Source organism: Nonomuraea sp. NPDC051941, assembly GCF_044593615.1.
Genome location: NZ_JBIUCF010000039.1, coordinates 1 through 115,343 on the forward strand (window position 1 = coordinate 1; position 115,343 = coordinate 115,343).

The following is a 115,343-nucleotide window of genomic DNA, read 5'->3' on the forward strand; positions in this document are numbered from 1 at the left end:
CCGCGTCCTCGCCCGTCATCACGAGGTGGGAAAGACTGCTAAACGCGCGGCATCACTCACCGAGCACCGCGAGCAGGCAGGTTAAACGACAAGCTAAGAGCTTCATCTTATTGCTCCTTTCTATATTGCAATTTGCACTATAGCAGAGAGCCGTAGAGGGTTTCGGCGGTGCCGAAGCCGCAGCGCCGGGCGATGGCCTCGACGGGGTCGTCGCGTTCGACGAGCGCCCGCTGTGCGGCCTCGACGCGGACACGTTCGACTAGGCAGCGGGAGGGATGCCCAGTTCGCTGGTGAAGCGTCGTTGCAGGTGGCGTCGGCTGATCTTCGCGCGTGCGGCGAGGTCCGAGATGCCGTGCCGGGCGCCGGGTAGGCATGGCGATGACCGTGGAGCGCCTGGCGGAGTTCGGCGCGGCGTGGCGGGACAAGGACCTCGACCGGCTCATGGAGTTCATGACCGACGACTGCGTCTTCCGGGCCTCCGTCGGGCCCGAGCCCGGCATGACCTGCCGGGGACGCGCCGAGGTGCGTCGAGGCTTCGAGTTGATGCTCGCCTACGACGCGGGCTTCGAATTCCACGACGGCATCGCGTTCGTCGCGGGCGATCGCGGGGCCGGGCAGTGTTCTACACGCGTACGGTCCACGGCGACATCGGCCAGGCGTGGTGATGGGGTACCACAAGAACCAGTACACCACCCGGCAGCTGCGCGAGCACGGTGTCGAGGTGATCGAGCTCGAGGGGTTCGAGCGCCGATTGGCGGGCGGGGTTGGATGGGGGAGAATTGAGGTCGTTCACTGATCGGGAAGAGCCCTCGGGTGCGTCATGAGCCTGGATCCGACCCGCGCGTCCGCCGGAGCCCCGCTGCGTGCCGCGATCGGGGCCGCGCGGTGGATCAGGACGGCGGCCGCGGGTGACGCGCGGGCGCGGCACTGGGTGGGCAACCCCGACCCGCGGGGCCGCTCCGCGCTGACGCCTGAGCCCGCCTCCCTGTACGGCGGCGCGGCCGGCATCGTGCTGTTCTTCCTGGAGCTGGCCGCCGCGACCGGGCGGGAGGAGTACCTGGAGGACGCCCGGTCGGGCGTGCGCTACCTGGTCGAAGCCGGGCCCGGCGTCGGAGACGTGACGTTCCACCACGGGCTGGGCGGGATCGCGGTCGCCCTGTGCGAGGCCGGGTGGGTGCTGGGCGACGGTGTGGCCGAGGAGGCGGCCGTGGCTGCGCTGGACCGGGTGGCGCGGGCGGCGCGGCCGATGGACGGCGGTCCCGGCTGGTCGGGGGATCCGGCGCAGCGGGGCGACGGCGGTGTCGTGCTGGCGCTGCTGCACGGCGCCTCGATGCTGGGGGTGCCGTCGTACGCGGAGCTCGCGGCAGAGGCGGGGCTGCGGGCGGCGCGGCTGGCGGTGCCGGGGCACCGCTTCGGCGACTGCGAGGGCCTGCCGGCGGACGCGGTCACGCCGGGCTTCCTGGCCGGTACGGCGGGGACGGCGTTCCTGCTGGCCCGCCTGTACGGGGTGAGCGGGGATGCCCGGTTCCTGGAGGCGGCGCGCAGGGGCGCGGATTTCGTGCGCTCGGTCAGCGTGCTGAGCGGCCGGCGAGCGCTGGTGCCGCACCATCTGCCGCAGGGGCGAGGGCTGCACTACCTGGGGTTCTGCTCGGGCTCCGCCGGAGTGGCGCGGACGTTCGTGGAGCTGTACCGGGCCGGGGGTGACCCGGCCGACCTGGAGTGGGCCGAGCGGCTGGCCACGGGGATCGTGACGAGCGGCGTGCCGGGACGGCGGGTGCCCGGGCTGTGGGACACGGCCTGCCAGTGCTGCGGGCTGGCGGGGCTGGTGGAGCTGTTCGTCGGATTGTGGGCGGTGACGGGGCGGGAGGCGTACCTGGGCTTCGCCCGGACGCTGGGCGAGCACCTGGCGGGCAGGGCGAGCGGCGACGGCGGGGGCCTGCGGTGGTACCAGGCCTTCGAGCGGGTACGTCCCGGCGTGGTGAGCGCGGACACCGGGTACATGGCGGGCGCGGCGGGCATCGGCACGGCGCTACTGCACCTGGAGGCGGTGGGGCGGGGGCGGCGGGTGATCCTGCTGCCGGACAACCCGTTCCCGGCGATCCAGGCACCTTCCGGAATGCTGCCCGAATAACGCCCCGAATGACACAACGAGGAGATTGCGCGCAAGCGCGCGCGGCGTTAAGCTCGATTGCCCAATTTAGGCAAAGGCTTCACAATCCTCCGGTTAGGAGTATACCAGCGAATGGCTAATCGTCAAGATGGTCTTGCGGAAGCCCTTGACAGCGAACAGCGTACTGTGTCGTGGCTGTACGGCCGGCTCGACGTCGCCAGAGGGCGGGCGCAGGCGGCGCTGCGAGACGTGTACGCCAGGGCCGGCGGCACCCGCCAGGCGATGGTCGAACGCGAGGCGATGGCCTCGGAGCAGGCCAGGAGGCTGGCCCAGCTGAACGCGGTCGAGCGGGGCCTGTGCTTCGGCCGCATCGACGACGGCACGGGGCAGAGCACGTACGTCGGCAGGATCGGGCTGCGCGACGAGGAGCACGAGTCGGTCCTCATCGACTGGCGGGCGCCGGCCGCGCGGCCGTTCTATGTGGCCACGGCCACCGACCCGGGCGGGCTGGTGCGCCGCAGGCACCTGCACCTCAAGGACCGCACGGTGGTCGGCATCGACGACGAGGTGTTCGACCTGGAGGGAATGAGCGACGGCGACCGGCGCGCGCTCGTCGGCGAGGCGGCGCTGCTGGCGGCGCTGCGCCGGGGCAGGACGGGCCGGATGGGCGACGTGGTGGCCACCATCCAGACCGAGCAGGACCGGGTGATCCGCGCCTCGCTCCAGGGAGCGCTGGTGGTGCAGGGCGGCCCGGGCACCGGCAAGACCGTGGCGGCACTGCACCGGGCGGCGTACCTGCTCTACACCCACCGCGACACCCTTGAGCGGCGCGGCGTGCTGGTGGTGGGCCCCAACTCGATGTTCCTGCGCTACATCAGCCAGGTGCTGCCGGCGCTGGGGGAGACGCAGGTGGTGATGACCACGGTCGGGGAGATGTTCCCGGGGGTGCGGGCGAGCGCGGCCGACGGGCCGGCGACGGCGGTGGTCAAGGGCGACGCGCGGATGGCCGACGTGGTCGCCCGCGCACTGGAGCTGCGCCAGCGCGCGCCCGAGGGCGATCTGGTGGTCGAGCTGGACGGGCTCAACCTGCGGGTGCCGCACGCGACGTGCGTGCGGCTGCGCGACCGGGCGCGGGCGGTGCGGCTGCCGCACAACATGGCGCGCAAGCTGTACGTCACCGAGCTGCTCAAGGAGCTGGCCAAGGCCGAGGCGCGGGCGCTGGAGGAGTCGCTGCACATCGAGGAACTGGTCATCGAGGACGAACCGGAGCTCGCGCAGCCGCTCGACCTGGAAGGCGACCTGGACGAGCTGGATCTGGAGCTGGCCTCGCGGCGGCTGTGGGGCGAGCCGGAGATCCGGCGGGCAGTGGACGACCTGTGGCCGGAGCTGACGCCTCAGCGGCTGATCTCGGAGGTGCTGGCCTCGCCGGAGACGCTGTGGTCCGTGGCGCCGTCGGGGCTGGATTGGCAGGAGCTGGTCCGCCCGGTGGACGCGCCGTGGACGGCCGGGGACGTGCCGCTGCTGGACGAGGCGGCCGAGCTGCTGGGCGAGGACGACTCGGAGCGCCGGGTGGCGACCAGGCGGGCGTCCGAGGAGCAGGCGTCGGAGGAGCTGTACGCGCTGGAGGTGCTGCAGAGCACGGGGGTGCTGGAGGAGGGCATCTTCGACCGGGCCGACGTACTGGCCGAGCGGCACGCGGACGACGGGCTCGGGCTGACGACGGCCGACCGGGCGGCGGCCGACCGGACGTGGGCGTACGGCCACGTGATCGTGGACGAGGCGCAGGAGCTGTCGGCGATGGCCTGGCGGATGATCATGCGGCGGGTGCCGGCGAAGTCGCTGACCGTCGTCGGCGACCTGGCCCAGACGGGGTCGGCGGCCGGGGCGCGGTCGTGGGGGGAGGTGCTGGACCCGTACCTCGAGGGGCGCTGGCGCGAGGAGCGGCTGCTGGTCAACTACCGCACGCCGGTGGAGATCATGACGGTGGCGGCGGACGTGTTGCGGGCCTTCGCGCCCGAGCAGGAGCCGCCCGAGTCGGTGCGCGAGGGCGGCTCACGGCCGCTCGCGGTGCGCCTGCCGGTGGCCGGGCTGCCGGGGCTGGTGGACGGGGAGCTGGCCTCGATCGGCGAGGGCCGGGTGGGCGTGGTGACCTCGGACGCGCGGCACGCGGAGGTGGCCGGCCTGTTCCCGGAGGGTGACCTGGACGCGCCGGTGGTGGTGCTGACGGTGGGGCAGGCCAAGGGGCTGGAGTTCGACGCGGTCGTGGTGGTGGACCCGGCGGGGATCATGGGGCAGTCGCCGATGGGAGGTCAGGACCTGTACGTGGCGGTGACGCGGGCCACCCGGCGGCTGACCGTCGTGTACGAGGGGGAGCTGCCGGAGGTCCTGTCCGGGCTGGCTTCCGAATCTACAACGTAAAGGCGGCGGCCTGAAGTACGGGTCATTCGTTGTAGAGCTTGTCGGCCACCGCGCGGATGGTGCGCGTGATGTGGTCGAGTGAGCGCAGGGTCTCGGTGTCGAGGTGGTCCAGGATGCGGCGATAGTGTTCGAACCCGGAGTCCTGGATCTCCTCGATCAGGGCGGTGCCGGCGGGGGAGAGCTCGGCGCGGCGGACGCGGCGGTCGTGGGGGTCCTCGTGACGGGTGACGAGGCCGTGGGCGACGAGCCGGTCGACGAGGCCGGTGACGGTGCCGAGACTGACGCCGAGGTGGTGCGCGAGCTCCTGGCCGGAGGCGGAGCCGTTGAAGGCCAGGAGCATGATGACGTGGAGTTGTCGCATGGTCAGGTTGGAGGTGAACAGCGGGGACTGATGCTGGGCGAACAGCCGCCCCATGCCACGCTGTGTTTCGCTGATTCGACGGATCAGGTCTTCGCGTTCGTCGCTCACACTCACCTCTCGCTTCCTGAGAAGGTTATCAGGAAAGCTCGATCTGTCTAAATATTCGTTCGAGGCGAAGTGTTAGTCTGGGGCGAACTCTTGGAGGGGACGCCTATGACCGCATTCGCCCGTTTGAGCCTGGTCAATCGCAGCCTTGTGATATTGCTCGCGCTCGTGCTCAGCGCGTTCGGCGCGTTCACGATTCCGCAGTTGAAGCAGCAGTTGCTGCCGTCTTTGAGCTTCCCTGGCGCGTTCGTGGTCGCGGCGTATCCGGGTGCCTCGCCCGAGATCGTCGAGGACCAGGTGACGAAGCCGATCGAGGACTCGTTCCAGGGCCTGGACGGCATGGAGAAGATGACCTCGACGTCGAAGGAGGGCCTGGCGCAGATCCAGGTGGCCTTCGAGTACGGCACGGACGTCGAGTCCTCGCTGAACAAGATGCAGCAGGCCATCACCCGGGTCTCCCTCCCGGACGGGGTGGATCCGCAGGTGGTGGCGGGCAACACCGACGACATCCCGGTGGTGGTGCTCGCGGTGGGCGACGGCGGCGACGAGCGGGCGATGGCCGACAAGCTGCGCCGGATCATGGTGCCGGAGCTGCAGAGCGTGGAGGGCGTACGGGAGGCGTCGGTCACGGGCACCCGTGACGAGGTCGTCACGATCGAGCCGGACACCAAGAAGATGGCGAAGGCCGGCGTGTCGGCCTCGCAGATCCCCGATGTGCTGAAGGCGAACGGCACGCCGATCCCGGCGGGCACCCTGACCGCTGACGGCAAGTCGCTCACGGTGCAGGTGGGTGCGCGGGTCGACTCGGTGGCCAAGCTGAAGGACCTGTACCTGACCCCGGCACAGCCGGCGGCCACCCAGCAGCAGCCGAGCCAGGCCCAGGCCCAGGCCCAGGCCCGCCCGCAGACCGGGCAGCCCGGCCGGCCGGGCCAGTCCCCGGCGGCCCTCGCGCAGCAGCAGGCGCCCAAGCCCAAGCCGCTCAAGCCGGTCAAGCTGGGCGACGTCGCCGAGATCAAGCAGGGGCTGGCGGACGCGACGACGATCACCCGTACGGACGGCAAGACGAGCCTGGGCGTGTCGGTGACCATGGTGCCCGACGGCAACGCGGTGTCGATCTCGCACGACATCCGGGAGAAGCTGCCCGAGCTGACCAGGTCGCTGGGCGACAGCTCGGACACTGCGGTGTCGGTGGTGTTCGACCAGGCGCCGTACGTGGAGGAGTCGATCCGGAGCCTGACCACCGAGGGCCTGCTGGGCCTGGCGTTCGCGGTGCTGGTCATCCTGGTGTTCCTGCTGTCGGTGCGTTCGACGCTGGTGACGGCGGTGTCGATCCCGCTGTCGGTGGTGATCGCGCTGATCGTGTTGTGGGCGGGCGACTATTCGCTGAACATGCTGACCCTGGGCGCGCTGACGATCGCGGTGGGCCGGGTGGTCGACGACTCGATCGTGGTGCTGGAGAACATCAAGCGACATCTCGCGTACGGCGAGGCCAAGCTGCAGGCGATCCTGACGGCGGTGCGCGAGGTGTCGGGCGCGGTGACGGCCTCGACGCTGACGACGGTGGCGGTGTTCGCGCCGATCGCGATCGTGGGCGGCATGGTGGGCGAGCTGTTCAGCCCGTTCGCGATCACGGTGGCGGTGGCGCTGCTGGCCTCGCTGGTCGTGTCCCTGACGGTGGTGCCGGTGCTGGCGTACTGGTTCCTGAAGGCGCCGGACCTGACGCCGGAGCAGGCGCGCAAGCAGCGCGAGGAGGCCGAGGCCAAGGAGCTGCGCTCGCCGCTGCAGCGGGCCTACCTGCCGGTGCTGCGGTTCGCGACCCGGTTCAAGCTGGTGACGATCCTCATCGGCGTGGCGGTGTTCATCGGCACGATGGGCCTGGCCGGCGGGCTGCAGACGAACTTCCTGGACTCCTCGGGCCAGAACACGATCTCCCTGTCGCAGAAGATGCCGGTCGGCACTGACCTGGCGACCACGGACAAGGCCGCCCAGCAGGTCGAGGGCGTGCTGAAGGACCTGGACGGCGTGGAGACGTACCAGGTGAACGTGGGTGGCGGCAACGCCATGCAGGGCGGCGCGGTCGGCGGCGGCGCGGACCGGGCGTCGTACTCGGTGACGGTCAAGGAGGGCGCCGACCCCGACAAGGTGCAGCAGGCGCTGCGCGAGCGGATCGACGGCCTGTCGGGCGTCGGCGAGGTCACGGTGGGCGGCGCCGGCGGGGGCGGGTTCTCCTCCGACACGATCGACGTGATCGTGCAGGCACCCGACGCCGAGACGCTGCGCACGGCGACCGACACGGTCAAGACCGCGATGGGCGAGGTGTCGGGGCTCACCGAGGTGTCCTCCAACATGGAGACCAGCGCGCCGCGGGTCGAGGTCGCGGTGGACCGGCAGGAGGCCGCGGAGCGGGGCCTGTCGGAGGCACAGGTGGGGCAGGCGGTGGCGCAGGCCTTCCGCGGCGCGCCGCTGGGCCAGATCACCCTGGACGGCCGCTCCAGCGACCTGGTGCTGCGCGGCGCGGACGCGCCGGACGACATCAAGGCGATCAAGGACCTGAAGCTGCCGACGGCGGCGGGCATGATCAAGCTGTCGACGGTCGCGGACGTCAAGGAGGTGGCCGGGCCGACGCAGGTGACGCGGATCGACGGCGAGCGTTCGGCCACGGTGTCGGCCAAGGCGGCCGACTCCGGCAACCTCGGCGCCGTGACGCAGACGCTGACGACCAAGCTGAACGGCCTGTCGCTGTCCGCGGGCGCCACCTATGAGATCGGCGGCGCGTCGGCCCAGCAGTCGGACGCGTTCTCCGACCTGGGGCTGGCGATGCTGGCGGCGATCGCGATCGTCTTCCTGATCATGGTGGCGACGTTCCGCAGCTTCGTCCAGCCGCTGATCCTGCTGGTGTCGATCCCGTTCGCGGCCACGGGCGCGATCGGGCTGCTGGTCGCCACTGACACCGCCCTGGGCGTGCCGGCGCTGATCGGCATGCTGATGCTGATCGGCATCGTGGTGACCAACGCCATCGTGCTCATCGACCTGATCAACCAGTATCGCGAGCAGGGCATGGGCGTGGTGGAAGCGGTCATCGAGGGCGGGCGGCGCAGGCTGCGGCCGATCCTGATGACGGCGGTGGCCACGATCTGCGCGCTGACGCCGATGGCGCTGGGGGTGACCGGCTCCGGCGGGTTCATCTCGCAGCCGCTGGCGATCGTGGTGATCGGTGGTCTGATCAGCTCGACGCTGCTGACCCTGGTGCTGGTCCCGACGCTGTACACGATGGTGGAGCGGGCGAAGGAGCGGATGCGGCGCAAGCCGGCCGAGCCCAAGCACGAGGCGAAGGTCCTCACCCCGACCTCCTGACAGAGGCGGCGCTCTTTGCCCGGTGGGGTCACCGCACCCCGCCGGGCAAACGGCTTTCCCGACTCAAGGGTGCGGGCGGTGGCCGGGCCTGCCGTTACGGGCATCTTCAGTCTGAATGCACTGCCGCGGACTGCTCGCGGAATTGGCGCGGCGGGAGGCCATAGGCGTGGCGGAAGGCCTGGCTGAAATGCGCGGCGTTGGTGAATCCCCATCGGGCTGCGATCGCGTTGATCGGGCGGGTGGCCAGCTGGGGGTCGGCGAGATCGCGCCGGCATTGTTCCAGGCGGCGTTGACGGATCCAGCCGGCGACGGTGTGTCCCTCCTGCTGGAACAGTTTGTGCAGGTAGCGCAGGGAGATGTGGTGGGCGGCGGCGATCGCGTCCGGGTTCAGGTGGGGATCGCCCAGATGGTCCCGGATGAAGGCGTGGATCTGGGCCATCATCGCGCGCCGCCGGTTGTGGGGTGGCACCCCGTTCTCGGCGTCGAGCACGTTCGCCAGCACCAGGGTCAGCACATCGAGGGTGAGGGTGGACAGCCGGGAGGTCTCCGCCGGACTGAGGTCGGGCATGTGCCGGGCGAGTTGCAGCAGGAACTGTGACGACAGCGCACCGATGGCCTGGGTGCCGGGGATGCGCATGGCACTGAGGCCCCGCAGGTCCCGGGAGGGCAACGGCAGCAGCGAGCGGTGGAAGTGCAGGATCATCACCCGGCTCACCGGAATATGCGCCGCATGCTCGACCTGGTAGGGACGCGAGGTGTCGACCAGGACCAGATCCCCCGAGCCGAGATCCGTGCGGCGGCCGTTCTGCGTCACCGTGCTGCCGCCGCTGACGGTGCAGGCCAGCTCGAACAATTCAGGGTCGGCCCGCCGGATGAGCCTGGGTGTGCGGTGGGCCGAATGCGGCACTATGGTCGCCAGCGTCGCCTGCACCGGGCCGAACTCGCTGAATCCGACGTGCGCCCGGAATCCGCTCTCCATCCGCGGGTCGCAGCGTAAGTCGTAGGGCACGTGGAGCTTCGAGTTCATCTCCCGCCAGTAGGCGAACCGCTCTTCCGCCGGGACCTCGGCGGTGCTGATCACGTCCATATTCCCCACCACAGGATCGGGGGCACGGGCCGGATCAGCATTGCTCGGGCAAGGTTGCCGACGCAACTGTTATTGCCGCCGTACTTGTCGTAGCCCGTCACCGCCTCGGTTGTGCGGATGGGCACGGCCGTCGTGGTCGCCGCCGCCCGCGGTGTCGTCTCGCCGGGGACGGTGCTCGCTCCCACTGGCTGTCAATGGTCCTGTACGGGGTGCAGGCCGCTCCCTGGGAGGCTCGAGAACGCGATCAAGGAGCTGTCGCCGGCCGCTCGGGCCGCAGCTACTCCGAGGCCGCTGCGTAGGCGATGAGCGTGATCTTCGCGTCGCTGTGGTCGGCTGTCGACATTCTGGCGGTTACGTCGATCCCCGCCAGGTGGCGAATGCGGGGGAGGGGAGGGCGGATATGGGGGTGCCGACCGGATCATGACCGGAGCTCTACCGCTGAGCTTGCACGCCAAAAGGCGCGCAGCGGGGACTTGAACCCCGCGACCGCCGGTGCCGGAGATAACCGAACGACTTCGACCCGCCCTCCCCTGGTCGTCAGCTTTGCCGGAGGCACGGATATGGGACTCCGGCCGGGTGCCCAACCGATCTGGGCGCCGGCCGCACGAGAGAGCGGCCGGAAGGAGTCGAACCTCAGGTAACCGACCAGATTCGACCCGTGCCACCGGCAAAGCTGACGAGGGGACCGGTGAGGTCCGGAGAAGGCGCGGATATGAGATGTTCACCGGTATTAGGTGCTCTGCCAACTGAGCTACCGGAGCGTTGCCCCGGGCAGGACTCGAACCTGCGACCGCCCCATTATGAGTGGTAACCGACGAACTTCGACCCGTGCCCTCACCGAACCACACCGGTGGCCGCCGAGCTGAGAACGAGTACGGATATGAGAAGCGGCACCGGATGTGATCTTTTTTGCAGAAAGAGATAACCGATGCAGTTCGACCCGTACTCGCACCAGGCCCAACGGATGTGAGGGACCAGCGAGGTAAGACGCTAGCGCACTCGTCGGCGGGTCTCGATCGATTTTCGTGCGATCGTGATCACCCGTCGGAGAGCGTGCTGGTCGGCTCGTCAAGCCGGGCCAGGACGTGTGGATCTCGTCCCGGCGACTGGGTGAATCCGGCCTGGCGGAGCCGTAGGTGCTGTTGGGGTTGGCGTAACGGCGGCCGGGTGGCGGTGCAACGGGGCCGCGACCGTGAATGATGATCGCTAAGGTTGGTCGTCATGGCGCTGCTGTCTCACCTCGACCGTTTCAACAAGCGGCATCCGTGGAGCCACAACGACCACTACGGCGGCTGGGTCGTCGGCCAGGTGGCCGCGTCCGGGGCCGGCCACGTCCTTGACGTCGGGTGCGGCACGGGCAACCTCGTCGCCTTGCTCCGCCGCCGCGCCGCCACCGTCACCGGGCTCGAACCCGACCCCGCGACTGCCGGGGCCGCGGCGGAGCGCTTCGCGGACGACCCCGCGGTCACCATCGTCCAGAGCGACTTCGCCAGGCGTGACCCGCAGCGGCGCTGGGACGCCGTCACCCTCGTCGCCGTCCTGCACCATCTCCCGCTGGTGCCCACGCTGCGGGAACTGCGCGGCTGTCTCGCCCCGGGCGGGCGTCTCGTGGTCGTCGGCTGCTACCGCGAGGCGGGGCCCGCCGATCTGCTCGCGGCCCTGCCTGCCATGGTCGCCAACCCGATCATGGGGCTGGTCAAGCATCCTGCCCGCGCCGACGCGCCGCCCCCGCACATGACGGCGCCCACCGCCGAGGCGCAGGAGACCCTGGCCGACATCAGGGCCGCGGCCGCGCAGGAGGTGCCCGGCGCCCGGGTCCGGCGTCGCCTGTTCTGGCGGTACACCCTGGTCTACGACGCTCCCGCCGAGGCCTGAGGGCTTGGGGAGCACTCAGCGAAGGAGATCGAGGTGGTGGGAGACCGGGCCCAGCGTGAGGAGGCCGCTGCCCGCTCCGGCCAGCTCCGCCGCCGCGGGTGCGAGTGCGGTGCGGGCGCGCGCCATGGTCTCCCTGTCGCCGACGGCCGCGGCGGCCCGCGCGACCAGGCACCACATGGCCTCCAAGAGCAGGTCGCGCGGTGGGTCGGGTACGTCACGCAGCTTCGCCGCAGCCTCGTGGCGGTGTCCGAGCCTGAGGAGGACCAGCGGGCGCGTCCACGGCTCGTAGGGGCCGAAGTCGGCGTCGTCGGCCGAGGTGGGTGAGGTGTGGCGCAGGCGCAGGCTCAGAAGGGCGAGCGGCAGGAGACCGTGTTCCAGGCCGGGCATGCCGGCGCCGTCCAGGCGGGCGGCGGCGGATCGGTAGGCCGCCTCGACCTCCTGCGGCGGGGCCTGGCCGGTCGCGTCGAGGCGCAGCGCTCGATACCACTGGGTGAACACGCCCACCAGCGGCAGCTCGTGCCGCGCGGCCAGGTGATCGGCGGCGGTCGCGTGGGTGTCGGCTCCGGGGAAGTCCGCGAGCGCGCTGCGGGCTTGGAGGCGGATGAGGTGGCCGAGGACCTCGTAGGTGACCAGGCCGTGCCGGGCCGACAGCGCGATCAGCTCGGCGCCGATGGCATCCCGGTCGGGCGCCAGGCCCGCACGGTGGAACGTCTGCATGAAGACGCCGTTGAGCGCGAACGCCAGCAGGCCCGGGTCGTCCAGGCGGCGGGCGAGCACCTCCGCCTCCCGGGCGGCGATGGGGCCTCGTGCCGCGTTCGTGCCGCGGGACTCCAGGGCGATGGTGGCCAGCAGTCGGGCTCGCACCGCATCACGGGCCCCCAGCGGGGAACGCGCCCCGTCAGCGGGAGTGGCAGTGCCGGGGACGGCGGTGGCGGCATCCGGTGGGAGGGTGGTGGCCGGGCTCGAGGTGCTCGGTGGGAGGGTGGCGAGGGTGCGTTCGGCGGCTGCGATCACGTGGCTTGCCTGGTCGGGGTCGTCGAGGCGGGTCCAGATCGCGGGTACGTCGTAGGCGCCGATGACGCGGGCCGTCAGCTCCACGTCCCCCAGTTCCTCGGCCGCCGCGATGGCCGCCACCCGGTGTTCGCGGGCCGCTCGCAGGCCGCCGCCACCTGTCACCGCGAGGTCGCGCATCAGCCCCACCGTCGACTCCAGCCGGGCGCGCGCACCCGATGGCACGCTGCGGTCGTAGGCGGCGGCAGCCCGCGCCCACACCGTGTCCGCCGGGCCCTGACGGCCGGGGGCGAGGTGAGGGGCGTGGTGGAGGATGTCCGCCTCCAGGCGGGTCAACCCGGGACCGGGGTCCACGCCCAGGTGCTCGACCAGCAGCTCCCGCGCCCGGCGCAGCACCGCGAGCGAGTCGCCCTGGCGGCCGGTACGGTACAGCGCCAGAGCCAGCAGCCGCCAGCCCTCCTCCCGCCAGGGATGTTCGGCGACGTGGGCGTCCAGGTCGGGGACCGCCTCCCCGGCCAGTCCCAGGTCCAGGCGGGCCTCGGCCTGGCGTTCGACGGCGTGCAGTTGCAGCTCCGTCAGGCGGGAGCGTTCGGCACGGGCCCAGGGCTCGTCGGAGAAGTCGGCGTAGGCGGGCCCGCGCCACCATCCCAGCGCCTCCTCGACGCGGGGGAGCACGTCAGCCGGCGACCCCGAGGGGGTCACCGCCCGTTCGAAGCGCCAGGCGTCCACCGCGTCCGGTTCCGCGCGCAACGCGTACCCCGGCCCTTCGGTGACCAGCAGCCGGGCCGGGGACCTGGGCGGGCGCTGTGGCTCCAGCGCCCGGCGCAGCGCCGCCACGAACGTGCGCAGCGCGCCGACCGCGTCCGGCGGCGGGTCCTCCCACAGGTCCGTCACCAGGTGGGCGACCGGTACGACGCGCCGCCGGGCGACGATGAGCCGGGCCAGCACCGCGCGATGGCGCGGCCCCTTCAAGGCGATCGGGTCCCCTGCGCCGTCCCAGGCGGCCACCGGCCCCAGCACGCCGAACGTCACCTGCACTGCTCCCGTCACCCCCGTCTACCGGTCATGCCGACCGACCGGTCCGTCGGCCGCTACCAGCGTCCCCGCTGGTGGCGGGCGTCCTTTTGCGCCTCGGTGCCGAGCGGGCAGGCAGGCGCCTGAGCGGGGCCCGGCCGTGCCTGCCACTGGCCGTGTCCGCCGCCGGTCTCGGGTGCCGCCGGTCTCAGACGCCGCAGCCCGATGCCCGAACGGCCGCTCCCGGTTGCGGACCGCCCCTCGGTACGGGCCCGGTCATGGCTCACTCCCGAGTACGGCAGCGCCGCACCAGGTAGGCGGACCTCGCACACCGGCAGTGCCGTGCCAGATGGCAAGCCTCGCACACCGGTAGCCCCACTCCACGCAGGGTCAGCCAGCCTCAGGTCACGGTAGCGCGCTGATCGGATGCTCATTCACGCCCGGCACGCTGGATCCCTCCCCCACCGGAACAAACCGACCGAAAGAGAGGGCCATCGTGGTCATCGAAGGCTTCACCTATCACCGCGTCCCCGTCGCAGACGGCGTGTCGCTCAGCGCGGCCGTCGCGGGGGAGGGCAGCCCGATCGTGCTGCTGCACGGCTTCCCGCAGACGCACCTCATGTGGCGGCACGTCGCCGCCGACCTGGCCACCGACCACACGGTCATCTGCCCCGACCTGCGTGGTTACGGCGCCAGCGACAAACCCGCCGAGACCGGACCCGGCGCCTACGCCAAGCGGACCATGGCCGCCGACGTCGTGGCGCTGGCCCGCGCGTTCGGGCACGAGCGGTTCGCCCTGGCCGGGCACGACCGCGGCGCCCTGGTGGCCTTCCGCGCCGGGCTCGACCACCCGGCGGCGATCACCCACCTGGCCTGCCTGGACGTGCTGCCGACCGTGGACATGTGGGACGTGATGCGCGGGGCGTCGGCGGCGGTCGGCTTCCACCTCTACCTGATGGCCCAGCCGCCCGGGCTGCCGGAGGCGATGATCGCGGCCTGCCCGGACGTGTTCTTCGGCCACTTCCTCGACGCCTGGACGGGAGACGCGCAGGCGATCCCCGCCGAGGTACGTGCCGCGTACCTGGAGGCCTGCCGCGAGGCGATCCCCTCGATCGTCGCCGACTACCGCGCCTCGGCCGGCATCGACGCCGAGCACGACCGGGCCGACCGGGAGGCGGGCAGGCGCCTGCAGATGCCGGTGACGGTGCTGCAGCAGGACTGGGGCGCCGCCCTCGGCTACGACGCGGCGGCGCTGTGGCGGGCGTGGGCGTCGCGGCTGCGGCACGACACCGTCGGCCACGGCCACTTCATGGCCGAGGAGGCGCCGGCCGAGATCGCCAAGGCCCTGCGGGAGCTGCTCACCCGCTGATACGAGGCCCTGGGTGAGCTGGACGCGACCACAACACCCGGACCGGCTCGACCCGCTGACCGGCTCCGCTCGCTCCGGGCCCGAAAGCAATAGACTTCTATCGTTTTCAGGCCACGGTCGATCCCCCGAGGAGCTGGCATGAGCGAGCCTGTAACCCTGCCCCTGTACATGCGCCGGAACGCGTTCGACCCGGATCCCGAGGTCGCGGTGGCGCGCGACAAGGACGGCGTCCGGCGGGAGAAGTCCCCGTTCGGCCTCGACGTCTGGATGGTCAGCCGCTTCGCCGACGTCAGGGAGGTGCTCGGGGACTCCGGGCGCTTCAGCAACGCCCAGCGCAACGTCTTCAGGGCCCCCGGCATGCCGAAGGTGAGCCCCGAGGAGATCGAGCGGTTCCGGGCGGGCAACCTGCTCGCCTTCGACCCTCCCGAGCACACCCGGCTGCGCCGGATGCTGACGCCCGAGTTCACCATGCGCAGGATGCGCCGCCTGGAGCCGCGCATCCGGGACATCGTCACCGAGCACCTGGACGCCATGGAGGCCGCCGGGCCGCCCGCCGACCTGGTCTCGGCCTTCGCCCTGCCGGTCCCGTCCCTGGTGATCTGCGAGCTGCTCGGCGTCCCATACGCCGACAGGGGCGACTTCCAGCAACGTACGGGGAAGATGCTCGACGTCTCGCTGCCCATCCAGGAGCGGGGCGCCGCCCAGCTCGAGTCGCGCGCCTACATGGCCGAGCTGGTCGCCCGCACCCGGGCCGAGCCGGGCGAGGACCTGCTCGGCATGCTCGTCCGCGAGCACGGCGACGACCTGAGCACCGACGAGCTGGCCGGCATCGCCTCGCTGCTCCTGCTGGCCGGCCACGAGACCACCTCCAACATGCTCGGCATCGGCACCCTGGCCCTGCTGCGCCACCCCGGACAGCTGGAGCTCCTCAGACGGGAGCCCGAGCGGATCAACGCCGCCGTGGAGGAGCTGCTGCGCTGGCTCAGCATCGTTCACACGGGCACGTTCAAGGTCGCCACCACCGACACCGAGCTGGCCGGGCAGCCGATCGCGGCGGGTGACCTGGTGGTGTGCGCCCTGCCCGCGGCCAACCGCGACCCGGCCTACATCGCCGACCCCGACCGGCTCGACATCGGCCGCGGCGACATGGGGCACGTGGCCTTCGGCCACGGCGTGCACCACTGCCTGGGCGCGCCGCTGGCCAGGATGGAGATGCAGATCGCCTTCCCCGCCCTCTTCGAGCGCTTCCCCGGCCTGCGCGAGGCCGGGGAGCCGGCCGAGTTCCGCGCCTTCAACGTGGTGTACGGGCTGCGTTCGTTCCCGGTGGCCTGGTGACCGGCTGCTAACGTGACGGATCGTGCACGAGCAGGGACAGCGAGCCGACGCGCTGCGTAACTCGGACAAGATCGTCCGGGCCGCGATCGCGAGTCTGCGTGAGAGCGGCCCGGCGCTGTCCCTCGACGAGATCGCCCGGCGCGCCGGGATCGGGATCGCGACCGTCTACCGGAGGTTCGGCGACCGGGACGGGGTGATCAGGGCCGCGTTCCAGACGTACTTCGCCGAGGAGATCGAACCGCTCGCCCTGGCCGCGCGCGACGCCGACGACGCCGGGAGCGCGCTGACCGAGGCGCTGGCGGCCACCGTGGACACCCTGGCCGCCCACCACGGGCTGCTGCGGGCGGCCCGGGAGTCGGGCGCGTTCACGGTCGACATCGCCGAGCGGTTCATGGGGCCGCTGGGCGCCGTGCTGGCCAGGGCGCAGCGGGAGGGGCAGGTGCGGGCGGACCTGATGGTGCGCGACCTGGCGGCGATGGTCGTGATGGCCCTGGCGACCGTGCATCCAAGCGACCCCGAGCACGCCGATCCGCGCCGCTACCTGGCCCTGCTGCTGTCCGGCGTGCGGCCCTCGCCCGACGAGCTGCCCGTCCCCGTCTGCCCGTCCGCACGCCTCCGAAAGCCTCGCTGAGGGGGCCACGCGGAGTTCCGGCGCCGGTTCGCCGCCGAGGTCGAGGCCGCCCGCCGGGTCGGTGGCTTCTACACCGCCGAGGTGGTCGACGCCGACGCCGATGCCGACCCGCCCTGGCTGGATGACGTCCTCGACAGGCTGGAAGGGCCCGACGCCGTCACCCGCTGGCTCCCACCGGACGTCACCGCCATGATCACCGAACGGCGCACGGCGATCCGCACCCCGACCCCGCCCGGCGACCCTGAACCGCCGAAGCCCCCTGCGCGGGGCGCCGGCGAGGCGGAACGCCCGGCGGCGGCGACCGGTGGCGCGGTGGCTCTGCACGGCATGAGCGCCAGCGCGCAATACCTGCTGACAGGTGGGCGGCTGACGCTGGAGACACCTGTCTCCGTGCTCATCTTCGTCATCGCCCCGCTGACCGCCTTGGTGGCGGCCGGCGCCATGCTCATGGCCCTGCTCCCGTCCACCGGCCGCTGGTGCCTGAGCCCAAGCCGGGCGGGAGGGTCCGGTGCGTCAGGCGTTGGGGCAGCGGGGCGGGGCCGTGCCGTAGGCGTACTGGAGGAAGTCGGTCAGCATGGCGGGCCAGGAGTTCCAGTCGTGGCCGCCCGTGCCGTAGCAGTAGCGGTGGCCGACGCCCAGGCCGGTCAGGGTCTGGTCGAAGACGCTCGCGTACGAGCCGAGGATGGCCTCGTTCACCGCGAGGGCGTCGGTGTTCGCCGGGGACGTGGTGCTGTAGGCGCACTCCGCGGGCGCGGGGCCGCTGCCGTCGCCGAGGATGTACTGGCCCGACGGGTCGCGCGGCAGCGACTGGCAGCCGCCCGCGTACAGGCCGAGCCTGCCGCTGAAGGGCGCGTACCTGCCCTCCGTCACGAGCACCGCCGGGTTGGCGGCGGGCCAGTCGAGGTCTCCGGAGGCGCTGGTGGTGTGCGGCCCGAACAGGGTGTCCAGCCGGTAGACGAGCTGTTGCTGCTGGTCGAGCACGGGCAGCCAGCCGTCGTACTTGTTGACCCGGTACGGCCCCGGGTCCAGCACGGTGATCGCGGCCCCGGACTGCCACATCGAGTCGGAGACCGTCCGCTGGGCGGGCTTGCCGCGCAGGTCGATGCCCGGCGAGAAGGCGCCGATGACGGAGAACACGTCGGGGTGCGCGGCGGCGTACTTCAGCGTGCCGAACCCGCCCATCGACAGCCCCGCCAGGCCCCGCCCCGACCGGCTGGCGACCGTGTTGAAGTTGGCGTCGATCCATGGGATGAGCTGCGAGATGTGGTACGTCTCCCACTTCGGCGCGAAATATCCGTCCGTACGCCCGGCCCAGTCGCTGTACCAGCCGGTCATGCCCCCGGTCGGCATCACCACGATCCCGTCGTACGGGTGGCCGGGCGTGGTGCGGATCAGGGACACGAGGTCGGTCTTGGTCGTCCACTCGTCGTAGTCGTCGCCGCCGCCGTTGATGAGGTAGAGGGAGCGGTAGCGGGTGCTCCTGGCGGGGTCGTACCCCGGGGGCAGGTAGACGCGCACGCTGATCTCGTGGGCGAGCGGGTCGATCGCGGGGGTGCCGCCGGCCGCCTGGAAGATCGCCGTCGAGGTCATGACGACGTCGCGCAGCTCGGAGCCGTCGTTCTGGAGATGTCGCTCGACCCGCACGCAGGTGATGCCGTGGCCGTCCGGCTGGGGGAGCGTGGTCGAGCACGTCTCGGCGTACGCCGTCGTCGCGGGCGCCACGAGCGCTGCGGCGAACAGGAGCACGACGGCCAATCGTCGCATCGCATCTCCTCTACGGACCGTCCCGATCATGGCACCAGGCTTCGGCGGCGGCGTCAACACCCGGCCGCATTGACAGTGAAAACAACCAAGCGCATGCTTGCCGTCATGGTCGAATCCAGCCTCACCCCCCAGGGCCAGAGCCGGCGAGCCCTGTTACGCGGGGCCGCCGTGGCGGGCGGCGCAATGGTCGCGGGCGCCGCGCTCGGCAGCGCGCCGGCCCGTGCCGAGGTCGAGTACGACGTCGTGGTGGTCGGCGCCGGAGCCGCCGGGATGACCGCGGCGCTGACGGCGGCCAAACGCGGGCTGCGTACCGTCGTGGTGGAGAAGGCCCCGACGTTCGGCGGCTCGGCCGCCCGATCGGGCGCGGGCATCTGGATCCCGTGCAACGAGGTCATCCTCGCCGCCGGAGTCCAGGACACCCCCGCCAAGGCCGCCGCCTACCTGGCCCGCGTCGTCGGCGACACCGTGCCGATCGAGCGGCAGCGGGCCTTCCTGTCGGCCGGGCCGGCGATGATCTCGTTCGTGATGCGCAACAGCCCGCTGCGCTTCCGGTTCATGGAGGGCTACTCCGACTACTATCCGGAGTTCACCGGCGGCATGCCGAACGGGCGCTCCATCGAGCCGGCCCAGCTCGACGGCAACATCCTCGGCGCCGAGCTGGCCCACCTGAACGGCCCGTACATCCAGACCCCCGCGGGCCTGGTGGTCTACAGCGCCGACTACAAGTGGCTGACGCTCGCCGCCGTCAACGCCAAGGGCCTCGAGGTGAGCGCCGCGTGCCTGCTGCGCGGCACCGAGGCCGCGCTGCGCGGCGAGAAGCCGCTGACCATGGGCCAGTCCCTGGCCGCCGGCCTGCGCGCGGGGCTGCTCTCGGCCGGCGTGCCGGTGCTGCTGAACACCCCGCTGCTCGACCTCAAGGTCGAGTCCGGCCGCGTCACCGGCGTCGTCACGCCCGGCGGCCTGGTCAAGGCCAAGCGCGGCGTGATCGTCGGCTCGGGCGGGTTCGAGCACAGCGCGGCCATGCGCACGGAGTTCCAGCGCCAGCCCATCGGCACGAGCTGGACCGTCGGCGCCAAGGAGAACACCGGCGACGGCATCGAGGCCGGCGAACGGGTCGGCGCCGCGCTGGACCTGATGGACGACGCCTGGTGGGGCCCGGCCATCCCGTTGCCCGGCCAGCCGTACTTCTGCCTGGCCGAACGCACCCTGCCGGGCTGCCTGCTGGTCAACGGCAACGGCGTGCGCTTCGTCAACGAGGGCGCCCCCTACAGCGACGTCGTCCACGTCATGTACGACCGCAACAGCGCGTCCGCGCCGCACATCCCCGCCTGGCTCATCGTCGACCAGAACTACCGCAACAAGTACCTGTTCCGGGACGTCGCGCCGCTGCTGCCGCTGCCCGACGAATGGTTCGCCGGCGGCGCCGCGTTCAAGGCGTGGACGATCGAGCAGCTGGCCCAGAAGATCGGCGTCCCGCAGGCGGCGCTGCGCGGCACCATCGACCGCTTCAACGGGTTCGCCGCGACCGGCAAGGACCTCGACTTCCACCGCGGCGACAGCGCCTACGACCGCTACTACGCCGACCCGCTGGTCAAGCCGAACCCGTGCCTCGCGCCGCTGTGGCTGCCGCCCTTCTACGCGTTCAAGATCGTCCCGGGGGACCTCGGCACCAAGGGCGGGATGCGCACCGACGCCCGGTCGCGCGTGCTGCGGGCCGACGGGTCGGTCATCCCGGGCCTGTACGCCGCCGGCAACGCCAGCGGAGCCGTCATGGGCCACAGCTACGCCGGCTCCGGCTCGACCATCGGCCCCGCCATGACCTTCGGGTACGTGGCCGCCAACGACATCGCCGACACGCCTTAAAACGATTGCCGTCCCCCGCCGCGGGCCAGCAGCATGGCGGGATGCACTTCTCGATCAACATTCCGAACTTCGGCGACTTCGCCGACCCCAGGACCGTCGCCTCGGTGGCCGTCGCCGCGGAACAGGCTGGCTGGGACGCGCTGTTCGTCTGGGATCACGTCGTCCACGTCAAGAGCAGGCGGCGGGCGTTCGGCGACCCCTGGATGCTGCTGACGGCGGCGGCGCTGGCGACCACCCGGATCAGGCTCGGCACGCTGGTCACCCCGGTCGCCCGGCGCCGGCCGCAGCAGCTGGCCCGCCAGGTCGCCACGCTCGACGCGCTCAGCGGCGGCCGGGTGATCTTCGGCGCGGGCCTGGGCGGGCCGATCGAGGACGAGTACGGCAGCTTCGGCGAGCCCACCGACCCGGTCGTGCTCGCCGAGCTCCTCGACGAGGGCCTGGACCTGCTCGCCCGCTACTGGAGCGGCGAGCCGGTCACCCATCACGGGCGGCACTTCCGCGCCGAGGACGTGACCCTGCTGCCGCCGAGCGTGCAACGCCCCCGGCCGCCGGTATGGGTCGCCGGGTTCTGGCCCAACCGCAGGCCGATGCGCCGGGCCGCCCGCTGGGACGGCGCCGTCCCGCTGTTCGGGCCGGGCTCGCACGGATACGGGCCGCCCGTCGACCAGGTGCGGGAGCTGGCCGCGTACGTACGTGAGCAGCGCGAGGACGACGGCCCCTTCGAGCTCGTCGTCGGCGGCGTCAGCCCCACCGGCGCCGCCCAGTCCCGCGACCTGCTCGGCCCGCTCATGGACGCGGGCGCCACCTGGTGGGACGAACGCCAGCCGATCGACGGCGCCGACCTGGACCGGCTCGCGCCCGTGCTGCGCCGCATCGAGCAGGGCCCGCCCACCGTGGGGTGAATCGAGGAGTGTCTGCGGTCTGCCATGATTCAAACGCAGTTGGTGACCATTGCCCCCTGAGGAGTTCCCCCTTGGACCGCAGACATTTCCTCACCCTGACCGGCGCCGCGGGCCTGGCCGCCGTGGACTTCGCCCGGCCGGCGCTGGCGGCGGGCTACCCGTTCGCCGACGCGGGTGTTCCCGATGAGCTGCATGCCAAGATGGGGGAGCTGGCGCCGTACGGCGTCACCACGGTTGCGTTCACGCCGTCCGGCGGCTGGGTGATCGTCACCCAGGACGGCCGTTATTTCGCCCGCGGCGTGCCCGACGCGTGTTTCGCGGAGCTCGGAAAGATGGTCAAGGCCGGGGCGAAGATCCACTGCGTGGCCTTCCCGCCGGAGGGCGGCGACCGCTGGATGATCACGAGTGACAAGGGGATGGCGGCGCGCGGCCTGCCCGAGGCGTGCCACCAGCGCGTCAGCGACTCCTACACCGCCGGTCGGCAGGTCGTGCACGTCGCATTCCCGCCGGCCGGCGGCGACCGCTGGGCGGTGGCCGACACCACGGGCTTCTACGCCCGGGGCGTCGACGACGAGTGCTACCAGATGATGCGCAACCTGACGCAGGGCGGGCGCCGCCTGACCGGCGTCGCCTTCCCCAAGGGCGGCGGATGGGTGGTCGTGGCGCAGGACGAGTTCCACGCGCGCGCCATCGACGACGCCTGCTTCAAGAAGCTGAACGAGCTGGCCGCCGGCGGCTGGCAGCTGCACAACGTCGCCTTCTCCGCGGCCGGCGGCTGGGTGGCGAGCACGCGCGGCAAGGTGCCGGCGCTGCCCGCCGACCGGGTGCGGCAGGTCGAGAACGCGGTGGGCGGCGCGACCATCTGGCAGCGGATGAACGCGTGGAAGACGCCCGGGGTGGCCGTCGCGGTGGTGGTCGGCAACAAGATCGCCTGGTCCACCGGGTACGGCTGGCTGGAGGCCGGCAGCGGCGCCGCCGCGCACCCCGAGACCGCCTTCCAGGCCGCCTCCATCAGCAAGGCGGTGGCCGCGGTCGGCGTCATGCGCCTGGCGCAGACGCTCAAGCTGCCCCTGACCGGCGACATCCGGCCCCACCTGGGCTGGACCCTGCCGCGCCGCGACTGCGTCACCTCGACGGCGGTGCCGACCATCGACCGCGTGCTCACGCACCGGGCCGGCCTCATCGGCCGCGGCTCCACCTCCCCGGCCGACGCCTGCACCGGCTTCGACACCGGCGGTGGCGGCTTCGCCGGCTACGGCCCCGGCGCGACCCTGCCCTCGCTGCTGCAGGTCATGAACGGCGAGGGCAACTCGCCGAAGATCGAGCTCACCACCGCCCCGGGGGCCGAGTTCCACTACTCCGGCGCCGGGTTCGTGCTGCTGCAGCGGATGGTGGAGCAGAAGAGCGGGCTGTCGCTGGCGTCGTACATGGACAAAGAGGTGTTCGGGCCGCTCGGCATGAAGAACAGCTCCTACGCGCTGTCGCCGGGCTTCGAGCTGGCCGCCGGCCACACCGCAAGCGGCACGGTGATCTCCGGCAAGCGCAACCGCTACCCGGAGTCGGCCGCCGCCGGCCTCTACACGAACGTCCTCGACCTGTGCCGCCTGGTGTCCTACCTCAACAAGGCGTGGACCGCCTCCGGCGACATCGCCGGGCCGCTCACCAAGGCCTCGGTCCGCACGCTGCTCACCGCGGGTCCCGAGCCCACCATGGGGCGGGGCTTCTTCATCGCCGGCTCCGGGACGAAGAACTTCTCCTACACCCATGACGGCTCCAACTACGGCTTCAAGTCCGTGTTCAAGGGCTATCCGGAGCTCGGCGCCGGATACGCGATCCTGGCCAACGGCAACAACATGGGCCTGGTCAACGAGATCGCCGCCGCGGTCCGCTCGGTCTACGGCTGGGCCTGACCGGCTACCGCCCGCCTCAGGAGCAGGACGGCTTGTTCGCGACGTTCAAGGTCTCGAGCCTGATCGAACCGTCGGCCGGAAGGGCGATGGCGCGGGCGCCGGGGGTGGTGCCCCAGCAGGCGGGCACGACGAAGTATCGCTGGTTGGACTCGATCAGGAGGCGCAGGCCGGTGTACCGGTAGCGGAACTTCGCATTCGGCTCCGTGAGCGGGGTCTTCTGGATTCCCGGACCCTCCAGGTTCAGTTGCTGCGGCGCGTAGACCACCACGGCCACCAGTATTTCTTCCGGGTGTTCCCGGATCTGCTTGGCATCCTCCTTTCCCATTTCCCTCGCGTGGTCATCCATGTACCACAGCATCGGGAGCAGCGCCAGGGCCACGAGGGCTGTGCGCTGGACGATCTGACCGGTGGAGGACATCACCTGGCCAGAGTGGAGCGTGGTGTATAGGTAAATGCTGTAAACCAGCAAGATCGCGCCGAGGCTCAGGAAGAGGGGCTTGACGAAGAGTGGCTGATGCCAAGACCTGGGCCAATCGGCCATGGCTGCCACGGCCACCGCTAGGCTGACGGCTCCGAGCGTGGAAAGTGCCAGGATGGTCCACCCCAGAGCGGTGCGATGCCAGAGGGTGAATCGGATCAGTACCCCGTGCACAAAGGGCGCCATCAGGAGCAGCAGGAGGACTATCGCCAGTGGCTCGTCGGCCACCTTGACGCTACGCATCACGTACTCCTGGAAGGGGAAGCTCAGCATGCTGGAGTTGATCCCGAGTTCCGAGTACATGGTGTTGAGGCGGATCGTCCCGATGTACATCAGGACCGACGCGATGAAGGTGGTCGGCGCGACGATCTGGGCGAGTATGCGACCCACGCGGGCGATGTCCTGACCGGGGCCGTCGCCACCGCCCGCCTCCGCCATTGGACCCTCCCCCCGATCCCTCGCGACCTCCTCTTACCGCGCCGGGACCCGCCCCACTCCGGAGCGACCCGCGGCTGACCAGGAACTGGTGAATCCTTGCCGTCGCAGGTCAGGCGTTGGCCGGGGCCTCCTCCTTGGCGGGCTCGGGCAGGTCCAGGCTGTCGCGGAGCTTGGCCGGCTTGAGGAAGGCCGCGGCGACGAGGCCGACGACGGCGATCGCGGCCGAGATGAGGAAGATGTGGCCGGTGGCGTCGCCGTACGCGGACCTGACGATCACCTTGATCGGCTCGGGCAGCGCGGCGAGGTTGAGGCTGCCGCCCGCCGCCTGCCCGCCCGCCGGGATGCCGGCCTTGGCCAGGCCCTCGGCGATGTTGGACGCCACCCGGTTGGCCAGGACGGCGCCGAGCACCGACACGCCGACGGTGCCGCCGAGCGAGCGGAAGAAGGTGATCGCGCCGCTGGCCGCGCCGATCTCGCGCAGCGGGACGGTGTTCTGGATGACGAGGACGAGGTTCTGCATCGACATGCCCACGCCGACGCCCACGGCCAGCATGTACGCGGAGATCAGCACCATCGAGGTCTGGTGGTCGATCGTGGCCAGCCCGGCGAAGCCCAGCGTCAGGACGACCAGGCCGGCCAGGATGTACGGCTTGGTCTGGCCGCTCCTGGAGACCATCCGGCCGCTGATCGTCGAGGAGAGCAGCACGCCGGCCATCATCGGGATGGTCAGCAGACCCGCGGCGGTCGGGCCGTACCCGCGCCCGATCTGGAAGTACTGGCCCAGGAAGACCGAGCCGCCGAACATCGCCATGCCGACCGCCAGGCTGGCCAGGATGGCCAGCGCGGGGGTGCGCCTGCTGATGACGTGCAGCGGCACGACCGGCTCCGTGACCCGGGACTCGACCCAGGTCGCCAGGGCGAGCAGGAGCACGCCGCCGCCCGCCATGGCCGCGGTCTGCCAGGACAGCCAGTCGAACTCGTTGCCGACGAAGGTGACCCAGATGAGCAGGACGCTGACGCCGGCGGCGATGAGGGTGGCTCCCCAGTAGTCGATGCTCACGCCCGAGCGCCGCACGGTCGCCACGCGCAGGGTCTTGGTCAGCAGCGCGAAGGCGACGACGGTGAACGGCACGGCGATGAAGAAGCACCAGCGCCAGCCCAGCCAGGAGGTGTCGGAGATGAGGCCGCCGAGCAGCGGGCCGCCGACGGTGGCCACGGCCATGACCGCGCCGAGGTAGCCGTTGTAGCGGCCGCGCTCCTTGGGAGTGATCATCGCGGCGATGATCACCTGCGTGAGGATCTGCAGGGCGCCCATGCCCAGGCCCTGGATCGCGCGGAAGGCGATGAGCTGCCCGGTGTTCTGGGCGAAGCCGCAGGCCAGCGAGCTGACCATGAAGATCACGATGGAGATCTGCAGGAGCAGCTTCTTGTTGAACAGGTCGGCCAGCTTGCCCCAGATGGGGGTGGAGGCGGTCGAGGCCAGCAGGGAGGCCGTGACCACCCATGTGTACTGCGACTGGCTGCCGTCGAGCGCGCCGATGATCTGGGGGAGCGCGACCGAGACGACCGTGCCGCTGATCATCGCGACGAAGAGGACCAGCAACAGGCCGCTGAGGGCCTCCAGAACCTGGCGGTGGGCCATCGGCTCCGCCGCCGGCGACGGCGCTGCCGTCTGTGCGCTCATGCGCGAACCTCCAAATGAGTACGTGGGACCGGGACACCATACATGCTCAATGGGAAACTTTGCGCACTGGGCATCTATTCCCGCCGGGTAAGCTTGCCTGCGTCATGGACAGCACAATGGGATTGCGCGAGCGCAAGAAGGCCGAGACCCGCAGAGCGGTGCACGAGGCCACGCTGCGGCTGGCGATCGAGCACGGCCTGGACAACGTCACGGTCGAGGCCATCGCCGACGCCGCCAACATCTCGCGCCGGACGTTCTCCAACTACTTCGACGGCAAGGAGGAGGCGCTGCTCTACGGCGACGAGCAGCGCCTGCTCGAACTGGTGCGGCGGGTGCGCGAGCAGCCGCCCGAGCTGTCGGCGTGGCGGGCGCTGCGCAGCGCGCTCGACATCTTCGAGGTCGAGACCGTCGCCCCCGACCGGGAGTGGCAGGTGCGCACGAGGCTGGTCATGCGCCACCCCTCGCTGCTGGCCAGGCAACTGGCCAGCCGGATGCGCCTGGAGCGGGAGCTGGACGCGGCGGTGGCCGGGCGCGAGCAGGCCGGGGGCGTCGGTCCCGAGGTGATCGCCGCCGCCTTCCTGGTCGCGATGCGCATCGCCACGCAGAAGTGGCTCGACGACGAGACCCGGACGATGCGGGAGGTCACGGAAGAAGTGCTGGACCAGATGGCCCAGCCGTTCGCCTGACCCCGGGGCCGGGAAGGGCCGGTGGCGGCCCTCGTCTAGCCAGCTAACTCACTAGTACGTACATTAGGAGGCGTCCAACGCACCTGTCCCATCCGCCGGAGAGGAAGAACTGATGGCCTCGTTCCTGACCGGGCTGGTCGGCTCGGGCATCGGCCCCTCGCTCAGCCCGCCGCTGCACGAGCGGGAGGCCGTCCACCACGGGCTGCACTACGTCTACCGCCTGCTCGACACGGACGTGCTCGGGCTCGACGTGGGGGAGCTGGTACGCACCGCGCGCCGCTTCGGCTACGACGGGCTCAACATCACCCACCCGTGCAAGCAGAGCGTCATCCCGCACCTGGACGACCTGTCGCCGGACGCCCGCATGCTCGGCGCCGTCAACACCGTCGTGTTCGACGGCGAGCGCGCCATCGGGCACAACACGGACTGGACGGGGTTCGCCGAGTCGTTCGCCCGCGGCCTGCCCGACGCGCCCACCCGCCGGATCGTGCAGCTCGGCGCGGGCGGCGCGGGGGCGGCGGTCGGGCACGCGCTGCTCACCCTGGGGGCCGACCGGGTCACGATCGTCGACGCCGACCCCGGCCGGGCGGTGCGGCTGGCGGCGGAGCTGAGCTCCCGGTTCGGCACCGGCCGGGCCGGCGCCGCCACCCAGGACGAGCTGCCCGGACTGCTCGCCGAGGCGGACGGGCTGGCGCACGCCACGCCCACCGGCATGGCCCACCACCCGGGGCTGCCGCTGCCCGCGGCGCTGCTGCGCCCCGGCCTGTGGGTGGCCGACATCGTGTACCGGCCGCTGGAGACGGAGCTGCTCAAGCAGGCCCGCGCGGCGGGCTGCAGGACGCTGGACGGCGGCGGCATGGTCGTCTTCCAGGCCGCGCACGCCTTCCGCCTGTTCACCGGCCGCGAACCCGACACCGAGCGCATGCTCGCCCACCTGACCGACCTGGTGACCGTCTGAGGAGAAGTCATGCGCAAGTCCATCGCCACCGTGTCGGTGAGCGGCACGCTGACCGAGAAGCTGGACGCCATCGCCGCCGCCGGGTTCGACGGCGTGGAGATCTTCGAGAACGACCTGCTGGTCTGCCCGCTGCCACCCGAGGAGATCCGGGCCCGCGCCGCGGACCTGGGGCTCTCCATCGACCTCTACCAGCCCTTCCGCGATTTCGAGGCCGTGCCCGCCGACCTGCTGGCCCGCAACCTGCGCCGCGCCGAGCACAAGTTCCGGACCATGGAGCGGCTGGGCGCCGACCTGCTGCTCGTCTGCTCCAACGTCTCGCCCGAGGCGATCGGCGACGACGAGCTGGCCGCCTCCCAGCTGTGGCTGCTCGCCGAACGGGCCGCCGGGCACGGGATCCGCATCGCCTACGAGGCGCTGGCCTGGGGCCGGCACGTCAACGAGTACCTGCACGCCTGGCGCCTGGTGCGCATGGCCGACCACCCGAACCTGGGCACCTGCCTGGACAGCTTCCACATCCTCTCGCGCGGCTCCGACCCGATCGGCATCGAGGCGATCCCCGGCGAGAAGATCTTCTTCCTCCAGCTCGCCGACGCGCCGCTGCTGGCCATGGATGTGCTGCAGTGGAGCCGCCACTACCGCTGCTTCCCGGGCCAGGGCAACTTCGACGTGGCGGGGCTGGTGCGGCACGTCCTCGACGCCGGATACACCGGCCCGCTCTCGCTGGAGGTCTTCAACGACCACTTCCGCCAGGCCGGCACCGCCCGCACGGCCCGCGACGGCATGCGCTCGCTCATCGCCCTGGAGGACACCCTGTACGGGGCCGCCCATCCGGCAGTCCCCACCGGGTTCGCCTTCGCGGAGCTGGCCGACCCCGAAGCTCTCGGCGGAGTGCTGAGCGCGCTCGGCTTCCAACGTACCGGGACGCATCCCACCAAACCCGTCGAGCTGTGGGAGCAGGGCGGCGCGCGGCTGCTGCTGAACGCCGCAGGCGGGGACCCCGCGCTGGTCGCCATCGGGCTGGACAGCCCCGACCCCGGCGCGGCGGTCAAGCACGCCGAGTCGCTGCTGTCGCCGGTCCTGCCGCGCGAGCGCGCGCCCAGGGAGGCGCGCCTGGACGCCGTCGCCGCCCCCGACGGCACCGAGATCTTCTTCTGCGACACGGCCTGGCTCGACGACTTCGACCCCTTGGGGCCGGTCGTCGGGGAGATCACCCGCATCGACCACGTGGCCCTCACCCAGCCGTTCCACTATTTCGACGAGGCAGAGCTGTTCTACCGCACCGTGCTCGGCCTGCGGCCCCAGGAGAGCCTGGAGCTGCCCGACCCGTACGGGCTGCTGCGCAGCAAGGCGATGTCGGCCGCCGAGGGCGCGGTCCGGATGGTCATCAACCTCACCCAGGTCGGTGCCAGGGACCTGCCGTGGCAGCACGTCGCGCTCGCCTGCGACGACGTCGTGGCCGTCGCCCGCCGCCTGCGGGCCGAGCATCCGGAGCTGCTGCTGCCCATCCCCGCCAACTACTACGACGACCTGGAGGCCCGCCACGACAACGTCGACCCCGAGCTCAGGGAGCTGGGCGTGCTGTACGACCGGGACGCCCACGGCGAGTTCCTGCACCTGTACACCATCACCGTGGGCCGCGTCTTCTTCGAACTCGTCCAGCGCACGGGCGGCTACCAGGGGTACGGCGCCGGGAACGCCCCGATCCGGCTCTCCGTGCAGCACGCCGGACCTCACTAAGATGACCGAATGACCACGCAACCCGTCGCCTCCGAACGCCAGCGGGACGCCGAGCGCACCAAGGCGGAGATCCTCAAGGTCGCCCAGCAGGAGTTCGCCCGGCACGGGTACGCGGGCGCGCGCGTGGACGAGATCGCCGAGCGCATGCGCACGACCAAGCGCATGATCTACTACTACTTCGGCAGCAAGGAGCGCCTCTACATTGCGGTCCTGGAGAAGGCCTACACCGAGGTCCGGGCGATGGAGCGGACGATCGACGTCGAGCACCTGGCCCCGGTGGAGGCGATCCGCACCCTGGCGGAGCTGACCTTCGACCACCACGACCTGCACCGCGACTTCATCAAGCTCGTCGCCATCGAGAACGTCCACCAGGCCGAGCACATCCGCAAGTCCGAGGTGCTGGCCAACCTCGGCACGCCGGTGCTCGACGTCATCTCGCGCATCCTGGACGCGGGGCAGGCCTCGGGCGAGTTCGTGACCGACGCCGACGCGATCGACGTGCACATGATGATCAGCTCGTTCTGCTTCTTCCGGGTGGCCAACCAGCACACGTTCGGCGCGCTGTTCGGTCGCGACATGACGGCGCCGGAGCACCGCGACCGGCTGCGCCGGATGGTGGGCGAGATGGTCGTCGCCTACCTCCGCGGCCCTGCCTGATCACTGGGCCTGATCACTGGGCCTGATCACTGGGCCTGATCACTGGGCCTGCCAGGTAACCGATTGGCAACGCCCTTGTAATGTACGAACCGGTGAGTTAGCTTCCTGCCACTGCGCTATGCCATTCCCCCCGTGAGGAGCATAATCGTGACGATGCAGGGCAAACCTCGCAAAGCGGCTATAGCTGCATGGATCGGTAGTGCCTTGGAGTACTACGACTTCTTCATCTACGGCACCGCGGCCGCGCTCGTCTTCAGCAAGATCTTCTTTCCGTCCAGCTCGCCCGCCACAGGTACGCTCCTGGCCCTGGCCACCTTCGGCGTCGGCTATCTGGCCAGGCCGGTCGGCGCGTTCGTGCTCGGGCACGTGGGCGACAAGTTCGGCCGCAAGAAGGTCCTGGTCACCACGCTGGTCATGATGGGCGCCTCGACGTTCCTGGTGGGCTGCCTGCCCACGTACGACCAGGTCGGCGTGCTCGCCCCGGTCCTGCTCGTGGTCCTGCGCCTGCTGCAGGGCTTCTCCGTCTCCGGCGAGCAGGCCGGCGCCAACTCGATGACGCTCGAGCACGCCCCCGACACCCGCCGGGCCTACTACACCAGCTTCACGCTCAACGGCACCCAGGCCGGGCAGATCATCGCCACCGCGATCTTCCTGCCGATCGCCGCGCTGCCCGAGGACCAGCTGCTGAGCTGGGGCTGGCGGGTGCCGTTCTGGCTGAGCATCGGGGTGGCCGCCGTCGGGCTGGTCATCCGCCGCACGCTGGAGGAGACGCCCGCCTTCGAGCAGGAGGTCGCCACCAACAACGTGGCCAGGATGCCGCTGGCCGTGCTCTTCCGCGAGCAGCGGGGGGACGTGCTGCGCGTGGTCGTGGCCGCGGTCATCGCCTCGGTGAGCACGATCTTCACCGTCCACGCGCTGTCGTACGCCGTCAACACCATGCACCTGGAACGCGGCCTCATGCTGTGGGTCGGCGTGTTGGCCAACGTCGCCGCGGTGATCACGATCCCGCTGTGGGGGCGGCTGTCGGACCGGGTCGGCCGCAAGCCGGTCTTCATCGGCGGCTCGCTGGGCTGCGCGGCGCTGATGTTCGCCTACCTGTGGTCGATCTCCATCGGCAGTTACCCTCTGATCTTCGTCGTGGGCATCCTGATGTTCGGCATCGTGCACAGCGCCACCAGCGGCGTCTGGCCGTCGTTCTACGGTGAGATGTTCACCACCCGGGTCCGCCTGTCGGGCATGGCGATCGGCACCCAGATCGGCTTCGCGATCGCCGGCTTCGCGCCGACCGTGGCCACGGCGCTGGCGGGCACCGGCCAGGGCAGCTGGCTGGGCGTGTCGGTCATCACCGCCGTCGTGTGCCTGGTCAACGTGGCCGCCGTGGCCACCGCCCGGGAGACCTACCGCGTCCCCACCGAGCAGCTCGGGCTCAAGGAACCGGTGCGGGTGTGAGCGGTTTCCGCGTGTACGCCCTGCGCTACGCCGAGCGCGATGCCCGGCGTGGCGAGCACTTCCACGGCTACGACACCCGGGGAGCCGAGCCGCACCCCACCGCGTACTACGTCTGGCTGGCCGTCAACGACGAGCACACGGTTGTCATCGACACCGGCATCGCCCGGGCGCTCGCCGAACGGGCCGCGGGGCTGCGCTACCTGGCCTCGCCGGTGGAGGCGCTGGCCCGGCTGGGCGTGGCGGCGGACGCCGTCGATCACGTGGTGCTGACCCACCTGCACTACGACCACACCGGCACCGCCGGCGAGTTCACCTCCGCCCGCTACGTCCTGCAGCGGGCCGAACTGGACTACTGGACGGGACCCTGGGCCGAGCGCGTCACGGGGGAGCGCTGGCTGCTGAACGATGACGACCTCGCCCACCTCCAGGCCGCCCGCCGGGACGGCCGCGTGTCCCTGCTGGACGGCGACGCGACCGTGGTGCCCGGTCTGAGCGTGCACCTGGTCGGCGGCCACACGGCGGGCATGCAGGTGGTGCGCGTGCGCACCGCCCGCGGGCACGTCGTGCTGGCCTCCGACGCGAGCCACTTCTACGAGAACATCGAGGGCGACCGGCCGTTCCCGATCCTGCACAGCATGACCGGCATGTACGGCGCCTTCGACCGGATCAACGAGCTGGCCGACGGGCCCCACCTGGTGGTCGCCGGCCACGACCCGGAGGTGCTCAAGCGCTTCCCCCTGCTGGAGCCGGACATCGCGGAGATCGCCGGCTGACCCACCCCCCCGGCCGCAGGGTGCCGCCGCCGGGGGGTCACAGGCCGAGGTAGATGCGGCGGACCTGAGGGTCGTCGCGGAGCTCGGCCGAGGTGCCGGTGGCGGCGATCTCGCCGTTCTCCATCACCAGGCAGGTCGTGGTGACCTCGAAGGTGAGCTTGGCGTTCTGCTCGACGAGCAGGATGGCCAGGCCGTCGGCGTTGAGCCGCTTGAGCACGGCGGCGATCTCGGCGACGAGGATCGGCGACAGCCCCATCGAGGGCTCGTCCAGCAGCATCACCTTGGGGCGGCACATCAGCGCCCGTCCGACGGCCAGCATCTGCTGCTGGCCTCCGGACAGGGCCCCCGCCAGGCGGTGGCGCATCTCGCGCAGCACCGGGAACACCTCGTACACCTCGTCGATGGGCGTGCGCTTCCAGCTCTGCGTGTAGGCCCCGAGCAGGAGGTTCTTCTCGACGCTCAGGCCCGGGAAGACGTGCCGGCCCTCGGGGACGTAGCCGATGCCGTGCCGCACCAGGGTGTGCGCGGGCGTGCGCAGCAGGTCGTGCCCGCCGAAGCGGATCGCGCCGGCCTGCCGGGGCGCCAGGCCCATGACGGCCTTGAGCGTGGAGGTCTTGCCCGCGCCGTTGGCGCCGATGATCCCCAGCGACTGGCCGGGTTCGACGGTGAAGGAGACGTCGTGGGCGGCCCGTACGCCACCGTAGTGGACGGAGAGGTTCTCGACGGTGAGCGTGCTCAACGGGTGGCCTCCTCGGCGGTGGGGGCGGTCATCGAGTCGCCGAGGTAGGCGGCCACGACGTCGGGGTGCACGGCCACCTCGGCCGGCGGGCCGTCGGCGATGACGCGGCCGCCCGACAGCACGGTGACCTGCTCGCACAGCGACATGACCAGGCCCATGTTGTGTTCGATGATCACGACGGTCACGCCGGAGTCCCTGATGGAGCGGACGATCTCGCCGAGCCGGCGCACCTCCTCACCATTCATTCCGGCCGCGGGCTCGTCCAGCAGGAGCAGGCCGGGCCGCATGGCCATGGCGCGGGCCAGCTCGATGCGCCGCTGGATCCCGTACGGCAGCGCGCGCGGCTCGGCGTCGGCGACCTCGCCCAGGCCGAACCGCTCGATGAGCTCCCCGGCCCGCTCGCGCAGCTCCCGCTCGTAGCCCAGCACCTTCCAGGGCAGGCTCGGGTAGCGCCAGATCCACGTGGTGGGAGTGCGGTCCAGGCCGACGAGCAGGTTCTCGCGCACGCTGAGGTCCTCGAACAGGCGCAGGTTCTGGAAGGTCCTGGCCACGCCGCGGTGCGACAGCCGGTACGGCGCCGCCCCCGTCACGTCGCGCCCGCGCAGCCGCACCGACCCCTGGGTGGGCGTGTAGAAGCCGCTGATGACGTTGAACAGCGTGGTCTTGCCCGAGCCGTTGGGCCCCACGATGCCGCGGATCTGCCCGGCGGGCACGGTGAGCGACACCCCGTCGAGCGCGACCAGGCCCTTGAACCGCTTGGTCACGTCCCGGACCTCCAGCACGTCGCCGTCCGAAGGGGCGGGCGCGGCGGCCTCGTACGGCCGGAAGGGGCCGAGCTGGGCACGCGAGCCGTCGCGACGGCGCCGCAGGAGCTGGCGGGGCAGCCCGGCCAGGCCCTTGGGCGCGAACACCACCACGAGCACGACCACGAGGCCGTAGCCGAGCTGGGCGTAGGCGGAGGCGTCCAGCAGCGCCTCCCTGACCAGGGAGAGCGCGACGGCGCCGACGACGCAGCCCAGGATGCTGCTCCGGCCGCCGATGATCACCATGGCGAGCAGGAGGAACATGTTCGCGATGTTGAACGACTCGGGAGCGACGAAACGGATGAGCCCGGCGTACAGGACGCCCGCGACGCCGCCGTACAGGCCGGACAGCACGAAGGCGGTCATGCGCAGCAGCGGGATCTCCGCGCCCAGCGCGCCCGCCGCGAGGTCGTCGTCGCGCATGGCGCGGAGTCTGCGGCCCAGCGGCGAGTGGGCGACCAGCAGGGCGAAGGCCAGGACGAGCGCGAAGACGATCAGCTCGACGTAGTAGAAGAGGTAGCCGCTGGACAGGTCGAGGCCGAACATCGGCGGCACCGGCACATCGCTGATGCCCTCGGCGCGGCCCGCGACGGTGGCGTTGGTGACCCAGTTGGTGAAGGCCAGGGCCAGGCCGAGCGTCACGATGCCCAGATAGTGCGACTGCATGCGCAGCGCCGGCACCCCCACGAGCGCGCCGAAGACCGCGGCGGCCACCACCGCCAGGACCGCGGCGGTCCAGAAGCCGAAGCCGGCCTGCGTGGTGAGGATGGCCACGGTGTAGGCGCCGACGCCGAAGAAGGCGACCTGGGCCAGGTTGATCTGCCCGGCGACGCCCATGGTCAGGCCGAGGCCGACGGCCAGGATCGCGAAGATGATCGCCACGTCGGCGACGTGCATCGAGTAGCCGCCCAGGCCGTAGGGGAGCAGCCACGCGGCCACGGCGAGGGGGACGAGCCAGGCCAGACGTCTCATGCGCGGTTCACCGTGGCCTCTCCGAAGATGCCGGTCGGGCGGATCATGACCACGGCGGCGAACACCAGGAACGTCACCAGCTCCGAGTACTCCTGGAAGTTGCCTGCGGCGAACGCGTCGAGCAGCCCGAAGGCCAGCCCGCCGACGATCGCCCCCGGCATGCTGCCGAAGCCGCCCAGCATGGCGGCCGCGAAGCCCTTGATGCCCAGGGTGCCGCCCATGGTCGGGTTGACGTACAGCATGGGCCCGACCAGGCTGCCCGCCAGCGCCGCCAGGCCCGCGCCGATGGCGAAGGCCATGGCGTTGCTGCGCCCGACGTGGATGCCGACCGCGGTGGCGGCCTGGTGGTCCATGGCGACCGCCTGCATGGCCGCGCCGCGCTTGGTGCGCTGCAGGAACAGCGCCAGCAGCCCGGTCGCCGCCGCCGCGACCGCGATCACGAGCACGTTGTACGTGGGGATGCGGACGCCGGCCAGGTCGATCGGCTCGGTGGCGACGGGGGAGGGCACCGCGTGGCCGGTGGCCCCCCAGACGAGGACCGCCCCCGCCTCCAGGACGGCGCCGAAGCCGATCGTGCCGATCAGCATCAGCGTGAAGTCCTTGTTCTCCAGGGGGCGCAGGAAGCGCTCGATCACCAGGCCGATGAGGCCGGTGACCGCGATGGCCACGACGATCGCGACGGCGAAGGGGAGCTTGCTGGCCAGGTAGAAGGTGGAGGCGGCGTACGCGCCGATCATGACGACGCTGCCGTGGGCGAAGTTGACCAGCCCCATGGTGCGGTAGACGATCGAGAACCCCATCGCCACCAGCGCGTACACCGCTCCGAACGTGACCCCGCCGATCAGGGTCTGGAGGAATACCTGCACGTCAGCCCGCGGCCTCGGGCACGACCTTGCCGTCCTTGACCAGGCCGATCTTGGTGGTGTGGATGCCGACGCCGTTGGCGTCGTAGTCGTAGTCGCCCAGCAGCCCGGCGCGCTTGACGCCGCGGATGGCGTCGGCCAGCTTCTGCCCGCCCTCGCCCTTGGTCTGCTTGAGCGCCTCGATGAGGATCGACGCGCCGTCGTACGCCTTGGCGACGTGCATGCGGGCCTCCTCGTTGTAGGCGGCCTTGTACTTGGCGGCGAACGCCTTGATGGCGTCGCTGGCGTCGTTGCTCAGGTAGGGCGAGCTGACGATCGAGCCCTCGGCGTTCTTCAGCCCGGCCGTGGTGGCGTACACGTCGGTGCCCATCGGGGCGCCGCCGGCGAAGACGGCCTTGAGCCCCAGCTCGCGGGCCTGCTTGGCGATCAGCCCCGACTGGACCTCCTCGGCGCCGATGAACAGCACCTCCGGGTCCTTCTCGCGGATCTTGGCGAGGTTGGCGTTGAAGTCCTTCTGGTCGGGGGTGACGACCTCGTCGGCCAGCGGGGTGACGCTCCTGGTCTTGAGGGCGTTGAGGAAGGCGTCGTGCTCGCCGCTGCCGTAGGCGCCGTTGTTGCTGATCAGCGCGATCTTCTTCTGCCCCTTCTCGTCGACCAGGTATTTGGCGAGCGTCTCGTCGAAGGTGACGCTGGTCGGCGCGTTGAGGAAGAGGAACGGGCTCTTCAGCTCGGCGAGCTTGGGCGACTGGCCCGAGGTGATGTTCGGGATCTTGGCGTCTTTGAGGATGGGCGCCATGGCCAGGGTGACCGCGCTCTCGGCGGTGCCGAGCATGGCGAGGTAGCCCTCGCCGGCGATCTTCCTGGCCAGGTTGGTGCCCACGGTCGGGTCGCCCTGGCTGTCGAACAGGTCGAGCTGGATCTGCCGCCCGTCGACGCCGCCGGCCTTGTTGGCCTCGTCGATGGCCAGCTTCACACCCTTGTGCTCCCACTGGCCGAGCGAGCTGAGCTGCCCGCTCTGGGCGTCGACGTTCGCGATCTTGATGGGTCCGGTGGCGCCGGCGCCTGACTGGTTCGACTGTCCGGGCGGGGCACAGGCGGCGAGCAGGATGAACGCGGCCGCGATGATCGGAAATCTCACGATTCACCTCTGGGGGTAGGTGAGAGTTAATTCACGGACTAGTACGTTCGTTATAGCGCCGCACGGAAGCGGAGGAAATATCGAACGCGCAACGGTTTCAGTCGGAGAACATCCCCTGATAGATGTCCTTGATGTTCCAGTGGCCGGGTGTCGGCACCGGTTCGTTCACCATCGGGACGTCGATGACCGCGGGACGCCGGTTCGCGACGGCCGCGCGCAGGGCCGCGCCGAACTCGGCGGGCGTGGTGACGGTGTGGCCGTCGGCGCCGCACGCCACAGCGAGCGCGGCGAAGTCCGGGCTGTAGGGCCGCCCGGCCGGGTCGGTGAAGTCGCAGCCGTGGCTGCGGCCGAAGTGGGCCGCCTGCAGGTCCGAGATGGTCCCGTGCGACCTGTTGTTCATCACCACGAAGATCACGGGGGCGCCCTGCTCGACCGCGAGCGGCACGGCGGGCAGCTGCGCGCTCATGCCGCCGTCGCCGATGAGCGCGACCACCGTCCGCTCCGGCCGGGCCAGCTGCACGCCCACGGCCGCGGCCGGGCCGAACCCCATGGTGGAGGCGCCGCCGGGGGTGATGAACCGCCCCTGCGGCGGCAGCTCGTAGCACTGGGCGACGCCGTTCTTGTTCCAGCCCACGTCGGTGACCAGCACGGCGTCGGCGGGGATCGCCTCGCGCAGGTCCGCCAGGATGCGCTCGGGCCGCAGCGGGAAGTCCTCGCTCCGGCCGCGCTCCCTGCTCGCGGTGAACAGCCCGGACCTGGCCTCGCGGATCTTCTCCCTCAGCTCCGGCCTGTCGGCCGGGGGATGGGCCTTGGCGGCCTCGGCCAGCGCCCTGACCGCGAGCCCCACGTCGGCGACCGCGCCGATCGCCACCGGGTAGTTGCGGCCGAGCTCGGCCGGGTCGATGTCGATCTGGATCAGCGTGCTGCCGGCGGAGAAGTCCCAGGTGAAGCGGGGGTCCCAGGAGCTGGCGTCCGTCTCGGCGAAGCGGGTGGCCAGGGCGAGCACGACGTCGGCCTCCCTGGCGTACGCGTTCGTCAGCTCCAGCCCCCAGAAGCCGGGCATGCCCAGCACGAGCGGGTGGGCGTCGGGCACGGTGCCCTTGGCCATGAGCGAGTGCGCGATGGGGATGTCGAGATGCTCGGCCAGCGCGATCAGCGCGTCGGCTTCTTCACGCAGGCCGCCGCCGACGTAGATGAGCGGCCGGTCGGCCGCCGCCAGCGTCGCGGCGATCAGCTCGGCGCTGGCCTCGGGCAGATCGGGCGGCGCCGCGTGGCTGATCGGCGGGTACGGCGCCGCGGGCCGGGAGAAGACGTCCATCGGCACGTTGACGAGCGTGGCGCCCGGCCGTCCCGACAACGCCGTCCAGAAGGCCCGCTCCACGGCCCGGCCCAGGTCCTGGGCGCGGTGCACGTTCCAGGCCCGCTTGACGAAGGGGCGGAAGACCGACGCCTGGTCGCCGTCGGCGTGCAGGTTGATCTCCTGGTGCGGGTGGCGGCCCCGGTAGTAGGAGGGGATGTCGCCGGAGATCACGATGAGGGGCACCGAGTCGAGCGCGGCGGTCATGACGCCGGTGGCGGCGTTGGTCAGGCCGGGACCGACGTGCACGAGCAGCACGCCGGGCTTGCCGCCGGCACGGGCGTAGCCGTCGGCGGCGTGCGCGGCGGCCTGCTCGTGGCGGGCGATGACGAAGCGGATGGGGCTGTCGGCCAGCGCGTCGAGCACCGCGATGTTGGTGTGCCCGCAGGTGCCGAAGACGTACTCGACGCCGAGCTCCTCCAGCTGCGCGACGAGCGCGTGGGCGGCGGTGGTCATTGATCTCCCCAGATCGTCAGCCCCTTGAGCATGAGGGTCTTGGTCACGGTGAAGTCCTCGATCATCCAGCGGGGCGACTCGCGGCCGATGCCGGAGTCCTTCACGCCGCCGAACGGGACGTGGTCGAGGCGGAAGTTGGAGGAGCCGTTGACGATCAGGCCGCCGACCTCCAGCTCCCGCCAGGCGGTGAGGATGCGGCGCACGTCGTGGGTGAAGATCCCGGCCTGCAGACCGTACGAGCTGCGGTTGCACTCCTCGATCACCTCGTCGAAGCCGTCATAGGGGAGCACGGCCACCAGCGCGCCGAACACCTCCTCCCTGACCACCCGCGCGTCGCGGGGCGGCGCGACCACGACGGTGGGCGCCATCACCGCCCCGTCGCGGCTGCCGCCCGCGGTGATGCGGGCGCCCGCCCCGGCGGCCTCGGCGCTCCAGCGGACCACGCGCTCGGCCGCGGCGTCGTCCACCATCGAGCCCACGTCGGTCGCCGGGTCGAGGGGGTCGCCCACGGCCAGGGCCTTCACCTCGCCGGTCAGGGCGTCGGCGAAGTCCTCGAAGCGGGAGCGCTGGACGTAGACGCGCTGAACCGAGATGCAGCTCTGGCCGGAGTTGCTGTAGCCGGTGCGGGCGCAGACCCGGGCCGCCTCGGCGACGTCCGCGTCCTCGCACACGATGGTCGCGGCGTTGCCGCCGAGTTCGAGCAGCACCCGCTTCGGCCCGGCGGCGTGGGCGACGGCGTGCCCGGCCGCGACGCCGCCGGTGAAGCTCACCACGGCGATCTCCGGCGCCGCGCACAGCCGCGCGCCCACCTCGCCGCCGCCGTGCAGGACCTGTACGGCCTCGACCGGCATGCCGGCGTCGAGCAGCAGCTCGACCAGCGCCGTGGAGACGGCCGGGGCCTGCGGCGGCGGCTTGACGATGGTGGTGTTGCCGGCGGCGAAGGAGGCGGCGAGCTTGTGGGCCAGCAGGTTCGCGGGCGCGTTGAACGGCGTGATCGCCAGCACCGGGCCCGCCGGGGCGCGCTGGGTGAGGGCGGTGTTGCCGACCCCGCGCGCCCAGCCCGCCACCGGCAGCACCTCGCCGCCGATCCGCCTGGCCTCGGCCGCCGCGACGGACAGCGTGTCGGCCACCCGCAGCACCTCGCCACGCCCGTCCTTGAGAGGTTTGCCCAGTTCGAGCGCGAGGAGGCGAGCGAACTCCTCGCCGCGCTCGCCGCCGCGATCGGTGAGCGCGGCGGCGGCGCGCTCCAGGATGTCCGCGCGGCTGGCCGGGGCCAGCCGCGCGATCGTCCTGGCCGACCGCTGGGCGTAGCCGAGAGCTGTGGTGACGTCGTCGGCCTGCGCCGTTCTGGCCCGGCTGACGACCTGGCGGACGTAGGGGCCGACGCGCTCGGCCCGCGGTCCTTCGGTGAGCCACTGGCCGGCGACCAGGCAGCCGGTGTCGTGGGTTGCGTTCATGGCGGCTCCATGGATCCGCTAAGCGGTTCTCATGAACCGCACTGTGGATGGCCTCACGGTATGAGGACGGTACGGGTTCTGGCAAGACCCTGAACCACATAGCGGATCATATGGACCACCAAGCGGACCGGATGTTAGCCTGCGGACCGCATGAGAGGGTGGGCAGCAGGTTCACCTTCTACCCACAAGTGAGGACCCGTGCCTTCGAACCTTCCCGCAGAGTCCGGTGAGAGCGGCGGCGTGCGCAGCGTCCAGCGGGCGTTCGACATCCTGTCGCTGCTCACCGAGGAGCGGCGGACGCTGACCATCCGCGAGGTCGTCGAGGAGACGGGGCTGGCCAAGACGACGGCGCTGCGGCTGCTGCAGACCCTGGAGCACATGGGGCTGCTGTGGAGCACGCCGAAGGGCTACGCGGCCGGCCCCGCCCTGTGGCGGTGGGCGCACCTGGCCCGCACGGCGTGGGAGTTGCCGCCGGAGACCGTCCAGCTCATGCGCGAGCTCGGCGCGCGGCAGCGGGAGACCGTCAACCTGTACGTGCTGCGCGACGTCCACCGCGTCTGCATCGCCCAGCAGGAGAGCCCGCAGCCGCTGCGCCACGTCGTACGGGTCGGCGACGAGCTGCCGCTGTGGGCGGGGGCCTCCTCGAAGATCCTGCTCAAGGACGCCCCCGAGCGGCTGCTGTCCCGGGTCGCCCGCTCCTCCCCGTACGGCGAGTCCCACACGGCCACCCTGCGGGAGTGGATCGACCAGGCGGCGCGCTACGGCTACGCGGTCAGCCACGGCGAGCGCGAGCCCGGCCTGTCGGCGGTCGCCGTGCCCGTGACGAGCGGCTCGGGGGCGACCGTGGCGGCGCTGACGCTCAGCGGCCCGACCGTGCGCTTCGGCGACGATCGCGTCGCGGAGTTCGCCGCGGACCTGCGGGAGGTGGCCAAGCGCATGTCCGAACGCGGCTTCGACCACCCCCTCGCCTGAGCGCCGTCAGTAGACGACGATCTTGCCGGTGTTCTGCGGGAAGATCGCGTCGTTGTAGAAGTACTCGCCCGCGGTGTCGAACGTGTGGGTGAAGGACTGGCCGGGCATCAGCACGCCGCTGTCGAACTCGTACTCGAAGAACGACACGGCGGCGTGCGCGGACTTGTTGTCGGCCGGGTTGGCGAAGGTGACCGTCGTACCCTTCGGCACCCGCAGGTGCTGGGGTGACATGGCGTTCTGGGCGACGGTGTTCTCGGTCGCGCCGGGCCGCTGGTTCGCGGCGTCCCAGATCCGGCCGAGCGTGACGGTGGTGCCGGCCACGGCCGCCGCCCTGATGTCGTTGCGCTTCCTGGGCGGCGTCGGCGTGGCCGCCGGGGCCACCTTGCCGCCCAGCTTGAACGCCCACAGGTGGTCGCCGCGCGGGATGTCCGGATACGGCAGCCCGTTGCCGCCGGCCAGGACCGCGAGGTACTGCTCGCCGTCGATCTCGTAGCTGATCGGGCTGGTGTGCACGCCGGCGCCGCACTGGAAGCTCCACAGGATCCGGCCGTCGGTGTCGTCCATGGCGTGCAGCAGCCCGTCCGGCCCGCCCTGGAACATCACCCGGCCGCCGGTCGTCAGGATGCCGTTGCCGTGCGCCAGCGACCACTCGCGGTCGAGGGTCCACACCGGCTCGTTGGTGCGCGGGTCCACGGCCGCGATGCCGCCCGCGAAGTACTCGCCCAGCGGGCGCGAGGTGTTGACCCGGCCGTCGTGGGTGTTGGAGAAGCCGGAGTTGATCAGCCCGTACCCGACGTAGATCCAGCCCGTGTGCGGGTTGTACGACAGGTGCGCCCAGTCCGCGCCGCCGCCCGCGCCCGGGAAGATGATCGTGGCCCGGTCCCAGTGCGGCGTGTAGAGGCCGCCCCAGGCGTAGAACGGTACCGGCCTGGTCGCCTTGCCGAACTCGGGCGCCTGCGTGACGAACGGCTCGCCGCCGGGGAAGGGCTGCGTCGGCGCGGTCTTCTGCCGGGGGTCCTGCGGCACGGGGCGTTCCTCCACGCCGTGCAGCGGCTCGCCGCTCTCCCGGTCGAGGATGGAGAACATGCCGGCCTTGCTGCCGTAGACGACGGCCCTGCGCAGTCTGCCCTTGACCTTGATGTCCACGAGCACGGGCGCCATGACGTTGTCCAGGTCCCAGATGTCGTGGTGCACCGACTGGAAGTGCCACCTGCGCGTGCCGGTCTTGGCCTCGATGGCCACGATCGAGTTGGCGAACAGGTTGTCGCCGCCCCGGCCGGAGCCGTCCAGGCGCGGGTAGGAGCCGCCGAACGTCCAGTAGACCAGGCCCAGCTCCGGGTCGACGGCCGGGTGGATCCACGGCACCGCGCCGCCGGTCTTCCAGGACTCGCCCTCCCAGGTGTCGTTGCCGAACTGGCCCTCGCCGGGGCATGCCCAGAAGGTCCAGGCGACCTCGCCGGTGGCGGCCGTGAGCGCGTACGCCCGGCCGCGCGCGCCGCCGGTGCTGCCCTGCATACCGACGTAGATCAGGCCGTCGTGGTAGACGACGGCGCCGGCCAGGGTGCCGGTCAGGCCGCCGCACTGGCCGTTCTGCGGGTCGCAGCCGCCGGTGTCGCCGCCGCCCTCGTCGTCGGTGATGAGCCGGCGCTGCCAGACGACCTGGCCGGTGTCCTTCTTCAAGGCATAGACGATGTTGGCGCCCGAGGTGGAGAAGACCAGGCCCTCGCCGAGGGCGACGCCGCGCATGTTGGTCTGCCTGGTACCGAGGTTGGTCTTCCACTTGATCGCGCCGGTCCGGCCGTCCACGGCGAAGACGTTCTGCTGCGTGGTCTGCACGTACAGGACGCCGTTCTCGACGACGCAGGTGCTCTGCTGGTGCGCCGCGGAGCTGCCGCCCTCGAGGTTGACGTGCCAGGCGCCGCCCAGGCGGCTCAGGTTCCTGGCGGTGATCTGCTTGAGCGGGGAGTGGTTGTGGTTGCCCAGGTTGCCGCAGACCTTGGGGAAGTCCTTGCCGGCGACGCCCAGGGAGGCGGGCTGGCGTTCCGTGGCGGCCGTGGCGGGTTCCGCGACCGTGGCGGCGGTGGTCAGCGCCGCGGCCGCGCCGATGAGGAAGTTACGTCGTTCCACTGGCACCACACACCTTCAGCGGTCCGCTACATGGACCTATTGATCCATATGACGGACGCACCATAAGCCTCGGCCGATCGTGAAGGCAAGAGCTTGTTCTCGTGCCGGGCCGTGGTTACGCTCGAACCTCTTAGTGGACCATCCGATCCGTCTAGTGGATCGAGGCGTGAGGTGCCCATGCGTACCAGACTGTCGATCGCCGCCCTCACCGGCGCGGCGGCACTCCTGCTCACCGCCACCGCTCCCAGTTCCGCCGCCTCACGCGAGGGGGCACAGAACCTCGGCGACCCCGACTACGGCGTCTGCCGCGGCACCGACCCGCGCTGCTACCACGACTGGGGCAACTTCGACCCCGCCAAGGGCTACCGGCTGCTCGTCTACAGCCGCACCGCCGGCCCCCGCCACGCCCACCTCGGCACCCCGCTCGGCCCCGGGCTCAACCCAGCGCTCAACGACGACAACGTCGCGATCAAGGCCGTGCTCAAGCTGGGCCAGGACAACGGCTTCGCCGTCGACTACACCGAGGACGTCGCCCAGCTGTCCTCGGCGGGGCGGCTGCTGCCGTACAACGCGGTGATGTTCCTCAGCACCACCCGGGACACCCTCGACGACGCCGCGCAGACCGCGCTGCGGCAGTACATCCGGGCCGGGGGCGGGTTCGTCGGCGTGCACAACGCCTTCGGCACCGAGTACAACTGGCCCTGGTACGAAGGGCTGCTCGGCAACGCCAACTTCTACGACCACGCCGCCAACCAGCCGGGCACCGTCGTCACCGCCGACCGGCGCGACGCCTCCACCCAGGGGCTGCCGCAGCGCTGGGCCTTCACCGACGAGTGGTACAACCTCGTCCCGTTCCCCACGCGCGTCCGCGTCCTGGCCAAGGTGGACGAGAGCACGCTGGCCCGCGGCGTGCGCGGCAACCTCGGACACCCCGGCCACGGCGGCGACCACCCGGTCAGCTGGTGCCAGTACTACGACGGCGGCAGGGCCTGGCTCACCACCCTCGGCCACGACGTCAAGGCGTGGACCGACGAGCCGCTCGACGGCGACCAGTACTTCGTCCAGCACCTGCTCGGCGGCGTGAAGTCCGTCATGGGCATGGCGCCCTTCTGCCGCTGAGCAGGTGCCGGCGGGTCACCAGGTGACGGGGAGCTCGTAGACGCCGTAGACCTGGCCGTCGTGCTTGAAGGGGATCTGGTCCAGGTCCGCCGCCAGGCGCAGGGACGGGACGCGCCGGTAGAGCGTGCTGTAGGCGACCTGCAGCTCCATCCGCGCCAGCGGCTGGCCCAGGCACTGGTGGACGCCGAAGCCGAAGGCCACGTGACGGCGGGCGTCGCGGCGGATGTTCAGCTCGTCGGGTTCGGGGAAGATCGCGGGGTCGCGGTTGGCGATGTCGTTGGCCATGATCATCCCCTCGCCCGCGCGGATGACCTGGCCGCCGATCTCGATGTCCGCCAGCGCGACCCGGCGGCGCCCGCTGTGGGTGATGTTGAGGTAGCGCAGCAACTCCTCCACCGCGCTGGCGACCAGCCGTGGGTCGTCGTTGTGGCGCAGGAGGGCGAGCTGGCCCGGGTGCCGCAGGAGGGCGAGCGTGCCCAGGGCGATCATGTTGGCGGTGGTCTCGTGCCCGGCGATCAGCAGCAGCACGCCCATCTGGGCGGCCTCCTGCCGGGTCATCTCGCCGGCCTTGACCCGCTCGGCCAGCTTCGACAGCAGGTCGTCCGCCGGGTCGGCGAGCTTCTCGCCCATCAGGGAGTCCAGGTACTCGAACAGTGTCGCACCGGCGGCGGCCCGCTCCTCTGGCGGCGTGCTGCGCCTGATGACGGTCTTGCTGTTCTCCTGGAAGAAGTCGTGGTCGGCGTACGGGACGCCGAGCAGCGCGCAGATCACCAGCGAGGGCACCGGCAGGGCGAACGCCTCCACCAGGTCCACCGGATTCGGGCCGGCCAGCAGGTCGTCGATCAGGTCGTCCACGATCTTCTGCACGGCCGGGCGCAGGGACTCCGTCCGCCTGACGGTGAACTGGGCCTGCACCATCCGCCTCAGCCGGGAGTGCTCGGGGTCGTCCATCATGATGAAGCTGATCGTGCCGCCGGCGCCGATGCGGGGCGCCTGGATCGGGTAGCCGGGGCGGGTGACGTCGGCGCTGACCCTGGGGTCGGCCAGCAGCGCCCGCTGCTCGGCGTACGTGGTCACCAGCCACGGGGTGCTGCCGTCCCACAACCTGACCTTGACCAGCGGCCCCTCCTTCTGCAGGTCGCGCAGGGGCGGCGGCGGGTCGAACGGGCAGCCCGCCGCTCTGGCCATGGGAAACTCGTGGATCTCGGTCATCGCCGGCTTCCTTTGCGTGAGGTGGTCCGGCCGCCGGGCCCAGTGGTGGGCCCAGTGGTGGGCCCAGTGGTGGGCGCTGTGACAGGTGCTGTCCACAGTCCGACGGTCGCGTCGATCAGCCCGGTCGCCGTGCCGTGCCAGTCGGCACGGGGCGTGGGCGTGTCCTCGGCCAGCGCGCGTTCGCGCTCGGCGCACACGTGCGCCATGAGGTGGCTCGTCATGTCCCTGCGCTCGGCCCGTACGTCGGTCGGCAGCTCGGGCAGGCACCGCTTCAGCTCGCCGAGGATCTCGACGAGCGTGGGGGAGCTCAGCGCGTCGTCGATCATGATGTCGCGCAGAACGGGGTCGGTCATCACCTGCGCGCCGAACCGGGCGAACCACGTGGGGTTGCCCATCTCGGCCAGATACTCGGTGACCGGGCGCACCAGGCACGCCACCCAGTCGCGTACCTCGCCGGACCCGGCCGTCTCGGCCAGTATGCGGCGGCGGACGCGCTCGATCCGCTCGATGTGCTTGCGCACGATCGCGCGTACCAGGTCGGTCTTCGTGCCGAAGTGGTAGCCGACGGCGGCGTTGTTGCCCTGCCCGGCGGCCTCGCTGACCTGCCGGTTGGAGACGGCGAACACCCCGTGCTCGGCGAACAGCCGCTCGGCCGCCGTCAGGATCTGCTCGCGGGTCGCGCAGGCCCGCTCGGCCCGCACCGTCATGGTCGCCACCGAGCCGGACCATACGGCCCCCGCGGCTCGAAGGCGCGGCTCTCACCGCATCCTTGACCCACCATGACCTCCCCGAGTGGACCCCTTCCCGCCAGCCAACCAGGTGGGGGTACGTAAGTCAAGCGACTGATTTAATAGTGTCGCCAAAAGTGTCGGCGGCGGTGGTTAATGTCCCCGCTGTGGATCACTGCGGAGAGATCGAGAAGCTGATCGTCGCACGCCAGGCCGACCGGCTCGCCGAGCAGGTCAAGGCGCTGGACGAGCAGGGGCGCAAGGAGGTCGCCGCCCGACTGCCGGAGCTGCTGAAGGAGCTGCGCGCCCGATTCGACCGGTGGGACGACGGGCTGATCGCCTACGGGAGCGCCTTGCGGGTGGCGGGCGCGGCCACCTTCGGCGGGGCGGCGGCCGTGGCGTCCTGGCTCTACCGGCGCGACTTCGCGCCGCAGTGGGACGGCCCCGACGCCGACGTCGGCCTCGTCCTCGCGGTGCTCGCCGACCGGCCCGCCGCCTGGCGCGCCGATCTGGCCGAGCGGCTGGTGCTGCGCATGCGCGTGCCCGACGACCGCGGCATGGGGCTCGCCCTGGCCCTGCTCCGCGAGACCGGTATCGAGCCGCCGCCGCACGAGCCGCTGGTGGCCGGCTGGGTGAGCCGTGAGCCGTCGCTGTCCGACGACCCGCTGCTCGACCACCTGCTGCCGCGCCTGTTCGAGGCCCAGGGCGTGGGCCGGGCGCTCCAGTGGGACAAAGCATCGGAGAAGGGCTGGCTGCGGGCGCTGCTGGAGGCGGCCGAGTCGGGCCGGGTGCGGCGCGAAGCGCTGATCGACGGCTGCGTGCGCCGCTTCCTGCTCGGCGGCACGCCCATCGACCTGCGCTTCTTCGTACGCCTGCACGAGGCGCTGGATCCCTCGCCCGCCGAGGCCGCCACCCGCGCCCGCGACTACCTGCGCCTGCTGCCCGCCTCCCCGGGCCCGGTCGCCGAGCTGGCCCTGAAGCGCCTGCGCACCTGCGGCGAGCTCACCGCCGACGACCTGGTCGAGGCGTGGGAGTCGCTGCTGTTCCGCCCCGAGCGCAAGCTGGTGCGCGCCGGGATGTCGTGGCTCGACCGTTCCGTACGGCGCGCGCCCGAGCTGGCCGGCCTGGTCGCAGGGTCGCTGGCCAGCGCGTTCGCCGCCGACTCGGCCGAGCTGCAGGAGAAGGCCGTCGAGCTGGCCGTCGCGCATGCCGGCCGCATGACCGAGGAGGGACGCGCCACCGTACGCGAGGCGATCGAGCTGCTCCCGCCTCACTTCGGCCTGCGGGCTTCCGCCGCCTTCGCGGGCGGCAGCGTCGCCGAGGCCGAGCCCGCGTTCGTGCCGCCGCCGCTGCCCGCGGCGCCCGAACGCGTCCACGCCTTCCCGGCCCCGATCGAGTCCATCGAGGAGCTGATGACGGAGGGGGCCCGCTCCTGGCAGGCCTGGGAACGGCGGCTCGCCGGGTTCGTCACGCTCGTCGGCCGCGACCGGGAGGGCCTGGTGGCGGAGCTGCGTCCCCGGCTGATCGGCGGGCCCGGCTGGACGTACCGCGAGGAGGCCTGGGAGCGGGTCGATCAGTGGTTCGACGGCGCCACGCATTCCCTGACCGGGACCGCGGCCGTCCTGCACGCCTGGACGCGCTACATGCCGAAGACCCGGCTGGCCGCCCCGCTCCGGCTCCTGCTGCATCGCGCGGCCGAGATCCTGCGGGCCGTCGAGGAGGACACCCTCCCGCCGCTGCTGCTGGCCACGCCCACGCACAGCACCGGGCACGTGGCGGCGGCCGAGCTCGTCCGGCGGCTGGAGGTGATCGAGGCGGCCGGGGCCAAGCCGCTGGCAGCCGACCTCCAGCAGGCGCTGCTGCGCCTGCCGCGCACCCCGGATCCCGAGGCCACGCGGCGGGCCGCGCGCCTGACGTCCGGCGCGGGCCGGATCGTCGCCGGGTGGACCTGCCCGGAGGTCGCGATCGAGCTCGAGTGGCGGTGCAACGGCGAAGGCGAAGGCCACGACTGGCACGATCGGAGCCACAGCCACGACGTACGCCTGGTGCCGTCGGCCACCGTCGCGCCCACCGGGCTGCCGCTGGTCGACCTGATGCTCAGCGTCCCCGCGGACTCTGGCGGCGGCGAGCACCGCGAATGGTGGACCTCGACGCTGCCCTCCCACCGCGAGGTCGCCGCCGCGTACCTCATGCCGCACGCGCTCAGGCGCTACTGGGTGCACGACACCGTCGGGCCGGAGCAGGCCCGCGAGCTCGCCCGCGCGGAGGGGCCGGTCGGGGCGGCGTTCGCGGTCGTCCTCGCCCGGGTCCTGGGCGACCCGCGGGTGCCCGAGTCGGTCGACGTCCTGCTGGAGACCGCCGCGCGTGGCGAACTGCCCGCGGAGGAGGTCGGCCGCCAGACCGGGTTCCTCGTGGCGAGCGGCGAGGTGCGGATGATCGACATGGTCGCCGCGCTGGACGCCGCGGCCCGGCGAGGCGCCCACGCGCACGTGTGGCGGATCGCCGCCACCGCCCTGCCCACCCTGCTGCCCGCGCCGGGCGAGCGCCCCCGCAACGGCCTGGCCGGCTTCGTCGCCCTCGCCGTCGCGGCGGCCGAGTGGTCCGGGGCGCGCGGCGAGATCCCCGAGGTACGCGCCATGGCCGCCCGCAGGGGCGGCAGCGGCCTGCTGCGCGAGATCCGCCGGCTGCACGACCTGCTCACCGGCGACAACGGCCAGGAAGGATGACCATGGCGGCCAGACGATCCCGAAAGAACAAGCACTGGCGGACCCGGCACGACGAGGGCCACGCCCTGCGGTTGGAGATCGGCGACCTCGCCCGCGACGCCGCCGAGCCGGGCTGGACGCGGCTGGAGGTCCGCCGCGCCCAGGTCGGATCGTACGCGCGGACCACGCTCACCCGCGACGGCCGAGAGATCGCCGCCGAGGGGCTGGACGAGCCGTTCCAGCGCCTGCGCGAGCTCTCCTACCAGGCCGATTCCGGCACCTGGTTCACCTGCGAGCTGGCGTTCCCGGCCGGCAGCCGGGGCTACACCGGGCGCGTCGACTCCTCCGCGCCGCCGTTCGAGGACGTGCCCGCGCAGGCGGCGCTGGCGGAGCTGACCACGTTCCCCCGCACGGAGTCGCCCGGCTGGCTGCTGGCCGCGCTGCCGACCGCCGCGCCGATCGGCATGCCCACGACGTACGGCGAGCACTACGACCGCCGCTACAACTCATGGGGCGACGACGACTCCGATCGCCGCCCGCCGCCTCCGCCCCCGATCCACGGGGACGTCGCCTACGTCCCGGCCGCGGCCATGACCTACCGCGACTTCGGCCGGCGCGACGAGCGTCGCCAGCGCGTGGTCTTCCTGGCGGAGTCAGCTGGCGACGACGAGTCCGAGCACCTCTACGTGATGGGCTACGAGGAGGTCTACCTGGTGGCCCGGCACGGCACCCGCGGCACCAGCGAGGGCGTGCGCTCCATCACCCTGGATGAGTCGGCGCTCCGGGTGGAGCTGACGCCCGAGGCCGCCGACGCCCTGGGGGCCGAGACCACGTTCGAGGCCCGCCTCGAACTGCCGCCCGAGACGATCGCCGAGCTCCGCACCGCCCTGGGCTTCGTGCTCGGACCTGTCGCCCAGGCGCCGGAGCTCATCGGCTTCTGAAGCCGGGGTCAGTCGGCGAGAGGCTGGGCCGCGCGGGCCCGGGGGGTGGTGAGGGCGGCGAGGAGGCCGGGGAACGCCTCGTCCATCTCCTCCCGGCGCAGGGTGTTCATCCGTGCGGTCCCGACGTAGTACTGCCGGATCAGGCCCGCCTCGCGCAGCACGTTGAAGTGGTGGGTGGCGGTGGACTTGCTGACCGGTATGTCGAAGTCGCCGCACTTGATGTCCTCGCCGGAGGCGTCGAGCTGCGTGACGATGCTCCGGCGTACCGGATCGACGAGGGCCTCCAGCACCTGCTGGAGGCCGAACTGCGACACCTCGGGGTGCGGTGGTGTACGTCCCATGGGCCAATAGTACGACAGGCATCGAAGTTTGACGACGATCGTACTTCTCTCTACAGTGAGCCGCGTTCGAGCTGAGAGAGAAGGACGTTGTCATGGCGAGGACTGTGCGGTTCCACGAGGTCGGCGGGCCCGAGGTGATGCGGCTGGAGGATCTGGAGCCAGGCGAGCCGGGGCCGGGCGAGGTGCGGATCCGGGTGGACGCGATCGGGGTCAACCGGGCGGAGGCGCTGTTCCGGAGCGGCCGGTACATCGAGCCGGTCAAGCGGTTCCCGGCCGGGCTCGGCTCCGAGGCCGCGGGGGTGATCGAGGCGATCGGCCCGGAGGTGACCGGGTTCGAGGAGGGCCAGGCGGTCAGCGTCGTGCCGAACTTCTCCTACAACGACTACGGCATGTACGCCGAACGGGCGATCGCGCCGGCGAGCTCGCTCGTGCCGCGCCCCGACGGGGTGGACGCGGTCTCCGGCGCGGCGGTGTGGATGCCCTACCTGACGGCCTACGGCGCGATGGTGGAGGTCGGCGGGATGCGGGCGGGCGACGTGGCGGTGGTGAACGCGGCCTCCAGCAGCGTCGGCCTGGCCGCGATCCGCACGGCCAACCGCCTGGGCGCCACGCCGATCGCCGTCACCCGCACCGATGCCAAGAGGCGGCGGCTGATCGAGGAGGGCGCGGCCGAGGTGATCGTCTCGGACGAGGAGGACGTGGCGGGCCGCGTCCTGGCGCTGACCGGCGGCCGGGGAGCCGAGTACGTCTTCGACGCCGTCGCCGGACCGGGCGTGACGGAGCTGGCCAGAGCCGTGGCGGCCGACGGGACGCTGTTCCTGTGGGGCGCGCAGAGCGGGCAGCCGACGCCCTATCCGGGGTTCGACCTGGGCATGCCGGCGCTGAATATGCGCACGTACACGGTGCATGAGATCACCAGGGATCCGCGGCGGATGCGCCGCGCCGCGGCGTTCGTCGCCTCGGGGCTGCGTACCGGGGCCTTCCGCGCGGTGGTGGACCGCCTGTTCCCGCTGGAGGAGATCGTGCGGGCGCACCGGCACATGGAGTCCAACACCCAGTTCGGCAAGATCGTCGTCACGACTTAGTTGCCTTCTGTACCTACTAGTATGTACGCTCGTGGCGTGGACATGAGGGAACGGTTGATCGAGAGCACCCGCGAGCTGCTGTGGGAGCGCGGCTACGTGGGCACCTCGCCGAAGGCGATCCAGCAGCGGTCCGGGGCGGGCCAGGGCAGCATGTACCACCACTTCCGCGGCAAGCCCGACCTGGCGCTGGCCGCGATCGCCCGGAGCGCCGACGACATGCGCGGACGCGCGGAGGCGGAGCTGTCCGGCCCCGGCACCCCGCTCCAGCGGATCACCGCCTACCTGAGCCGGGAGCGCGACGCGCTGCGGGGCTGCCCGGTCGGCCGGCTGACCCAGGACCCGGACGTGATGGCCGATCCCGAGCTGCGCCGTCCGGTCGAGGAGACCTTCTCCTGGCTGCGGACCCGGCTCGCCGCCGTCCTCGCGGAAGCGCAGGCAGACGGCGAGCTCGCCGCGGGCCCCGACCCGGCGGCCACCGCCACCGCGCTGGTCGCGGTGCTGCAGGGCGGATACGTGCTGGCCCGCGCCGCCGCCGACGCGGAGGTGTACGCGCAGGCCATCGACGGCGCGCTCGGCCTGCTCGCCGGACATGCCCAGTGAAGTGAGCACGTGAAGTGAGCACGTGAAAGGAGCACCCCCATGAGCGCCATCAGCCGCGAGCACCTGGTGACAGGCGACCTGGCCGGCCGGCCCGGGCGGATCGACCGGGTGGAGACGCACCGGGTCACCCTGCCGCCGGGGGCGGCGAGCGGCCCGCACACCCACCCCGGCGGCGTCGCCGGTTACGTCACCGCAGGCCGGATCGTGTACGAGCTCGACGGGCACCCCGCGCAGGAGCTCCGCGCCGGGAGCGCATTCTTCGAGCCCGCCGGCGCGACCGTCCGCCGTTTCGACAACCTCTCCGCCACCGAGCCGGCCACGTTCGTGGCCAGTTACCTGCTCACCGGCGACCAGCCACTCATCGAATCGCTGTGAAAGAAGGAACCCATGCCCTTTGTTCGGATCGACGCGCTCCGTGCGGACCCGAAGCGGCTGGAGGCCCTGGGCCGGGCCGTGCACGACGCCCTGGTGGAGGCCATCGGCATCCCGCAGGACGACCTGTTCCAGGTGCTCACCAGCCATGACGGCACGCGGGGCACGTTCCGCTACGACGACGGCTACCTCGGCATCCACCGGGACGACGACCTCGTGTTCGTGGCCGTCACCATGCGCGCGGGACGCACCGCCGACCAGAAGCAGGCCCTCTACCGCCGGATCGCCGAGCTCGCCGAGGAGTACGCGGGGACCGAGCCGCGCAACGTGTTCGTCACGGTCAGCGAGAACTCGCTGCTCGACTGGTCGTTCGGCGAGGGCGTGGCACAGTACGCCGCCGCCGCCCAGTGAGGCCGCCCGATAAGGCCGCTCACAGGTCGCCGCGGTAGGAGGCTTCGGTCTCGGCCGCCGGCGCGTTCCCGTCCGGGCGCGGGGGCCGGGCCCGATCGGCCCAGTGGCGCAGCGCCCGCGCCAGCTCGGCGGTGTGCTCCGGCCGCACGGATCCGTGCACCGCGAAGTACGCGACGATCGGCCCGGCGACGGGATCGACGGCGTCGCAGCGGGCGCACAGCAGGACCTCGCTGACGCCCCGGACCTCGTTCCCCGACGCGTTCGTCCAGGTGTGCGGCAGGCGCAGCACGGCGAGGACGCTGTCGGTGCGGCACCGGGGGCAGGGCGGGTCGCCGGTCATGCCCCGCCGATCGCGTCCGCGCCCAGCAGGGCCTTGACGTCGCCGTAGAGCGCCGGTTCGGCGGTGACCCGGAACGGCTGGAGGTCCAGCAGCACGCTTCTGGCGCCGGGGCGGTGCAGGCGCACGTGTACGGGCGCGCGGCCGGGATGGGTGGTCAGGATGTGCTTGAACTCCTGGATGAGCCGCGGGCTCAGCTGGGTCTCCTGGATCGAGATCACCACGGGAGGCTCGGTGTCCGCCCGGGAGACGTCGAGGAGGGTGATCTCCTCGCCGTACACGCTCATCGTCTCGTCGCGCACGTTGATCCGGCCCCGCACGGAGATCACGCGGTCCTGGGCCAGCGCCTCGCCGTACAGGGTGTAGGTCTTGGGGAAGACGAGCACCTCCATGGCGGCGTCGTGGTCCTCGAGGGTGACGATCGCCCACGGGCTGCCCTGCTTGGTGACCTTGCGCTGCAGGCCGGAGACGATGCCGCTGATCCGGGTCGCCCCGTCCTGCCGACCGGAGGCCAGCAGGTCGGCGAGGGTGGTGTCGCGGTTGGCGTCCAGGACGCGTTCGGCGCCGTCGAGCGGGTGGCTGGAGACGTACAGGCCGAGCATCTCGCGCTCGAAGGCCAGCAGGGTGACGCCGTCCCACTCGCCCTCGGGGATCGCGATGGAGAAGGCGCCGCTCCGGCTCGGCTCCCCGAACAGCGAGTCCTGGCCGCGGGCCTCGTTCCGCTTGACGTCGATGATCGAGTCGACGGCCTGTTCGTGGACGGCGACCAGGGCCTTGCGGTGATGCCCGAGACTGTCGAACGCGCCGGCCTTGGCCAGCGACTCGATGACGCGCTTGTTGCAGACAGCCGTCGGGACCTTGCCGAGGAAGTCGTTGAAGTCGATGTAGGGCCCCTGGGCCTCCCGGGCGGCGACGATGGCGTCCACGACGCCGGCCCCGACGTTGCGTACGGCGCCCAGGCCGAAGCGGATGTCGGACCCGACGGCGGCGAAGTCCAGCCGGCTGGCGTTGACGTCCGGGGGCAGCACCTTGATGCCCAGGCGGCGGCAGTCCGACAGGTAGACGGCCATCTTGTCCTTGTCGTCGCCGACGGAGGTGAGCAGCGCGGCGAGGTACTCCTGGGGGTGGTTGGCCTTGAGGTAGGCGGTCCAGTAGGAGACCAGGCCGTACCCGGCGGTGTGGGACTTGTTGAAGCCGTAGCCGCTGAAGGGGACGAGGACGTCCCAGACCGCCTTGATCGCCTCGGCGGAGAAGCCGCGGCCGCGCATGCCGGCGGAGAAGCGGTCCCATTCGGCGTCCAGGACCTCCTTCTTCTTCTTGCCCATGGCCCGGCGCAGCATGTCGGCGGCGCCGAGCGAGTAGCCGGCCAGCTGCTGGGCGATGGCCATGACCTGCTCCTGGAAGACGACCAGGTGGTAGGTGTCGCCCAGGATGGGCTCCAGGGCCTCCTCCAGCTCGGGGTGGATCGGCTCGACCGGCTGCTTGCCGGTCTTGCGCAGGGCGTAGTTGGTGTGGGCGTTCATCTCCATCGGCCCGGGCCGGTACAGCGCGTTCACCGCCGCGATGTCGGTGAACGTGGTGGGCTGCATGAGTTTCAGCAGGACCCGCATGCCGCCGCCGTCCAGCTGGAAGACGCCGAGCGTGTCGCCGCGAGCCAGCAGCCGGTACGTGGTGGCGTCGTCGATGGGGATGTCGAGGATGTCGATGTCGACGCCCTTGTTGGCCCGGACGTTGGCGATCGCGTCGCCGATCACCGTGAGGTTGCGCAGGCCGAGGAAGTCCATCTTCAGCAGGCCCATGTCCTCGGCCTGGGTGAAGGGGAAGCCGGTCACGATCGGGCCGCCGGCCTTGGGCTTGACCAGCGGGATCACGTCGATCAGGGGCTCACTGGACAGGATCACGCCCGCGGCGTGGATGCCGGTGCCGCGGGTGAGGCCCTCGATGCCGGCCGCGGTGTCGAGCACCCGTTTGACGTCGGGGTCCTGCTCGTACATCTGGCGCAGCTCGGCCGCCTCGCCGTGCCGGGGGTGGCCCTTGTCGTGGACGGCGGCCAGCGGGATCTCCTTGCCGCCGACCGCCGCCGGGAACGCCTTGGTGATGCGGTCGCCCAAGGCGTACGGCAGGCCCAGCACGCGGCAGGAGTCCTTGACGGCGGCCTTGGCCTTGATGGTGCCGAAGGTGACGATCTGGCAGACGCGGTCGTCGCCGTACTTGCGGGTGACGTAGTCGATCATCTCGTCGCGCCGCCGGTCGTCGAAGTCGAGGTCGACGTCCGGCATGGAGATGCGCTCGGGGTTGAGGAAGCGTTCGAAGATGAGTTTGTGCTCGATCGGGTCGAGCTGGGTGATCCCCGTGCAGTACGCGACGATCGACCCCGTGGCCGAGCCGCGGCCGGGGCCCAGGCCGATGCCGCGCTCCCGGGCATGGCGGCAGATGTCGGCCACCACCAGGAAGTAGCCGGGGAAGCCCATGGCCTCGATGACCGACAACTCGTAGTCGATGCGGTCGAGCACCTCCTGCGACGGCCGGCCGTAGCGGCGGCGGGCGCCTTCGAGGGTCTCCTTGCGCAGCCAGCTCGCCTCGCTCTCGTCCTCGGGCACGGGGAAGCGCGGCGTCAGGTCCCGGTGGGCGAACACCTCGCCGTAGTCGCCGACCCGTTCGGCGATCAGCAGCGTGTTGTCGCAGGCCCCGGGCACCTCGGCGTCCCACAGCGCGCGCATCTCGGCGGCGGACTTGACGTAGTAGCCGCTGCCGCCGAACCGGAACCGGTCGGCGTCGGCCAGCCGCTTGCCGGTGCCCACGCACAGCAGCGCGTCGTGCGCCGGGGCCTGGTTCTCGGTGACGTAGTGCGAGTCGTTGGTGGCCAGGGGCGGCAGGCCGAGCTCCTTGCCGAGCTTGAGCAGCTCCTCGCGGACCCGGCGCTCGATGGCCAGGCCGTGATCCATCAGCTCCAGGAAATAGTTGTCCCTGCCGAAGATGTCGCGATAGCGGGCCGCCGCCTCGACGGCCTGGGCGTACTGGCCGAGCCTCAGTCTGGTCTGCACCTCGCCGGACGGGCAGCCGGTCGTGGCGACGATGCCCTGGCCGTACTCGGCGAGCAATTCATCATCCATACGCGGATATTTCTGGACGTGGCCTTCCAGCCAGGCCCGCGACTGCAGCCGGAACAGATTCCGCAGGCCCTGCGCCCCGGTCGCCCACATCGTCATGTGCGTGTACAGGCCGCGCCCGGAGACGTCGCCACCCTCGCCGGTCTCGTCGTTGGAGCGGCGCAGCGCGAGGTTGTCGCTGTAGTACACCGGCTGCCGGTGGTGCCGCGAGAGCGGGGCGACGTAGCTCTCGATGCCGATGATCGGTTTGATCCCCGTCTTGCGCGCCGCCTGGTAGAACTCGTACGCCCCGTGCACGTTCCCGTGGTCGCTCATCGCCACCGCGGGCATCCCCTGCCGGGAGACCTCGTCCATCAACAGCCCGACCTTGGCCGCGCCGTCGAGCATGCTGTATTCCGTATGCACGTGGAGATGCACGAAAGATCCCACCGAGACCACGCCTCCTGGTTGTAGGCTCACCCGCGAACCCGAGCATTCGACCCGAGAGCAGGCCCGGTTGTCCAACAATCGACACACCGAAGAGCCACAACCACCAGTGGTGGAAGAGGTGGCGTTCGACCTGGACCTCGCCGCCGTCCGCGCCTTCGTCGTCATCACCGAGGACCGCTACTTCAGCGAGGCCGCCGCCAGGCTGGGCATCAGCCAGCAGGCCGTCTCCAAGCGGATCGCCAAGCTCGAGTCCGACCTCGGCGTACGGCTGTTCTCCCGCACCCGCACGGGGGCCGACCTCACCGAGGACGGCAAGACGTTCCTGCACCACGCCCGCGCCCTCGTCGGCATCGCCGACCAGGCACGCGAAGTGCTGCAAGGCCGGCGCCGCTCGCTCCGGGTCGACGTCCTGGACACCCGGCTGCGCTCCAGCGACCTGATCCGGGAGTTCCACGAGACCGTCGAGGACGTGGACGTCGAGGTCATCACCTCGAACGGGTTCAGATCGGCCCGCGGCGCGCTCGTCCGCGGGTCCCTCGACGCCGCCTTCGTCCGTGTCAGCGGGACGCTGGAGGAGGACCTGCGGCACGTGCCGGCCTACCTCGAGCCCGTGCATCTGCTGGTCGGCCGCGACCATCCACTCGCCGGCCTGCGGGAGGTGGAGGTGGAACGCCTGTCCGGGACGACCGTGTGGATGCCCGGCAACGTCCCGGACAGTGAATGGGCCGAGTTCTACCGCCTCCTGAGCGCCGCGTTCGACATCCCGATCGACACCGCGGGGCCGGACTTCGGCTGGGAGTACTTCGTGGAGCAGATCGGCTCCGGCCAACGCATCGGGTTCGTGGGGGAGAGGCTCCGGATGCCCTGGCACCCGCGTACCGTCCAGATTCCGGTCGTCGCCCCCGCCCCCGTGTACCCGTGCTCGCTGCTCTTCCACCGGCACAGCCATCACCCGGTGCTGGCCCGGCTCGTCCGGTACGTGACGGACAACCACCGGCCGTTCGACCCGCACCGCCAGTGGCTGCCGGACCCCGACCGCGCCGCCTTCAGCGCATGACCGAGTGGGTGCCCGGCCGGTCAGTCGCGGGTCGTGAGTGCGAAGATCTTGACGTTGGGCATCGCCGGGCTGGTGAACGAGACCGCCTCGCGGGCCGCGTCCACCGGCACCGACACCCGCCAGATGCTCACCTTGCGGCCGTCGGCAGTGTTGTTGACGTTGTAACGGGTGTCGGCCGTGATCGCCGCCTCCTCGCCGAAGCGCGGTGACGTGCTCGCCCAGTCGGTCACCTTCAGCGGGGCCGTAGAGGTCGTGCCGTCCGCGTAGGTGATCGTGAGCTCGGTCTGCTGGTCGCCGTTCACGGCCGTGACCAGCAGGTCGAGGGCCTGGTAGCGGCCCGGCGTGAGGTAGGTGCGCTGGCCGCGCAGGCTGTGGAAGTTGCCCGCCGCGCCCCTGGTCTCCGGGATCAGGTAGGCGCCGCCCGACACGGTGCGCATGCCCGGTTCGGGCAGTTGCTCGGCGGGGAAGCTCCAGCCCTTGCCGTCCAGGTTGCCCTGGGGCTTGGCGTCCACGGTGGCCACGCCGTCCACGTCGTACTGGAGTCTCTGGGCGCAGGAGGAGCCGGACGGCTCGCACGCGGCGGGCAGGTTCGGGATCGGGGCCTCGGCGGCGGGGACGCGGTCCACGGGGAGGTCGCCGGGTGCGGTCGCCCACGAGGTGTCGGGAGTGGCGCCGACGTTCACCACGACGTCGCCACCCTTGTCGAGCAGGGACTCGGGCAGCCAGGAGCGGGTGTACGCCCGGCCGTTGACCCGCACGTCCTGGACATAGACGGCGTCGGGGGCGGCCTGCGGGGCGCTCACGGTGATCGTGCGGCCGTTGCCGCGCTTGATCCACGCCTTCGGGAACATGGGGCTGGACAGCAGCATCTCGGCCCGGCTCGGCGTCTGGGGGTACATGCCGAGCGCGGCGAAGACGTACCAGGCGGACATGGTGCCGAGGTCGTCGTTGCCGGGCAGGCCGCCGGGGCCGGTCTTGTACACGAGGGAGGCCATCGCGCGTACCGTCTCCTGGGTCTTCCACGGTCGGCCGAGCGCGTTGTAGAGCCACGGGACGTGGATGCCGGGCTCGTTCGTCGGGTCGTAGCGGAAGCCGTCGCCGCCGGTCGCCCAGGAGCCGTCGGCGCGGTGGAAGAACGTGTCGAGCCGCTTGGCCGCCTGCTCCCGGCCGCCCATGGCGGCGGCCAGCCCCGAGACGTCGTGCTGGACCATCCAGGTGTAGGTGGCGCTGGTGCCTTGCGCGAAACCGGCGTCCGAGGTCGCCGAGAACGGCCACAGCCAGCCGCCGTCGGCCTTGCGCGCCTGCTGGTAGCCGCCCTCCGGCCCGGCCGACGGGTTGAACGTGTTACGCCACCAGCTCGCCCGCGGCATCAGCAGGTCGCGTTCGGCGGTCCGGCCGAGCCGGCCCGCCCAGTCCGCGAGGGCGAAGTCGGCGGTCGCGTCCTCCAGCGTCTCCGCCGCGCCGCCCCAGCAGTGGCAGGTGTCCTGGGGCGCGTAGCCGAGCCGCAGGTACTCGGCCAGGTTCGGGCGCTGGCCCTCGCACTGCCCCGGGCACCCCTTGTCCGACAGGCCGGACGGGTGCGGCACGGTCGCCTGCGCGAGCAGGGAGTCGAAGGCCCCGCGCACGTCGAAGTTGCGCACGCCGAGCGCGTAGAAGCCGGCGAGGGCGGGGGCCGACGGGTCGCCGGTCATCACGTGGGTGGGGCCGTTGACGTGCACCCAGCGGTCCCAGACGCCGCCGTTCTGCCGCGCCAGGTTGTACAGGGACTGGGCGTAGTCGCCGGCGACCCGCGGTTCGAGCAGGGCCAGGAGCTGGGTGTGCGCGCGGTACTGGTCCCAGCCGGAGAAGTTGCCGTACTGGACGCCCTGGCCCCGGGCCAGCCGGTGCACCCGCCGGTCGCCGCCGAGGTAGGTGCCCGCGACGTCGCTGGTCACGTTGGGCTGCAGGTAGGCGTGGTACATCGCCGTGTAGAACGTGGTCAGCAGGTCCGCCGGGCCGCCGGCCACCTCGACCGAGCGCAGCCGCTCGTTCCAGGCGCGGGTGGCCCGGGCGGCCACCGACGCGACGTCGTCCCGCCCGGAGATCTCCTCGGCCAGGTTCTGACTGGCCGCCGCCAGGCTGGTGTAGGAGATGCCGACCTTCATACGGACGTCGGCGCCGTCGAAGGTGACGTACCCGCCGGAGCCGCGGCCCGCGCGGTCGGCGCCGGTGGCGTAGCCCTCGCCGCCGCTCGCCGTCGTGGTGCCGGGGCGCAGGTCGCCGTTCACCCAGGTGCCGGTGGCGGCGAAGGCGCGGTCGAACGAGGCGGCGAAGTGCAGCCGGTAGTAGCTCTTGCGGTTGTTGACGCCGCCGTTGGCCCGGCGGCCGCAGAACGCGCCGGTCAGCACCGAGCCGGTGACCGTACGGGTGGCGGGGTCGATCGTGATCTCGGCGTCCTCGCTGCCGTTGAGCGAGTTGGACACCCGGAACAGCAGGCTGGCCGGCGAGCCCTCCGGGAAGCTGAACTCGCCCACGCCCGCGCGGGTCGTGACCGCGAGGTCGGTCCTGACGCCGGAGTCCAGCGTGACCGTGTACCGGCCGGGCCGCGCGCTCTCCTTGTCGTGGCTGAACGTGCTCGCGTAGATCGCGTCGGTCGTGTCCGCGGTCGGCGACGAGGTGATCTGGCCGGCGAACGGCATGATCGGGACGTCCCCGGCGGCCCCCGGATGGCAGCCCGCGCCGTTGACGTGCGTGAGCGCGAAGCCCCGCACGCGGGGCGTGTTGTAGGAGTAGCCGTTGGCGCCCGCGGCGTTGGTCTGGTCGCCCGCCGTGTTGGTCGGGCTCCACGAGATCATCCCGAACGGCAGGACGGCGCCGGGGTAGGTGTTGCCGCCGTTGGCCGATCCGATCAGCGGATCGACGTGGCGTACCGGATCGGTGACCTTGGCGGGGTCGGTGACCTTGGCGGGGGAGTGGGCTGCGGCTGCCGGGACGGCGACGGCCGTGCTGAGCACCGCGCCGATGATCGCGGCGGCGAGCCACGAGCGGGGAGTTGACACCTCGTGATCACACCGGCACACACTAACTGAGCCGTGAACAGCCGCGTAAGACCAAAAGTCCGGAAGCGGTCAGTATCCCCGCACCTGCGGCCAGGCCAGTTCGAAACCGTCGGCGACCAGCTCGTCCTGGAACCGTTCGAGCGCCGCGGGATCCTCGTGGACCTGCGCCGGTTCGAGCCGGTTGTCCAGGCAGTGCGCCGCCAGCGCGCCGGCCGCCTCGCCGGCGTTCCACTCCACCGGATGCAGGCGGTAGCAGCCGTTGGTGATGTGGGTGGTGCCGAGGTTCTTCCCGGCGGCCAGCACGTTGCGCACGCGGACGGGCAGCAGCGCGCCCAGGGGGATCTGGAACGGGCAGCTCGCCACGTCGATGTAGTTGTCGCCGCCGGTGGAGGGGTGCAGGTCGATGCGGTACATCCCGACGCCCACGGTGTCGTGGTAGGCGACCGCGCCGTGCTCGCCGCGTACCGCCAGCGACAGGTCGTGCTCCACGACCGTGCGGCGGGCGCGGATGCGCCGCGACTCGCGGATGTAGGGGCTCTTGGCCAGGCCGTCGGCGGTGCCCATGACGTCGGGGCGCAGCCGCAGCCCCGGCCAGCCGGTGCCGCCGTCGGGCCGGGGCGCCTCGGTCTGCAGCCAGTGGAGCATGCTGAGCGCCTGGTCCCTGGCGCCCTGGAGATGCCGGGCCCGCGCGTCCTCGGTGACGCCGATCAGCGGCCCGGGGAGGTAGTCGATCTGCGGCCAGTTGACCACGACGACGTCGCTGACCGCGAAGCCGGGCTCGAACACCTCGCGGCACAGGATGCGCCGGAACACCCACAGATCCGTGTCGCCCGGGTCGCGGCTCTGGTCGGCGACGACCGGGCCGGACGGGGCGTGTGGCACGAACCTGCGCGGCTTCGGCTCCAGCGTGCGCGGGTCGGGCGCGACGAGGCTGAGCAGCCGGTCCGGCCAGAACGGCGGCCGGTAGTCGCGCCAGAAGGAGTAGTCCTTGGGCCGGTCGACGGTGTGGTCCTCGCCGGCGCGGTGCTCGACGGCGAAGACCCAGGAGAACGCCTGCATGTTGGCCGGCTGCGCCTGCGCGGGCGCGCTGGGCTCGCCGGTCTCCGCGGCCGACTCGAAGCCGGTGACGTGCTCGATCCCCGCCAGGGGCAGCAGGTCGCCCAGTTCGGTGGCGTCGAGCACGTACGCCGCGCGCACGTGGAACGGCTCGCCGTCCGGGCCCGCGAAGGTCACCCCGGTCACCCGGTCGCCGTCCACGTCGGCGGCCACCGGCCGGTGCAGGTAGCGGATCGTCAGCCGCCCGGCGGCGAGGTACGGGCCGACCATGTCGGCCAGCACCGCGGCGGCCACCCGGGGCTCGCAGCAGAGCCTGCTGACCGTGCCGCGCCCCGGGTTGAGGTCGGGCGCCTCCCGGGACTCGCGGGTCAGCGGGTACCAGGTCCGGTAGTGGTCGCGGATGGCCGTGCGTAACCTGCGGTAGGAGCGGGTCGCGCCGAACTGCTCGATCCACGGATGCTCGTCCGGCGGCACGCCCTGGCTGGTGAGCTGCCCGCCCAGCCAGTCGGTCTCCTCGGTGAGCACGACGGTCCGGCCGCGCCGCAGCGCCGCCAGCGCCGCGGCGACCCCGCCCATCCCGCCCCCGACCACCAGGACGTCCGCCTCGGCGCCGCTCAAATCACATCACCTTTCTCGAAGAAGTCGACCTCGCCGCGTTCCATGAGGACGATGAGGCTCAGCAGCGCGCCCCAGGTCTGGAACGGCTCGCTGTTGGGCTTGTCGCACGCGCCGCCGTGCACGCTGGAGTAGTTCTCGTGCACGTGGCGGTGCTCGTTCCATTCCTTCAGCACGAGCCGGGAGCTGCCTTCGGCGAGCCACGCGGCCGCGGGCCGTTCCCCGGCGCGCAGCAGTCCCAGGTAGACGAGGAAGTTCACCGGCGGCCACGCCCGTCCCGCCCAGTAGCTGCCCTCGCCGACGTCGACCGGCTCGTCGCGGGGCGAGGTGGGCAGCAGCCATTCGCCGCCGAAGCCGTCGTCGGTCATCAGGCGCCCGGACACCATGCGCCGGGTCCGTTCCCCCGCGCCGACGCCGGCCAGCATGGGGTAGAAGCTCATCGTGGACAGCCGCTCGGTCGGCAGCCCGGTGTCGGTGCGCCTGCTGCGGTAGACGCCGCCCGGCTCGTCCCACAGGGACTCCATCGCCGCCACGACGGCCGCGTGCCGCTCGCGCAGCTCCGCCGCGGCCTCCCGGTCGCCGAGGACGTCGGCGATGTCGGCCAGCGCCTCGCAGTCGGCCGCGTACAGGCTGTTCAGGCCCACGTCGTGGGCGGCGAGCAGGCTCTTGGCCTGGTCGAAGGGCACGTCCTCGAAGACCGGGTGGTTGTCCCAGCCGGTCTCGCAGGTCGCGCCGAAATGCTGGTGGATGCGGGGGATGTCCTGCGGCGAGGGGAACTCGGGGTCGAAGTACGTCGAGCCGGCGCACAGCAGGTCACCGTCCCGGCGCACCCGCCACCACCAGCGGTTCCAGGACAGCAGCGGCTCGAAGCACTCCTCCAGGAACCACCGGTCGCCGAACGTGTGATAGAGCTCCCGGACCACCAGCGAGCCCACCGGCGGCTGGGACCCGTCGTGGGTCGTGCGGCCGGTGCCCTGCTCGACGTTGGGCACGAAGCCCTCCGGCGTCAGGGCCCGCAGCATCTCGACGGTGTTGACGTAGGCGAGCTCCTTGCTCGACACGGCCGCCAGCAGCGCGTTGAAGAACGCGTCCCAGCAGAACAGGGCGTAGCCGCCGCGCTTGCCGACGTTCCAGAGCCGGCTGACGGTCGTGATCACGCGGGAGCGCGCGGGCTCGTAGATGGTGTTCCAGGAGATGGCGTCCCTGACGATCTCGCGGTGCTGCGCCAGGGGGTCGGTGCCGGCCGCCCCGATCGCGGCGGAGGCGCCGGCGACGATCCGCGCGATCTCCGGCAGGTCGCGGGCGCGGCCGGTGCTGATCCCGACGGCGCCGGTCAGCTCCATCGCCAGGTACGGCCCGTCGACGTCGGTGTAGGGGTCGTCGACGTGCGGGGCCGTGCAGAAGACCTGGACCGTCCCGCCGGGCCCTTCGGCGGTGATCCGGTCGCCCTCGCGGGTGACGGAGCCGGGCCGGTTCCACAGGTAGGCGACGCCTGCGGTCAGCAGCGCGCTCTTGTGCTGGTTGGCGGTGGGCGTCACCAGCACGACGAGGTCGTCGCCCGCGTGTGCGGTCTGCACCCGGATCGTGACGCCCGCCCATGTCACGGCGGTCTCGGTGTAGCCGCCGTCGTAGGCGTGCCGGCCCAGGGTGACCGTCTCCGAGCCCTCGGTGCGGCGGCCGATCTGGGCGGCGCGCAGCGACGTGCCCCGGTAGTACTCCTTCAGGCCGAGGGACAGGCCCAGAGCGTCGGGAAGGAGGACGTGGGTGAGCACGCTGCGCGTGTCCCAGGTGTTCCAGCTCCGGGCGAGCGAGGCCTGGACATGCCCGTAATGCGTCATTTTTTCCTTCATAGGGGGATCCACACCCGCATGGCGTGCGGGCCGCGGTTGGCCCAGGCGTAATAGGGGATCAGCGTGAGCTCCGTGGGCCGCGCCGCCGGGGCCGGCTGCCCGTGGGGCCGGTAGGGGGACTCGGCGGGTCCTCCTGCCAGCGCGCCGCCGGCCCGGAGCACGGTCACGCCGCCGAGGAGGTCCGGCCGGTGTTCGGGCCGCGGCGGCGTGGCGGTGTCGATGCGGAGGTCCTCCAGGACGACGCCGGCCGGCTGGTCGGGCTGCTCGATCGCGTAGACCAGCGGCCCGCGGGTGACGGCGACACACCCCCGCGTGGCGTCCATGCGATCGTCGGCCACCATGAACCGGGCGGGCATGGGCATCCGCAGCACCACCCGATCGCCGGGCCGGAACACCCGGCGGACGCGGGCGTAGCCGCCGGGCTCCACCGGCTTGCCGTCCACGGTGGAGCCCTCGGCCCAGTCCGGTACGCGCAGCGCCAGCTCCATCTCGCGCGGCGGCGCCTCGCGCACGGTCACCGTGACCAGGCCGTCCCACGGATACTCGGTGCCGACGTCCACGGCGAGCCCGCCCGAGGCCAGCGTGCTCTGGGCGTACAGGTGCACCTGGAGGCCGTCCTCCGTGCCGGTCGCCAGGTACGTGGGCAGGGCGGCCAGCGTACGCATCACGTTGGGCGGGCAGCAGGCGCAGTTGAACCAGGGACGGCGGCCGTGCGCCGGTGACCGCTGCACGTCGCCCCGGGCGCCGGTCCGCCGGTGCAGCGTGTTGACGTAGAAGTAGTCCGCCTCGGTCAGCGACACCGCGGGCAGGAGCGCGTTGTACAGCAGCAGCTCGATCTGGTCGGCGTAGGCGGACTCGCCGGTGGCCAGCAGCAGCCGCCACGCCCACTGCATCGCCCCGATCCCGGCGCAGGTCTCCGCGTACGCCCGGTCGGGCGGCAGCTCGTACGCCTCGCCGAACGCCTCCCCGTCCCAGCGCGCGCCGACGGCGCCGGTGACGTGCTGCTTGCGGCGGCGCATCACGTCGTACTGCCGGCGCATCACGGCCAGCAACTCGGTGTCGCCGGTCTCGATGGCGACGTCGGTGGTGCCCGCCGCGAAGTAGACGGCGCGCACGGCGTGTCCCTCCACCGTCTCCGCCTCGCGTACGGGCAGCCGGTCGGAGTAGTGGGCGGGGTCGCCGTAGTGCGAGGGGTCGAAGCCCGGCTTGACGGCACGACCGTGCCCGCGGGCTTCGACGAAGTGGCGAGCCAGGTCCAGGTACCGTCTTTCGCCCGTCTGCCGGTACAGCTCGACGAGCGCCATCTCCACCACGGGGTGGCCGTCCAGCTCCTCGCGCAGGCCGGGGCCGAACGTGCCGGCCAGATGGTCGGCCAGCCGGGTGGCGACCCGCAGCAGCTCCGTCTCGCCGGTCGCCCGGGCCGCAGCCACGGCCGCCTGCATCAGGTGGCCGGCGCAGTAGTGCTCGTGACTCATCCACAGCCGCGCGTACCGCTCCTCGCCGCGGACCTGGATCGCGGAGTTGAGGTATCCGTCCTCGCGTTGCGCCGTCGCGATCGTCCGGCCGAGCGTGCGCAGGTGGTCCAGCAGCGCGTCGTCGGGGCTGCGGGCGTGCTCCCAGGCGACCGCCTCCAGCCATTTGTAGACGTCGGAGTCGCGGAAGCTCGCACCCTGGGCCTCACCGGCCGCCTCGCCGGCGGCGATCCGGAGATTGCCGAGGTTGCCCGCTTCGTCCAGCCGTTCGTGCCCGAGCGGGATCGCGGTCCGGTTGGCGTCCAGCCGCCGGGCCCAGAACCCGCCCGCCACGCGGCTGCCCGAGAGCGGCAGCGGGCGCAGCGCCACCGCGGCGGCGGGGCTCGGTACGGCCGTCATGCGGGCGCCTGCCGGCGGAACCGGACGGCGTCGGCGATGACCACGCCGTTGGCCGCGTCGCTGAGCTCGACATATCCCTCGAGGCCGGCCCGGAAGGAGAAGGTGCCCAAAGACGTCCATTCGCCCATGCGCGGGTCGGGCACGCCGCGCACGTGCTGGTTGACGGCCACCGCAGTGGTGCCCGCGGCATGGTGGACGACGTAGGGGGCGTTGGTCGCCCGGTTGGGGTCGGCCGCGTAGGAGACGAGCACCTCGTAGCGATCCTCGCCCGGGAGCGCCGGTCGCCATCGCGCGGTGCTGGCGCCGGTGCCGCGGGCGTGCGTCAGGTAGTTGAAGCCGTAGTATCCGCTGACGCCCCTGCTGCTCGGCCAGGTGCCGGTGGTCTCGAATCCGAGCCCGCCGTTGTCGACGGTGACCTCCTCGCGGACGTCCGGCGCGGCGGAGCCCCGGACGAGGCTCAGCTGGTCGAGCGAGATGGCCGTGCCGCCACCACGGCCGGCGCCGGCCAGCGTGAAGCGGATGGTGTGCGGGCCGGGCAGCAACGCCATCCGGCCCAGGTAGGCGACGTCGTAGCCGTCGCCGCGGAACGACGTCAGATCCAGCGTGGAGGTGCGCGGCGCCTTCCCGTCCACGGTCACCGTCACGAGGCCCCCGTCGCCGGAGCGGAAGTAGCGCAGCCACAGTTCCGGCCGCCCGCCCGGGGCGACGATCAAGGGGTACTCGATGGAGTCCCCGATCGCGCCGGGAGTGAAGACGGCGCGGGCGCCGCCGCGCGCCGTGGCCTCCTCCACCACGGTCACCGTCCCGCCCGAAAGCTTGGCCCGCGCCGCCGGACGGCCCAGGTCGTACGTCCTCTCGACCAGCTTCGGAACGGTGACCAGGCTGTCCCGGCCCTGCGTCAGCCACTCCAGGTTGAACCGGGCGGCGGCCACGCGCCGCGGAGAGCCGTCGAGGTCGCCGTCGCAGCCGTAGAGGAGGATGATCGTGCCGTCGGACAGGGACGCCAGGTCCGAGTAATATCCCCGGCCCGGGTTGACCGAGCGGCTGTACCTGAAGGAGTGGCCCTCGTCGTAGCTCACCGCGACGGTCATGTTCCAGCGCATCGGCGAGTCGGGCCGGCTGAACAGCACGCGGTTGACGTCCTCGCTGCCCGGCCCGCCGGTGTAGCGGATGAGGCCGGTGTCGACGCCGTTGAAGAGCGCGGGGCTGAAGTCCATCCTGGGCGGCGACCAGGTCAGGCCGCCGTCCGTGCTGACCGCGATGTCCCGTGGCCAGTCGTTGCCCGAACCGGGCCGGCTGTTCATCACCACCGTGCCGTCCGCACGCTGCACCAGCCTGGCCTCGCCCACGACGGGGTAGCCGTCGCCCATCGGCACCTCGCCGCCGGACTGCCACGTGGCGCCGTGGTCGTCGCTGTAGACGGTGGAGGCGCCGTAGTGGCGATCGGCGGTCGGGACGCCGGTGATGATGGTGCGGTGGGACACGGTGAGCAGCAGCCGGCCCGAGTCGAGCTGGATGCCGTGGCCGGGCCCCGGGCCGTGCATCGCCCAGTTGTACGGGAAGTGGTCGAAGAGCCCGGCCAGGCTGCGCGGTTCGCTCCAGGTGACGCCGCCGTCCTTGCTGGAGATGACGTACACCGTGCTGGAGTCGGCGGAGCAGCTCGTGTTCTCGGGTAACTGCACGCAGAGCCCGTGGAAGAGGAACGCCTCGCCGGTCGACCGGTCCACCACGAAGGTGGGGTTGGACCAGGACTCGCCGTCGACGGACGCCGCCACCGTCTGCGACGGGTTCCAGGTCTTCCCTCCGTCGGTGCTGCGGCGGACGAGCAGGTCGTGCGGTCCGGCGTCGCACACTTTGTGCCGGCCTTCCGTGCAGGCCAGGATCGTGTCGTCGGGCAGGACGGCCAGGCCGTACACGTGGTAGCTGGCCAGCGGATCCACGGCGGAGTCCCACAAGGTGGCCTCCGCGAAGAACGGCTGGGCCGCGGCCGGCGCGGCCGCGGCGGGGGAGGGCAGGGCGGCCGCTGCGGCGCCCGCGGCGAGCCCGAGGGCGAAGGCCCGCCGGCTGATGGGCATGGTCATGCGACTCTCCTCGGCAGGAGCTTGGGGGGTGCTCGGGTCTATTGCGGGTCGAGTGGTCCTACGAGGTCATGGATCCGGCCCAGCGCGGCGCGCAGCTCGGCGAGCTCGGTTTCGGTGAGAGGCAGGAACGGCGCCGCGGCGTGCAGTGGGCAGAGCCCCAGCAGGTGCAGCGCGGTCTTGATCACGACCACGCCGCTGACCCCGGGACGGACTGCGAAGAGCGCGGCCAGCCGGTCGACGTCGTGCTGCAGTGCCGCCGCGGTGGCGTGGTCGCCGCCACGGCCGGCCTTGAGCAGGTCGACACAGAGCGTGGGCGCGAGCATGCCCACCCCCGGCACCAGCCCGGCGGCCCCCGTGCGGAGCCCGTCGGCGAGCTGCCGTTCGGCACCCTGGGCCACCTGGAAGCCGGGGCGTTCTCCGGCCAGGGCACAGAACTCGGCGAACAGGGCGGCGTCCCCCGAGCTGTCCTTCAACCCGATGACGGCCGGCTCGTCGAGCAGGCGGCGCATCACGGACACGGGGACGGGGTTGCCGGTGTACCCGGGGCTGTTGTAGACGACCACGGGGTGGCCGTGGCGGGCGAGGTCGCGAAAGTGCGCGTGCAGCTCGCTCTCGGTGTGCCGGAAGTAGGACGGCGCGAGGACGACCACGGCGTCCAGGTCGAGCTCCGCGAGGCGGTCCATGCGCCGCAGGGTCTCCCGGGTGCCCGTGCCGGCGGCGGCCACCATGACCCGGGCGGGCGCCCCGGCCAGGTCGCGCCACATGGCGGACACCTCCACCGCGTACGCCCGGACGGCGTCGGCCGGCAGCAGCGGGCCCTCGCCGTTGGTGCCGGCCAGCATCAGCGTGGTGACGCCGGCGGACGCGAGGTGGGCCAGCAGCGGCCGGACGGCGGGCGGGTCGGGCCGCCCGCCCCGGTCGAGCGCGGTGACGAGCGGGATGATCACGCCGGTGACCGGATGGTCGGTATCCATGGCACCTCCCTCGGCAAACGCTCCGGACGGTATCCGCGATCTACGCGGGACGCTAGATGCTAATGGGTATTAGTAATTCGCTCGTGTTTCCCGCGTTCTTTTTCGCCCAGGTCCATTGACGCCTCACAGAAGCGAGGGTCAAACTTTGCGTTCGTTGGGTCAGGCGCATTAGCAGGAGGCCCGAATGAGTCGCGGACCGGTGCGGAGGCCTACCCAGGCCGACATCGCGCGCCTCGCGGGGGTCAGCCAGGCCACCGTCTCGCTCGTGCTGAACGAGCGGGACTCCGGCGTCCGGATCAGCCAGGCGACCCGGGAGCGGGTGCTGGCGGCGATCCGCGAGTGGGGTTACGTCGCCAACGCCTCGGCGAGATCCCTCGCCGGCGGCCAGAACAAGATCATCGGCGTGTTCACCTTCGAGCCGGTCTTCCCGACGACCAGCGTCGACTTCTACTTCCCGTTCCTGCTCGGCATGGAGCAGGCGGCGGCGGAGCTCGGCTACGACCTCCTGCTGTTCACCAGCCTCGGCGGCGAGCGGCAGGTATTCCGCGACGGGTCCACCCGGCTGTCGCTCGCGGACGGCGCGCTGCTGCTCGGGCGTGACCCGAACGTCGAGGAGATCCAGCGGCTGCGCGACACCGGCTTCCCCTTCGTCTACGTGGGACACCGGGAGGTGTCGGGAGAGCCGGTCTCCTACGTGGCGGCCGACTACGCCACGGCGACCCAGCAGCTCACCGAACGGCTCTTCGAGCTCGGGCACAGGCGCGTCGCGTACGCCCGCATCGGTGACGGCGACGCCCAGCCCAGCCGGGACCGGGAGAAGGGATTCCGGCGGGCGATGCCCGCCGGAGAGGCCAGGCGGCTCACGGGCCCGGTGTGGTCGCTGGAATCCGCCGACGACGTGGCGGGCCTCCTGGCCGAGATCCGGCACGGCGGCATCACCGCCGTGGTCGCCGAGCAGGTCCTCCTGGCCGAGGAGCTCCTGGAGTGCGCGCGACGGCACGGGATGTCGGTCCCGGACGACCTGAGCGTCGTCGTGCTGGGCGACTCCACCGGCGCGCACCGCACCGACACCCCCTGGACCGGCCTGGTGGTCCCACGGGAGCAGATGGGCCGGCAGGCCACCCACCTGCTGGTGCGGCTGCTGGAGGCACCCGAGCCGGACGCCCGCAGAGAGAACGTCGAGTGCCCCCTCATGCCGGGCGCGACCGTGGCCCCACCAAGGAGACAGCAGTGACCGAACCAGGTAAGCCCACATGATCCGGGTCATCGCCAAACGACTGCTCGTGGGCGTGCTGGTGATGTGGGGCGCCGCCTCGCTCATCTTCCTCATCGTCCGGGTCGCCCCGGGCGATCCGGCCACGATCCTGCTGGGCCCGGACGCGAGCCGGGAGCAGGTGGCCGAGCTCACCGGGGAACTCGGGCTCGACCGGCCGGTGTTCAGCCAGTACCTCGGCTACCTCGGCGAGGTGGCCCGGTTACAGTTCGGCGACTCCTACCGGTTCGACCGGCCGGCGATGTCGGAGGTGTTCGAGCGCCTGCCCGCGACCGCCGACCTGATGCTCGCCTCCACCGTCATCGCCGTGTCCCTCGGCCTCGTGCTCGGACTGCTGGCCGGCGCGCGCCCGGGCGGCGCGGTCGATCGGCTGGTCACGGCGGGCACCATCGCCCTGCAGTCGTTCCCCACTTTCTGGGTGGGCATCATGCTGATCCTCGTCTTCGCGCTGGCCTTCCGCCTGCTGCCCAGCGCCGGGGCGGGCTCGCCGGCTCACCTGGTCCTGCCGGCGGTCACGCTGGCGCTGCCGTTCACCGCCATCGTGGCCCGTCTGACCAGGACCAGCGTCGCGGAGACGATGCGCGAGCCGTACATCCAGACGGCCCGCTCCAAAGGGCTCACCGAGCAGCAGGTGCTGCTCGGCCACGCGCTGCGCAACTCCCTCATCCCCGTGGTGACCATCGTCGGGCTGCACATGGGCGGCCTGATGGGCGGCGCGGTCGTGGTCGAGAACGTCTTCGCCTGGCCGGGGCTCGGCACGCTGGTGGTGGACGCGGTCTCCAACCGGGACTACGCCGTCGTGCAGGCGGCCACGTTTCTGATCGCGGGCATCGTGATGCTGTTCAACCTCGTGGCCGATCTGCTGTACTCCCAGCTCGACCCGCGCATCAAGCTGGACGGTGCGGCATGACCGCCGTCGCCGTCCGCCGGCCGCTGGTGCGCGGCCGGTGGCTCAGCCGGATCCCGTACGCCGTCCTGACCCTGTACGTCGTGGTCGCCGGGGTGGGACCGCTGGTCCTCGACTACAACCCCGTGCGCGTCTCCCTCGACGACCGGCTGCTCGGCCCGGGATCGCGGCTCGCGTCGGGCGGGGTCGCCTGGCTCGGCACCGACGGCCTCGGCCGTGACGTCCTCGCCCAGGTCGTCTACGGCGCCCGCACGTCGATGATCATCGGTGTCTCGACGGTCGTCGTCTGCTGCGTGATCGGCGTGACCGTCGGCATCGTCGCCGGTTACTTCCGCGGCCGGCTCGACACGGTGCTCGCCCGCGGCATCGACATCCTGCTCGCCTTCCCGGCGATCCTGCTGACCATCGTGATCGCGGGCGCCTTCGAGCGCAGCGTCCTGGTGGTGGTGATCGCGCTCTCCGCGACGGCCTGGATCTCCTTCGCGCGGGTCACCCGCGGCGTCGCCCTGTCGATGCGGGAGCGGGCCTGGATCGACGCGGCCCGCGTGCTCGGCGTACGGCCGACGTCCATCCTGGTCCGGCACATCCTGCCGCTCACGGTCGGCCCGGTCGTGGCCCTGGCGACGCTGGAGTTCGCCCTCGTCGTGCTGGCCGAGGCCGGGCTCAGCTTCCTCGGCATCGGCCTGCCCGGCTCGTCGGTGTCCTGGGGCCAGACCATCGCGAACGGAAAGCAGTATCTCGAAACCGCCTGGTGGATCTCCACTCTGCCCGGCGTCGCGCTGTCGCTGCTGATCATCAACATCGGGATCCTCGGCGACCAGCTCACCGCCAGATACGGACGCGGACACCTCAGGTGATTGCGGCGACCATCGTCCCACCGGCACATAACCCCTTCCATCACGAGCACCCCCCGAAGAACCATCCCCGGAAGGCGGGAAGACGTCCATGACCAGACCCCTTGCCTCAGGTAGGCCGCGGCTCGCGGCACTGGCCCTCATCGCCGCCGCGACCCTCGTGCTCGGCGGCTGCAGCGCCGCCACCGGCGGCGGCACGGGCGGCGGCGGTGGCACCGGCGGCGAGATCACCGTCGCCGGCACCTACGCGATCGATAGCCTCGACCCGGCCAGCCCCACGGGCGGCAGCGCCACCGGCACGCAGCTGGCCTCCAAGGCGATCTTCAGCCGGCTGGTACGGCCCCGCCCGGACGGCACCCTGGAGGGCGACCTCGCCACCGCGTGGAAGCCCGACGGCTCCGCCTCGCAGTGGACGTTCACGCTGCGCCAGGGCGTGAAGTTCAGCGACGGCAAGCCCGTCACCGCGGACGACGTCGTGGCCTCGTTCAAGCGGATGATGGATCTCAAGAGCACCAACGCGGCCAACTTCGTCGGTTACACGATGACCGCCTCGTCGCCCACCGAGGTCGTGCTGAAGGCTCCGAAGCCGGACGCGGCGGTCCCGTACAAGCTCGCCATCTTCTACGTGCTGCCCGGCAGCCTGACCGGCGAGAACCCGGCGTTCTTCCAGCACCCGGTCGGGTCGGGGCCGTTCAAGGTGGAGAAGTTCGACCCGTCCGGCACGCTCGTGCTGGTGCCGAACCCTGACCACTACGGCGGTGCGCCCCAGGTCAAGCGGGTGACCATCCGCAAGATGCCCGAGCTCGCGGCCCGGCTGACCGCGCTGCGGACCGGTGAGGTGGACCTCGCCTGGGGCATCCCCGACGACCAGCTCGCGGAGCTGCAGCGCGACTCCACCCTCAAGGTCGAGACGGTGCCGAGCACCGCCGTGTTCACCATGTGGTTCAACTCCTCCACGCCCGCGCTGAAGGACGCCAAGGTGCGGCGGGCGCTGTGGCAGGCGGTCGACTTCGCCACCATCATCAAGCGGCTCTATCCGCAGACGGGCACCCTGGCCGACGCCCCGGTCTCGCCCGTCACGCTCGGCTACGCCCCGCAGGAGCCCGTCCGCTACGACCCGGCCGCGGCGAAGGCCGCGCTGACCGACGCGAAATTCGACTTCTCCACCAAGCTGCGGCTGCAGTTCGCCAACGCCGAGTTCCGGCCGTTCAACCAGGCGATCGTCTCCGACCTGCAGAAGATCGGCGTCCAGGTGGACCTGCTGGAGAAGGAGCAGGCGGTGTTCACCAAGGACCTGCTCGCCCTGAACTGGGACGTCAACTTCCAGCAGCTGTCGAACCCCACGTTCGACGCGGCCAACACGCTCGGCCGGCTCTACCCCTGCGCGGCCAAGCGCAACGGCTACTGCAACCCCGAGCTCGACAAGCTGCTCGCCGCCGCCGGGGCGAGCTCGGACAGCGACGAGCGGGTCAAGCTGTACGGTGAGGCCAGCAAGATCATCTGGCAGGACGCGGTCGGCATGTTCCCGATGGCGGTCAAGTACGCCTACGCCTGGAACCACCGCGTCACCGGCGTCACCCCGGACCCGAACGGGCTGCCGGACTTCGCCGGCGTGCGGGTCAGCAGCTCATGAGCGGCGTGCGGACCCCGGTCGAGACGCCGGTCGAGGTGGACGGCCTGCTCGAGGTGGCCGGGCTGGTCGTCGACCTGCCCGGCGCCCGCGGCCCGGTCCGCGTCGTCGACCGGGTGACGTTCGACATCCCGCCGGCGACCACGGTCGGGCTCATCGGCGAGTCGGGCAGCGGCAAGACGATGACCGCGAACGCCGTCATCGGCCTGCTCCCGGAGGGGGCGGCGACCGGCGGGGAGCTGCGCTGGCGGGGCGAGGACCTTCTGAAGGCGAGCCCCGCCCACCGGCGCCGGCTGCGGGGCCACGAGATCGCGATGATCTTCCAGGACCCGCTGGCCGCGCTCAACCCGACCCAGACGATCGCCCGCCAGGTGGGCGAGATACTCCGCCGCGCCGGCCGCCCCCGCGACCAGGTGCGCCGGCGGGTGCTCGAACTGCTCGAGCGGGCGGGGATCCCCGAGCCGGACAGCAGGATGCGCAGCTACCCGCACGAGTTCTCCGGCGGGATGCGGCAACGGGCCATGATCGCCCTCGCGCTGGCGGGCAGCCCGGCGCTGCTGCTCGCCGACGAGCCCACCACGGCGCTGGACGTGACCGTCCAGGCGCGCATCCTGCGCCTGCTGCGCTCCATCCAGCAGGACGAGGGACTGGCGATGCTCCTCGTCAGCCACGACCTGCGGGTGGTGGCGCACGTCGCGCACCAGGTCGTCGTCATGTACGCGGGCCGGGTCGCCGAGCGCGGCCCCACCGAGGCGGTGCTGGCCGGCCCGGCTCACCCGTACACCCGCGCGCTGGTCGACAGCGTGCCCGCGGTGCGGACCCGTACCGCGCTGGCCCACCCGCTGCCGGGCACGCCGGCCACCCCGGCGAACCGGCCGCCGGGGTGCGCCTTCCACCCCCGGTGCCCGCTGGCCCGCGAGCGGTGCCGCACCGAGGAGCCGGAGACCAGAACCGTCGCGCCCGGCCGGTGGGCCGCGTGCCACTTCGCCGAGGAGCTGCTGCAGCGATGAGCGTCGATCTGCTCGAGGTGCGGGACCTGCGGGTCAGCTTCGGCCGGCGTACCGCGTGGTTCCGGCCGCGCGCCGCCCGCCGGTCCGGGGACTTCGTCGCGGTCGACGGCGTGAGCCTCACGGTGGCCCCCGACGAGATCGTGGGGGTGGTCGGGGAGTCGGGGTCGGGCAAGACCACGGTGGCCCGCGCGATCGTCGGCCTCGTCCGGCCCGACTCCGGCGCCGTCCTGCTCGACGGCGTGCCCCTGGGGCCGGTCGGGCGGCGGACGACGGCGCAGCAGCGTGCCGCGCAGATGGTCTTCCAGGACCCGCGGTCGTCGCTCAGCCCGCGCATGACCGTCGCCGCGATCATCGACGAGGCGTGGCGCACCCATCCGAGTTCGGCCCCGTCCGGCGACCGCACCGCCGCGCTGCACCGCCTGCTCGACGACGTCGGACTCGACGCGAGCGTCGCCGGGCAGCGGGCGGCGGAACTGTCCGGCGGGCAGTGCCAGCGGGTCAGCATCGCCCGCGCGCTCGCGGTCCGGCCCCGGCTGCTGGTGTGCGACGAGGCGGTGTCCGCCCTGGACGTGTCGGTCCAGGCGCAGATCCTCCGGCTGCTGGTCGACCTGCGCGAGCGCCACCATCTGGCCATGCTCTTCATCTCCCACGACCTCGGCGTGGTGCACCAGATCGCCGACCGGATCGCCGTCATGCGCCAGGGTGTGGTGGTGGAGGAAGGGCAGGCGACGGAGGTGCTGGGGGCGCCCCGGCACGAGTACACCCGCAGCCTGCTCGATGCCGCTCTCGAGCTGTCCGGCTAGAGCGCCCCGGGGTCAGCCGGCGGTGCTCTCCCTGACGATCAGCCGGTGCGGCACGATGATCTCGGCGGGCGCGGCGGCCGAGCCGTTGATCGAGTCCATCAGCGTGTTCACCGCCCGGCGCGCGATCTCCCCCTTGTCCGGGGCGATCGTGGTCAGGCTGGGCGTGCTGTACTGGCCCTCCTCGATGTCGTCCAGGCCGACCACCGCCACGTCATCGGGGACGCGGCGACCGGCCCTGGTGAGCGCCCTGATCGCACCCAGGGCGAGCAGGTCGTTGTAGCAGAACACCGCGTCGGGCGGCTCGGGCAGGGCGAGCAGGTGCTCCATGGCCTCGGCGCCCAGCCGCCGGTGGAAGTGCGGGGTGGAGACGACGAGCCGCTCATCCACCTCCAGGCCCGCGCGGGCCTGCGCCTGGCGGTAGCCGGCGGTGCGGAGCTGGGCGGTCTCGCCGGTCGCGTACGGCTGGTCGCCGATGGCGGCCACCCGGCGGCGGCCCAGGTCCAGCAGATGGGTGGTGGCCTCGCGGGCGGCGGCGACGTTGTCGATGGCCACGTGGTGGAAGCTGCCGTTGAAGATGTGCTCGCCGAGCAGCACGATCGGGATCCGGTTGGCGCGCCCGCGCAGCTCCTCGGCGGAGATCGTCAGCGGGCTGAGCAGCAGCCCGTCGAACATCGTGGCCCGCGAGTCCCGCCCGAGCAGCTCGCGCTCCCGGTCGCCGTCGCCGTCGGTCTGGTCGACCATCACCACGTAGCCGCGGGCGCGGGCCGCCGTGATCACCTCGCGCGCCAGCTCGGCGAAGTACGGCACGTCCAGCTCGGGCACCACCAGGGCGATCATCCCGGTGCGCCCCTGCTTGAGATTGCGCGCGATGAGGTTGGGACGGTAGTCGAGCTCGTCCAGCACGGCCTGCACCCGGGCACGCAGCTCGTCTGACACCGGCGCGTACCCGTTGACCACGTTGGACACGGTGCGAATCGATACATTCGCCCGTTTGGCGACATCGCGAAGCGTTGGACCGGCCATGCGTCTCCTATACTCCCGAAGGCTCTCTCTTGGGAAGATCCTAAACCCGCTCTTGCATCGTTGCAGACAAGTATGCATTATGTCTGCATCGTTGCAGAGCCCCAACATGAGCCCAGGCCGAGGAGTCAGAGAATGTCCACACCCCTCATAGACCGGCGCGGTTTCCTCAAGGGCGCCCTGGGCATCGCCGCCGCCGGTTCGCTGGCGGCGTGCGCGCCGGGCGGCCCGAGCGCGCAGCCGAGCAAGCTGGCCGCGCCCGCCGCGTCGGCGTCGTCGGTCAAGGGTGAGATCACCGTCTGGAACCGGTCGGGCGACCTGTTCAAGGTGTTCGACGCGGCCATCGGCAAGTTCCGCGAGGCGTACCCGAACGTCAAGGTGAACCACCAGGCCGTGGACATCGACGCGAAGCTGGCCAACACCCTCATCAGCGGCACCGACGTGCCCGACGGCAGCTTCTGGGACGACGCCAAGATCGGCGGGCAGGCCGAGCACCTGTACGACCTGACCGACCTCATCGCGCCGTACCGGGACCGGACCTCGCCGTACAAGCTGTCCGTGAACACCGTGGACGGCAAGATCTACGGCGTCCCGTGGGACCTGGACCCCGGCCTGCTCTGGTACCGCGAGGACGTGCTGGAGAGCGCCGGAGTGGATCCGGCGGGCCTGGCCACGTACGACGACCTGCTCGCCGCCGCCCGGACGGTCAAGGAGAAGGACCCCAGGACCAGGCCGATCCACCTGGAGAAGACCCCGTTCCTCAGCCAGCTCTGGCTGGAGATGCTGGCCAACCAGCAGGGCACCAGCCTCACCGACGCCGGGGGCAAGCTGCGGCTGGACTCCGCCGAGTACCGGCGGATCTTCGGCTGGATCGACAGCGCGGTCAAGGACGGCCTGGTCACCCACGCCCCCTACCTGGAGCCCGCCGACGTCAACACGCTCGACAGCGGGCAGCAGGTGTTCGTGCCGTGGGCCATCTGGTGGTCGTTCGCGCCGCAGCAGCTGCTCAAGGCCACCAAGGGCAAGTGGCGGGCCGCGCCGCTGCCGGCCTGGACGCCCGGCGGCGCGCGCAGCGGCGCCATGGGCGGCAGCAGCTTCGTCATCCCCGCCAAGGCCAAGAACCCCGAGCTGGCCTGGCTGCTGTACGAGTTCCTGTGCTTCAAGGAGCCCGGCTACACCGCCGTGTACGGCCCCAACGCCGTCTACCCGGGCGGCCTGTCCACCTCGATCCCCAGCTTCACCCCCGCGCTCGACCCGGCCAAGCCGCTGTTCAAGCCCATCGAGGCGCTCGGCGGCCAGGACCTGTGGAAGGTCGCCGTCGAGGCCGCGGGCACCATCCCGGCCGCCGCGCCCATCCCCTGGTGGTGGGCCCAGTCGGTGGACTACCTCGGCAACAACGTGCAGCGCCTGATCGAGGGCAAGATGTCGCCCGACCAGGTGATCACGGAGTCGGCCGAGAAGATCCAGCGCAACCTGATCGACCGCTCATGAGGGCCACGCGGCTGTCGCCGTACCTGTTCATCGCCCCGTTCTTCCTCGTCTTCGCCGCGTTCGGGATCTATCCGCTGATCTACGCGCTCCAGCTCAGCTTCATGCGCTGGCGCGGCGCGGGCGCGGCCCACTGGGTCGGCGCGGACAACTACCTCTACCTGCTGACCAGCCCGGACTTCTGGGCCTCGCTCGGCAACAGCGCCGTCATGTGGCTGCTGATCGTGCCGATCCAGGTCGTGGCCGGGCTGGGCGGCGCGGTGCTGCTGGCCAACGCCAAGCTGCGGCTGCGCGGGTTGTTCCGGGTGGCGTTCATCGCGCCGTTCGTGACCCCGCTGGTCGCCATGGCGCAGGTCTGGATCGTGGTGTTCGACCAGGACTACGGCCTGGTCAACCACCTGCTCAACCTGGTGGGCCTGCCCGACGTGGGCTGGCTGACGTCCACGGCGTGGTCCAAGCCGACGCTGGCGCTGCTGTTCCTGTGGAAGACCACCGGGTTCGCGATCATCATCCTGCTCGCCGGCCTCCAGGCCGTCCCCGGCGGCGTGTACGAGGCCGCCGCCCTCGACGGCGCCTCCCGGTGGCGCCAGTTCTGGTCCATCACCGTCCCGCTGGTGCGGCGGAGCATGGCGTTCCTGGTGGTCGTGCAGACCCTGGCCGTCTTCCAGATGTTCGCCGAGCCGTTCGTGGTCACCGAGGGCGGCCCGTACGGCTCCACCACCACCGCGGGCCTCTACCTGTACGACCACATCACCGCCTCCGACCTGGGCACCGGCGCCGCGAACTCGTTCCTGCTGGTCCTGCTGGTCTTCGGCCTGTCGCTGGTGTCGGTCAGGCTGCTGCGGCCGAAAGACGAGGTGTCATGAACCAGACCCGCCCCGGACCCCTGCAGTACGCGGTCCTGGCGCTGCTCGCGATCGTGTTCCTGTACCCGATCTGGTGGGCGGTCAGCTCCTCGCTTAAGCCGGCCGCCGACATCATCGCCGACCCCCTATCGATCGGTGCGCTGACGCTCGACAACTACCGGGCCATGTTCGCCGACGTGCCGATCGGCACCGGGTTCGCGAACACGGCGCTGGTGCTGGTGGTCAGGGGCGCCATGACGATGTTCTTCTGCCCGCTGGCCGGATACGCCTTCGCCAAGTACGCCTTCCCGGGCAAGAACCTGCTGTTCGGCGTCGTGCTGCTGACGCTGATGCTGCCGACGCTGGTGCTGATCATCCCGCTGCTGCTGGAGATGAGCGCGCTCGGCTGGGTGAACACGTACCAGGCGCTCATCCTGCCGGGCAGCATCGACGCGTTCAGCATCTTCTGGATGCGGCAGACCATCGCCGCCATCCCGGACGAGCTCATCGACGCGGGCCGGGTGGACGGCGCGGGGGAGTTCGGCATCTTCGCCAAGGTCGTGCTGCCCGTGATCCGTCCCGGGCTGGCCGCGCTCGCGGTCCTGACCACCATGAACGTCTACAACGACTTCGTCTGGCCGGTCGTCGCCGTCAACGACACCTCGCACCAGACCCTCCAGGTGGTCCTGTCCACCCTCGCGCAGAACGTCACCGGCAACCGGATCGGCGCCGACTTCGCCACCGTGTGGGGCGAGCTGCTCGCCGCGGGCAGCATCGCCATGCTGCCGCTGCTGGTGATCTTCGTCCTGCTGCAGCGCCACTTCATCAACGGCATCCTCGCGGGCAGCGTCAAGGGCTGACCCTCACCCTTATGGAAGAGAGCATCATGGAATACCCCCGCCCCCACTTCGACCGGTCGCACTCCTGGTCGAGCCTGAACGGCGAGTGGGACTTCCGGGCCGACACCGAGCCCGGCTGGAACAGGACCATCACCGTGCCCTTCGCCTGGGAGACCCCCGCGTCGGGCATCGAGGCCCACTGGCTGCCCGTGGCCTGGTACCGCCGCCCGGTCACCGTCCCCGCCGGGTGGGCGGGTCAGCGGGTCGTGCTGCACTTCGGGGCCGTGCACCACGAGGCCACGGTCTGGGTCAACGACGTCGAGGTGGTCACGCACCGGGGTGGCTACACGCCGTTCGAGGCCGACATCACCGACGCGCTGCGCGGCGACGGCCCGCAGGAGGTCGTGGTACGGGTCTGCGCGCCGCTGGACAAGCGGGAGCTCGCGCACGGCAAGCAGCGCAGCATCCCGCGCGACGACTACGACGGCGTCTGTTTCACCCCGTCGTCGGGGATCTGGCAGAGCGTCTGGCTGGAGGCCCGGCCCGCCACGCACCTGGCCGGGCTGAAGCTGCGCCCCTCGGCCGGGCTGGACGCCATCGAGGTGGAGGCCCGGGTGGCGGGGCTGTCGGAGTCCGTGCTGCGCCTGACCCTGCGCGGGACGGACACGACGGTGGAGGTCCCGGTCGTGGAGGGCGCGGCACGGGCGGTGCTCCCCGTCGCCGGGCCCCGGCTCTGGTCCCCGGACGACCCGCACCTCTACCACGTGGACGCCCGCCTGACCTCGGCCGACGGCACCGACGAGGTCGCCGCCTACACCGGGCTGCGCCGCGTCGAGGTGATCGGCGAGGACCTGTATCTCAACGGCCGCCGCCTGTTCGTGCGCGGCGTGCTCGACCAGGGCTACTGGCCCCGCACCGGCATCACCGCCCCCGACGACGCCGCGCTCCGCCGCGACATCGAGCTGGCCGCCGCGGCGGGCTACAACCTGGTACGCAAGCACCTCAAGCTGGAGGATCCCCGCTTCGTCCACCACGCCGACATCCTCGGGATGCTGGTCTGGGCCGAGCCCGCCTCGACCGGCCGCTTCTCGGCGGAGTCGGTGACCGCGTTCGAGGAGCAGATCGCGCCGATGGTGGAGCGCGACGGCGACTCGCCCGCGATCGTCATCTGGGGCCTGTACAACGAGGAATGGGGCCTGGACTGGGACATCCCGGGCGACCCGGCCAAGCAGCAGGCGGCGGCGCGGGCGTACGAGCTGCTCAAGGACCTCGACCCGAGCAGGCCGGCCGTGGACAACTCCGGCTGGACCCACGTGAAGACGGACCTGCTCGACTGGCACTACTACGACGAGTCCGCCGCCTCCTGGGGCCGGACGGTGGCCGCGCTGATGGACGGCGAGCAGGACGACTTCCCCGTCCGGCTCGGCCCCGACTACGTCGTGCGCAAGAAGCTGGCCGGATCCCCGTCACAGCCGCTGCGCGGGCTGCCCAACCTCAACAGCGAGTACGGCGGCGGCTTCACCTGCGTCGAGCGGGCCTGGCACCTGCGCTGGCAGACCCAGGAGCTGCGCCGCCACGACCGCCTGGCCGGCTACGTCTACACCGAGCTGTACGACGTCGAGCACGAGTCCGCGGGCCTGCTGGACTTCGAACGCCGCGCCAAGGACCTGGCCGGCGTGCACCCCGCCGACGTGAACGCCACCACCACGCTCGTGCTGGACGTCGTCCCCGTCGCGCCCGGCCGCGACCTGCTGAGCGAGTCGCGCGAGGTCACCGTGCCCGTCCGCGTCTCGCACCACGGGAGCGAGCCGGTCAACGGCCACCTGCACACGGCCTGGACCCCGGTGTTCGGCCCCGCCCCTGACGCCTTCGGCGCTGCGGGCTCCTGGATCGAGGCCAAGCCGTTCCTGCTCAGCGGCCCCGCCGAGGTCGGCGCCGCGCTGCCGGACGGCTGGACGAGCGGCCGGCTGCACATCGCCCTGGTCAGCGGCGGCGAGATCGTCGCCCGCTCGGCCGTGGACGTGGACACCTGCACCGCCCCGGTCATCGGGGACGACCCGGCCGCCTGACCTCACGGCTCGGCCAGCTCGAGAACCCGTTCCACGGCGGTGTCCGCGCGGGCGGGGTCGGGTGACTCGGAGAGGAAGACGAGGGCGAGCATCACCGCCGCGTCCAGCCGGCACAGCAGCGCGAGCGGCCCGGCGTCGGGCGGGGGCTCGGCGTGGCGCGCGTAGCCGGCGCGCAACGCCTCGAGGTCGAGCTGGTTCTCCGGGAGCCTGGCGAACTCTCCCAGGCGCCCGAACTCCAGGGCGGGGTGGGCGTGCAGGGCGTTCGACCAGTCGAGGAGGGCGCGTACCCGGCCCTGGTGACAGCGGACGTTCGCCCTGCGGACGTCCAGGTGGAGCAGCGCGCCGCGGCTGAGCGGCGCGGCGATCGGGAGCAGCCGTCCGGGGGCGGGCGGCGGCGGCCAGCCGTCCCTGAGGCGGGCGATCTCCCGCCAGCGGCGCAGGATCCTGCCGACCACGAGCCGGGACGCCGTCAGGTGTTCGGCGGCGACGGGTCGCGATCCGGGAAGCGGGACCGCGTGGAGGCGCGCCAGGAGCTCGCCGAGCCGGAAGCAGTCCAGCTCCGATCCGTCGTCCTCCACGTAGCGGCTGATCAGGAGGTCCGGCTCGTCCGGGGTCTCGGCGAGGACGAGGGCGACCGGCTCGGGCACGGGCAGCCCGTGGTCGCCCAGCAGGCGGGTGAGCCGGTACTCCTGGCGCAGCAGGGCGCGGGTGTCGACCCGAGGGTCGTTGGCGTTGGAGTCGAAGCGGCGCTCGCCGACGCGGACGGCGACCGGCGGCCCGCCGTCGCCCGGGCGGCCGCGGAAGACGGAGAACTCCAGGCCCCGCCCCAGGGGTTCGAGGCCGGTGATCCCGATGTCGGCCAGACGCTCGTCCAGACTGGGCCTGCTCATGGGGCCGGACTCAGCCGTCCTCCTCCTCCAGCCAGAACCCGGACCGCTCCAGCCACCGCCCGAGCAGCGCCGCATCCCCGGAGACCTCGACGTTCGGCGCGGGACGCCGGTAGACGAACAGGAGCAGCTCACTCACCGGCCCGCGAACCGTCACCGAGGCGTCCCCCTGCCCGCGCCTCCAGACGGGCGCGTCCCCGCCGAGGTCGACCAGCCACTCGCCGTTGAAGCTCAGCGCCCGTCCCGGGCCGAGCAGCCCGTGCCCCTCGTACGCCTCCGGCACGCAGCTGAACCCCAGCCACTCCTCCAGCCCTTCGACGGCGACCTCGTCGTCGACCTCGAAGCCGTTGCCCAGGGCGAGCGCGGCGTCGGCCCGGTGCAGCACGGTCTCGAACAGCGCCCGCCGCGCCCAGAACGCCGGCGTGTCCAGCCCCTGCGGCGTCCACACGGGCCCCTCGGCCCCGCGCAACGCCTCCACCAGCCGCTCCGCGCCCTCCCCGAGCCAGGGATCGAGCTCGGCCGCCACCTCGTCCGTGTACGCGTCGAGGTCGTTGATCCGCTCGTCGGAGACCGGCTCCACGGACCGCGACGTCACGACCGTCCCCATCCAGCGATGGGCTTCGCCGACGTGCCGCAGCAACTGCCCCAGAGACCATCCAGGGCAGGTGGGCACGGGCGTCTTCATGTCCGCGTTCTTGATCAGCGATCGCAGCAGCTCGGTCTGCCCGGCGATCTCGGCCCGCATCCGGTCGTAGGTCAACAGGGACATGTCCGCCACCCTAGGGGTGATCAGGCGGCCTCAGCAATCGCCTTCCGGCGCGTCGCCCGCCTCGCGGATCGGCCCGACATGGGCCGGCTGCAGCGCCGCGTTCGCGCTCGATACGGCCGCGCACTTGCACGCCGCCCGCGAGTCAGAAGCCGAGGCCGAGCAGCACCGTGTGCGCGTCCTCCGGGCCGCGCACGTGCTTGTTCAGCCTCGCCGGGGAAGGCACCTTCTCCGCCTTGAGGACGTCGGCGAGGTGCCGCGCCAGCCGTTCGCCGTCGACCTCGCCGGGGCCGCCCGCGTCGAGCGTCCAGGAGCGTACGGTCCGCTCGACCCGCTGCGACCAGCCCTGTTCCGCGCCCGGTGAGAAGTGCCTGAACCAGCCCTCCACGGTGAGCCGTTCGGCGGAGCGGATGGCGAGGACGGAGCGGGTTCCCGCGAACAGGGTGGCGCTTACGTTCCTGCCGATCGCGCCGGTCTCGGCGGGCAGCGTGCGCAGGAACGCCCCCAGCAGCGGCGGCAGCGCCGCCCATCGGGGCACCCGCCACCCGCCCGGCGTGCTGAGCCCCTCGTTGGCGGGGGTCAGATATTCGATGACGAATCCACCCGGCGACTGCGACGGCTCGCCCCACTCGAACGTGGCCCGCCGCCACTCCTCGTAGGGCTCTGTCGGCTGCAGGGAGAGCTCCGCGCCGGTCGCGGTGGCACGTAGTTCCAGCGATTCGGCGCCGGGTCGCCGCCAGCGCAGGAAAGGGGCTCCCCATTCCGGCGACGGGTCGTACCAGGGGCCGGTCGGGCCGTGGCTGCCGACGCTGTCGGCCGGGCCGATCGCGGCCTCCACCGCCTCGGCGTGCCGCCGGAACGCGGCGGCCGGTGCGCCCTCCAGGGAGAGGGGGACGGTCAGGCCGCGATATTCACGATCGCCCGCGTACCGCCGCTCGTGCTCCGCCACCGGAACCAGCCGGCCGCGCCATTCCGCCACCGGCACCGGGACCAGCCGGCCGAGCTCCTCCGCCACCGGCACCGGCATCAGCCGGCCGCGCCCCTCGGCCGCCGGTCGCAGCGCCGCGCCGGACCAGTCGCCGGGATCCACCTCGCACCACAGCCATGTCGCGATGCCGGCGGTGTCGTCCTTCGTCATGGGTGTGACCTCATGCCTTCTCGGGGTGGCGCTGGCGTACCGGGGTGGCCAGCGCGATCAGCGCCAGCAGCAGGCAGGACGCCCCCGCGACGACGAACACCGTCGTCGCGCCGTAGTGCGCGGCGCCCCAGCCGAGCGCGGCCGCGCCCACCGGCCCGAGCGAGAAGTGGATCGTCCAGAACGCCGACGTCACCCGGCCCAGCAGGTGAGCGGGCGTCACCTGCTGCCGCAGCGACATGGAGTTGATCCCGGCCAGGCTCACGCACGCCAGATAGAGGGCCATGATGGCGGCCACGCCCCACACCGAGCCGGCGAGCCCGAGGCTGAGGATGGCCAGGCCCGACACGATCTGCGCCCCGATCCACAACGGTCCGAACCCGAGCATCCGCCGCATCCGGGCCACCAGCGCCGAACCGGCCATCGTGCCCACCGCCCCGACCCCCAGCACGACGCCCACCACGGAATCCGGCTGGCCGAGGTCGTGCTTGAGCCGGTAGATGACGATGTCCGTCAGTCCGAGCGTCATGAAGATGAAGAACGACAGCAGGATGGTCAGGGTGCGCAGCACCGGGTGCCGGAGCAGGAACTCCGCCCCGGCCAGCAGTTCCCGCCACGGCCGCCGGCCGGGCGCGGGCTCCACCGGCTCGACGGTCTCGACGGCGTAGCGGGAGGCGTGGGTCAGCAGGACGCCGAGCGCGGACAGTCCGAAGCTGGCGGCGTTGATGGCGATCGCGGCGGTCGGGCCCAGGTGGCCGCTCACCACCCCGGCCAGGGTGGGGCCGAGGATGCCCGCCGCGGCGGCCGTGGCGTACAGCATGCTGTTGGCCTCGGTGACGCGCTTCTCGCCGGCCAGGCCGCGGACCGCGGCCACGTACGTGACCTGGAAGACCATGCCCACGGCGGCGGCCAGCGGCAGCACCGCGTACAGGAGCCAGACATGCTGGCCGAACGCCCAGGCCACCGGGATCGTCACGTACAGCACGAGCCGGATGACGTCGCAGGCGATGAGCAGCCGGCGCCGGTCGAACCGGTCGGCGAGCACCCCCGCGAACACCCCGGCCGCCACCGACGCCGCCCCCGACACGCCGGTGAGCAGCCCCATCTGGGCGACGGAGCCGGTGACGTCGAGGATGAGGAGGGGCACCGCGATGAGCGCGAACGAGTCGCCCGCCACGGACAACGTCTGGGCACACCAGAAGATCAGGAAGTCACGGTCGCGCCACAGCGACCGGCTCACCGGCGGCGCGTCAGCGCGCATCGCCCACGGGGCCTGCCTGGGATGATCGGTATGCGCCGAGCCGGGAGGAAATCACGCGGGCAACCCTATCCCTCCCGATCCGGGGCACGCCGCTCAATTTCCAGCCCCGCACCGGCGCCTCGTCCTCACCCCCTGAGGCCGCGCTCTTCCACGAGGTGAGTGACGCCCGCGAAGCGGGTCAGCTCGTCCTCGGGAACGCGGCCCGCCCAGACGGCCGTCGTGGCCAGCCGGAAGATGAGCGCGCGCGCCAGCACGTGAAGCCCTTCGCGGCCGGGCAGGACGGCCTCGATGAGCTCCGGTTCCGCCCGGTGGTAGAGCAGCCCGTCCGCGACCACGACGGCCTCGGCGTACGCGACCGGCCGCCAGTACGGCGAGAAGTCGATCACGACGGGTGGCCGTCCGGGATGGAACAGCACGTTCCCGGTCAGATCGCCGTGAATGAGCTGGCTGGGAGCCGTGACGGGACCCGCGAGCTCACCCAGCCTGCCCAGCAGTTCATCGGCGTTGGTCGGTCGCGGCGGAGCGGCCTCGCCCCAGGCGACGCGGTCAGCGACCGCCCAGGGATCGTCACGCCGGTCGAGCAGGGCCGGGCGCGGGAGGTGCCGCAGCTCCCGATGGAACGCCCTGCCGGCGGCGATCAGCGCCCCCCACTTCCCGGCCGGCCCCTCCCGACCGTCCAGGAACTCGGAGGCTGTCCATCCCTCGACGACGTAGTCCCCGTCGCGGGAGCGGAGCGGGCGGGGGACCCGGAAACCGGCCGTGGGGGACAGGCCCGCGAACACCCGCGCGGACCATTCGGCCTCTTCCGCGCCGTCCACGGGTTTCACGACCGCGTCGCCGGCCCGGAAAGTCCGTCCCCGGCCGCCGGCGAGCGGGCGGACGGGCGCGGTCAGCCCGAAGGCCGCCAGCACGCCGGGCGGCGGCTGCGTCACCGTTCCCAAGGTCATGGCGGCCATCGTGCCGGATCGCCGCCCCGCCGAGCACCCGGATTTCCGGCAGAAGGCACCATGGTCGTCATGACCGAGGAACCTCTCACCGGCGGGAACAACGCCCTGGAGGTCGTCCGGGTCGGCGACACGGTCCGCCGCACCCGCGACGTCGAGACGGCCAACCCACGCGATCAGTTGCCGCGCAGCACCGTCGTGGCCTTGTTGCCGGCGTAGTCCTCCAGCACCGCGACCACCTTGCTACCGGCGCTGGACATGGTCACCGTCTCGGCGGCCCGGGTCGTGCGGCCGCGGATGATGTACGGCTTGGCGCCCGACCCGTACGTCGTCGCGAACGACTTCGCCTGGCCGTTCTCAAGGACGGTCAGGGTGTGCCAGTCCGGAAGCGTCGGCCGGGAGAAGGTGAACGTGTTCCCGCTGATCTTCACCGCCGACGCCGGGTAGGGCGCGATCTCGGTGTCGGCGAACCTCCCGCGCACGGCGGTGGCCGTGCCAGGCCCCGCCCGCAGGGTGAGCAGGTAGCCGTCACCGTTGACCGGCACCCCGGTCAGCGTCGTGCCCGTGCCGGTCCCGGGCAGCTCGACCTCCTTGCTGTACGGACGGGACGTGTCGAGGCTCTGGACCTTCAGCGTGACGGGCCGGCCGCTCGCCGGGGGAGTCCAGGAGGCGGTCAGCGTGCCGTCCGGCTTGGCCGACGCCTTCACCTTGGCCGGCGCCGTGGCCAGGTCGAACGAGGTGGTCGCGGCCGGGCTCTCGGACCCGTCCGGGCCGACCGCCACCAGCCTGATCGTCCCCGACGTGGCCGTGAAGCGCTTGACGTAGTAGACGTCGTCGTAGATCCCGCCGAGGTAGGTGTCGTCGAGGTAGACGTCGTAGCGGCGCACCTTGTCGTACCCGGCGCTCTTCCAGGCCAGGAACAGCTCGCCGGTCTCGGGCAGCAGCTGGGTGATGCGCAGGTCCTGCGGCGCCGCGGGCGTGCGGTCCTTGCCGTCGCGCAGGGCCAGCGCGCCGAGGTTGACCTGGTATCCCTGGATCGGGCGGGCGCCGGCGGCGACGACCAGGCCGAGCGCCGCGACGCGCCGGCCGGCGTACGCCGACAGGTCCACCGACCGCGTGGTCCAGCCCGTGGTGCGCTGGCCCGAACCGGCCAGCGGCAGCTGGACCACCTTGGTGGGGTCGGAGGCGAGCACGAGGCCGAGCCGCAGCTCGGAGTCGTCGCTCGCCGAGGGCTTGGTGTAGGTCAGGTCGAGGGTCGAGCCCTTGGCGACCTGCAGGTCCGTCTTGTAGAGCCGTACGGTGTTGTCGCCGTCGAGCGTGCCGCTGAGCACGAGCGAGCTGCCGCCGTTGTAGGCGCCGATCTTCTGGTACGAGAACCGGCTCGCCGGCGTGTACGCGGGGCCGTAGTCGAAGTCGGCGCTGAGCGGCGTCCCGGCCGCCTCGATCCACCACTGCCAGGTCACCGGGATGTCCTGGAGGTTGATGTTGCCCCACTCCTTCGGGTTCGACAGCCGGCCCTTGGTCCAGGTGGACAGGCCGTGGCCGGTGTTGAAGGAGGTGGCGAACGTGGTGCCGCCGATGACGGAGCGCTCGGCGACGTACTTGGAGATCCCCTTCCAGGTGCCCTCGGGGGTCGTGGCGCCGGCCGAGGAGCCGGTCCACCAGCGGCGCTCCCGGTCGAAGACGTCCCGCTGCGCGGCGTCGTCGGTCTTGTTCGCGTAGTCGGAGGAGACGAAGTCGGCGCCGAGCGTGGCGATGGCGTTCATCGGCGCGCCGCCGGCGTCGAGGTTGTCCTCGAGGTTGTACGGCTGGTTGAACTGGTACTGCCCGGCCTCGACCCCGGCGAAGACGCTCTTGCGGGAGTCCAGCCCGAGGCCGGAGGCGTAGCTCTTGGAGTTGGTGAGCTTGGTCCGGTTCCACCAGTAGTTGAGGAAGATGGAGTCGGACACGTCGCCGAGCCGCTGGTCGCGCACGAACGGGCCGTTCACCGCGTTGAACTCGTTCTGGTACGAGATGGCGCCCGTGGAGTTGTCGATGGAGTCGTACCACTGCACGTAGATGCCGCCGTCGCGCAGCTGCTTCAGGAACTGCTTGTACACCGGGATGTCCGCCGGGGCGACCCGCGCCTCCTGGTTGATGAAGTAGCCGTCGAAGCCGTAGAACTTGGCGACCTGGATCAGCTTGGCGGCCACGGGGAAGCCCCCGGCGGCGTCGCGGACCAGCAGCTCGGAGTAGGTCTGGTCGCCGCGGTCGTTGTCGGAGAAGAAGATGCAGCCCAGCGAGCGCACCCCGTTGGCGTGGGCGGCGTTGGTGTAGCCGGGGTTGGGCAGGTTGAGCATCCCGAACTCGAACCACTTCTCCCGCCAGTCGGCGGCCGGGTCGTAGTAGTTCACCGGGACTCCCTGGGTGGGCATGCCGTGCCAGGAGCCGTAGAAGTCGGCGTACTGCCAGTAGTTGAACAGGTACTGGCTGAACTCGTTGGTGTAGGGGTGGCTCTCGAAGAAGGCGTTGCCGTAGTCGCCGGCCAGGGTCAGCAGCTGGGTGCCGGCGGGCAGCGCCGGGTTGCGCTGCGTGGCGGCGTTGGCGGCGTTGCGCTGCTGGAGCGGCACCTTGGCGCGCAGTAATTCGGCGCCGGCGTCGTCGGCGGGGTTCCAGCGCAGCAGGTCGGTGACGGAGTAGCCGTGCTGGTAGGGCTGGCTGGCGCCGACCGCGCTCTCGCCGGTCCAGGGCAGCGTGTCGCTGGCCGCGGCGCCGGTGGCGGTCAGCGCGACGGCGAGCATCGCGGCCAGGGCGGCGGTGCCGGCACGCGTCACCGCCCGTCTGCGGGTGCGATGTGATCGGGCCATCACGACTCCTCACTGTCGGGAAGGGGGTCGGCCGGTCCGGGGGAGTGGACGGCCGGGCGGATGGTTTCGTGCAGGTCCGCGACGTACAGATCGGTACGGGCCCGGTCCGCCGCGTCCTCGGCGAAGCAGCGCGCGGCGGGCAGGTCCCAGACGACGGCGGTACGGCCGCCCGCCGGGACGGTGACCCTGCGGAAGGAGAGCAGCTCGCGCAGGCGCGGCAGCACCCGGCCTCCGGTACGGCGCCCGAACAGCGGCACGACCACCTCGGCCGCGGCGCCGCCCGGGTTGGCGACCTCGACGCTCACCCGGACCGTGTCCGCGCCGGCCTCGGCGGTGAGGCGGTCGAGGAGCACGGGCCGGTAGCGCAGGCCGTGGCCGAACGGGAAGAGCACCGGGTCCGGCGCGTCCTGGTAGACGTCGCCGGCGGGGTGCCGGTCGTTGTGGCGGACCGGTACCGCGCCCGGATGGGCGGGCACGGTGAACGGCAGGCGGCCGACCGGCTCGTAGCCGCCGAACAGCGCGTCGGCGATCGCGTGGCCTCCGTGCGGGCCGGGGTAGCCGGCCCACAGCAGCGCGTCGGTGTGCGCCAGGACACCGGTGAGCACATGCGGCCGGCCGGCGACGACGACGGCCACCACGGGGCAGCCGGCCCGCGCCCGGACAGCGGCGACCAGGTCGTCCTGGCCGCCGGGCAGGGTGAGATCGGCCAGGTCGACGCCTTCCCCGGCGGTGGCCGTGGCCGCCTGGCCCGCGATCGCCCCGTTGGCCGCGAACTCCTCGGCGTACGTGCGGTGGCTCGTCCCGCCGAGCGCCAGGATCACCAGGTCGGCGCCGCTCAGGTCGGCCGCCGTGGGGACACCCGGCGGGCACACCACCTCGGCGTCCGGCAGGGCCTGCCGCAGGGCGAGGTCCAGGCCGGCGGCCGACCCCGGCGGCAGGGGCGGGACGTAGTCGCCCAGCAGGGCGGTGACATCGCGGGCGTTCGGGCCGGCGAGGACGACCTTGGTCAGCGACCGAGGTTCGAGGGGGAGGAGGCCGCCGGCGTTGTGCAGCAGCACCAGGGACTGCCGGGCCAGGCGGCGGGACAGGCCGTCGGCGGCCCGCCCGGCCAGCACGAGCGCCTCGCGGCGCTCGGCCAGAGTGAGCGCCTCGCGTTCGGCACCTGGGGCGGCCTCACCCGCGGTGTCCCCGAGCAGGCCGGCGCGGTGCTTGAGGGTGAGCACCCGGCGGCAGGCGGCGTCGACCAGCTCGGCCACCCGCGGGTCCGCCAGGGCCGCCTCCTCCAGCAGGGCGAAGGACTCGTCCCAGAGCGACAGGTCCACCCCGGCCTCCAGCGCGGCCACGGCGGCGCCCGCCGGGTCGCCCGTCATCGAGGTCAGCCGGTCCACGGCCAGCCCGTCGGCCATGACGATCCCGTCGAATCCGCATTCGTCCCGCAGGAAGCCCGTCAGGAGGTCGCGGTTGGCGCAGCACGGCACCCCGTCGATGTCGTTGTAGGCCGCCATGAACCCCAGCGCCCCGGCCTCCACCGCGGCCCGCGCCGCCGGGAGATGCAGCTCGCGCAGGTCGCGGGGCCCGATGACGGCGGACTGGCCGTTGCGCCCGCCGACCGCCTCGCCCTGGGCGGCCAGGTGCTTGAGCACGATCGCGACCCCGCCGCGGCCCACCGCGCCGCGATCGGCGCCCTGCATGCCGATCACCAGCGCCCGGGTGAGCTCGGCGGCCAGCAGCGGATCCTCCCCGAAGCACTCCTCCGCCCGGCCCCACCGCGGGTCCCGCAGCAGGTCGAGCGCGGACACCAGGGCCAGGTGCACGCCGCTCGCGGCGAGTTCGGCGGCGACGGCGGCCGCGGCCTCGGCCAGCAGGTCCGGATCGCACCCGGCGGCCACCGCGAGGTTGGTGGGCAGCAGCGTCCCGCCGAGCGCCTGGTGCCCGTGCGGGGCCTCCTCCGACAGCAGCACCCCGATCCCGTGGCCGCCGGCCCGCGTCACCTCGTCCTGGACGAGGGCGGCGACCTCGGCGCGCTCCTCCGGCCGGATCCCGTCGGCCCAGGTGCGGCCCGACCAGGCGTCGGCGCGGAAGACCCCGTACAGCGCGCCGAGCCCGCCCCACCGGTCGAGCTCGGCGCGGGCGAGATCGGTGAGACGGAATCCGCCCCGAGGGGCCCGCTCGACGGCCTGCCAGCCGTAGAGGCGCTGGTTGAGCTGGCCGACCTTCTCGCGCGGGGACAGCTTGGCGAGCAGCCGCTCGACCGGCTCAGCGGTCGGCATGGGCGGCCATCCGGTCGAGGACCTCGTCGTCGGCGACCGAACTGTAGAAGGTGCGGCCCGTGGGCTCGGCGTGGACGAGCCGTTCGATGCCGCGGGCGCGCAGCGCGGCCGGGTCGCCCGCGGTCGCGGAGGTCACCAGGGCGGGGCGGGCCCCGGCGCGGGCGCGGCCCATCCAGGTCTCGAAGACGCCGCCGCCGGGGGAGAGCTCCGCCCGGGACACGGGGACGTCGTCGGCGCCGACGGGGACGACGACGGCCTCGGTCCGCGGGGAGGGGCGCGACCGGTGCCGCAGCTCCGCGGCCAGGTCGGCGAAGCGCCGGCCGATCGGCTTGACCGCGCCGTCGGCCCCGATCAGGCCGAGGCTGTGCTCCAGGTCGGGGAAGTCGGCCAGCCGGCGCTCCACGTCGTGCGAGCACCACCACGTGACGCCCCAGAGGGCGTCGCTGTCGGCCGCCGCCCGCACGGTCCCCTCGCAGAAGCCGGGCGCCTGGTCCTCGGTGAGGTGGTTGAGCGGCGCGCCGACCTCCTGCAGCCAGACCGGACGCGCCGGGTCGAGGGCGAAGGCGCGCGACAGCTCGATGAGGTACGCGGCGTGGGTGATGCTTTCGTGTGACATCGCCCCATAGCCCTGGGCGGTGCCGTTGAAGATCCACGAGTGGATCACGCTCATCTGGCCGTGCCGGCTGGAGTGCGCCGGGGTGAAGGGGTGGTCGTCGGCGTACCAGACGGCGTCGTACTCGGCATTGAGCCGGAAGTGGCGGCGGTCGCGCGGCCCATCGCCGTGCAGCGCCCGCAGCCAGGCCGTCACCTGCCGGGCGGTGGCCGGCATCGGGCTCGGATGCAGCGCGGAGGTGAACTGGTTGACCTCGTTGCCCAGGGTCAGGCCGAGGAAGTTGGGCAGGTCGTACAGGTGCCCGTCGAGCGCCTCCACCAGCTCGGCCTGCGCGGCGATCGCGTCGGGGTCGGTGAACATGCTGCGCCGATGCCAGTCCGTCAGCCAGCTCGGCACGAAGTCGAAGCCGGACAGGTGCCCCTGCAGGACGTCCACGCTCGCATCGAGGCCGGCCTCGCCGGCGATCTCCACGACGCGGCGGACGTCGTCCAGCGCGCGGCGGCGGATCAGCGTCCGGTTCGGCTGCAGGACGGGCCACAACGGCATCACGCGTACGTGGTCCAGGCCCAGCCCGGCCAGGGCCTCCATGTCCCGCCGGGTGGCCGCCCAGTCCGGATCCAGCCAGGAGTAGAACCAGTCCTGGGAAGGCGTGTAGTTGACCCCGAATCTCAGCATTTCAACCTTTCAAGCCTCCCGCTTCGAGCCCGCGGAAGAAGTAGCGCTGCAAGATGGCGAAGAACGTGACGATGGGAACCAGGGCGATGATCGTGCCGGCCGCGATGAGGCGCGGATCGTCGTAGAAGGTGCCGCGCAGGCGGTTCAGCCCGACGGTGAGGGTGTAGTTGTCCTCGTCGGACAGCACGATGAGCGGCCACAGGAAGTCGTTCCACGAGCCGACGAAAGCGAAGATCGCCACGACCGTGATGACGCCTTTGACCTGGGGGACGGAGACGCGGATGAACCGCTGCCAGGCGTTGGCGCCGTCGACGATGGCCGCCTCCTCGAACTCGGCCGGCAGGTTGCGGAACGCGTTGCGCATGAGCAGGACGTTCAGCGCGGCCACGATCGTCGGCAGGACGACCCCCAGCAGGGTGTTGGCCAGCCCGGCCGCCCTGACCAGCAGGAACTGGGAGATCAGCACGGTTTCGGCCGGGACGAGCAGGGCCGCGACGCAGATGGCCGCCGCCACCCCGCGGCCGCGGAAGCGCAGCTTGCCCAGCGCGTACCCGGCGCAGGTGGCGCCCACCACGTTGCCGGTGACGGCCATGGCGGCCACGAGCAGGGAGTTGAGCAGGTAGTGCGGCACCGGGACGCGGTCGAGCACCGTCGCGAAGTTCCCCAGCGTTGGATGGCCGGGAAGCAGCTCGGGCGGCCGCGTGTAGAGCGCGTCGCCGGCTCCCTTGAGCGACAGCGAGACCTGCCACAGCAGGGGACCCGCGAGCAGCACGGCCATCAGCAGGAGGATGAGGTAGCGCACGACCATGCCTGCCGCGATGCGGCGTCGCGCGGACGGACCGGACATCAGGAGGACCTCTGCTTGCGTTGCAGGACGAGCTGCGCGACCAGCAGCCCGCCGAGGATGACGAACATGACCAGGCTGATCGCGCCCGCGTAGCCGGTGCGTGCCTGCAGGCCGGTGCCCTCGCGCTGGATGAGCATGGTCATCGTGAGATCGCCGCCGCCGACCCCGCCGGTGCCGTCGGTGAGCACGTAGATCTCGCCGAACACCCGGAAGGCCGCCACCGAGGACAGCACGCCGATCAGGCCCATCGTGGAACGCACGCCCGGGACGGTGACGCTGAGGAAGCTGCGTATCGGGCCCGCGCCGTCCATCGCCGCCGCGTCGTACAGGCTCTGATCGATGTTCGCCAGCGCGGCCAGGTAGATGACCATGTAGTAGCCCAGGCCCATCCACACGGTGACGAACATCGCGCTGAACAGCAGCAGCCACCGGTCGGTCAGGAAGGGCACCGGCGCGGCGACCGCTTTGAGCGTGCCGAGCAGCTCGTTCACCAGGCCGCGCTTGTCGAGCATGTTCGTCCAGATCAGCCCGACGATGACCGGCGACATGATCACCGGCAGGTACATCGTGGTGCGGAAGAAGCCCATCAGCCGGCCGGCGCCGCTCAGCAGCGAGGCGAGCACGAGCGGCAGCGCCACCATGAGCGGCACCACGCACACCGTGTAGAGCGTGGAGTTCAGCAGCGCGGTGCCGAAGCGCTCGTCGGTGAACATCCGCCGGAAGTTGTCCCACCCGGTGAACTCCCCGGTCCTGAGCAGGGTGGAGTCCGTGAACGCCAGGCGCAGCGTGTTCAGGAACGGCACGAGGACCAGGACCACGATGACGGCCAGCGCCGGCAGCAGGAACAGCCACGGGGTCAGGCGCCAGCGATGGGTCGCCGGCGCGCTGCCCTCGTCGTGGGTGGCGGAGCCGGTCATCCGTGCGCGGCCAGCCGCTCGTTGGAGTACTTGACCGACTCGTCCAGCGCCTGCTGCACCGTCTTCTTGCCCAGCAGCGACTGGGCGATCTGCTCGCGCAGCGTGTCGGCGTCGGCCGAGCCGGAGAACGCCGGGGGCCACCACACGACCGCCTTCTTCACCTGGGCGGCGCTCTCCAGGCGCACCTTCGTGGCGGGGTCGCCGTCGTCCTTGGTGAAGTACTCGTCGTCCATCGACCCGGCCGATGAGGGGAACACCGAGGCCTTCTTGGCGAAGGCGAGCTGGTTGGCGGTGTTGGTGACGTACTTGGCGAAGGCCGTGGCCAGCGGCTGGTTCTTGCCGGCGGCGTTCACGACGAGCGACTCGATGTACATGTTGGGGGCGGCGTTGCTGATCCGCGGCCCGATCCCGAGCGTCTTGTAGATCTCGGGCGCGGTGTCCTTCAGGTCGTTGAGGGTGTACGAGCTGCCCGACAGGTACGCCAGCCGGCCGGCCTTGAACTCCTCGACCTCCTTGGTCTGCAGGTTGTTCAGCGCCTCCTGGGTCAGGCCCTTGCTGGCGAACAGCTTGCGGAAGCGCTCGACGAACTCCGCGCCCTTGGCGTCGTTGTAGGTGAACTGCTTGCCCGCGGCGTCCATGAGGGGCACGCCGTACTCGCCGAACATCTCGATGACGGGCATCCGGGCGATCATCGACACGTCCGAGCAGTTCTTGGCCATGGTCTCGGCCTGGTCGAACAGCTCGTCGTAGGTGGCGGGCAGCTTGGCCGGGTCGAGACCGCACTTCTTGAACAGCGCGGTGTTGAAGAACGCCGGCCCGGTGTTCAGGTACCACGGGTAGCCGTAGGTCCCGCCGCCGAGCCCGCTGAACGTCATCGCCTGCCACGCCTTGTCCAGATACTGGCCCTTGGCCTGGGGGTCGGCCTTGTTCAGGTCGAGCAGGACCCCGGCCTGGGCCAGCGTGTAGGCGGCCTCGGGGCCCATGTCCACGACGTCGGGCAGCGCCCCCGCCGCGGCGTCGGCCGACAGCTTGTCCTGGTAGCCCTCGGCGGGCTGGTCCACCCAGGCGATCTTCGTGCCCGGGTGCTCCTTCTCGAAGGCCGCGATCAGCTCGGTGAAGTACGGCGTGAACTTCTCGTTCTTCAGGTTCCACGTCTGGAACTTGATCGATCCCGTCAGCGCCCCGCCCGAGGCCTGCGGCGCCGATCCGCCGTCACCGCACCCGGACAGCAGCAGCGATCCCAGGGCCAGCGCCGCGACGCAAGTCCGTGTTCTCATTGGACATCCTCCTTGAGTGATGCATGAGTGGCGATCCGCAGGGTCGCCACCTGGAAGGGGCCGAGGTCCAGCCGCGCCTCGCCCACGGGACGGCGCGCGCCCGCCGGGCCCAGGGCCACGGGCAGGTCCTCGTCCGCGCCGAGCTCCCGTTCGAGCAGGTCGGTCTCCCACACGACGGCTCCCGCGCCGAGCTCCTCGTGGCAGCTCAGCCGGGCGCTCGCCCGTCCGCCCCGCGTCTCGTACACGCGTACGACCAGGTCGCCGGAGCCGTCGTCGGCCTGCTTCACCCAGTCGACGAGCGCGTGGCCGGTGAGGAGCTCCAACCGGACCAGCGGCGCGGGCAGGCCGGTGAGGTCGGGCGCGTTGAACGCGTACGCGGCCTCGACCGCGGCCGGCACGTCCGCGCCGGGCAGCACCGCCCATCGGAAGGTGTGCGTGCCGAGGTCGGCGCGGGGGTCGGGGAAGCGCGCGCCCCGCAGGAGGGAGAGCCGGACGACGGTGGAGCCGCCGTCGGCGCGGGCGTCGGCCCCGTACATCGTGTCGTTGACGATCGCGAGGCCGAAGTCGCCGTCGTCCACGTGCACGTAGCGGTGCATCGCGGCCTCGAACATCGCCTCCTCGGTCGCGGTGTTGGTCAGCAGCGGGCGTTCGACGTAGCCGTACTGGGTTTCGAAGCGCGCGGTCCGCGCCAGGACCCGCACCGGGACGGCGACCTTGAGCAGGCGTTCGCGCTCCTGCCAGTCCACGGCGCACTCGGTCTCGAACCGCCCGGTGCCGGCCCGCAGCCACATGGTCAGCGTGACCGTGGACGCGCCGGTCCGCCGGACCACCTCCACGCCGGCGTCGGGCCCGCTGCGGACCACCCTGCGGCTGGTGACGTCGTCGAGCGCCCGGGGGTGGCGCAGCACGTGGCGGTCCACGTCCCAGGCGTCCCAGCGCACCGGCTCGTCGCGGAAGAGCTGCAGCTCGTTGAGGCGGCGGCCGGGCGGGACGACCTCCCGGCCACTGCGCAGGTCGAGGAGCGAGACGACGTGGCCGCCGCCGTCCACCACGACCCGCAGCAGGCTGTCGTCCAGCACGGTGGCGCCGGCCTCGCCGTCGGAGACCTCGACCCCGACCACGACCGGGGCCGCACCCGGCCGCGCCGGCGTGATGAACGGGGGCAGCCCGCCCTCGGCCCGCCCGTCGCCCAGCGCCGCGCCCGCCCGCTTGATCAGATCGTGCAGGCGCTCCTCGATCGCCAGGTAGGTGTCGCGGGCCTCGCGATGCACCCAGCTGATCGACGTACCCGGGAGGATGTCGTGGAACTGGTGCAGCAGCACGGTGCGCCAGATCTCGTCGAGGTCCTCGCGCGGGTACGGCGCCCCGCGCAGCGCGCTCGCCGCCGCGCTGAGATATTCGGCGGCCCGCAGCAGCGACTCGCAGCGCCGGTTGTGCCGCTTCATGGCCGACTGCGAGGTCAGGGTGCCCCGATGCAGCTCCAGGTAGAGCTCGCCCCGGTAGGCCGGCTCCAGCGCCCCGGCCTCCCGCAGCTCGGACTCGGCCTCCTCGAAGAACTCCGCCGGGGTCCTGGAGATCACGCGTGGCGCCCCCTCCAGGTCGGCGAAGCGGCGCAGCCGCTCGGCCATCTCCCGGGTGGGGCCGCCGCCTCCGTCGCCGTAGCCGTACGGGAGCAGCGAATGGGAGGCGATCGCCTTGTCCTTGAACGTGGCGACCGCGTGATGGAGCTCGCGGGCGGTCACCTCGGCGGCGTACGTCTCCGCGGGCGGGAAGTGGGTGAAGACGCGGGTGCCGTCGATGCCCTCCCACCAGAAGGAGTGGTGCGGGAAGACCGTGGTGTCGTTCCAGGAGATCTTCTGCGTCAGGAACCAGCGGGACCCGGCCCTGCGGGCCAGCTGCGGCAGGGCGCCCGAGTAGCCGAAGGAGTCGGGCAGCCACATCTCGCGGGGCTCGCGGCCGAAGCGGCTCAGGAAGTAGCGCTTGCCGTAGGTCAGCTGGCGCACCATCGACTCGCCGGTGGGGATGACGCCGTCAGCCTCCACCCACATGCCGCCGACGGGCACGAACCGGCCCTGCTCGACATGGTGCCGCAGCCGCTCGAACAGCTCCGGATAGCGCTCTTCGAGCCAGCTGAAGTGCTGGGCCGCCGACATCGTGTACACCAGGCCGGGGTCGGCGTCGAGGAGGGCGAGCGCGTTGGAGACCGTACGGGCGAGCTTGCGGACCGTCTCGCGCAGCGGCCACAGCCACGCCGTGTCCATGTGCGCGTGCCCGACGGCGGTGATCCGGTGGGCGCTGGCGTGCGCGGGCGTGGCCAGGACGGGAGCGAGGATCGCCCGCGCCCGCCCGGCACTCGCCTCGGCGTCCGCCTCGTCGTAGACGTCCAGGGCCTCCTCGATCGCGCGCAGCAGCCGCCAGTGACGCGGCTCGTCCGCGCTCAGCTCGGCGGCCAGGCCGCCGGCCACGTCCAGGTCGCAGCACAGCGCGTGGATCTCGGGCGAGAACGCGGCGATCTCCGCGCGGCGCAGCCTGAACTGCTCGAACGGCTCCTGCGCGCCCTTCTCGCCGTGCTCGGTGACGACGAAGGGCGGCAGGCCGAGCAGCAGGGGATTGGCCGCCGCCTCGACATACAGCACGAACGAGCCGTCGGCGCCGACCAGATCGGCCCCGTGACCTCGTAACCGGATGTCGGACTGGCGGGGGTGCAGGCCCTTGACGATGGTCCCGTCCGGGATGAAGACCAGGCCCTCGCAGTGACCGCCCACGGAGTGGTCGAACCAGCCCAGGTCCAGCACCAGGTCGATCGGGCCGTCCTGCCCCGGGTCGACCGTGCCCCGGATCCGGAACCAGGTCGTGGACCAGGCCTCGCCCCAGGCGGCGCCCAGGGGGAAGGGGCGGTAGGCGGGGGCGGCCCGGCCGGCGTCGGGTTCGAGCCCGAGGGCATGGCGGGCGCGCACCGGCTCGCCGTCGTCCGGGACCGTCCAGGCCTCGACCTCGACACCGCCCAGCCGGGTGTGGAGCCGGGGCTGAATCCGTTCCCGCCGCACGCGGGCGAGCCTCTCTAGCGTGCGGCTGAGGTGGTTGTGCATCTCGTACCTCTCCGTAGCGGAGGTATCACAATCGGCCTAATACGTTTTAGTACGTTATGATCAGCAAGCGACCGCAGACTAATACGTTTTAGGTGTTGCGGTCACCCGGGGGGCTCATCAAGTTTGCATAACGACGGTTGTCCGCCATGGAGGATCGATGCCGCCGAACGACCAGGTTCCGCTTCAGGACTCAGACGGTTCGTCCGAGCCTCCCGCGTCCCTGGCGGGCACTGCGCCGGCCCGGCTGAGGAGCACCGACATCGCGCGGCTGGCGGGGGTCTCGGTGTCGGCGGTGTCGCTGGCGTTCAACGCCCGCCCCGGCATCAGCGACGCCACGCGCAAGCGCATCCTCGAAGTCGCCGAGGAGCTCAACTGGCGCCCGCACCGCGCCGCCCGCGCCCTCAAGGGGGCCAACAACGACGTGGCCGGCATCGTCATCGCCCGTCCGGCCCGCACGCTGGGCGTCGAGCCGTTCTTCGCCCACTTCCTGTCCGGCCTGCAGTCCCGCCTGTCCAACGAGGGGATCGCCACCCAGCTCCTCATCGTCGAGGACACCGAGGCGGAGGTGGCCGTCTACCGCCGCTGGGCCGCCGAGAACCGGGTCGACGGGCTCGTGCTGCTGGACCTCACGGTCGACGACGTCCGGCCCCGGCTCGTCGCCGACCTGCGCGTCCCCGCCGTCATCCTGGGCGGCCACGGGGCCACGCTGCCGCTGACCAGCGTCTGGGTCGACGACCACGCGGCGATGACGCGCATCCTCGAATATCTCGCCGCGCTCGGCCACCGGTTCATCGGCCACGTCAGCGGCATACCGTCCTACCAGCACACGCGCCGCCGCCTGCGGGCCATCGGCGACGCCCGCGAGAGCCTCGGCATCGACATCGCCAGCGTGGCCACCGACTACTCCGACACCCAGGGCGCCTCGGCCACCCGCCGCCTCCTGGAGGCGAGCCCGCGGTGCACGGCGATCATCTACGACAGCGACGTCATGGCCGCCGCGGGGCTCGGGGTGGCCACCGAGATGGCCGTGCCGGTGCCCGGCGAGGTGTCCATCGTGTCCTTCGACGACTCCATCCTCACCCACCTGCCGCATCCCCCGATCACCGCCCTGACCCGAGACACGTACGCGCTGGGCACGCTGACGGCGACCGAGCTGCTCCACACGATGGCCGAGCGCCCGGAGCCCCGCGCGGTCCAGGCCCCGACGCCGGAGCTCGTCGTCCGCGGCAGCACCGCCCCACCGCCCGTCGGGTGATCGCCGCGTGATCGCCGCGTGGCTCAGCCGGCGAGTCATCGGTCGAACCACGCACGGGTGCGCCGGAGCAGGTCGAGCTGGTGGTCGCGGTCCTGGATGGAGTGCCCTTCCCCGGGATAGACGACGAACTGGTGCTCGACGCCGAACCGCCGCAGGGCCCGGTGGAAGTACACGGACTGGCCGAGCGGCACGTTCGTGTCGTCCTCGCCGTGCAGGATCAGCACCGGGGTGCGGATCCGTGAGGCGTACGAGATGGGGCTGACCCGGTCGTGCGGGTGCGGGCCGGCACCCTCCCAGCCGCAGCTGCCGCCGAGCCCCGCCTCTGTGGTCCCGCCCTCGCCGGTCGCGACGAGCATGCCCCAGTCGCTGATGCCGGCGCCCATCACCGCGGCCTTGAACCGGCCGGTCTGCCCCACGGCCCAGGCGGCCATGAATCCGCCGTGGCTCCATCCGCCGATCCCGAGCCGGTCCGGGTCGGCGACGCCGCCGGAGATCAGCAGGTCGATGCCGCTGAGGATGTCCGTCCATTCCTCCATGCCGACCGCGCCCGCGACGGCCGCCGCGAAGTCGTGCCCATGGCCCTGGCCGCCACGCGGGTTGGGCAGGAAGACCGCGTACCCGGCGGTCGCGAGCCACTGACCCGACGGGATCGGGGCGAGCATGAACTGGTCGGCGTGCCTGGCGTACGGACCGCCGTGCACCAGCGTGACGAGCGGGAACGGGCCGTCGCGGCGGGTCCTCCCGGGCGGCAGGAGCAGCAACCCGTCGAGATCGAGTCCGTCGGACGCCTGGTACGACAGGCGCTCCTGGCTTCCCCACCTGACGCGGCGCAGCTCGGGCCGGGTGTCGCTGAGCCGGATGAGCGGGCCGGCGGGCGGCCCGGCGTGCACGTTCATGGGCTCGTACGACGTGCTCGCCACCACGGCGGCGACCTCGCCCGACCGGCTCACGGTGAGCAACCCGGCGAAGCCTCGCACGGAGGACACCTGCCGGAAGCCCGGTGTGCCGGGATCGAGCCGGTGGACGGCGGTGTCGAGCCCGTCGGCGAACAGTGCCAGCGGTGGCCCGTCCGCGACCTGCGCCAGGCCGGACGGGCAGACGGTCATGCCGAGGGTCAGGTTGCGATGTTCCCCCACGGGGCCGCTCGTGGGGCCGCTCGTGGGGCCGGTCCCGGGGACGGTGACGTCGAAGACGGCGCGGCCTCCGACCGGGCCGGGCGGGGTCGTCGCCAGATAGCACAGGTGCCAGCCGTCGTCCGCGTTCCACCAGGTCGGAGTGGAGGCATCCGGCGCGGTCCCGCCGAGCTCCCGGACGTCGCCGGTCTCCAGGTCGATCACGTGCAGCTCGCCGGTGAAGAGGCCGGTGTCGAGGTCCGGGGCGGCCCGGCTGAGCACGGCCAGCGGGCCCCCGTCCGGACGCTGCGCCACCTCGACGACGTGCCTGCCATCGAGCCCGTCCACCGCCCGCGACCGGCCGGTGTCCAGGTCGAGCAGCCGCAACCGGCCGTACGGAACCTGCTCTCCCCACACCATGACGTCCTCGCCGGCCGGCCGGTCCGTGACCACCACCGCGACCAGCCGGCCGCAGGCGAGCGGCAGGTAGCCGGAGATCCCGCCCTCCCAGGCGGTCAGGGCCTCGGCCTCCCCGCCGTCGAGCGGGATCCGGTGCAACTGGGCGGTGCCCCGCCGCATCCGGTCCGACCCGAAGAAGAGCGAGGCCGAGTCCGGCGCCCAGAGGGGGAGGAAGTCCTTCGCCGTACCGGCGGTCAGCTTCCTGGGCGACGCGCTCCCGTCGGTCGTGGCAACCCAGATCGCGCCGCTCGGGTGCTCTCCCTTTCGCCCGATCGTGGTGACCGTGTAGGCGACCCGGCGGCCGTCAGGGGAGATCGCCGGCTGCAGCGGTACGGCACCGTCCACGATCAGTCGGGGGATGACCTCGCTCATCAGGCCGGCCCTTCTTCACAGCGGAGACCCTTGTTGATCTCACCCCCCCCTAATATCCACCTTTATGATCATTCGTCTATTAGCCGGGACGGCCGCCGGCCTGGCGCTCCTGTCCGGTACGGCGCTCGCCACGCCGGTCAAGGGTGCCCCCGAGCTCACCAGCAACGATCTCTACAAGGCCTGCTCGAACACCGCGAGGCCGGCCGGGCGCATGCGGCCGTGCTGTTCTGCGTCTTCATCGGGCACCAGCTCCGCGCGCCGCGGCCGCTGCTCGACCCCCGGCTGTTCGCGCTGCCGCGGCTGCGGGCGGGGACGCTGGGCGTGGCGGTGACGTTCTTCGGGCTGTTCGCGATGTTCTTCGTCAACGCCCGCTTCCTGCAGGAGGTCAAGGGCTTCTCGCCGCTGGTCACCGGCGTGGCCATCGTGCCGCTCGTCATCCCCATGATCGTCCTGTCGCGGCTGTCGGGCCGCCTGCCCGCTCGGCCCGCCGTACCGGCCGGGCTGGCGGGGATCGTGGCGGGGCTGGCGCTGCTGTCGTTCGCGGACGCGGCCATGCCGTACCCGGTGTACGCGGTCGGCCTGGTCGTCATGGGGGCGGCCATGGGGGTGTGCCTGCCGGTGCTCTCGCACGAGATCATGGCGGCGCTGCCGCGCGAGCGGGCCGGGCTCGGCTCCGGGCTCAACAGCGCCACCCGCGAGCTCGGCAGCGCGGTCGGGGTCGCCGTCATGGGCACGGTGATGGCCACGTACGGGATGAGCGCCGGTTACCGCGTCGTGGCGGCCGTGGTCCTGGCCGGCGGCCTGCTCGTCACCTGGTGGCGCGGCCAGGACTGAGACCCGGCCCGCCGCGGGGTCGCCGCGTTGATCCGCCGGTCGGCGAGGTTGAGGTAGGTCGTCAGCAGCTGGGCCCGCAGGAGGTCCGGCTGCCTGATCGAGAGGCCGAAGACCGCGTTCACCTCGGCCCGGGAGAGCGCGCCGTCCGGGGCCGAGCCGTCAGCCCCGTCGAAGCGGGAGTCGGTCGCCTGGATCCGGGCCAGCAGCTCGGCGCTCTGCCGGTCGGGGTGCAGCTGCCAGGACAGCTGCGGCCACGGGTCACGGGTGGGCGGCACCTCGGTGACGGTGGTCGAGGCCGTCGCGGTCACCGGCTCGTAGACGCACCCGTTCCCGTTCCGGTACGAGACCGAGGCGGCGTCGGGCAGCTCGTCCCCGGCGGCGAACAGCAGGCTGGGCCGGGCCGTGAACCGCACACCGGAGGTCGCACCGCCGTCGATCGAGCCGAGCGACCAGGTGAGCGTGGTCGTGCCGTCCGGGTCGGCGGTCACCGACGAGGGCTTGGGCCCGGTGCCCTGGTCGAGGGCCCGGCTGTAGGCGACCTCGGCCGGGAGGGTGTCGGTAAGGGTCGCATCGGTGGCGGTGCCGCTGCCCGCGTTGACGACCTTCAGGTCGATCGTCATGGCCTCGCCCGCGTTGACCGTCCGCGGCGCGGTCTTGGCCAGGGTGAGCTTCGGGGCGTGCACGGCGGTCTCGGCCTTGGCGGTGTTGTTCGCCTCGGCTCCGCCGCCGGTGTCCTTGGCGGTCGCCGTGGCCGTGTTGGTCAGGACGGTCCCGTTGGCGGTGTCGCAGGGGATCGCGTAGGTGAACGTCTCGGTCGTGGACGCTCCCGGGCCGAGGTAGGGCACCTTTCGCGCCTGGGCCGCGCCGCCGGGCGGGGTGAACCTGATGGCCGCCCAGTCGTCGTGATCGGTCAAGGGGTGTTGCCCTGAGCGCCGCCGGACGTGAAGGCGGGGACCGTGGCGCCCATCGGCGTCGAGATCGTGGAGCCGCCGGGCTGTCCTGAGATCAGCGACCGGTAGGTGCGGCATCGCCGGGCTCATCGTCGCGGATCGATGTGGATCTTCGGGCCCGGTCCGGCGTCGGCGGGGCGGTGGCCGGTCAGGATGTCGGCGGTCTCGGCCAGGCCGACCGTGGCGGCCACGAGCGGGCGGGCGTCGACCGAGCCGTCGGCGTAGGCGGCGATGGTCCCCGCCAGCCCGGCCGAGCCGCCGAGGATGCCGACGGCGGCGACGTCCTTGAGGAGCAGCGCGCGGGTGTCGAGGGTGCTCGGGGTGCCGGCCAGGCCGATGTAGACCACGCGCCCGGCCGGTTCGACGAGGTCGACCGCGAGTGCGGGCAGCTCGGGCGCGTTGGAGGCGTCGATGACGGCGTCCCACCGCAGCTCCGGCAGCGACGGCCGGGTCCAGGTGCCCGTGAAGCCCAGGGACTGTGCCAGGCGCAGCCCGTCGAGGTCGCGGCCCAGCAGGTGGACCTCGATCCCCTGGGAACGCGCGAACAGCGCCGCCAGCAGGCCTATCGTGCCCGTGCCCAGGATCAGCAGCCGCTCGCCGGGCCGCAGGCCGGCGCCGTGGACGGCGCGCAACGCGTTGCCGCCGGGCTCGACCAGCGCGCCCAGCGTGAGGTCCATGCTGTCCGGCAGCGCGTGCAGCGCCGTCGCCGGTACGGCGAGGCGCTCGGCCAGCGCCCCGGAGCGGCCGAGGCTGATGCCGATCTCCGACAGCTCGGCGCAGACGTGGTGGCGGCCGGCGCGGCAGCGCTCGCAGTGCCCGCAGCCGAGCATGGTGTCACCGGTGACGCGGCGGCCCAGCCAGCCGGCGTCCACGCCTTCGCCCACGTCGGTCACGCGACCGCACCACTCGTGGCCGGGGCGCAGCGGGTACCACGACCGCCCGGTGTGCAGGTAGCTCATCTCGCCGGTGAACAGCTCCATGTCGGTGCCGCACACCCCGGCCCGCTCGACGTCCACGACCACCTGCCCGGGCGCGGCGACCGGCGGCTCGACCTCCTGAACCTCGGCCTTGCCCGGCCCGGTCAGCACCAGCGCGCGCACTACCGGGCCTCCACGATCTGCGGGCGCCGATCGCTGACGTTGGCGTGGTGGACGGGGTTCCCGGGGCGGGGCACAGATACCAACATGTTCCGAACGCTAGACCACTGTTCCGAAAAGTGGAAGTTCTGCTCAATGAGAGCTTCCTGCGGGAAGTGGGTATCGGCTAATCTCGCAAGCAACTTCCATAAAATAAATCTTCGTTCCAACTATTGGAATGAAAGGACTTCATGACCTCCTCCCGCACCGCCCTCATCACCGGAGGCGTCAGCGGCCTGGGCAAGGCCGCCGCCCTCCGGCTGGAGAAGGAAGGCGTCTCGATCATCACCGCCGACATCGCCGACGGCGCCGACCTGGTCCTCGACGTCACCGACGCCGCCGCCGTGCAGGCCGCCGCCGAGGAAGTGGGGCCGGTCGACATCCTGGTCAACTCCGCCGGGATCGTCGGCCCCAGCGCGCCCCTGTGGGAGATCCCGCCGGACGGCTGGCGGCGCACCTTCGAGGTGAACGTGCACGGCACCTTCAACACCTGCCGCGCCTTCGTCCCGGGCATGCGGGAGCGGGGCTGGGGACGCATCGTCAACATCGCCAGCATGGCCGGCAAGGACGGCAACCCGAACATGGCGCCGTACTCCGCCTCCAAGGCCGCCGTCATCGCGCTGACCAAGTCGCTCGGCAAGGAGCTGGCCACCAGCGGCGTGCTGGCCAACGTCATCGCGCCGGCCGTCATCGCCACCCCGATGAACGCCACCACCGGCCCCGAGGCCCTGGCCCACATCACCAGCCTCATCCCGATGGGCCGCGTCGGCCGGCCCGAGGAGGTCGCCGAACTGATCGCCTGGCTGGCCTCCGACAAGGTCAGCTTCTCCACCGGCGCCGTCTTCGACATCAGCGGCGGCCGCGCCACCTACTGACGCGCCGGGCCGGTCTCCTGCGGGAGACCTGGACGATCAATGAGTCCGACGCATATTTGTACGCCAGGCGATCGTGATCCACGATTGATCCGTGGAGCTGCAACAGATGCGCTATGTGGTCGCGGTGGCGGAGACGGCGAACTTCACCCGTGCCGCCGAGCGCTGCCGGGTCGTCCAGTCCGCGCTGAGCCACCAGATCGCCCGGCTGGAACGGGAGCTGGGCGCCCGGCTCTTCGACCGCACCAGCCGCCGGGTCACGCTGACCCCCGCCGGCGAGGCGTTCCTGCCCGCCGCCCGGCAGGCCCTCGACGCCGCCGAACGGGCTCGCGCCGAGGTGGCGGCGGCCTCCGGGGAGCTTCGCGGCCGGCTCGCCATCGGCGCCATCCCCACCGTCACAGCGGTCGACCTGCCGAGCGCGCTGAAGACCTTTCACGTGCGCCATCCGCAGGTACGGATCACGCTGCGCGTGGGGGCGAGCGACGAGCTGGCCGAGCAGGTCCGGCAGGGCGCCCTGGACATCGCCTTCCTCGGGCTGCCGCCGAGCGTGCGGCCGAAGGGCGTCCGGGGGCTCGTCCTGGCGCGGGGCGAGCTGGTCGCGGTGGTGGCGCCCGGCCACCCGCTGGCCGGCCCGCCGGCCGAGGCTGCCGGCGTGGATCTGCGCCGGCTGTCGGACGAGGTGTTCGTCGACTTCCCTGCCGGCACGGCCGCGCGCGCCCAGTCGGACGAGGCGTTCGCCGCCGCCGGCGTCAGCCGCGAGGTCGCCTTCGAGATCACGAACGCCGACCTCATGGCGCGGCTGGTCCGGCTTGGCCTGGGCGTCGCCATGATGCCCGCCGCCTTCGCGCCCGAACTCCCCGGCGTGCGCGTCGTCGAGCTCCGCGACCCGCCCACCCGGGTGGAGCACCTGATCTGGAGCAGGGGGCGCCCGTCACCGGCCGCCGCCGCGTTCCTGGAGGTCCTGGACATCCGGGCGGAAGGGACGGATCAGGGGGCGGTCGGCGGTTCGGCCTGATAGGCGCGGTGCAGCAACCGTACGAAGGGCTCGGCCTCCGGCAGGGGCACGGAGCCGATCCGGTGGACGGGCACGCCCGGCGTCCACGAGTTCATGACCACGGCCCCGGCCAGGGCGGGCAGGTCGGCGAGGGTGATCTCCTGGGCGCGCTGGGGGACGCCGAGGCGATCGAGCCGCCGGCGGACGGCGGCCATCGTGGTCCCGGTCAGCATCTCGCCCACGGGCCACACCACGGCGGTGCCGTCCCAGAAGGCCAGGTTCCAGATCGAGCCCTCGCTGAGCCGGCCGCGGCGGTCGACGAAGGCGGCGTCGTCGAAGCCCTGGCCGGCGGCCTGGCGGAGGACGTACGTCTTGGCCACCTCGCCGACGTGCTTGACGGCAGGCAGGAAGCGTTCGTGCTCGACCGCCGCCAGCGTCAGCGGGCCCGCCGGACCGGAGGCGGCCGGCCCCGTACGGACCAGTACCTCGGGCTCCCCCTCGGCCACGGTGAACTCGCCCGCCGGTGAATGCACCGTGGCCGTCAGCGAGACGTCGGCCGGGCCGGCCCGCAGCGCCGCCCGCAGGTAGGAGCGCACCCGATCGTCGGGCACCGCACGGCCGAACAGCTCCACCGAGGCGCGCCGCAGCCGTTCCAGGTGAAGGTCGAGGCCGCGGACCCGGCCTCCGCGCACCTGCATGGCGGTGAAATGCGCGTAGCCCGCGAAGGCGAGCGGCGCCAGCTCCTCGGCGGTCGCAGGACGGCCGTTGCGCTGAGCGACAAACATTGAAATATCCCCCTTTAGATGGTGGTCAGGGGAATCGAGCCTGCCGCAGCCCGGGCGGATCGCCCAGAACCCTGCTCCGCGTACGACCGCTGTTCCTACTACTGGCAGGGTCAGCCTCGTTCGTCGTCGGGTGCGTACTATCGGGGGTTATGAGCGAGATCGGCGAATTCCTGCGCAGCCGGCGGGCGCGGCTGCGGCCGGAGGACGTCGGGCTGCCGGTCTTCAGCCGGCACCGGCGCGTGCCGGGGCTGCGCCGCGAGGAGCTGGCCCAGCTCGCCGGCGTGTCCGTCGCCTACCTCACGCGGCTGGAGCAGGGCAAGGGCAACAACGTGTCGGGCGAGGTGATCGGGGCGATCACCCGCGCTCTGCGGCTGAGCGACACCGAGCACGAGCACCTCACCCGCCTGGTCAAGTGCCGGGACCGCGGGAAGTACGGGCCGCCGCCGCTGCAGCAGGTGCGGACCGCGCTCGGGCAGATGCTGGCCTCCCTGGAGGGGGTCCCGGCGTACGTGACCGGGCCGCGCTCGGACATCCTGGGCTGGAACCCGATGGCGGCGGCCCTGTTCGGCGACTGGGACCGGCTGCCGCCCCAGGAGCGCAACTGGGCCCGGCTGGTGTTCCTGGAGCCCGGCCATCGGCGGCTGTTCGCGGACTGGGAGGCGAAGGCCGCCGACGTGGTCGGCGCTCTGCGCCTGTACGCCGGCTGCTACCCCGACGATCCGCGGCTGCTGACGCTCGTGGGCGAGCTGTCGGTGAAGAGCGAGACGTTCCGCCGGCTGTGGGCCGGGCACGACGTGAAGGAGAGCAACCACGGCACCCGGCGCCTGCGCCATCCGCTGCTGGGCGAGCTCACGCTCTCCTTCGAGTCGCTGCGGCTGCCCGACGACCCCGAGCAGTCCCTGACCGTCTACCACGCCCCGCCCGGCTCCGCCCAGGCCGAGAACCTGCGGCTGCTGGCCGGCTCCGTCAGCACTCGATGACGTTGACGGCCAGGCCGCCGCGCGAGGTCTCCTTGTACTTGTCGAGCATGTCGCGGCCGGTGTCACGCATGGTCTTGATGGCCTTGTCCAGCGAGACGAAGTGGCGGCCGTCGCCGCGCAGGGCGATGCGGGCGGCGGCGATCGCCTTGACGGAGGCCACCGCGTTGCGTTCGATGCACGGGATCTGGACCAGGCCGCCGATCGGGTCGCAGGTCAGCCCCAGATTGTGCTCGATGCCGATCTCGGCGGAGTTCTCCACCTGCTCCGGCGTGCCGCCCAGCACCTCGGTCAGCCCGGCCGAGGCCATCGAGCAGGCCGAACCCACCTCGCCCTGGCAGCCCACCTCCGCTCCGGAGATCGAGGCGTTCTCCTTGAACAGCACGCCGATCGCCGCCGCCGTCAGCAGGAAGCGCACCACCCCGTCGTCGCCGGCGCCGGGCACGAACCGCGTGTAGTAGGTGAGCACCGCCGGGATGATGCCCGCGGCGCCGTTGGTGGGCGCGGTGACGATGCGGCCCCCGGCGGCGTTCTCCTCGTTGACCGCCAGCGCGAACAGCGACACCCAGTCCATCGCGTGCAGCGGGTCCTTCTCCGGCGCCTCCGCCAGCAGGCGCCGGTGCAGCCCGTGCGCGCGGCGGCGCACACGGAGCCCGCCGGGGAGCACGCCCTCGGAGGCGATCCCGCGGCGGACGCACTCGGTCATCACCCGCCACAGCTCCAGGATGCCCGCGCGAATCTCCGCCTCGGTGCGGCCGAAAGCCTTCTCGTTCTCCAGCATCAGCCCGGAGATCGACAGCCCGGTGTTGGCGCAGTGCTTGAGCAGCTCCTCCGCGGTCGTGAACGGGTACGGCAGGACCGTGTCGTCCGCCTTGATGCGGTCCGCCCCGGCGGCCGTCTCGTCGACGACGAAGCCGCCGCCGACCGAGAAGTACACCTTCTCCCGCAGGACCCCGCCGTCGGCGCCGAAGGCGGTGAAGCGCATCCCGTTGGGGTGCCCGGGCAGCGAGATCCTGCGTTCGAAGATCAGGTCCTCGCCGACCACGAACGGCACCGGGTGCGTGCCGGCGAGCGACACGGTGCCCGACTCCCGCATGGCGAGCAGCCGGGCGTCGACGGTGTCCACGTCGACCAGCTCCGGCTTCTCGCCGGACAGGCCGAGCAGCACGGCCTTGTCGCTGCCGTGGCCCTTGCCGGTCAGCCCGAGCGAGCCGTACAGGATCGCCTCGACCCGGGCGACGGACTCCAGCAGCCCGTCCTGGCGCAGCCCCCGGACGAACCTGTGCGCGGCCGCCATCGGCCCGCCCGTGTGCGAACTGGACGGCCCGATGCCGATCTTGAACAGGTCGAAGACCCCGATGCTCACGTCACGTACTCCGCCGCCGCGTCCAGCAGCCACTCCGCCAGGTAGGCGGCGAAGGACGAGCGCACCAGCACCAGGAACCCGTCCTCCCGGGGCACGAGCACGACCTGCGCCCGCGCCAGCATGGTCTGCGCGCACCGCCCCGGCCCGAACGCGCGCGGATGCAGGTCGAGCGCGCAGCCGTGGGCGAGCAGGTCGCGGGCCCTGGGCCCGCCGACGAACAGCGTGGTGCGCTGCGCCGAGACGTCCACGATCGAGCCGTGCCGCTCGCCGAGCTCCTTGCGCAGCAGCTCGGGCCGGTATCCGGGCGGCGCGATCACCAGCCACTCGTCCGGCCCCAGCCAGGCCGCGGTGACCTCGCCGGAGGTCACCGCGGTGTTCGGCTCGACCGGCAGCGGGACGCCGAGGTCGGTCCCGGGGGGCACCCGCACGTTGACGTGGGTGAGGAAGGGGATCTCCCGCAGCGTCAGCGCCCCGCCGCGCGAGGCCGCCTCGAAACGGCCGGCGAACGCCCCGGCCGGACTCCTGCGCTCAACCATCGCGACGCGCTCCTTCGGGGTCGTACAGGACGTGAGACGTGACGGTCACCGGCACCATGGCGTCGCCCACGGGCGCGTAGAGCCGCTCGCCGTGGCGCGACTGCCCGCCCTTGAGCAGGGCCAGCGCGAACGTACGGCCGAGCGCCGCGCTGCGGTAGCTGGAGGTGACGTGCCCCAGCATGGGCACCGGCGGCTCGGGCAGCTCGGCGGAGGCCACCAGGTGGGCGCCCTCCGGCAGCAGGAAGCCGTGGTCGTCCGGCAGCAGCCCGACGAGCTGCTTGCGGTCGGGACGCGAGCTGTCGGCCCTGGCGTGGGAGCGTTTGCCCACGAAGTCGGGCTTCTTCTTCGACACCACCCAGGACATGCCCAGATCCTGCGGCGTGACGGTGCCGTCGGTGTCCTGGCCGACGATCGGGTAGCCCTTCTCGGCCCGCAGCACGTGCATGGTCTCCGTGCCGTACGGGGTGACGCGGCCATCGGACATGATCGCGGTCCACAGGCGGAGCCCGTCCCAGGAGGTCACGTTGATCTCGTAGGCCAGCTCGCCGGAGAAGCTGATGCGGCACACCCGGGCGGGGATCCCGGCCACCTCGGCCTCGCGCCAGGTCATGAACGGGAAGTCGGCCGCCGAGACCGCCAGCTCGGGCGCCAGCGCCGCGAGCACCTCGCGCGAACGCGGCCCGACCAGCGCGACCGTCGCCCACTGCTCGGTCACCGAGGTGAGGTGCACCCGCAACGACGGCCACTCGGTCTGCAGCCACTCCTCCATCCAGTCCAGCACCGCGGCGGCGTTGCCGGTCGTGGTGGTGACCAGGAAGTGGTCGGCGGCCAGGCGGATGACGGTGCCGTCGTCGAAGACCATGCCGTCGGCCCGGCACATCACGCCGTACCGGATCGAGCCGACGGCCAGCGAGCTCATCAGGTTGGTGTAGAGCCTGTCGAGGAACTCGCCCGCGTCCGGGCCGATCACGTCGATCTTGCCGAGCGTGGAGGCGTCCATCGCCGCCACGCTCTCGCGCGCGGCCCGGCACTCGCGCAGCACGGCCGCCTCCATGGTTTCGCCCGCGCGCGGGTAGTACCAGGGCCGCTGCCACTGCCCGACGTTCTCGAACAGCGCCCCGTGCGCGGCGTGCCACTCGTGCAGCGCCGTCACCCGGACGGGGTCGTGCAGCGCCCCGCGGTCGCGCCCGGCCAGCGCCGCGAAGCTCACCGGCGTGTACGGCGCCCGGTAGGAGGTGATCCCGACCTCGCCCACCGGCACGCCCAGCGCGTGGGCCACCACGGCCGAGGTCAGCAGCCCCGACGTCTTGCCCTGGTCGTGCGCGGTCCCGGCGGTGGTGTAGCGCTTGACGTGCTCGACCGAGCGCAGCCCCGCGCCGGTGGCGCGCAGCACGTCGGCCGCGGTGACGTCCCGCTGCAGGTCCACGAAGTGCCCGCCGAGGTCGTCCGCGGGGACCAGCCAGTACGGCGTCCCCCCGGGCCCCAGGGGCACTGGCCCGCCGTCCCCGGCACCGTCGGCAAGGCAGCCTTCCAGCGTGAACACGCCCCTGGCAGCCCCGGCCACGCGGACCTTCTGCCGCGAGATGCCGGGCACCAGCGCGGCCAGGTCCTCGTCGTAGCGCAGCGTCCCGCCCGCCTGGCTGAACAGGTGCACCACCGGGTTCCACCCGCCGGACACCAGCACCAGGTCGGCCTCGATCTCGGTCCCGCCGGCCACGACGGAGGAGACCTCGCCCGCGCCCCTGGCGGCCTCGACCGCCTGCCCGGCCAGCACCTCGATGCCGCGCCGCCGGGCCTCGGCCAGCGGCCCGGGGGAGGGGCGCACGTCCACGATCGCGGCCACCTCCAGGCCGGCGTCCGCCAGGTCGAAGGCGGCTGCGTAGGCGCTGTCGTTCGTGGTGAAGACCACGGCCCGGCGCCCGGGCAGCACGCCGTACCTGACGGCGTACGTGCGCGCGGCCCCGGCCAGCATCACGCCGGGCAGGTCGTTGCCCGCGAAGGCGATGGGCCGCTCGTGCGCGCCGGTGGCCAGCACGACCCGGCCCGCCCGGATGCGCCAGATCCGCTCCCTGGCCACGTGGGCGGGGGCGGCGGCGCCGAGGTGCTCCGTGCGGCGCTCGACGGCCATGAGGTAGTTGTCGTCGTAGTAGCCGAAGACCGTGGTGCGGCGCAGCACCGTGACGTCCGGCAGGCGCTCCAGGCCGGCCGCCACCGCCGCCGCCCACTCGTGGCCGCCTTGCCCGGCCGGGCTGCCCGGAATGTCCTCGGTGGTGCCCAGCAGGCTGCCGCCCGGACGGGGCTGCTCGTCGGCCAGGATCACCCGGGCGCCGTCCACGGCCGCGGCCCTGGCGGCGGCCAGCCCCGCCGGGCCGGCGCCGACCACCAGCACGTCGCAGTGGGCGTGCACGGCGTCGTAACGGGCCGGGTCGGGCTCGGCCGCCAGGCGGCCCCGGCCGGGCAGGCTGCTCGCCACGAGCCCGTCGTACAGCTCGACCGTGGTGGCCGGCCGCATCGGCTCGGGGAAGGGCCGCTCGATCTGGACGACCGCGTTGGGCTCCTCGCTGCCCGCGGCGAAGATGCCGCGCGGGCGGCCCAGCTTGACGCTGGTCGCGGCCTGGCGCACGCCGTTGGCCAGCAGCGCGGAGGCCAGGGTGTCGCCGGGATGGCCGGTCAGCTCGCGGCCGTCGAAGCGGAAGCGCAACGTGCCGCCGCGGTCGATCAGCCCGCCGGTGGACAGCCTCATCGGGCCTCCAGGATCTTGTTGGTGGCGGTGTCGCGGACCAGGTTGAACCAGCGGCGGCAGCCGGCCGCATGGCTCCACCGCTCGGCGAAGGGGCCCTTGGGGTTGTCGCGGAAGAACAGGTAGCGCGCCCACTCCTCGTCCGACAGCGCGGCCGGGTCGGCGGGGTAGGCGACGTGGGCCTGCCCGCCGTAGTGGAACTCGGCCTCGTCGCGAGGGCCGCACCAGGGGCATGGGATCTGCAGCATCGGCCGTTCCTCAGTGCGCGACCGCGGCGGCGCCGTGCTCGTCCACGAGCGCCCCGGTGGTGAATCGGTCAAGGGAGAAGGGGGCGTTGAGCGGGTGCGGCTCGTCGTTGGCCACGGTGTGCGCGAAGCACCAGCCCACGCCGGGCGTCGCCTTGAAGCCGCCGGTGCCCCAGCCGCAGTTGAGGTAGAGGTTCCGGACCGGGGTCAGGCCGACGATCGGCGAGGCGTCGGGCGAGACGTCCACCACGCCGCCCCAGGTGCGCAGCACGTGCGCGCGGGCGAAGATCGGGAACAGCTCCAGCGCGGCGGCCATCTGCCGCTCGATGATGTGGAAGGCGCCGCGCTGCCGGTAGGAGTTGGCCGCGTCGATGCCGGCGCCCATGACCAGCTCGCCCTTGTGCGCCTGGCTGACGTAGACGTGCACGGCGTTGGACATGACGACGGTCGGGTGCACGGGTTCGAGCAGCTCGGAGACCAGCGCCTGGAGCGGGTGGCTCTGCAGCGGCAGGTCGATCCCCGCGGTCTTGGCCACGACCGAGGTGTGGCCCGCCGCGCACAGCGCGACCCGGCCGGCCGAGATCGGGCCCCGGGTGGTCTCCACGCCGGTGACCCGGCCGTCGCTCACCTGCAGGCCGGTGACCTCGCAGTGCTCGATGAAGTCCACGCCGAGGGCCGCCGCGGCGCGGGCGTACCCCCAGGCCACGTGGTCGTGCTTGGCGATGCCGGCGCGGGGCTGGAAGGTGCCGCCGAGCACCGGGTAGCGCACGCCGGGCGAGATGTCCACGATCGGGCACACCTCGCGGACCTGCTCGGGGTCCAGCCACTCGGCGTCGACGCCGTTGAGCCGGTTGGCCTCGACGCGGCGCACGCTGTCGCGCACGTCCTGAAGGCTATGCGCGAGGTTGAGCACGCCGCGCTGGCTGAACAGCAGGTCGTAGCCGAGCTCCTCCTCCAGGCCCTCCCACAGCTTGAGCGCGTGCTCGTAGATGCCCGCGCTCTCGTCCCACAGGTAGTTGGAGCGGATGATCGTGGTGTTGCGGGCCATGTTCCCGCCGGCCAGCCACCCCCGCTCCAGGACCGCGATGTCGGTGATGCCGTGGTTCTTGGCCAGGTAGTAGGCGGTGGCCAGGCCGTGCCCGCCGGCTCCGACGATGACGACGTCGTAGGAGCGCCTGGGCTCGGCGGCGCCCCACAACCACTCGGGGTGCTCGGGCAGGTTCATCGCGCCTCTCCGTACAGCGGGTGCTTGCCGGCCAGGACCTCGACGCGGTCGCGCAGGTACGACAGGTCGGCCTCCGGTGTCAGCGCGGTGGCGATGATGTCGGAGACCTCCGCGAAGTCGGCCGCCTCGAAGCCGCGCGTGGCCAGCGCCGGGGTGCCGATCCGCAGGCCCGAGGTGACCATGGGCGGTCGCGGGTCGAACGGCACGGCGTTGCGGTTGACCGTGATCCCGGCCGCGTGCAGCCGGTCCTCGGCCTGCTTGCCGTCCAGCGCGGACCCGCGCAGGTCGACCAGGACCAGGTGCACGTCGGTGCCGCCGGTCAGCACCTTCACGCCCGCGGCCCCCGCGTCGGGCGCCAGCAGCCGGTCGGCCAGGATGCGGGCGCCCTCCAGCGTACGGCGCTGCCGCTCCCTGAACGCCTCCTCAGCGGCGATC

Annotated in this window: 90 protein-coding genes and 1 pseudogene (1 of these 91 running past the window's edge); 43 read left to right on the forward strand and 48 right to left on the reverse strand. The window is 72.1% G+C overall.

The features are described 5' to 3' along the window. Window positions 1–378: 378 nt before the first annotated feature. The 4 genes and pseudogenes from ACIHFD_RS46425 to ACIHFD_RS46440 all read left to right on the forward strand — a co-directional run. Window positions 379–618: pseudogene (locus tag ACIHFD_RS46425) on the forward strand (nuclear transport factor 2 family protein); the annotation flags it as partial. Window positions 619–661: 43 nt separating this feature from the next. Beyond that, entirely contained in the window at window positions 662–796 is a 135-nt protein-coding gene (locus tag ACIHFD_RS46430) for a hypothetical protein (protein WP_397372428.1), read from the forward strand. 24 nt (window positions 797–820) lie between these two features. Continuing rightward, window positions 821–2,131 carry a lanthionine synthetase LanC family protein gene (locus ACIHFD_RS46435; RefSeq protein WP_397372330.1) on the forward strand — a complete coding sequence of 437 codons (1,311 nt, stop codon included), beginning with the start codon at window positions 821–823 and terminating at the stop codon, window positions 2,129–2,131. A gap of 111 nt (window positions 2,132–2,242) precedes the next feature. Then, window positions 2,243–4,528 (forward strand): HelD family protein, encoded by a 2,286-nt coding sequence (locus ACIHFD_RS46440; protein WP_397372331.1) that lies wholly within the window; start codon window positions 2,243–2,245, stop codon window positions 4,526–4,528. 22 nt (window positions 4,529–4,550) lie between these two features. On the opposite strand, the gene ACIHFD_RS46445 is transcribed toward ACIHFD_RS46440, so the two are convergent. Beyond that, window positions 4,551–4,997, reverse strand: coding sequence for a MarR family transcriptional regulator (locus ACIHFD_RS46445; RefSeq protein WP_355198798.1), 447 nt, complete (start codon window positions 4,995–4,997; stop codon window positions 4,551–4,553). A gap of 105 nt (window positions 4,998–5,102) precedes the next feature. On the opposite strand from ACIHFD_RS46445, the gene ACIHFD_RS46450 reads away from it, so the two are divergent. Further along, window positions 5,103–8,348: an efflux RND transporter permease subunit gene (locus ACIHFD_RS46450; RefSeq protein ID WP_397372332.1), complete on the forward strand. Its 3,246-nt coding sequence runs from the start codon at window positions 5,103–5,105 to the stop codon at window positions 8,346–8,348. A 106-nt stretch (window positions 8,349–8,454) separates the two neighbouring features. On the opposite strand, the gene ACIHFD_RS46455 is transcribed toward ACIHFD_RS46450, so the two are convergent. Further along, window positions 8,455–9,435 carry a helix-turn-helix domain-containing protein gene (locus ACIHFD_RS46455; protein WP_397372333.1) on the reverse strand — a complete coding sequence of 327 codons (981 nt, stop codon included), beginning with the start codon at window positions 9,433–9,435 and terminating at the stop codon, window positions 8,455–8,457. Window positions 9,436–10,656: 1,221 nt separating this feature from the next. On the opposite strand from ACIHFD_RS46455, the gene ACIHFD_RS46460 reads away from it, so the two are divergent. After that, entirely contained in the window at window positions 10,657–11,310 is a 654-nt protein-coding gene (locus ACIHFD_RS46460) for a class I SAM-dependent methyltransferase (RefSeq protein WP_397372334.1), read from the forward strand. Between the two features lie 15 nt (window positions 11,311–11,325). Here ACIHFD_RS46460 and ACIHFD_RS46465 read toward each other — a convergent pair whose 3' ends face one another. Further along, window positions 11,326–13,359 (reverse strand): BTAD domain-containing putative transcriptional regulator, encoded by a 2,034-nt coding sequence (locus tag ACIHFD_RS46465; protein WP_397372429.1) that lies wholly within the window; start codon window positions 13,357–13,359, stop codon window positions 11,326–11,328. Window positions 13,360–13,831: 472 nt separating this feature from the next. Between ACIHFD_RS46465 and ACIHFD_RS46470 the strand changes: the two genes are divergently transcribed. The 3 genes from ACIHFD_RS46470 to ACIHFD_RS46480 all read left to right on the forward strand — a co-directional run bounded on the left by ACIHFD_RS46470 (window position 13,832) and on the right by ACIHFD_RS46480 (window position 16,670). Next, complete coding sequence (locus ACIHFD_RS46470) at window positions 13,832–14,704, forward strand: alpha/beta fold hydrolase (protein ID WP_397372335.1); 873 nt, start codon at window positions 13,832–13,834, stop codon at window positions 14,702–14,704. Window positions 14,705–14,842: 138 nt separating this feature from the next. Next, window positions 14,843–16,039 carry a cytochrome P450 gene (locus ACIHFD_RS46475; protein WP_397372336.1) on the forward strand — a complete coding sequence of 399 codons (1,197 nt, stop codon included), beginning with the start codon at window positions 14,843–14,845 and terminating at the stop codon, window positions 16,037–16,039. Between the two features lie 22 nt (window positions 16,040–16,061). Then, window positions 16,062–16,670 carry a TetR/AcrR family transcriptional regulator gene (locus ACIHFD_RS46480; protein ID WP_397372337.1) on the forward strand — a complete coding sequence of 203 codons (609 nt, stop codon included), beginning with the start codon at window positions 16,062–16,064 and terminating at the stop codon, window positions 16,668–16,670. A 68-nt stretch (window positions 16,671–16,738) separates the two neighbouring features. Here the strand turns inward: ACIHFD_RS46480 and ACIHFD_RS46485 are convergent, their stop codons facing one another. After that, window positions 16,739–17,119 carry a hypothetical protein gene (locus ACIHFD_RS46485; RefSeq protein WP_397372338.1) on the reverse strand — a complete coding sequence of 127 codons (381 nt, stop codon included), beginning with the start codon at window positions 17,117–17,119 and terminating at the stop codon, window positions 16,739–16,741. A gap of 64 nt (window positions 17,120–17,183) precedes the next feature. Further along, on the reverse strand, window positions 17,184–18,434 hold the full coding sequence (locus ACIHFD_RS46490) for an alpha/beta hydrolase (RefSeq protein WP_397372339.1): 1,251 nt from the start codon (window positions 18,432–18,434) through the stop codon (window positions 17,184–17,186). A gap of 105 nt (window positions 18,435–18,539) precedes the next feature. On the opposite strand from ACIHFD_RS46490, the gene kstD reads away from it, so the two are divergent. The 3 genes from kstD to ACIHFD_RS46505 all read left to right on the forward strand — a co-directional run bounded on the left by kstD (window position 18,540) and on the right by ACIHFD_RS46505 (window position 23,109). Beyond that, window positions 18,540–20,297, forward strand: coding sequence for a 3-oxosteroid 1-dehydrogenase (gene kstD / locus ACIHFD_RS46495; RefSeq protein WP_350734378.1), 1,758 nt, complete (start codon window positions 18,540–18,542; stop codon window positions 20,295–20,297). A 41-nt stretch (window positions 20,298–20,338) separates the two neighbouring features. Then, window positions 20,339–21,199 carry an LLM class flavin-dependent oxidoreductase gene (locus ACIHFD_RS46500; protein WP_397372340.1) on the forward strand — a complete coding sequence of 287 codons (861 nt, stop codon included), beginning with the start codon at window positions 20,339–20,341 and terminating at the stop codon, window positions 21,197–21,199. A 71-nt stretch (window positions 21,200–21,270) separates the two neighbouring features. Beyond that, window positions 21,271–23,109: a serine hydrolase domain-containing protein gene (locus ACIHFD_RS46505; RefSeq protein WP_397372341.1), complete on the forward strand. Its 1,839-nt coding sequence runs from the start codon at window positions 21,271–21,273 to the stop codon at window positions 23,107–23,109. Window positions 23,110–23,125: 16 nt separating this feature from the next. On the opposite strand, the gene ACIHFD_RS46510 is transcribed toward ACIHFD_RS46505, so the two are convergent. Next, complete coding sequence (locus ACIHFD_RS46510; protein WP_397372342.1) at window positions 23,126–24,025, reverse strand: hypothetical protein; 900 nt, start codon at window positions 24,023–24,025, stop codon at window positions 23,126–23,128. Between the two features lie 109 nt (window positions 24,026–24,134). Then, window positions 24,135–25,667: an MDR family MFS transporter gene (locus tag ACIHFD_RS46515; protein WP_397372430.1), complete on the reverse strand. Its 1,533-nt coding sequence runs from the start codon at window positions 25,665–25,667 to the stop codon at window positions 24,135–24,137. A 146-nt stretch (window positions 25,668–25,813) separates the two neighbouring features. Here ACIHFD_RS46515 and ACIHFD_RS46520 point away from each other — a divergent pair, with 146 nt between their 5' ends. The 6 genes from ACIHFD_RS46520 to ACIHFD_RS46545 all read left to right on the forward strand — a co-directional run bounded on the left by ACIHFD_RS46520 (window position 25,814) and on the right by ACIHFD_RS46545 (window position 31,969). Next, window positions 25,814–26,395: a TetR/AcrR family transcriptional regulator gene (locus ACIHFD_RS46520; protein ID WP_397372343.1), complete on the forward strand. Its 582-nt coding sequence runs from the start codon at window positions 25,814–25,816 to the stop codon at window positions 26,393–26,395. Window positions 26,396–26,507: 112 nt separating this feature from the next. Beyond that, window positions 26,508–27,353, forward strand: a complete 846-nt coding sequence (locus tag ACIHFD_RS46525) for a shikimate dehydrogenase (RefSeq protein ID WP_397372344.1) — start codon at window positions 26,508–26,510, stop codon at window positions 27,351–27,353. A 9-nt stretch (window positions 27,354–27,362) separates the two neighbouring features. Then, window positions 27,363–29,090, forward strand: a complete 1,728-nt coding sequence (locus ACIHFD_RS46530; protein WP_397372345.1) for a bifunctional sugar phosphate isomerase/epimerase/4-hydroxyphenylpyruvate dioxygenase family protein — start codon at window positions 27,363–27,365, stop codon at window positions 29,088–29,090. Window positions 29,091–29,099: 9 nt separating this feature from the next. After that, window positions 29,100–29,747: a TetR/AcrR family transcriptional regulator gene (locus ACIHFD_RS46535; RefSeq protein ID WP_363968530.1), complete on the forward strand. Its 648-nt coding sequence runs from the start codon at window positions 29,100–29,102 to the stop codon at window positions 29,745–29,747. Window positions 29,748–29,900: 153 nt separating this feature from the next. Further along, window positions 29,901–31,196 carry an MFS transporter gene (locus ACIHFD_RS46540; RefSeq protein ID WP_397372431.1) on the forward strand — a complete coding sequence of 432 codons (1,296 nt, stop codon included), beginning with the start codon at window positions 29,901–29,903 and terminating at the stop codon, window positions 31,194–31,196. Continuing rightward, window positions 31,193–31,969 (forward strand): N-acyl homoserine lactonase family protein, encoded by a 777-nt coding sequence (locus ACIHFD_RS46545; protein ID WP_397372346.1) that lies wholly within the window; start codon window positions 31,193–31,195, stop codon window positions 31,967–31,969. Before ACIHFD_RS46540 ends, ACIHFD_RS46545 begins: the two co-directional genes overlap by 4 nt. 37 nt (window positions 31,970–32,006) lie before the next feature. On the opposite strand, the gene ACIHFD_RS46550 is transcribed toward ACIHFD_RS46545, so the two are convergent. The 6 genes from ACIHFD_RS46550 to ACIHFD_RS46575 form a co-directional block, all read right to left on the reverse strand. Continuing rightward, window positions 32,007–32,708, reverse strand: coding sequence for an ABC transporter ATP-binding protein (locus ACIHFD_RS46550; protein ID WP_397372347.1), 702 nt, complete (start codon window positions 32,706–32,708; stop codon window positions 32,007–32,009). Then, on the reverse strand, window positions 32,705–34,483 hold the full coding sequence (locus tag ACIHFD_RS46555; protein ID WP_397372348.1) for an ATP-binding cassette domain-containing protein: 1,779 nt from the start codon (window positions 34,481–34,483) through the stop codon (window positions 32,705–32,707). Before ACIHFD_RS46555 ends, ACIHFD_RS46550 begins: the two co-directional genes overlap by 4 nt. After that, a complete protein-coding gene (locus tag ACIHFD_RS46560; RefSeq protein WP_397372349.1) occupies window positions 34,480–35,349 on the reverse strand; it encodes a branched-chain amino acid ABC transporter permease in 870 nt (289 codons plus the stop codon). The genes ACIHFD_RS46555 and ACIHFD_RS46560 overlap by 4 nt, the downstream gene beginning before the upstream one ends. Window position 35,350: 1 nt before the next feature. Beyond that, the gene (locus ACIHFD_RS46565; RefSeq protein WP_397372350.1) at window positions 35,351–36,484 is read right to left on the reverse strand and encodes an ABC transporter substrate-binding protein; all 1,134 of its coding nucleotides are present in this window, start codon (window positions 36,482–36,484) and stop codon (window positions 35,351–35,353) included. A gap of 97 nt (window positions 36,485–36,581) precedes the next feature. After that, entirely contained in the window at window positions 36,582–38,297 is a 1,716-nt protein-coding gene (locus ACIHFD_RS46570) for a thiamine pyrophosphate-binding protein (protein ID WP_397372351.1), read from the reverse strand. After that, complete coding sequence (locus tag ACIHFD_RS46575; protein WP_397372352.1) at window positions 38,294–39,754, reverse strand: aldehyde dehydrogenase family protein; 1,461 nt, start codon at window positions 39,752–39,754, stop codon at window positions 38,294–38,296. Before ACIHFD_RS46575 ends, ACIHFD_RS46570 begins: the two co-directional genes overlap by 4 nt. Window positions 39,755–39,952: 198 nt before the next feature. Between ACIHFD_RS46575 and ACIHFD_RS46580 the strand changes: the two genes are divergently transcribed. Further along, complete coding sequence (locus tag ACIHFD_RS46580) at window positions 39,953–40,726, forward strand: IclR family transcriptional regulator (RefSeq protein ID WP_397372353.1); 774 nt, start codon at window positions 39,953–39,955, stop codon at window positions 40,724–40,726. Between the two features lie 6 nt (window positions 40,727–40,732). On the opposite strand, the gene ACIHFD_RS46585 is transcribed toward ACIHFD_RS46580, so the two are convergent. After that, entirely contained in the window at window positions 40,733–42,853 is a 2,121-nt protein-coding gene (locus ACIHFD_RS46585; protein ID WP_397372354.1) for a PQQ-binding-like beta-propeller repeat protein, read from the reverse strand. A 177-nt stretch (window positions 42,854–43,030) separates the two neighbouring features. Between ACIHFD_RS46585 and ACIHFD_RS46590 the strand changes: the two genes are divergently transcribed. Beyond that, window positions 43,031–43,972 (forward strand): ThuA domain-containing protein, encoded by a 942-nt coding sequence (locus ACIHFD_RS46590; protein ID WP_397372355.1) that lies wholly within the window; start codon window positions 43,031–43,033, stop codon window positions 43,970–43,972. Between the two features lie 15 nt (window positions 43,973–43,987). On the opposite strand, the gene ACIHFD_RS46595 is transcribed toward ACIHFD_RS46590, so the two are convergent. Both ACIHFD_RS46595 and ACIHFD_RS46600 read right to left on the reverse strand, forming a co-directional pair. Further along, window positions 43,988–45,184, reverse strand: coding sequence for a cytochrome P450 (locus ACIHFD_RS46595; RefSeq protein ID WP_397372356.1), 1,197 nt, complete (start codon window positions 45,182–45,184; stop codon window positions 43,988–43,990). After that, on the reverse strand, window positions 45,181–45,891 hold the full coding sequence (locus ACIHFD_RS46600) for a TetR/AcrR family transcriptional regulator (RefSeq protein ID WP_397372432.1): 711 nt from the start codon (window positions 45,889–45,891) through the stop codon (window positions 45,181–45,183). Before ACIHFD_RS46600 ends, ACIHFD_RS46595 begins: the two co-directional genes overlap by 4 nt. 188 nt (window positions 45,892–46,079) lie before the next feature. Between ACIHFD_RS46600 and ACIHFD_RS46605 the strand changes: the two genes are divergently transcribed. Then, window positions 46,080–48,638, forward strand: coding sequence for a DUF6493 family protein (locus ACIHFD_RS46605; RefSeq protein ID WP_397372357.1), 2,559 nt, complete (start codon window positions 46,080–46,082; stop codon window positions 48,636–48,638). A 2-nt stretch (window positions 48,639–48,640) separates the two neighbouring features. Next, window positions 48,641–49,558: a hypothetical protein gene (locus ACIHFD_RS46610; protein ID WP_397372358.1), complete on the forward strand. Its 918-nt coding sequence runs from the start codon at window positions 48,641–48,643 to the stop codon at window positions 49,556–49,558. 8 nt (window positions 49,559–49,566) lie between these two features. Here the strand turns inward: ACIHFD_RS46610 and ACIHFD_RS46615 are convergent, their stop codons facing one another. Beyond that, window positions 49,567–49,899 (reverse strand): ArsR/SmtB family transcription factor, encoded by a 333-nt coding sequence (locus tag ACIHFD_RS46615; RefSeq protein WP_397372359.1) that lies wholly within the window; start codon window positions 49,897–49,899, stop codon window positions 49,567–49,569. A 92-nt stretch (window positions 49,900–49,991) separates the two neighbouring features. On the opposite strand from ACIHFD_RS46615, the gene ACIHFD_RS46620 reads away from it, so the two are divergent. From ACIHFD_RS46620 to ACIHFD_RS46635, 4 genes are read left to right on the forward strand one after another with little or no spacing between them, the layout of a single operon-like run. Continuing rightward, window positions 49,992–50,984 (forward strand): zinc-dependent alcohol dehydrogenase family protein, encoded by a 993-nt coding sequence (locus tag ACIHFD_RS46620; protein WP_397372360.1) that lies wholly within the window; start codon window positions 49,992–49,994, stop codon window positions 50,982–50,984. A gap of 42 nt (window positions 50,985–51,026) precedes the next feature. Beyond that, a complete protein-coding gene (locus ACIHFD_RS46625; RefSeq protein WP_397372433.1) occupies window positions 51,027–51,584 on the forward strand; it encodes a TetR/AcrR family transcriptional regulator in 558 nt (185 codons plus the stop codon). A 39-nt stretch (window positions 51,585–51,623) separates the two neighbouring features. Next, window positions 51,624–51,959: a cupin domain-containing protein gene (locus tag ACIHFD_RS46630; protein WP_363968500.1), complete on the forward strand. Its 336-nt coding sequence runs from the start codon at window positions 51,624–51,626 to the stop codon at window positions 51,957–51,959. Between the two features lie 12 nt (window positions 51,960–51,971). Next, window positions 51,972–52,367 (forward strand): tautomerase family protein, encoded by a 396-nt coding sequence (locus ACIHFD_RS46635; protein ID WP_397372361.1) that lies wholly within the window; start codon window positions 51,972–51,974, stop codon window positions 52,365–52,367. Window positions 52,368–52,386: 19 nt separating this feature from the next. On the opposite strand, the gene ACIHFD_RS46640 is transcribed toward ACIHFD_RS46635, so the two are convergent. Together ACIHFD_RS46640 and dnaE are read right to left on the reverse strand one after the other, a co-directional pair. After that, window positions 52,387–52,707, reverse strand: coding sequence for a DUF6300 family protein (locus tag ACIHFD_RS46640; RefSeq protein ID WP_397372362.1), 321 nt, complete (start codon window positions 52,705–52,707; stop codon window positions 52,387–52,389). After that, window positions 52,704–56,231, reverse strand: coding sequence for a DNA polymerase III subunit alpha (dnaE, locus tag ACIHFD_RS46645; protein ID WP_397372363.1), 3,528 nt, complete (start codon window positions 56,229–56,231; stop codon window positions 52,704–52,706). Before dnaE ends, ACIHFD_RS46640 begins: the two co-directional genes overlap by 4 nt. A 130-nt stretch (window positions 56,232–56,361) precedes the next feature. Here dnaE and ACIHFD_RS46650 point away from each other — a divergent pair, with 130 nt between their 5' ends. Beyond that, window positions 56,362–57,300: a LysR family transcriptional regulator gene (locus ACIHFD_RS46650; RefSeq protein WP_397372364.1), complete on the forward strand. Its 939-nt coding sequence runs from the start codon at window positions 56,362–56,364 to the stop codon at window positions 57,298–57,300. A 20-nt stretch (window positions 57,301–57,320) separates the two neighbouring features. On the opposite strand, the gene ACIHFD_RS46655 is transcribed toward ACIHFD_RS46650, so the two are convergent. The 6 genes from ACIHFD_RS46655 to ACIHFD_RS46680 form a co-directional block, all read right to left on the reverse strand. Further along, window positions 57,321–60,338 carry a GH92 family glycosyl hydrolase gene (locus tag ACIHFD_RS46655; protein WP_397372365.1) on the reverse strand — a complete coding sequence of 1,006 codons (3,018 nt, stop codon included), beginning with the start codon at window positions 60,336–60,338 and terminating at the stop codon, window positions 57,321–57,323. A 69-nt stretch (window positions 60,339–60,407) separates the two neighbouring features. Further along, entirely contained in the window at window positions 60,408–62,012 is a 1,605-nt protein-coding gene (locus ACIHFD_RS46660) for an FAD-dependent oxidoreductase (protein WP_397372366.1), read from the reverse strand. Continuing rightward, entirely contained in the window at window positions 62,009–63,847 is a 1,839-nt protein-coding gene (locus tag ACIHFD_RS46665; RefSeq protein WP_397372367.1) for an MGH1-like glycoside hydrolase domain-containing protein, read from the reverse strand. Before ACIHFD_RS46665 ends, ACIHFD_RS46660 begins: the two co-directional genes overlap by 4 nt. Window positions 63,848–63,855: 8 nt before the next feature. Then, the gene (locus ACIHFD_RS46670) at window positions 63,856–65,730 is read right to left on the reverse strand and encodes a glycoside hydrolase family 127 protein (RefSeq protein ID WP_397372368.1); all 1,875 of its coding nucleotides are present in this window, start codon (window positions 65,728–65,730) and stop codon (window positions 63,856–63,858) included. Further along, a complete protein-coding gene (locus tag ACIHFD_RS46675) occupies window positions 65,727–67,811 on the reverse strand; it encodes an exo-alpha-sialidase (protein WP_397372369.1) in 2,085 nt (694 codons plus the stop codon). The genes ACIHFD_RS46670 and ACIHFD_RS46675 overlap by 4 nt, the downstream gene beginning before the upstream one ends. Window positions 67,812–67,849: 38 nt before the next feature. Then, window positions 67,850–68,785 carry a dihydrodipicolinate synthase family protein gene (locus ACIHFD_RS46680; RefSeq protein WP_397372370.1) on the reverse strand — a complete coding sequence of 312 codons (936 nt, stop codon included), beginning with the start codon at window positions 68,783–68,785 and terminating at the stop codon, window positions 67,850–67,852. 199 nt (window positions 68,786–68,984) lie between these two features. On the opposite strand from ACIHFD_RS46680, the gene ACIHFD_RS46685 reads away from it, so the two are divergent. The 6 genes from ACIHFD_RS46685 to ACIHFD_RS46710 all read left to right on the forward strand — a co-directional run bounded on the left by ACIHFD_RS46685 (window position 68,985) and on the right by ACIHFD_RS46710 (window position 75,262). Continuing rightward, entirely contained in the window at window positions 68,985–70,019 is a 1,035-nt protein-coding gene (locus tag ACIHFD_RS46685; protein ID WP_397372371.1) for a LacI family DNA-binding transcriptional regulator, read from the forward strand. A 19-nt stretch (window positions 70,020–70,038) separates the two neighbouring features. After that, window positions 70,039–70,968, forward strand: a complete 930-nt coding sequence (locus ACIHFD_RS46690; protein ID WP_397372372.1) for an ABC transporter permease — start codon at window positions 70,039–70,041, stop codon at window positions 70,966–70,968. Beyond that, window positions 70,965–71,822, forward strand: coding sequence for an ABC transporter permease (locus ACIHFD_RS46695; protein WP_397372373.1), 858 nt, complete (start codon window positions 70,965–70,967; stop codon window positions 71,820–71,822). Before ACIHFD_RS46690 ends, ACIHFD_RS46695 begins: the two co-directional genes overlap by 4 nt. An 88-nt stretch (window positions 71,823–71,910) precedes the next feature. After that, window positions 71,911–73,452 carry an ABC transporter substrate-binding protein gene (locus ACIHFD_RS46700; protein WP_397372374.1) on the forward strand — a complete coding sequence of 514 codons (1,542 nt, stop codon included), beginning with the start codon at window positions 71,911–71,913 and terminating at the stop codon, window positions 73,450–73,452. After that, on the forward strand, window positions 73,449–74,459 hold the full coding sequence (locus ACIHFD_RS46705) for an ABC transporter ATP-binding protein (RefSeq protein ID WP_355198718.1): 1,011 nt from the start codon (window positions 73,449–73,451) through the stop codon (window positions 74,457–74,459). Before ACIHFD_RS46700 ends, ACIHFD_RS46705 begins: the two co-directional genes overlap by 4 nt. Continuing rightward, complete coding sequence (locus tag ACIHFD_RS46710) at window positions 74,456–75,262, forward strand: ATP-binding cassette domain-containing protein (protein ID WP_397372375.1); 807 nt, start codon at window positions 74,456–74,458, stop codon at window positions 75,260–75,262. Before ACIHFD_RS46705 ends, ACIHFD_RS46710 begins: the two co-directional genes overlap by 4 nt. Before the next feature lie 12 nt (window positions 75,263–75,274). Here the strand turns inward: ACIHFD_RS46710 and ACIHFD_RS46715 are convergent, their stop codons facing one another. Then, window positions 75,275–76,285, reverse strand: coding sequence for a LacI family DNA-binding transcriptional regulator (locus tag ACIHFD_RS46715; protein WP_397372376.1), 1,011 nt, complete (start codon window positions 76,283–76,285; stop codon window positions 75,275–75,277). A gap of 132 nt (window positions 76,286–76,417) precedes the next feature. Between ACIHFD_RS46715 and ACIHFD_RS46720 the strand changes: the two genes are divergently transcribed. The 4 genes from ACIHFD_RS46720 to ACIHFD_RS46735 are packed head-to-tail and all read left to right on the forward strand — an operon-like array spanning window position 76,418 to window position 81,523. Next, entirely contained in the window at window positions 76,418–77,773 is a 1,356-nt protein-coding gene (locus tag ACIHFD_RS46720; RefSeq protein WP_397372377.1) for an extracellular solute-binding protein, read from the forward strand. Next, on the forward strand, window positions 77,770–78,636 hold the full coding sequence (locus tag ACIHFD_RS46725) for a carbohydrate ABC transporter permease (RefSeq protein WP_397372378.1): 867 nt from the start codon (window positions 77,770–77,772) through the stop codon (window positions 78,634–78,636). Before ACIHFD_RS46720 ends, ACIHFD_RS46725 begins: the two co-directional genes overlap by 4 nt. Continuing rightward, entirely contained in the window at window positions 78,633–79,475 is an 843-nt protein-coding gene (locus ACIHFD_RS46730; protein WP_355198709.1) for a carbohydrate ABC transporter permease, read from the forward strand. The genes ACIHFD_RS46725 and ACIHFD_RS46730 overlap by 4 nt, the downstream gene beginning before the upstream one ends. An 11-nt stretch (window positions 79,476–79,486) precedes the next feature. Continuing rightward, window positions 79,487–81,523, forward strand: coding sequence for a glycoside hydrolase family 2 protein (locus ACIHFD_RS46735; protein ID WP_397372379.1), 2,037 nt, complete (start codon window positions 79,487–79,489; stop codon window positions 81,521–81,523). 2 nt (window positions 81,524–81,525) lie between these two features. Here the strand turns inward: ACIHFD_RS46735 and ACIHFD_RS46740 are convergent, their stop codons facing one another. The 5 genes from ACIHFD_RS46740 to ACIHFD_RS46760 all read right to left on the reverse strand — a co-directional run bounded on the left by ACIHFD_RS46740 (window position 81,526) and on the right by ACIHFD_RS46760 (window position 86,519). Beyond that, window positions 81,526–82,413 (reverse strand): phosphotransferase family protein, encoded by an 888-nt coding sequence (locus tag ACIHFD_RS46740; protein ID WP_397372380.1) that lies wholly within the window; start codon window positions 82,411–82,413, stop codon window positions 81,526–81,528. 10 nt (window positions 82,414–82,423) lie between these two features. Further along, complete coding sequence (locus tag ACIHFD_RS46745) at window positions 82,424–83,179, reverse strand: maleylpyruvate isomerase family mycothiol-dependent enzyme (protein ID WP_397372381.1); 756 nt, start codon at window positions 83,177–83,179, stop codon at window positions 82,424–82,426. A 142-nt stretch (window positions 83,180–83,321) separates the two neighbouring features. Then, window positions 83,322–84,314 (reverse strand): hypothetical protein, encoded by a 993-nt coding sequence (locus ACIHFD_RS46750; protein ID WP_397372382.1) that lies wholly within the window; start codon window positions 84,312–84,314, stop codon window positions 83,322–83,324. 10 nt (window positions 84,315–84,324) lie between these two features. Next, a complete protein-coding gene (locus ACIHFD_RS46755) occupies window positions 84,325–85,572 on the reverse strand; it encodes an MFS transporter (protein WP_397372383.1) in 1,248 nt (415 codons plus the stop codon). A gap of 125 nt (window positions 85,573–85,697) precedes the next feature. Beyond that, window positions 85,698–86,519, reverse strand: coding sequence for a TIGR02569 family protein (locus ACIHFD_RS46760; protein WP_397372384.1), 822 nt, complete (start codon window positions 86,517–86,519; stop codon window positions 85,698–85,700). Between the two features lie 69 nt (window positions 86,520–86,588). Here ACIHFD_RS46760 and ACIHFD_RS46765 point away from each other — a divergent pair, with 69 nt between their 5' ends. After that, window positions 86,589–86,735 carry a hypothetical protein gene (locus ACIHFD_RS46765; protein ID WP_397372385.1) on the forward strand — a complete coding sequence of 49 codons (147 nt, stop codon included), beginning with the start codon at window positions 86,589–86,591 and terminating at the stop codon, window positions 86,733–86,735. Here ACIHFD_RS46765 and ACIHFD_RS46770 read toward each other — a convergent pair. The 7 genes from ACIHFD_RS46770 to ACIHFD_RS46800 are packed head-to-tail and all read right to left on the reverse strand — an operon-like array spanning window position 86,693 to window position 99,008. After that, window positions 86,693–89,362 carry a hypothetical protein gene (locus ACIHFD_RS46770; RefSeq protein WP_397372386.1) on the reverse strand — a complete coding sequence of 890 codons (2,670 nt, stop codon included), beginning with the start codon at window positions 89,360–89,362 and terminating at the stop codon, window positions 86,693–86,695. The two genes, ACIHFD_RS46765 and ACIHFD_RS46770, sit on opposite strands and share 43 nt — an antisense overlap. Next, on the reverse strand, window positions 89,362–91,632 hold the full coding sequence (locus ACIHFD_RS46775) for a glycoside hydrolase family 3 N-terminal domain-containing protein (RefSeq protein WP_397372387.1): 2,271 nt from the start codon (window positions 91,630–91,632) through the stop codon (window positions 89,362–89,364). The genes ACIHFD_RS46770 and ACIHFD_RS46775 overlap by 1 nt, the downstream gene beginning before the upstream one ends. Beyond that, the gene (locus ACIHFD_RS46780; RefSeq protein WP_397372388.1) at window positions 91,619–92,920 is read right to left on the reverse strand and encodes a glycosyl hydrolase; all 1,302 of its coding nucleotides are present in this window, start codon (window positions 92,918–92,920) and stop codon (window positions 91,619–91,621) included. Before ACIHFD_RS46780 ends, ACIHFD_RS46775 begins: the two co-directional genes overlap by 14 nt. Window position 92,921: 1 nt before the next feature. Then, window positions 92,922–93,767 (reverse strand): carbohydrate ABC transporter permease, encoded by an 846-nt coding sequence (locus ACIHFD_RS46785; RefSeq protein WP_355198690.1) that lies wholly within the window; start codon window positions 93,765–93,767, stop codon window positions 92,922–92,924. Then, window positions 93,767–94,684, reverse strand: coding sequence for a sugar ABC transporter permease (locus ACIHFD_RS46790; RefSeq protein WP_355198688.1), 918 nt, complete (start codon window positions 94,682–94,684; stop codon window positions 93,767–93,769). The genes ACIHFD_RS46785 and ACIHFD_RS46790 overlap by 1 nt, the downstream gene beginning before the upstream one ends. Then, window positions 94,681–95,961 carry an extracellular solute-binding protein gene (locus tag ACIHFD_RS46795; RefSeq protein WP_397372389.1) on the reverse strand — a complete coding sequence of 427 codons (1,281 nt, stop codon included), beginning with the start codon at window positions 95,959–95,961 and terminating at the stop codon, window positions 94,681–94,683. The genes ACIHFD_RS46790 and ACIHFD_RS46795 overlap by 4 nt, the downstream gene beginning before the upstream one ends. Continuing rightward, window positions 95,958–99,008 carry an alpha-mannosidase gene (locus ACIHFD_RS46800; RefSeq protein WP_397372390.1) on the reverse strand — a complete coding sequence of 1,017 codons (3,051 nt, stop codon included), beginning with the start codon at window positions 99,006–99,008 and terminating at the stop codon, window positions 95,958–95,960. Before ACIHFD_RS46800 ends, ACIHFD_RS46795 begins: the two co-directional genes overlap by 4 nt. A 199-nt stretch (window positions 99,009–99,207) precedes the next feature. Between ACIHFD_RS46800 and ACIHFD_RS46805 the strand changes: the two genes are divergently transcribed. After that, window positions 99,208–100,305 (forward strand): LacI family DNA-binding transcriptional regulator, encoded by a 1,098-nt coding sequence (locus ACIHFD_RS46805; RefSeq protein WP_397372391.1) that lies wholly within the window; start codon window positions 99,208–99,210, stop codon window positions 100,303–100,305. A 35-nt stretch (window positions 100,306–100,340) separates the two neighbouring features. On the opposite strand, the gene ACIHFD_RS46810 is transcribed toward ACIHFD_RS46805, so the two are convergent. Next, window positions 100,341–102,248 carry a prolyl oligopeptidase family serine peptidase gene (locus tag ACIHFD_RS46810; protein WP_397372392.1) on the reverse strand — a complete coding sequence of 636 codons (1,908 nt, stop codon included), beginning with the start codon at window positions 102,246–102,248 and terminating at the stop codon, window positions 100,341–100,343. 219 nt (window positions 102,249–102,467) lie between these two features. Between ACIHFD_RS46810 and ACIHFD_RS46815 the strand changes: the two genes are divergently transcribed. Further along, window positions 102,468–103,082: an MFS transporter gene (locus ACIHFD_RS46815; RefSeq protein ID WP_397372393.1), complete on the forward strand. Its 615-nt coding sequence runs from the start codon at window positions 102,468–102,470 to the stop codon at window positions 103,080–103,082. Here ACIHFD_RS46815 and ACIHFD_RS46820 read toward each other — a convergent pair. Both ACIHFD_RS46820 and ACIHFD_RS46825 read right to left on the reverse strand, forming a co-directional pair. Continuing rightward, window positions 103,013–103,996: a hypothetical protein gene (locus ACIHFD_RS46820; RefSeq protein WP_397372394.1), complete on the reverse strand. Its 984-nt coding sequence runs from the start codon at window positions 103,994–103,996 to the stop codon at window positions 103,013–103,015. The two genes, ACIHFD_RS46815 and ACIHFD_RS46820, sit on opposite strands and share 70 nt — an antisense overlap. Window positions 103,997–104,118: 122 nt before the next feature. Continuing rightward, a complete protein-coding gene (locus ACIHFD_RS46825) occupies window positions 104,119–105,132 on the reverse strand; it encodes a zinc-binding dehydrogenase (RefSeq protein WP_397372395.1) in 1,014 nt (337 codons plus the stop codon). Window positions 105,133–105,359: 227 nt separating this feature from the next. On the opposite strand from ACIHFD_RS46825, the gene ACIHFD_RS46830 reads away from it, so the two are divergent. After that, window positions 105,360–106,043, forward strand: a complete 684-nt coding sequence (locus tag ACIHFD_RS46830; RefSeq protein WP_397372396.1) for an SDR family NAD(P)-dependent oxidoreductase — start codon at window positions 105,360–105,362, stop codon at window positions 106,041–106,043. 91 nt (window positions 106,044–106,134) lie between these two features. Then, window positions 106,135–107,055: a LysR family transcriptional regulator gene (locus tag ACIHFD_RS46835; RefSeq protein ID WP_397372397.1), complete on the forward strand. Its 921-nt coding sequence runs from the start codon at window positions 106,135–106,137 to the stop codon at window positions 107,053–107,055. On the opposite strand, the gene ACIHFD_RS46840 is transcribed toward ACIHFD_RS46835, so the two are convergent. Continuing rightward, window positions 107,028–107,819, reverse strand: a complete 792-nt coding sequence (locus ACIHFD_RS46840) for an aminotransferase class IV family protein (RefSeq protein ID WP_397372398.1) — start codon at window positions 107,817–107,819, stop codon at window positions 107,028–107,030. The two genes, ACIHFD_RS46835 and ACIHFD_RS46840, sit on opposite strands and share 28 nt — an antisense overlap. Before the next feature lie 149 nt (window positions 107,820–107,968). On the opposite strand from ACIHFD_RS46840, the gene ACIHFD_RS46845 reads away from it, so the two are divergent. Then, window positions 107,969–108,799: a helix-turn-helix transcriptional regulator gene (locus ACIHFD_RS46845; RefSeq protein ID WP_397372399.1), complete on the forward strand. Its 831-nt coding sequence runs from the start codon at window positions 107,969–107,971 to the stop codon at window positions 108,797–108,799. Here ACIHFD_RS46845 and ACIHFD_RS46850 read toward each other — a convergent pair. The 6 genes in view from ACIHFD_RS46850 to glyA are tightly spaced (at most 10 nt apart) and all read right to left on the reverse strand, a layout consistent with a single transcriptional unit that may run on beyond the window. Further along, on the reverse strand, window positions 108,786–110,162 hold the full coding sequence (locus tag ACIHFD_RS46850) for an L-serine ammonia-lyase (protein ID WP_397372400.1): 1,377 nt from the start codon (window positions 110,160–110,162) through the stop codon (window positions 108,786–108,788). The genes ACIHFD_RS46845 and ACIHFD_RS46850 overlap by 14 nt on opposite strands. Beyond that, window positions 110,159–110,698 carry a sarcosine oxidase subunit gamma gene (locus ACIHFD_RS46855; RefSeq protein WP_397372401.1) on the reverse strand — a complete coding sequence of 180 codons (540 nt, stop codon included), beginning with the start codon at window positions 110,696–110,698 and terminating at the stop codon, window positions 110,159–110,161. The genes ACIHFD_RS46850 and ACIHFD_RS46855 overlap by 4 nt, the downstream gene beginning before the upstream one ends. Beyond that, entirely contained in the window at window positions 110,691–113,441 is a 2,751-nt protein-coding gene (locus ACIHFD_RS46860; RefSeq protein ID WP_397372402.1) for a 2Fe-2S iron-sulfur cluster-binding protein, read from the reverse strand. Before ACIHFD_RS46860 ends, ACIHFD_RS46855 begins: the two co-directional genes overlap by 8 nt. Then, window positions 113,438–113,686 carry a sarcosine oxidase subunit delta gene (locus tag ACIHFD_RS46865; RefSeq protein WP_397372403.1) on the reverse strand — a complete coding sequence of 83 codons (249 nt, stop codon included), beginning with the start codon at window positions 113,684–113,686 and terminating at the stop codon, window positions 113,438–113,440. Before ACIHFD_RS46865 ends, ACIHFD_RS46860 begins: the two co-directional genes overlap by 4 nt. A 10-nt stretch (window positions 113,687–113,696) precedes the next feature. Next, complete coding sequence (locus tag ACIHFD_RS46870; protein WP_355198633.1) at window positions 113,697–114,908, reverse strand: sarcosine oxidase subunit beta family protein; 1,212 nt, start codon at window positions 114,906–114,908, stop codon at window positions 113,697–113,699. Next, window positions 114,905–115,343: the final stretch of a serine hydroxymethyltransferase gene (glyA, locus tag ACIHFD_RS46875; RefSeq protein WP_397372404.1), read on the reverse strand. Its footprint extends 818 nt past the window's final position; only the last 439 of its 1,257 coding nucleotides appear in the window; the start codon falls outside the window, past its right edge — the gene reads right to left on this strand; it ends in the stop codon at window positions 114,905–114,907. Before glyA ends, ACIHFD_RS46870 begins: the two co-directional genes overlap by 4 nt.

Coding starts and splice junctions, on each gene's coding strand:
- ACIHFD_RS46435 (WP_397372330.1), top strand. CDS start 821: ATGAGCCTGGATCCGACCCGCGCGTCCGCCGGAGCCCCGCTGCGTGCC.
- ACIHFD_RS46440 (WP_397372331.1), top strand. CDS start 2,243: ATGGCTAATCGTCAAGATGGTCTTGCGGAAGCCCTTGACAGCGAACAG.
- ACIHFD_RS46450 (WP_397372332.1), top strand. CDS start 5,103: ATGACCGCATTCGCCCGTTTGAGCCTGGTCAATCGCAGCCTTGTGATA.
- ACIHFD_RS46455 (WP_397372333.1), bottom strand. CDS start 9,435: ATGGACGTGATCAGCACCGCCGAGGTCCCGGCGGAAGAGCGGTTCGCC.
- ACIHFD_RS46460 (WP_397372334.1), top strand. CDS start 10,657: ATGGCGCTGCTGTCTCACCTCGACCGTTTCAACAAGCGGCATCCGTGG.
- ACIHFD_RS46475 (WP_397372336.1), top strand. CDS start 14,843: ATGAGCGAGCCTGTAACCCTGCCCCTGTACATGCGCCGGAACGCGTTC.
- ACIHFD_RS46485 (WP_397372338.1), bottom strand. CDS start 17,119: ATGAGCATGGCGCCGGCCGCCACCAAGGCGGTCAGCGGGGCGATGACG.
- ACIHFD_RS46490 (WP_397372339.1), bottom strand. CDS start 18,434: ATGCGACGATTGGCCGTCGTGCTCCTGTTCGCCGCAGCGCTCGTGGCG.
- kstD (WP_350734378.1), top strand. CDS start 18,540: ATGGTCGAATCCAGCCTCACCCCCCAGGGCCAGAGCCGGCGAGCCCTG.
- ACIHFD_RS46500 (WP_397372340.1), top strand. CDS start 20,339: ATGCACTTCTCGATCAACATTCCGAACTTCGGCGACTTCGCCGACCCC.
- ACIHFD_RS46510 (WP_397372342.1), bottom strand. CDS start 24,025: ATGGCGGAGGCGGGCGGTGGCGACGGCCCCGGTCAGGACATCGCCCGC.
- ACIHFD_RS46515 (WP_397372430.1), bottom strand. CDS start 25,667: ATGGCCCACCGCCAGGTTCTGGAGGCCCTCAGCGGCCTGTTGCTGGTC.
- ACIHFD_RS46520 (WP_397372343.1), top strand. CDS start 25,814: ATGGACAGCACAATGGGATTGCGCGAGCGCAAGAAGGCCGAGACCCGC.
- ACIHFD_RS46525 (WP_397372344.1), top strand. CDS start 26,508: ATGGCCTCGTTCCTGACCGGGCTGGTCGGCTCGGGCATCGGCCCCTCG.
- ACIHFD_RS46530 (WP_397372345.1), top strand. CDS start 27,363: ATGCGCAAGTCCATCGCCACCGTGTCGGTGAGCGGCACGCTGACCGAG.
- ACIHFD_RS46535 (WP_363968530.1), top strand. CDS start 29,100: ATGACCACGCAACCCGTCGCCTCCGAACGCCAGCGGGACGCCGAGCGC.
- ACIHFD_RS46540 (WP_397372431.1), top strand. CDS start 29,901: ATGCAGGGCAAACCTCGCAAAGCGGCTATAGCTGCATGGATCGGTAGT.
- ACIHFD_RS46555 (WP_397372348.1), bottom strand. CDS start 34,483: ATGAGACGTCTGGCCTGGCTCGTCCCCCTCGCCGTGGCCGCGTGGCTG.
- ACIHFD_RS46570 (WP_397372351.1), bottom strand. CDS start 38,297: ATGACCACCGCCGCCCACGCGCTCGTCGCGCAGCTGGAGGAGCTCGGC.
- ACIHFD_RS46575 (WP_397372352.1), bottom strand. CDS start 39,754: ATGAACGCAACCCACGACACCGGCTGCCTGGTCGCCGGCCAGTGGCTC.
- ACIHFD_RS46590 (WP_397372355.1), top strand. CDS start 43,031: ATGCGTACCAGACTGTCGATCGCCGCCCTCACCGGCGCGGCGGCACTC.
- ACIHFD_RS46595 (WP_397372356.1), bottom strand. CDS start 45,184: ATGACCGAGATCCACGAGTTTCCCATGGCCAGAGCGGCGGGCTGCCCG.
- ACIHFD_RS46600 (WP_397372432.1), bottom strand. CDS start 45,891: ATGACGGTGCGGGCCGAGCGGGCCTGCGCGACCCGCGAGCAGATCCTG.
- ACIHFD_RS46610 (WP_397372358.1), top strand. CDS start 48,641: ATGGCGGCCAGACGATCCCGAAAGAACAAGCACTGGCGGACCCGGCAC.
- ACIHFD_RS46615 (WP_397372359.1), bottom strand. CDS start 49,899: ATGGGACGTACACCACCGCACCCCGAGGTGTCGCAGTTCGGCCTCCAG.
- ACIHFD_RS46620 (WP_397372360.1), top strand. CDS start 49,992: ATGGCGAGGACTGTGCGGTTCCACGAGGTCGGCGGGCCCGAGGTGATG.
- ACIHFD_RS46625 (WP_397372433.1), top strand. CDS start 51,027: ATGAGGGAACGGTTGATCGAGAGCACCCGCGAGCTGCTGTGGGAGCGC.
- ACIHFD_RS46630 (WP_363968500.1), top strand. CDS start 51,624: ATGAGCGCCATCAGCCGCGAGCACCTGGTGACAGGCGACCTGGCCGGC.
- ACIHFD_RS46635 (WP_397372361.1), top strand. CDS start 51,972: ATGCCCTTTGTTCGGATCGACGCGCTCCGTGCGGACCCGAAGCGGCTG.
- ACIHFD_RS46640 (WP_397372362.1), bottom strand. CDS start 52,707: ATGACCGGCGACCCGCCCTGCCCCCGGTGCCGCACCGACAGCGTCCTC.
- ACIHFD_RS46665 (WP_397372367.1), bottom strand. CDS start 63,847: ATGACGCATTACGGGCATGTCCAGGCCTCGCTCGCCCGGAGCTGGAAC.
- ACIHFD_RS46670 (WP_397372368.1), bottom strand. CDS start 65,730: ATGACGGCCGTACCGAGCCCCGCCGCCGCGGTGGCGCTGCGCCCGCTG.
- ACIHFD_RS46675 (WP_397372369.1), bottom strand. CDS start 67,811: ATGACCATGCCCATCAGCCGGCGGGCCTTCGCCCTCGGGCTCGCCGCG.
- ACIHFD_RS46680 (WP_397372370.1), bottom strand. CDS start 68,785: ATGGATACCGACCATCCGGTCACCGGCGTGATCATCCCGCTCGTCACC.
- ACIHFD_RS46690 (WP_397372372.1), top strand. CDS start 70,039: ATGATCCGGGTCATCGCCAAACGACTGCTCGTGGGCGTGCTGGTGATG.
- ACIHFD_RS46695 (WP_397372373.1), top strand. CDS start 70,965: ATGACCGCCGTCGCCGTCCGCCGGCCGCTGGTGCGCGGCCGGTGGCTC.
- ACIHFD_RS46700 (WP_397372374.1), top strand. CDS start 71,911: ATGACCAGACCCCTTGCCTCAGGTAGGCCGCGGCTCGCGGCACTGGCC.
- ACIHFD_RS46705 (WP_355198718.1), top strand. CDS start 73,449: ATGAGCGGCGTGCGGACCCCGGTCGAGACGCCGGTCGAGGTGGACGGC.
- ACIHFD_RS46710 (WP_397372375.1), top strand. CDS start 74,456: ATGAGCGTCGATCTGCTCGAGGTGCGGGACCTGCGGGTCAGCTTCGGC.
- ACIHFD_RS46715 (WP_397372376.1), bottom strand. CDS start 76,285: ATGGCCGGTCCAACGCTTCGCGATGTCGCCAAACGGGCGAATGTATCG.
- ACIHFD_RS46720 (WP_397372377.1), top strand. CDS start 76,418: ATGTCCACACCCCTCATAGACCGGCGCGGTTTCCTCAAGGGCGCCCTG.
- ACIHFD_RS46725 (WP_397372378.1), top strand. CDS start 77,770: ATGAGGGCCACGCGGCTGTCGCCGTACCTGTTCATCGCCCCGTTCTTC.
- ACIHFD_RS46730 (WP_355198709.1), top strand. CDS start 78,633: ATGAACCAGACCCGCCCCGGACCCCTGCAGTACGCGGTCCTGGCGCTG.
- ACIHFD_RS46735 (WP_397372379.1), top strand. CDS start 79,487: ATGGAAGAGAGCATCATGGAATACCCCCGCCCCCACTTCGACCGGTCG.
- ACIHFD_RS46740 (WP_397372380.1), bottom strand. CDS start 82,413: ATGAGCAGGCCCAGTCTGGACGAGCGTCTGGCCGACATCGGGATCACC.
- ACIHFD_RS46745 (WP_397372381.1), bottom strand. CDS start 83,179: ATGTCCCTGTTGACCTACGACCGGATGCGGGCCGAGATCGCCGGGCAG.
- ACIHFD_RS46750 (WP_397372382.1), bottom strand. CDS start 84,314: ATGACGAAGGACGACACCGCCGGCATCGCGACATGGCTGTGGTGCGAG.
- ACIHFD_RS46755 (WP_397372383.1), bottom strand. CDS start 85,572: ATGCGCGCTGACGCGCCGCCGGTGAGCCGGTCGCTGTGGCGCGACCGT.
- ACIHFD_RS46760 (WP_397372384.1), bottom strand. CDS start 86,519: ATGACCTTGGGAACGGTGACGCAGCCGCCGCCCGGCGTGCTGGCGGCC.
- ACIHFD_RS46765 (WP_397372385.1), top strand. CDS start 86,589: ATGACCGAGGAACCTCTCACCGGCGGGAACAACGCCCTGGAGGTCGTC.
- ACIHFD_RS46770 (WP_397372386.1), bottom strand. CDS start 89,362: ATGGCCCGATCACATCGCACCCGCAGACGGGCGGTGACGCGTGCCGGC.
- ACIHFD_RS46775 (WP_397372387.1), bottom strand. CDS start 91,632: ATGCCGACCGCTGAGCCGGTCGAGCGGCTGCTCGCCAAGCTGTCCCCG.
- ACIHFD_RS46780 (WP_397372388.1), bottom strand. CDS start 92,920: ATGCTGAGATTCGGGGTCAACTACACGCCTTCCCAGGACTGGTTCTAC.
- ACIHFD_RS46785 (WP_355198690.1), bottom strand. CDS start 93,767: ATGTCCGGTCCGTCCGCGCGACGCCGCATCGCGGCAGGCATGGTCGTG.
- ACIHFD_RS46790 (WP_355198688.1), bottom strand. CDS start 94,684: ATGACCGGCTCCGCCACCCACGACGAGGGCAGCGCGCCGGCGACCCAT.
- ACIHFD_RS46795 (WP_397372389.1), bottom strand. CDS start 95,961: ATGAGAACACGGACTTGCGTCGCGGCGCTGGCCCTGGGATCGCTGCTG.
- ACIHFD_RS46805 (WP_397372391.1), top strand. CDS start 99,208: ATGCCGCCGAACGACCAGGTTCCGCTTCAGGACTCAGACGGTTCGTCC.
- ACIHFD_RS46810 (WP_397372392.1), bottom strand. CDS start 102,248: ATGAGCGAGGTCATCCCCCGACTGATCGTGGACGGTGCCGTACCGCTG.
- ACIHFD_RS46830 (WP_397372396.1), top strand. CDS start 105,360: ATGACCTCCTCCCGCACCGCCCTCATCACCGGAGGCGTCAGCGGCCTG.
- ACIHFD_RS46840 (WP_397372398.1), bottom strand. CDS start 107,819: ATGTTTGTCGCTCAGCGCAACGGCCGTCCTGCGACCGCCGAGGAGCTG.
- ACIHFD_RS46845 (WP_397372399.1), top strand. CDS start 107,969: ATGAGCGAGATCGGCGAATTCCTGCGCAGCCGGCGGGCGCGGCTGCGG.
- ACIHFD_RS46855 (WP_397372401.1), bottom strand. CDS start 110,698: ATGGTTGAGCGCAGGAGTCCGGCCGGGGCGTTCGCCGGCCGTTTCGAG.
- ACIHFD_RS46860 (WP_397372402.1), bottom strand. CDS start 113,441: ATGAGGCTGTCCACCGGCGGGCTGATCGACCGCGGCGGCACGTTGCGC.
- ACIHFD_RS46865 (WP_397372403.1), bottom strand. CDS start 113,686: ATGCTGCAGATCCCATGCCCCTGGTGCGGCCCTCGCGACGAGGCCGAG.
- ACIHFD_RS46870 (WP_355198633.1), bottom strand. CDS start 114,908: ATGAACCTGCCCGAGCACCCCGAGTGGTTGTGGGGCGCCGCCGAGCCC.